This window comes from Corynebacterium faecale (assembly GCF_030408735.1).
GTDB lineage: Bacteria > Actinomycetota > Actinomycetes > Mycobacteriales > Mycobacteriaceae > Corynebacterium > Corynebacterium faecale.
In genome coordinates this window covers 2,881,323-2,987,260 of record NZ_CP047204.1, presented here as the reverse complement: position 1 = coordinate 2,987,260, position 105,938 = coordinate 2,881,323, and the positions used below count along the sequence as shown (strand labels likewise).

Here is a 105,938-nt window from a genome sequence, read left to right as displayed (position 1 = left end):
TATTTAGGGTGTCTCCTTGTAACGAAACGTCTAGCTTTCCGCCTTTATGCTGGTTGCAAAAAGGTTAAATTCTGTTGTGGACTCAGGCGTCCGGGAGATGACAAGAATTCAAACTTTGTCCACGGGGTGACCCAGGGTGTTTCTACAGTGTCTTCCACACCCTGAAAGCGCTCTCACCATTGTCTCCACAAGGTTATCCACAGCTGTGGACAACTTTTCTCAAAATTACTTATCCACAGGATAGCGCATGGCCTGTGGAAATAATGCATTGTCTCGTAAACCGTTTCTACCTGGGTTTTTGTAATTTTAAACCGCAGGTATCAGCTGGGGTTTAAAAGTTATCCACAGGTGGAACTTTTCACAAGGTGTTGAAACAATGTGCTGTTTTCATTGTTACCCGCAGGTCAATCCCCCTGTCCAACCCCTGTGGAAACTCGCTTTCCGGGCTCAGGTGCCCACCTTGGCTGAGACGGCTCTGAAAAGCGTTTGGGCGGGCAATACACCCACTCACCAGCAGTTAATGCCACCTTTGTAATTTCAGGGGCACCCACTAAATGTGGCTAAGTCAATTTGTTTTTGCATGTCAAGTTGCCGTAAGCTGGCCTAGTCTGTCGCATCGTATGGGCTCGGTTATTAAACCTAATGACCGCGTCATCACGAATGTGCTTTGAGCGCAGCACTTTTACATGAAGTGCAGCAGTGGCTTCCTTTATCGGGGCTACACCTCAATTCGAATCATCCAAACTCTGTTGGGTGATCGTTCCCCGGAATCGGGCTGTTGCGAGGCCGTCACTGGCCATCATCGCAAGGGAGGTCCGTCGTACCGGTGTGTCCGGTGACCCGACAACAAAATATTAGGAGTGTTTAACGTGGCAAAGGGCAAGCGGACGTTCCAGCCGAACAACCGTCGTCGTGCACGTGTTCACGGCTTCCGTCTTCGTATGCGTACCCGCGCCGGTCGCGCAATCGTTGCGGCTCGTCGTCGCAAGGGTCGCCAGAAGCTGACTGCGTAGCAGCGTCAACAATTCAGGTGTTGCAACCTTGCTTCCTGCGCAGAATAAACTGAACTCATCCGTGCAATTCCGCACCACGATGAGGAAGGGTCGACGCTCCGGAAGTAAAACAGTGGTTGTGCATCTGTGGGATAGTGCCGAATCGTTGGATGGCACTGAAAGTTCAGGCGATGTCGCCTCTTTCGGTGGTCCACGGTTCGGCCTTATCGTTTCCAAGGCCGTCGGGAATGCGGTTGTTCGTCACCGCACCTCCCGGCGGCTTCGTCATGTGTGCGCCACCGTCGCGGCCGACTCACCTGAGCTCCTCTCCCCCACCCATCATGTGGTGATCCGGGCATTGGCCGGTGCGGGTGAGGCCACCTCGGCGGATTTGGAACGGGATATCCGACATGGATTGACAAAGGCCGGTCGTGCACGAACCGGTAAGTGATGATCCACTGGTCATGCCAGAACCCAGAGGGCCTGCTGCGAAGTTGCTTGCAGGTGCCGTTCGCGTCTACCAAAAATATTTGTCGGGCCTTAAGATGGGTTCCACCTGTCGCTTTGATCCCGTCTGTAGTACGTATGCATTGAAGGCAGTATCTGTGCATGGTGCCGGTAAGGGTGGCGTCTTGACTGCTGCCAGGTTGTCCAAGTGCGGGCCCTGGCATCCGGGAGGATATGACCCGGTGCCCAATCCCGGTTACTGGATCACCGAGACCGTCAAGTGAAAAGCATGGCGTCAAAAGTACATAATCTTTATTAACAACCGAGGAGTTTCGACTCAGAGTGCTCAACTTCATCTATTGGCCGATTTCGGCCATCCTGTGGTTCTGGCACCAGGCGTTCAGCCTTGTGCTGAGCCCTGATCTGGGAATCACATGGGCCCTGTCGATCATGTTCCTGACCTTCACCGTTCGTGTGGTTCTGGTCAAGCCTATGGTCAACACCATGCGTTCACAGCGCAAGATGCAGGACATGGCTCCGCGCATGCAGGAGATCCGCGAAAAGTATAAGAACGATCAGCAGAAGATGATGGAGGAAACCCGCAAACTCCAGAAGGAGGTGGGAGTCAATCCCATCGCGGGCTGTCTTCCGATGCTGGTCCAGATCCCGGTGTTCCTGGGTCTGTTCCACGTGCTGCGGTCCTTCAACCGTACCGGTGAGGGTTTCGGCCAGCTGGGTATGTCCATCGAGGAGAACCGCAACACCCCGAACTACATCTTCCCTGTGGATGAGGTTCAGTCCTTCCTGGATGCCCGTCTGTTTGGTGTGCCGCTGTCCTCCTTCATCACCATGCCCACGGAGGCCTTCCAGGCTTTCCAGCCGGTTGATTTCTCCCGCGTGGGCATCGCAGTGGTTGCCGCACCGATGATCCTCATCATCGTGGTGGCCACCCACATGAATGCCCGTCTGTCGGTCAACCGTCAGGAGGAGCGCAAGCGCAGCGGTAAGCAGGCTGCTCCGGCCAACGATCAGATGGCCATGCAGATGCAGATGATGAACAAGATGATGCTCTGGTTCATGCCAGCCACCATCCTGTTCACCGGTTTCATCTGGACCATCGGTCTGCTCATCTACATGATGTCCAACAACGTCTGGACCTTCTTCCAGCAGCGCTACATCTTCTCCAAGATGGATGCCGAGGAAGCTGCCGAAGAAGAGGTCAAGAAGGCCGCTAAGCGGTCGACCGCTCCAAAGCCGGGAGCCAAGCCGGTCAACCAGAAGAAGCGCAGGAAATAAGTTCCTTGCGTATCGCACCACAGCCACCGCCCAACGTCTGGTCGGTGGCTGTTGTCGTTATAGTTGTCTATAACAAACCAGGATCCCACCCAGTCCAAGGAGAATCTTTCCATTGACCATGCCACCAGCAGCCGCTGAACTTTTCGGGGACAACCTCGACAAGGCCATTGCCTATCACGAGTCCCTGGCCACCGACGGATCCATCCGTGGTTTCATCGGGCCCCGGGAGATTCCCCGCCTATGGGACCGCCACATCCTCAACTGTGGTGTCATCGGCGAGGCCATGGCGGAGGGAATCACCGTGGCCGATATCGGTTCCGGCGCCGGTCTGCCGGGCATCCCGCTGGCGATCGCCCGCCCTGATCTGCAGATCGTTCTCATCGAGCCGCTGCTGAAGCGTTCCGTCTACCTGGATGAAGTGGTGGAGCAGCTCGGTCTGGATAATGTCACCGTCATCCGTGGCCGCGCTGAGGAGAAGGTGGTGCGCAAGCAGGTGGGGCACGTGGATGTGGTCACCTCCCGTGCCGTGGCGCCGTTGGGGCGTCTTGCGGGTTGGTCCCTGCCCCTGGTGAAGGTCGGTGGCAGGATGATCGCCATGAAGGGCGCCAGCGTGGACGAGGAGATCGAACGCGACGCCAAGGCGATCCGCAACGCCGGTGGTGGTGACATCAAGGTGTACACGGTCGGCGAGACGCTGCTCAGCGAACCGACCACCCTGATTTCCATCAAACGGGAAAAATAACACACCTGTTTTCCCCATCATCCACAGTTGGGTCAGCTGTGGTGGAATGAACATGGCCCAACGCACTAATGTGGATGTGATGCCACTGAGAAGATAAGGGATGGTAGACGTCGATGGATGACAATACTTCGTGGGAAGACACACCTATTGCCCAGGCGGCACGCCGGGCGGCGCAGGTGATGACCCCCAACTCCCTTAAGCTGCCGAAACCGCCGCAGCCACGGTTGATTACCATCGCCAACCAGAAGGGCGGGGTGGGTAAAACCACCAGTACCGTGAACCTGGCGTCCTCCCTGGCCATCTATGGGCAGAAGGTGCTGGTGGTGGATCTGGATCCGCAGGGTAACGCCTCCACCGCACTGGGTGTGGAGCACCGCTCCGGAACCCTGTCGTCCTATGAACTTCTCATCGGTGAGTGCAGTGCTGATGAAGCCATGCAGAAGACCACCGCCCATGAGAATCTCTTCTGCATTCCGGCCACCCTCGATCTGGCCGGCGCGGAGATTGAACTGGTCAGTCTGGTGCGCCGCGAATACCGCCTGGCGGATGCGCTGGGCCTGGAGTTCATCAACAAGCACGAGTTTGATTATGTGCTCATTGACTGCCCGCCATCACTGGGCCTGCTCACCATCAACGCCATGACCGCCGTGACCGAGGTGCTCATCCCGATCCAGTGTGAGTACTACGCCCTGGAGGGTGTGGGGCAGCTGCTGAACAACATCACCATGCTGCGTCAGCACCTCAACCGTGATCTGCACATCTCCGCGATCCTGTTGACCATGTATGACGCCCGCACCAACCTGGCTGAACAGGTGGCCACCGAGGTCAATGAGCACTTCGGTGCGGTGGTGCTGGGCAACAAGATCCCCCGCTCGGTGAAGGTCTCCGAGGCTCCGGGGTATGGGCAGACCGTGATCAATTATGATCCGGGTTCCCGAGGCGCGATGGCCTACCTGGATGCCGCCAAGGAGCTGGCCACCCGTGGAGATTTCCTGCCTTCAGAGGATTCCGGTCCGGTGGGCGTAAAACCGGCCGATAAGCAGTAAACTTCTATAAATATCTACATTGTGTTGTGCGGTATGAAAGGTGCGTCCTAGAAGATGGCCCAGAACAAGAGTTCCGACAAGTCCCATGCGGAGAAGCGTAAGGGCGGTCTGGGGCGCGGTCTGGCCGCACTGATCCCATCCGGCCCGACAGATTCCCCAGGTCTCGGTGGTGGCGCGGCGGACATCATCCTCGGTGGTGCCGTGGGTGAACGCGCGCGTCGTCGCCCGGAGGCCGCACCACGCATCGGCATGCCGTCGATCCCCAAGCCGGATACACCAGCCCGCCCTGAGGGCCCGGTGGCCACACCTCAGCCCACCAGCCCGCCACCGTCGGCTGAGATTCCACAGCCAACCGTGCCGGTTGAGCAGGAGCCGGTGGATGGAACGTCGACAAGCGATTTTGGAGCCTCCTATCAGGAGATCCCGATCGATTCGATCGTGCCTAATCCGCAGCAGCCGAGGGCGGTTTTTGATACTGAGGCACTCGATGAACTGGTGCATTCGATCCGCGAATTCGGGCTCATGCAGCCGATCGTGGTGCGGCGGGCCGGTGAGGGTTTTGAACTCATCATGGGTGAGCGCCGCTGGCGTGCCTCCAGGCGTGCGGGGCTGGAGTTCATTCCCGCCATCGTGCGTGAAACCGATGATTCCGCGATGCTGCGCGATGCCCTGCTGGAAAATATCCACAGGGTGCAGCTCAACCCACTGGAAGAGGCCGCGGCCTATCAGCAGCTGCTGGAGGAGTTCGGGGTCACCCAGACTGAGCTGGCTGACAAGCTGGGCCGTTCCCGCCCGGTGATCACCAACATGATCCGTCTGCTGAATCTTCCTGTCAATGTGCAGACCAAGGTGGCGGCCGGTGTGCTGTCCGCCGGTCATGCCCGCGCGATCCTGGGTCTGAAGGCCGGCGAGGAGGCCCAGGACGCCCTGGCCACCCGCATCATCGCGGAAGGCCTGTCCGTGCGTGCCACCGAGGAGGTGGTGTTGCTGCAGAACCGTGGCGACGAGGACGCGAAGAAGCCACCGCGTGAAAAGGCACCCACCCCGGAGGTGTTCACCCGTGCCGCGGAATCGCTGGCTGACAACCTGGACACCAAGGTCTCGGTGATGATGGGCAAGCGTAAGGGCAGGCTTGTTGTCGAATTCGGCGACAAGGATGATTTCGAACGCATCATGGGCCTGATCCAGGGCCCTTCCTGATCCCCTCGAGAGGGTGACTGACATGCAGGCGTCATTGTTTCCCATCGCCCAGGACAATCTCTCACTGGTGCACCCACAGGCCAGACGGTCGGTGTTCTGGGAGCTTGAAGCTACAGCAGTGGCCGCGGTGGAGAAATCCGGCCATCCGGAATTTGAGAAGGAGGCGTGGCTGTCCACCACGCTTTTTGAGCAAAAGACCTGCGGTTATTCCATCGGTTATCTCAACCCGGACCCCATTCCCTCGGCGCCGGCGATCTCCACGGTGCTCTACTGCCTGCGCGACTACGCGCCCGGTGCCGCCACCCTGCCCACCGCACCGGTGTCTAAAGACGCCGCGTTGATCACCAGCCTCTTCATCGACGAGGTGTTTCGCGGAGTGGGCATGGAGGCGGTGCTTCTCGACGCCGCCCTCGTCGACCTCATCAAGATGGAGGTGCCGGCGGTTGAGGCCTTCGGTATCCGCGACTTGAAGATCAACGGTTCCATAGGCCTGGATCCAACAGTGCGGGAGATCGCCGCCCAACGCAACCGCATCGGATTGATCGAGGTGGAGATGCTGGAATCAGCCGGTTTTGAAGTGGTGGCTGACCACCCGGTGCTCCCGCGCCTGCGCATGGAGATGCCCCCACAGGACCCGCTGATGTCCGCCATGGAGGCACAGCTGCTGCTGGCCAGCGTGGAGGTGCACTAGCGGAGTGGGGGATCCTACTCTGTCTCGGACTTCAACAGCTCACTGAACTTGAAGGTGCCGGTCTTGGGCTGTTCATCCTCATCCAGCAGGTAGAGGCGTTTGACGGCCACCACGATGGCTTCGGCGATCTGATCGCGCATGGCCGGATCGGTGAGCGTGGCCAGATCCTGGGGGTTGGTGAGGTACCCGGTGACAATCTCCACGGTGGGCATCCGCGTGAGGCGGAGCATCTCCCAGGTGCGTGCATGGGAACCACAACCGGACAGCGGTGTGCGGGCGACGATCTCCTTCTGGATATAGGAGGACAGCGTCTCACCGGTCAGTGAGCTGGTGCCGGCCTCTGAACCGAAGTAGAAGGTGGCCACGCCATTGGCCTTGTCATTGGGGTAGGAATCGCACTGCAGGCTCAGGGTGAGGTCCGCACCGAAGGCGTTGGCGATGGAGGCCCTGTCCGCCGGGGTGGGGTCATCCATGTGGGGGCGGGACAGGATTGTCTCCACACCCGTGGCGATCATGCGGCCTTCCAGGCGGGTGGCCAGGTCCCAGAGGATCTCGGCTTCGCTGATCTCTCCGAAAGGTCCCTGGACGATCTGGCCCTTGTTGGCCCCACCGAGGGCGGGGTCAATGACCACACGCTTACCGGTGAGCCTCGGGCCGGCGTTGCGCACGCGTTCACGTTCGTGGATGGCATTGGCGGAGCCGCCCTTGATGCGCAGACCCAGGCGACCCAGGGCACGGATTGTGTCCGGTCCGCAGATGCCGTCGACCTGCATGCCGTAGTTGAGCTGATAATCCATCACCGCGCGGTGGGTGTGTTCACCGAAGCGGCCGTCAATGCGCTCGGTGTAGAACCCGAGTTCATGCAGGTGCGTCTGCACCTCCACCACATCATCGCCGACCAGGTGGTTGCCGGGCTGATAGGACAGGACGCGGGCGCCCAGGGTGTAGGAGGCTTCACGGAGTACCCGCAGGGTGAGTTGATCGATCTCACCGGAGGGGATGATGCCACGGGCCTGCTGGAACGCCTTGAGGTGGTTGCTCAGGACGTCGTCGAAGAAGGTGTCCTCCTCGTGGTATTTGCGGGACTCGGTCTTAGCCGACATATCCCGGGTATACCCTTCGATCACACCGAGTCGTGCGAGTGTATGGCGCACCTCGGCGACGCGTGGGCTACGTGCACCCACCCTCAAGACGTCTGACACCCTGGTCCTTTCACTGTTCACACTAGATCCCATGAGAACTGGGAGTTTTTCGCTGGTCGCATAAATCTATCTTAAATATATGAGGATAGATCGTTGGTTATAGGTGCTGTTCCAACTTTGCCACGATCTCAGCCTTCGGGCGCAGCCCCACGAACTCATCCACCTTCTGGCCGTTCTTGAAGATCAGGACAGAGGGGATGGACATGATCTGGAACATGGCGCCCAGGGTGCGCTCGGAGTCCACGTCAACGCTGGCCACGACGGCCTTGTCGCCGTACTCGCCAGCGATCTCCTCGATGATGGGGCTCAGCTTCTTGCAGGGGCCACACCATTCCGCCCAGAAGTCCACGATGACCGGCTTATCGGACTCGATGACAGTGGATTTGAAGTTCTGCTCGTTAACTGCGATTACATTACTCATGGTTGTTCCTTATGGCTTATATCGGGCGACATGGGATGTCATGGGGTGAGACGCGATTGCTCCCCGCAGGTTGTCAGTGCGGTGTCGCCTCAGGTTGAACGGAGATGGATTCTAGCGCCATGCAACCTTTCAACGCATTAGTAACTAGCGGTTGCTCCCAGGCTAACGGCCGATTCACATTATGGGTGTAGCGCCGGGCAACGAAACAGCAACAAGATGGCTGCATTTTGCCCAACGTCTAAACGAACTACTTAGATATTACTTTAGCCGAGGGCGGCGAGGTAATGTTCTGCATCGATCGCGGCCCGACATCCGGAACCCGCAGCGGTGATGGCCTGCTGGTAGTGGCTGTCCACCAGGTCACCCGCGGCGAACACGCCGGGGACATCGGTGCGGGTGGAGGGGTGCTCCACCACCACGTAGTTGGAATCATCCAATCCGACCTGGCCCAGGAGCATCTCAGAGCGTGGGTCATGACCGATGGCCACGAACATGGCGGTCACGTCGAGATCGGAGATATCACCGGTGACGGTGTCCTTCAACTTGAGGCCTGCCACCTTGCCGTCGGCCTCCACGACCTGCTCGACGGTCTTGTTGGTGACAAAACGGATCTTCTCATTCTGCTGTGCACGCTCAAGCATGATGGCGCTGGCACGGAAGTCATCGCGGCGGTGCACGATGGTGACGGTGCGGGCGAACTTGGTCAGGAAGGTGGCTTCCTCCATGGCGGAGTCACCACCACCGATGACGGCGATGTCCTGGTCGCGGAAGAAGAAACCATCGCAGGTGGCACAGGAGGAGACACCACGGCCGAGCAGTTCCTGCTCACCCTGGACACCGAGGTACCGCGGTGCGGAACCCATGGCCAGGATGACGGCACGTGCCTGGTATTCATCGTCGCCGACCCACACCTTCTTGATATCGCCGGTGAGATCAACGCGGTCAACCAGTTCCATGTGCATCTCGGTACCGAAACGTTCGGCCTGCGCGCGCATGTTCTCCATGAGCTCAGGACCCAGGATGCCCTTCTCAAAACCGGGGAAGTTCTCCACATCGGTGGTGGTCATGAGGGAACCGCCGAACTCATAACCCTCGAACATGATGGGGCTGAGATCAGCGCGTGCGGCATAAACGGCAGCCGTGTAACCGGCAGGACCGGAACCGATGATGGCAACATCGTGGATCTTGGACTGTTCTTCAGACATTGACTTCCTGTTTCCTTAAACGCGATTTTCATTCCCCGACGGTTGGAGAGCCAGCGGGGTGTGTGCTGAACACGTGACCACACATCATCCTAAAGTGTAGGTGGCCGGGAGCCAGCCACCATATTCAGTGACATCTGAGTAGTTCCTTCTTAGTCAACGCCCCAGCCACCGACAAAGGTTCCATAAGCGACTGCTTTAGCCTCAACATCACAGGCGGGTGCGTGTGTTCACTACTTCACAACATCGCATCAGGCAGTGGTGATTCCCTTCGCGTGCACGGGATCCCCGCCGGCATCACGCTCGGTATCGCCGGGGAAGAAATCCTCCTGCAACAGTCCCCGAAGTTGGTTCTTGGCCCGTGCCCGGCGCGATTTGATGGTGCCGGGTTTCACTCCCTCGAATCTGGCCACATCCTCGATGCCGTATCCGCCGAGATCCACCAGGAGGAGGGCGTTTCTCTGATCCACGTGGAGGGTGTCCATGGCTTGGCGGATGGTCAGGGCCACGTCGAGGTATCCGAGGGGATCAACTGTCAGGCGGGGATCCTCGGCTGGTGTGGTGTCGGTGTCGTCGAGGATGGCCAGTTCCCTGCGGGTGCGGTGTTTGGCCCAGTCGAAACCGCTGTTGAGAACAAGTCGGTGAAGCCAGGTGGACAGTGCTGCTTCCGCGCGGTAGAGGTGCATGTTGCGGCTGGCTTTGAGCAGTGCCTCCTGGAGGATGTCATGGGCGTCGTCTTCGTTCTTTCCGTATTTTCGGGCGGCCCATTTGAGGTGCTTTTCGTGGCGGGAGACGATCGTGGTGAAAGCGCGGTGGTCTCCCCCGACGAAGGTGGCCACCAGTTCGGCGTCGGTGGGTTCCTCCCCACACTCAACTGGCTGCTTGACTCCCGGCATCACTGTCATCCTGGTTCCCCCCTCGTCCCAGCGCTTCCCCGTCCAAAGCTGTTGCGCGCCCCGCCAGTATGGGTGGCCCATGGTGGCCTGAAGTGCAGAATGCACACTTCAGTTGGTGGGCGCTTCAGGTGTGCTGCCGGGTGTGAAAGTCCAGCGTGTGGGCCCATGTCGTGGGTCTGAGAGTGGGCTGAGGAGGTATCTGCCACCCACCCTTGGCTGACGCACTGCATCACACCTTTGTAATTCAGCAAGCTCACAGCTGCTGTTCAAGGTTGGTGGGTGTGCGCCCTGTTCATATGATTTTCCACCCGATTCAGGGACGGGATAAAAAATCGCGGGGTGCCCTGGGTGCTGTTAAAGCTCCCGGAGACACCCCGCGATCATGATGGTCGGTTTACCAGCCGGCCATCTCCACTTCGGCGATCTGCATGGTCGCCTCGTCATCGTCTGAGTCAGAGTCAGAATCAGATGCCGTGGAGTTCACCTCATCCACCCAGATCACCACGGAACGGATATCAGCCGGCAGGTTATCTGGCTGGGCCACGCGGTGGGCGAGGCTGCGGGAGGAAAAGACAAGCTCACCGACCTCGATGCCCTGGGACAGTGCTGTGGGTTCTGCGGCTGTGAAGGCGAAGAGCTTCACGGTGGAGGTGACGCTGGCATCAGCGCCGGCACCCGGGGTCAGGACCACGTGTGCGAGCTGGGTCGGGTCTTCCAGTGTCACCAGGATGCCGGTGGAGCCGGTGGAGGTCCAGGCGGTGTCCGTGTCATCGTCTGTGACCACATCCACCTCATCACCCATGCCCTCATCCCACACATGTGCGGAAGTGAGGTTGAGGTACAGCGGTGGTCCCACCGGTTCCTGCTCAGCTGGTGCGGACACGGTGGTGGAATCGGCGGATCCGAGTGGGGATTCCTCATTGTCGCCACTGACAAAACTGGTGAGGAAGGCGGTCACCACAGCCACCATGGAGACCAGCAGGAACACCACGATGGCGATGGTGGCCATCATCTTCAGGGAATACTCCGGTGCACCGAAACCGGACTGCCTCTCGGGGCGTGGGGTGCGTTCCTTGTCCACCTGGAGCTGGACCGGTTCCTCGTCCTCCTTGTACAGGCCACAATCGCGCAGTGCGTCCGCCAGTGCATGGAGGGATTCCGTGTCTTCGGCGTTGATGGCGCGGGCCTCGGAACACAGGACCGCAACATCGGCGGGTGCGGAAGAGGCGTCGATAAGCATGGTCAACGCTGCGGCCACGGAGGCGGTGTCGCGCTCGCGGGTGGATTCCGGCAGCACCACCGGGAAGGCCAGCACGGCGTGGCCGTCGGTGTTGATGCGGATGCGGGACTTGTTGTCCAGGCCGAGGGAGACGCCGGCCTGGTGGGCATCGGCCATGGCGTCGGTGAGGTTGGCCAGGGCGTAGGAGGCTGCGCGTGGATCCGCGCCCTCCTCGGAAACCTTGGCCAGGGAGCTGCCCGGCACCCAGTCCGCAACGATCAGGCAACCATTGCGGTAGGCCTGGGTGCGGATATTGGGCGCGATCGCGGGGCTGTCCAGCGCGGCCAGTTTCTTGGTGCGGCGCTGCACCTCATAGGCCACACCGGCGGCGGCCGCGGGGGTCAGCGGTGCATAGGGGGCATTGCCGGAGGTGTCCACGAAGACCAGGGCCACTTCCCTGCCGGTGGCCATGTCGCGGGCCTGCCAGAAGCGTGCACCCGGCACACCACCGTGATCTGCCAGCAGGCGGAACTCGCCATCGGAGACCGGTGCACCCGGCACCAGGCGGGGGCCGCGGACAATGCCGGCGGACATCGGTGGTGGCACCGGTGTGGAGGAGAACTCATTGGCCACGATGATCTGGCTGGACAGTTCACGCTCGGAGGCCTCACCCACGTCCAGGGACAGATCCTCATCCGGGCGGATGAAGCGACCCACGCCGGGGATACGTGCCAGTGCCTTGCCCAGGTTCTGCACCTCGGGCAGGCGGGAGCGGGACAGGACCAGACCGGTGACAATGAGGAACACCACGCCGATCACACCCAGGTAGATCAGGAACCCGACGGATCCCAGGGTGCCGAACAGCCAGTCCCCGATCACCGCCTGGATACCCAGGCCCAGCAACCAGGCCACACCGGCGCCGACCACCGCGGAGCCCAGGGCCCACAGGGAGGTGATGGCCAGGGAACGCATACCCAGCAGACCGAGTTTGCGGCGCAGCAGATACGCACCGATCACCGCGCCGGCCACGAAACCGAAACCGTTGGCGGCACCGAGCAGGACCACCACACGCTCAGGGGAGGTGGACACTAGCGGGGCCACCAGGGACAGCACGATCTTGGTGGCGGTGATGCCGGCGATGATGAAGGTGGGTGTCCAGGCCTCTTCACGTGCGTAGAACACACGCAGGTGCAGCAGCACCAGTGCATAGGGGATCAGGGTGAAGGCGGAGAAACTCAACGTCCAACCGAGGATGTTGGCTGAGCCCGCATCAAACTCGCCCCACTGGAACAGGGCGTTGGCGATCGGCACACCGAAGGCCGTGAAGAACACCACGATGGGGATCAGCGCGATGAAGGTCAGCTTGGAACCCAGACCCAGATCGGCCACCACCGCGCGGTCATCACCTTCCGCCGCATTACGCGACAACCGCGGCATGATCGCGGTCAGGAGGGTGACACCGATGATGCCATAGGGCACCTGAAGCAGCAGCCAGTGCTGCTGGTAGATAAACGGTGCCGCAGCATCCGCCAGGGAGGCGATGCGGGTGGTGATGACATAACCCAGCTGGGAGATGGCCACGTACACGACGATGGCCATGGCCATGCCACCGAACTGCTTGAGGCGGTCATCCAGTCCCCACAGTGGGCGCATATCCACACCCGCGCGGCGCAGGAACGGCACCATGATCAGTGTCTGCACCACCACACCCAGGGTGGTGCCGATCCCGAGGAACAGGATCTGCGGATCAAAAAGACCCACCTGCGCATCCACATCCAGGCGCCACGGCATCACCATGTAGGTGCCCAGGACCAGCAGGGTGATCACATTGTTCACCACCGGCGCCCAGGCACCGGGTTTGAAGATCTCCCTGGTGTTCAATACCGCCAGGAACAAGGCGAACAGTCCATAGAAGAAGATCTGTGGCAGCAACCAGTAGGCGAACGCCGTGGACATGCTCACGTTCACCTGGCCGTCGGTGTCCAGCATCATCCGCGTCAGCAGCGGTGCACCCACCACGGACAGCACGGTGACCACAGCCAGCAGCGACAGCGCCAGTGTCAGCAGCCGTCGGAAGAACCCGGAGCCGCGGTCCGCGTCCTCTTTCTCCGCGCGGGTGAGCACCGGCACCACCAGGGAAGTGAGGACCGCACCGAGGACGATCTCGGTGATGAGGTTGGGCAGGGTGTTGGCGGTGTTGAACGCCGACGCGATCGCCGGGGACAACGCCGCACCGATCATCACCGTGCGCAGGAATCCGGTGATGCGGCTCAACAGGGTGGCAATAGCCATGGACCCGGTGGACCGCACCACGTCGGCATCGGAGGTTTCCTTCCGCTCGACCACGGCGGTGGCGGTGCTGCCGGTGCCGGAGCCCGTGCCGCCTGAACCGCCAGGGCCTGAACCGGTGCCGCCCGCCGCGGTCGACGTCGCAGTGGTTGACTTCACAGCGACAGCTGACGCGACAGCCCCGGCCGACTCCACCGCGGGGGCCGCTTCATGCGCGGTGGCCACGGTCTCCGGTGCGGCCTCAGCCGGCGGGGAGACAACACCACTGGAGGCAGCAGCGACGCTGACGGCATGACCCACGGGGGTCGCACCGGAGGGGGCGCTCTTCAGACCGGACCGGTCCTCCCCGGAGGTGCTGGGATTGCGGGGTGGTTGTTTCTTACGATGCTCCGGCACGGGTGCCGGAGGAGTCGGAGTGACGATGCGGGACCGTTGTCCCGTCCGTTGCCCCGGGTTTTTCGGAGTGGAACTCACTGGTGACCATTCTGTTCGTGCACCCGCCTATGGAAGGGCGGGCACGTCGATGTGGACTGATTGAACGGATACGTTAGTTGTTTCCGGGTGGTTTGGGCGATCCGGAGCCATCGTCAGCGCGCCCGTGGCCGCGCGGAACATAACGCGATGCTTTACGACGCCCCTCCCCCACGTTCCCCGGCGCCATCGGCCGCGCCACGGTTCTTGTGGCTGACGGTGGTGCAGAACGGGGTGCGGAATGTGGTGCTGTCCGGGCATTGTCGCCCGCGGACCCCTTCTTCCGTCTGATCCGGAACACCCGGAACACCAGCAGCGCACCGAGCACCAGGATGCCGAGAGCGACGATGCCCACCGTGCCCACCAGATTGGGTCGTGGCTGCACGGAGATCTCCACGGGATCACTGATGGTGGCACCATCCGCAGAGGCCAGCCAGACGGTGAGGTCGGTGCGCTGGTTGTCATCCGGGAGGTCGGCCGTCATCTGGAGGGTGATGGAACCGCGCGCCGGGATGCGCACGATGCCCGGGGTGTTCACCTGGGCATCACCCGGCGCGGAGTACAGGATCTGGGTTGCTGATGGCAGTGGCAGTCCGTTCTGGGCCACGATGATCAGCGGGGAGGAACTGGAGGTGCGGGTGTACACATTGCCCGGTGGCAGCAATGCCACGGAGCTGCGCAGTTTCTGCAGGGCGTCGCGGTTTTGATTGAGCAGCTGTTCGGCATCGCGGGTGGCAGTGGTGTGTCCGGTGTAGGAGCGGCGACCGCTGGTGGTCAGGGCGCGCAGCAGATCCTGGCGCAGGGGTGCGCTGAAACCATAACGGGTGAGCACGATGCCCTCGTCGTTGTACATGATGCCGGTGAGATCATCGATATATGTGGCCTGCTGGGTGGCGCGGAGGATCTCGGTGTCGGTGATGGCGGACGCGTCATCGAAGGGCGCGCCGAAGGAGGTCTCCCCCGGCATCCCGTTGACCTGGGTGGCGGTGGCCAGATCCTCGCGCTGTTGAGCATTGGCCGTGAGATATCCGCTGAGGGTGAAGGGTTCAGCCGCACCGGTGTCGAAGAGGTCGGCGGTGGTGTCCAGGAGCATCTCGGCATCCTCTGCCGCCATGGTGGTGGGGGGCATGATGAGCACCGGGGTGTCCGCGTCACCGTTGTCCACGGTCAGGCGGATCGCGCCTTGTCCGGTCATGGTGCGGGCGGCCTGGGAATCCAGGGTGAAATCGAAGCGGGAATCCGGGTTGGAATATCCGGCGGTCTCCGGGGAGGGGCCGAGGGTGGCCAGGGTGGCGGCCAGGGAGCCTTGATAACTCACCGCGGTGATGCCGGGGGCCAGCTGGTGGAACCGGTCCGCGGAGGGTGTCGCCCATACGGTGTTGTCAGCCACCAGGACCTGAACCGGTTCCCGGGGCGGGGCTGCCGTTGCGCCTGCCCGGGTGGAGGCCGGGGCATCCAGGGCGGTCTGATCAGCCCGTCCACTGGAGGGCACAGGTGTCACGGAATCCACCTCCCAGGCCTGCTCGAGGGTGAGTTCCTGGCTCGTGGTGTCCGCCCATCCGAGGTTGGCGGCGGTCGCCGGTGAGACATAACCACTGCCCGGGATCACCACATTGTCCACCGGGGGCACACCGAGGATGTCCTCCAGGACGGTGCTTCCCCGCTGCAGGGCCTCGCGCAGCAACCATTGGTTGCCGGTGGCGGTCACGGCATCCAGATCAGTGTTGGACCAGGGCAGGGCCACGGTGCAGGTGGTGGCGGCAGCTTCACGGAGTTTCTCCAGGAATGCGGACGCATCGGTGGTCCCGGTGCCCGGGGTGGTGTTGGTGGGTTCATTGGAGGTGGTCCACAACTCCCGCAGGCGCTGATTCTGCCGGGCGGTACTCCCCCGCTCCTCGGCGATGGTGTAACCACCCGCCATGCGGTCAATCACGTTGAGCAGTTCCGGATCAATGGCCAGACATGAGGCCCGCTGGACATCCGGGGAGGAGGAGAGGAAGGCGTCGATAAGCATGCTCAGCCGGCCACCGGCCGCAAGCTCACCGGCAAGCGCATCTGAACCCATCAGCAGCGGGGGCGCCTCAGGTGCCTCGCCGGTCTCCCCACCGAGCACGTCGGTGGTTGCGGTGAAGGGGTACAACACGGTGGTCGGGGTGCCCCCCGGTTCCTCCGCGCCGGGGACGGGCTCGCCGCTCACCGGCAGCAGGAAACGCTGCGAATCCAGGTGGGTAGCCGTGCCGTCGAGTTGACCGGACAGCGCGATGCGCACCGGGTAGGTGCCGGGCTGGGTGATGGCCAGGGTGATGGACTCATCGGCATCGGTGGGGATACGCAGCGTGGTCTCGGTGGACTCCCCCGGGGAAACGGTCCCATCGAGCACCATCTGCGTGGCGTAATAGGGATAATTGTTCAAGCCATCGGCGGCCAGCGCCATGCGGGCAGTGACATTGCTGGTGGCGGCACCCTGGCGCTGCACCAACAGGGTCACCTGATCCAGAACATCATCGGTGTTATTGGACACCTTGACCTGCACCACCAGTTTCTCACCCAGGGTGAGCGCGCCGGTGAAATTGAAACCGGTGACCTCAATGTCCACATCGTGGTTCTGGTCATCGGTGCGGGCGAAGGGGTCAACCCAGGTATCAGCCACCACCGGATCATCGGGAGCAAGGGGAAGCGGCAGGGCGTGGGCGGTGCCTGGGCCGGGAATTATGCCGGGCGCGCCACCGAAGGCGCCACTGACGCCCACCAACGTGGCCGTGGTCACAGCAGCCACGAGCCGACGTATGACGGGGAGCCTGCCCGCGGGGTGCGTTCCAGGTGGGTGCATTCCCGGTGGGTTGACCGGGATCATCGCTGGATGCATGTCCGCCGTCACTTTCCCTGTCACCGGGGCGTTGCCCTTCCCTCCGCCTTCTCCCGGCGGGCGAATTCAGGCAACATGTCATGCGCCTGACGGGCGAGCTTGCGCTCATCGGCAAACGCCAGATGTTCAATCAGCTGGTTCGCGGGGATCCAGGACACCTCGGTGACCTCCGGATCCTCATCATTGAGATCGCCATCAACATAACGCAGAAGATGATGATGCACCGTCTTATGGATGCGTCTGCCCTCGGACACGAACCAATAATCGATCACACCCAGCTCGGTGAAGACCTCACCGTGGATGCCGGTCTCCTCCCACACCTCACGCTCAGCGGTCGCGGCCTTATCCTCACCGGGTTCCACATGGCCCTTCGGCATCGACCACAACAACCGCCCGCGACGATCCAGCCGCCCGATCAGCGCCACATAGATCTTCGACAGATCCACCTGGTTATCCGCGCCCACCGATTCCGCGAGCCCGGACACCACCAACCCACCGGCGGAAGTCTCATTGGAGGTCTCCATCCGGGACAGCTGCCCCGCCTGGTGCACCCGCTGGTTGCCGCGGTGCGGGCGTCGTCGCTGGTTCGATGCTTTACGACGCCCCCCTGACCTGCCCTCCCCCCTGGTCCCGGGGGTTGCGGTGGTCTGCTGGCTGGTGCCGGTGCCGGCGGTGCCTGAGTTGCTGCTTGAGTTGCTGCTTGAGTTGCTGCCGCTGGTGTTTCCACCGCCGCCAGTGCGGCCACGGCGACGTGACCGCTTGCGACGGTTCGGGTTGGCTGTGGCACCCTTGGCGCCCTCGGTGCCAGTGGCATTATCGGAGGGGGCACGGGACTTGCCGGTGTTCTCCCCGCCCGCCTGCTGCTGATCCTGCGTGCTGCGTGGATTCTGGTTCTGACCTGAAGGGCGACGAGAACGGCGGCGGCGCCTACGTTTAGGCGCCCCGCTGGTAGTCCCCTCTGGCTTCACGTCACTCATTTGTGTAATCGTATCGTGATCACCCGGCAATCGGTATTAATGAACCACCCGATCCCCGGCGAGGGACAGTATTGTGTTCCGCATTATGTTCCGCGGCAGGGTCACTGGGTAGACTCAGATCCGTGAATTCCCAGGATGCTCAGAACCGAGAGACGGACCCCCAGGTGGACCGTCTCGCACTCATGGCGCGCGCCCACCAGGCAATCGGGGACCTCTCCACCATCCTCACACCACTGGCCGCAGCCTTCAGCGCACAGGGTCATTCCCTGTATCTGGTGGGTGGTTCGGTCCGGGATGCCTTCTTAGGCGACCTGGGTCATGACCTCGATTTCACCACCTCCGCCCGTCCCGAACAGACCCGCGCCATTCTGGATGATTACGCCGATGTGGTGTGGGATACCGGCATCGCGTTCGGCACCCTGTCCGCCGAGAAACACGGCAAACAGATTGAAATCACCACATTCCGCTCCGATATCTATGACGGAAATTCGCGCAACCCCGAGGTCACCTTCGGTGACACCCTCGACGGCGACCTCATCCGCCGGGACTTCAAAGTCAACGCCATGGCCGTGGAGATCAACGGTGAAGGGGAACTGACCTTCCACGACCCCGTCGGTGGCCTGCAGGATCTGCTCCATAAGCAGCTGGACACCCCGGCCACCCCGGAACAGTCCTTCAACGATGATCCGCTGCGCATGCTCCGCGCCGCCCGCTTCGTCTCCCAACTGGGTTTCACCGTGGCCGATCGCGTGGTGGTGGCCATGACGGAGATGGCCAGCCAGATCAGCCGCATCACCGCCGAACGCGTACAGGTGGAATTAGACAAGATGATCCTGGGCAAACGCCCCGAGGATGGCATTGACCTCATGGTGGACACCGGCATCGCCGAGGTGATCTACCCCGAGCTCCCCGCGATGCAAATGACCCAGGATGAGCACATGCAGCACAAGGATGTGTACCAACACTCCCTCCAGGTGATGCGTCAGGCCATCGATCAGGAGGAATCCCCCGACCTGGTTCTGCGCTGGGCGGCGCTGCTGCATGACTGCGGCAAGCCGGATACCCGCGCCTTCAGCGAGGATGGCCGCGTCAGCTTCCACCAGCATGAGGTGGTCGGTGCCAAACTGGTGCGCAGGCGCATGCGCAAACTCCGGTACTCCAAACAAATGGTGTCCGAGGTGGGCCAGCTGGTCTTCCTCCACATGCGTTTCCACGGCTTCGGTGAAGGCCAGTGGACAGACTCCGCCGTGCGACGCTACGTCGCCGATGCCGGTGACCTGCTCCCCCGCCTGCACAAACTTGTCCGCGCTGACTGCACCACCAGGAATAGAAGGAAGGCACAGCGCCTCCAGGCCACCTACGATCATCTGGAGGAGCGGATCGCCGATATCGCCGCCCGCGAAGATCTCGCACGGGTGCGCCCTGATTTGGACGGCAATGAGATCATGGAGATTCTGAACATTCCAGCGGGACCCGAGGTGGGTAAAGCCTGGGGCTTCCTCAAGGAACTGCGACTCGAGCGTGGACCGCTCGAGCGTGATGATGCCATCGCTGAGCTCAAGGCATGGTGGGAAGGAGAACAAGATGAGTGATTTTTATGCAGACCGACTCTTCAACGCCCTGGAGCGCAATGAGGTTGCCCCCGGGATGCTCCTGGTCGCCGCACCGGACCTGACCTCCGAGGAGTTCAACCGCAGTGTGGTGCTCGTCATCGAACATTCCCACACCACCACCTTCGGTGTGAACCTGGCCGCCCGCAGCGACCTCGCCGTGGCCAATGTCCTGCCCGAATGGACAGACCTCACCGCCAAGCCACAGGCACTCTACATCGGAGGTCCCCTGAGCCAGCAGGCAGTGGTGGGACTCGGCGTGACCAAACCCGGCGTGGACATCGGTGCCTCCAGTCCCTTCAACAAACTGGCCAACCGCCTGGTGCACGTGGATCTGCGAGTCCCACCCTCAGATGTCAAGGGCGATCTCGAAGGCATGCGGTTCTTCGCGGGGTACGCCGAATGGGCACCCGGACAGCTGAACCGCGAGATCGAACAGGGTGACTGGTTTGTCGCACCTGCGCTTCCATCCGATATCCTCGCGCCGGGACGCGTGGATGTCTGGGGTGATGTGATGCGTCGACAGCCGATGCCACTACCCCTCTACTCCACCTACCCTTCGGACCCGACGGACAATTAGAGGGCCCCATCACTTGGGGGCCGGAAAGCTCGATGCCTGTGAGTTCGGAAACGCTTCGGGAGATCCGCGGTGGGATCAGGGAGACCAGTGCGGTCGGTCTGGGACTGATCCCCCTGGGTCTGGCCTTCGGGCTGCTCATGGTCCAGTCCGGTTATGCCTGGTGGTGGACACCGATCTTCTCGGTGGTGATCTACGCAGGTTCCATGGAATATCTAGCCATCGGATTGATCTCCGCCGGTGTGGGGCCTTTTTCTGCCCTGCTCACCGGTTTCATGGTGAACTTCCGCCATATCTTCTACGGCCTGACCTTTCCCCGCAACAGCATCACCTCGAAGCCCGGCCGCGCATATTCCACCTATGCGCTCACCGATGAGGCCTATGCCATCGCCTCCGCCAGGCCACCCGGAGCGATCAGTGGCACCCGCACACTGACCATCCAGATCGTGTGCCAGTCGCTGTGGGTGATCCCCGGCATCATCGGGGCGGTGGCAGGCCAGGCCCTTCCAGAGGGTGTGCGTGGCATGGAGTTCGCCCTCACCGCATTATTTGTGGTGTTGTCCTGGGAGGCGTTCCGCAACAACAAGGATTGGTCCCTCCCGCTGACAGCCGTGGTGCTGGCACTGATATCCGGTCTGGTGGCGCCCGGGCAGATGCTCGTGATCGCCCTGACCGTCTACTTTGTCATCCTGTTGTTCCGGTTCCGTTTCGAAGGGTTGGACCGCAGGATGGAACTGAGGACACCCGAGAATGGGTGATTACGGACTCCCCATCGGGGTCAGCCCGGGGCAGGTGGCGGCGGTGTTGATTCCCGTCGCCATCATCACCGTGCTGCTCCGCCTCTTCCCGTTTGCGGCCATGCGCGGGGTGAAGAACAACCAGCTCATGGCGGTGCTGGGCCGAACCATGCCGGTGGGCGTGATGGTGGTGCTGGTCATCTACACCCTGTTCTCCCAGACGGGTGAACCCGGCGGTATCGCAGCCTCGCTGATCGCGGTGTCCGTCACCGCCCTGTTGCACTGGTGGCGTCGGTCCGCAGGTCTGTCCATCGTGGGGGGAACCGTGGCCTACATGATGTTGGTGAACCTGGTGTTCTAGCCTTCTGGTGGGGGTGGCTGATGTATCAACTTTCGCCATCTGACCCGGGAGGGACTGACAGATGTAGCGATACTACGATACGATGAGGAAAATTTTTAGCCGAGGGGTGCCGTGACTGGTGCCCCCTGTCTTTTTTTCAACCGTCTTTAAGGACCGTTTCCTTGATGAGTATCCGCCGTTCCCTCCTTGCCGCCCTCGCTACCGTCGCCACCTCAGGACTTCTCCTGGGTGCGATCACCGCCCCCGCGGCCCAGGCCTATGACCTGGAGATCATGGAGGGAATCTGTGCCATCAGCTTCGATAAGGAAGACAAGGAAAAGCTCAAGGTGCAGGAGGGACTGGAAATTGCCCTCCTTGATTCCTATTGGGCTCTGCATAGGGACATCCCGTTGAGTGATGTCCACGATATCGCGGCCATCACCAACCATGTCTTCAATAACTGGGGGAAACGCGATTTCACCTCCGTCAGGGATTTCCGGGGCACCCAGGTCAACGGTGCCGCCCAGCGAGTGAATAACGCCGCGAAACGAGCGGGGTTTAGAAACAATGAGATCTTCGACATCGTGAGGTTCCAGTACTCCATGTCCCTGACTGTGGCGACCGAGGCGGCCACGATGAGGGGCAGCCATTTCCGTCCTGATGGGGAGCCACTGCTGATCACCACCAGTCGCGCCACCCACATGGTGGAGGAACTCCAACTGATCAACCTGGTCCCCCGCGGTCAGTTCAGCACCAAGGCCCAGAGGAACATCGATCTGTTGGCCAGCGATGGCTATGAGGTGCTGGAGAAGGCCTATGAACCGATCATCCGCTGCGCCGGTGGGACCGGTGGGCCCGGTGTTGGTGGCGGCGCGACAGGGTCCTCCCTCAGCAGCTAGATGATCAGGCCACCTGAGGGAACTTGGTGATGGCCTCCACCCACAGTCCCTCGAACTCCTCGGCAGTGATGATTTTCGCCTTGATATCGGGGAAATCAGCGTAGGAATCCGGGTGTGGAACGGTCTCATTGGGTTCGGCGGCCAGACCCACCTGGTTGCCGCCGATCACACCGGCGCCGGTGACGGTCTCGCCGGCACCGGTGCCGGCGAGTTCAATGATGCGCACCATGGTGCAGAGGGCCGGGGACTCAGATGTTGCGCGGTCAAGCTCCCTCATCTCTGCGACGTGGATGGCTGAGGGGTTGCCGGGAATTTCGATTTCAGTACGCACATGGATAACTTTGCTCATGGGGCCTGAGTTTACGGGTGAGGAAATTAACGGGGGCAATTGTTCCCATATCGGGGAAAACCTCGTAAGTTTGTGTGGGTGGTCAATTACGCATTTGTTATTGCAGGTTCAGAGGCAACCGGCGGCGCCGGTATCCAGGTCGATCTGAAGACATTCCAGCAGCTGGATGTCTATGGGCTAGGTGCCATCACGTGCATCGTCGCCTTCGACCCGAAGAATGATTGGAACCACCGCTTCGTGCCGGTGGATCCTCAGGTCATTGCCAACCAGATCGAGGCAGCCACCGGCGCCCATGATCTGGATGTGGTGAAGATCGGCATGCTGGGCACCCCGGCAACCATCGACACCGTCGCGGGTGCCCTGGAGGAGAATAAGTTCCGGCACGTGGTGCTGGATCCCGTCCTGATCTGCAAGGGCCAGGAACCCGGTGCCGCGCTGGACACCGACACCGCCCTGCGCGCCAAGGTGCTGCCACAGGCCACCGTGATCACCCCTAATAACTTCGAGGCCGTCACCCTCTCCGGTGTGGAGAAGCTGGAAACCCTCGATGACCTGAAGGAAGCAGCCCGTCTCATCCATGAGCAGGGCCCGCAGTATGTCGTGGTCAAGGGTGGCATGGACTTCCCCGGCGAGGACGCCATCGATGTCCTTTTCGACGGCTCCAACTACCACGTGTTCTCCGAACCGAAGATCGGCGAGGACCGCGTCTCCGGTGCCGGTTGCACCTTCGCCGCCGTCATCACCGCCGAGCTGGCCAAGAACGCCACCGTGGTTGATGCCGTGGCCACCGCCAAGCGCGTGGTTACCCAGGCCGTACGTGACGCTGTTGCCTCCAACGCGCCGTTCACCTCCGTCTGGCTGAGCGCCGACAACAAGTAGGTTGTTTTATCCCCCTACCCCGCTGTCGCTGGTTTGCACCTGTGGCGGTGGGGTTTAGGTGTACGCGGGGTGGGTCATGCTTTGCGACGCGTGTGGGTGCCCCACACAGGTTGCAGTCAAGGGGTGTGCTGGGGTTTTGCTCACAGACGAACAAAGGGGGTGTTTTGAGCTGGTTTTGAAGGGTTTCGGGGCGTGTTCGTTCGTTTGTGAGCAACGAGGTTCGAGGAAACGTGGGACTAACCAGCGAGGTACGCGCCCGCGGAGGGCGAGAGGATCTGACCTGTGTAGTGGGAACCCGCGTCAGAGGTGAGGAAGACCAGGGTTTCGGCGATCTCTTCAGGTTCCGCGAGGTGCGTGAGTGGCTGGAGGGACAGTAGGGCCTGGAGGTGTCTACTCCGGCAGCGTGGAAGAGTGCGTGCAGCGTGCCGGAATATCTAGATATCTATCCAGTGATTGTGGGGAAGGTGTCGCCTGCGCAGGCTTCCCCAATGAAAAAACATCCCCAAGCGGGGTGGGGGAATGCGCATCTGCGGCTTGCCTGCGTCCTTCTGTGCCGCTATTAAGTGTGACTTATTTGAAACTCACTCTCCTTTTTGCCATGGATCACGTTCGGGGACCATGTGGCTGGGTGGTTTCGGGGTTGGGTGAAAATGGGTAGTTTTGACACTCCCGTCACCAATATCGGGCATTTATCCGCACCGACGTGGCAGCTTTGTGGGATTGTGGGGTGCAAAAAAGACATGTAGCCCTTCTTGTGTCATGAATATCGGGGGTGGTGGGCCGTCCCATGGTGTGGGATGGCTATGTTTCACGTGAAACATAGTTAATTTCAGGCCGCTGAGGCAGGTGGTGTTTCCGCAACATAACCAGTGGTCAGGATTGGATTCGGGCTGTGATCTGCGGAACGATGATCAGAATGAACACCGATCTCACAAATGACGGTGTGCCACCAGAACCTTCCCACTCCTCAACTGGAGTGGCAGTTGCTGAAGCTCACCGTGAAAAGAAATTCTTCGGCCAGCCATGGGGCCTGGCCAATCTCTTCGGCGTGGAAATGTGGGAGCGTTTCAGCTTCTACGGCATGCAGTCCATCCTCGCCTTCTATCTGTACTACTCCGTCACCAATGGCGGACTGGGTATGGAGCAAACCGCGGCCCTGTCCATCGTGGGCGCCTATGGCGGTTTCGTCTACATGACCTCATTGGTCGCATCATTCCTTGCGGACCGCGTCTTCGGGTCTGAACGGACCCTCTTCTACTCCGCCATCGTGGTCATGGTCGGCCACGTGGCACTGGCACTCATCCCTGGTTATGTGGGCCTCGCCATCGGCCTCGTCCTCATTGGTCTGGGCTCCGGTGGTGTGAAAACCGCTGCGCAGGTGGTACTGGGACAGCTCTACTCCCACACCGACACCCGCCGCGATGCCGGTTTCTCCATCTTCTACATGGGTGTGAACATCGGTGGCCTCTTCGGCCCACTGATCACCAACGCCATCTGGGGTTGGGGTGGCTTCCACTGGGGCTTCGGTATTGCCGCCGTGGGTATGGCTGCTGGCCTGATCCAGTACATCATCATGCGCAAGACCACCATCGGCGCCGCAGGACATGAGATCCCCAACCCACTGCCCAAGTCTGAGTACCCGAAGTGGATCGGTGGCGCCGTTGCTGTTGTGGCCGGCGTGGTCATCCTCATCGCCACGGGTCTGATCAAGCTGGAATGGCTGTCCAATATCACCGCCGCCATCGCCCTGATCGCCGCCGTGGGACTGCTGTTCCAGATGTACTCCTCCCCGCTGACCTCGGCTGCTGAGAAGTCCCGCCTGCTCGGTTTCATCCCCATGTTCATTGGTGGTGTGCTGTTCTTCGCCATCTTCCAGACCCAATTCACCGTGCTGGCCGTCTATTCCGATGCCCGTCTGGACCGCAACCTCCTCGGCCTGGAGTTGCCACCAGGGTTGATCAACTCCTTCAACCCGATCTTCATCATCATCTTCTCCGGCATCTTCGCCACCCTGTGGACCAAGTTGGGATCTAAGCAGTGGTCCACGGCCGTGAAATTCGGTGTGGCCAACATCGTCATCGGTTGCGCGCTGTTCTTCTTCCTCCCGTTTGCAGGAGGTGCCGCGAACTCCACCCCGATGGTGCTGATTATCTGGGTGTACTTCCTGTTCACCATCGCTGAGCTGCTGCTCTCCCCTGTTGGTAACTCCCTGGCCACCAAGGTTGCCCCGCAGGCCTTCCAGTCCCGCATGTTCGCGGTCTGGTTGATGGCGGTGTCCATGGGTACGTCACTTTCCGGCACGCTGGGTGGTTACTACGATCCCACCGATGCAGGTGCTGAGAAGACCTTCTTCATCACCGTCGGTGTGGTCACGATCATCATCGGTATCGTGATCATCGCCTCCAAGAATTGGGTGGCAAAGAAGTTTATCGACGTGCGCTAATTAAGGCGTGAGAATCAACGTCGTAAAGCATTAAAGGGCCGGGTTCCCAGGAACCCGGCCCTTTGGCCTTTGGTCCAGTTTTAAGGCATGGCCGGCTGGCTCAACTCCCGCTTATGGAAACGCCCAAGCGTTTCTCGGAGAAGAGCATGATCAAAGCGATGCCGAGGATGCCAGCTGAGGCCGTGAGCCACCAGGAGGTGTGCCAGCCTTGTGCCTGGGCGGCCAACCATGCCAACAGAATGGGGCCGAGGAAATTACCGGAGTTCTGCATCTGGTGCATGAGGCCGACCACGGCGGGCGTTGAACCCCCGGTCGGGGCCAGATCCACGGCGACTCGGAACATGGAGGTGGGGATCAGGGCGCCGATCATGGAGAACATACAGACCAGGATGAACTGCGCAATGAATGTCCCAGGGATTGTCGACCAGTCCACGGCATAGACACCGAAGGACGTGATGCCCATGACCAGGAAAGCAGTGATCACCAGCGGTCGAACTGAAAATCCGCGCTGAAGCAGGAATCCGGCCAGCACCGCGCCGACCGCGTTGACCCCACCGGCGACCGCGGACAACGCCCCGCCCAGCACGGTTCCGATCCCGTATTCCTGATAGACGGTGGGCAGGAATCCGATCACGGCTGTCCACTGGAGGGTGTAGCAGGCGAAGACCGCACCGGCGACCCACGGCTTCCAGCTGCGCATGGTTACCCACACGCGGTGGAAAGCTGCTCCCACCCCACCTTCTCGCTGGGGATCCCGGACCGTGTATTTCAACAACAGTGGAATCCCCACGGCAGTGATCGCAGCCATCATCCAGTACCAGATGCGCCAATCAGTGACCTGAAGAAGCAGTGAGCTGCCCAGCACAGCAATGAAGGTGGCCATCCCCTGGAACCCGGCCCACGCGCCCAGCGCGATGGTCAACCGGCTGGTCGGGGTCTCTCGACGGATCAATGCCGGAGCCACCACGGTTACCGCGAGATACCCGATGCCTTCCAGAGCGCGGGCGGCCATCATCACCTCCGAGGTGCTGGCCAGGGCACTGATCACTGTGCCCACCACCAGCAGGCCCAAGCCGAGCGCCATGGTTCGGCGCAGCCCCACGCGCTCACTGATGATGGATGCCGGGATTCCGCCGAGCATTCCCGCCAGCTGCACCAACCCCAGCAACAGTCCGGCCTGCACCAAACTGATGGTGAGATCGGCCTGGACCTCCGAGAGTGCGCTGGGCAGTTTCCAGATGTGCATCGCTGCAATCACACCGCAGACCACCACGACGATCCACGTTGCGTTCCCGGTGTTCTGACGGGTGGGGAGAGCCGACTGCGAGACAGCGGTCATGGACGTGAAGCTCCTCATCTAGGACGTTGCTATAGACACGTGACCCTAGCCCAGCTCCACGGTGTGAACAGGCGTATTCCAAGTTTGATGCCTGACGGGTGCACCATCGGTGCTTCCGCCACGGCTGAACCGGAACGCATGGGTGCGTCGAGCGTGCCGCCGCTGCGGTGCGCGGCGATGTGCGGCGGTGTGCTTATCGACGCAACCCCTTTATCCCCACCGTCCCTCTGATGAGGGGCTTTCGCTATTGAGTGATCATGGAACGGTAACCCGCCTCGAAGGTGGGATAGCGCAGGGAGCCGAGTGTCTCAAGGAGTAATCCACCACCAAGGACGGTGCCGCCGGCCTCCTCAGGTTGGAGCGCCGGAGGTGGGCGTAACCCGAGTTGATCAGCGATGAACGTGACCACCTCTCCCATGGTTGCAGGCTGTTGATCCACGGCGTGGACAAGTCGGGGTGGAGCATCCAGCGTGAGCATGACTTCCAGGGCGCGGGCCAGATCCACCTCGTGGATGCGGTTGGTTCGCTGCGCGTAGTGGACCGGGGTCTGGTTCACCACCTTCCGGATCATCATCTCGCGGCCCGGCCCATAGATCCCCGCGGGGCGCACGATGTGTGCGTTGAACAGGTATGTGGCTGCCTGTTCCGCTTCCAGCAGGGTCTCGCCCCTGGGTGTTATTGGTGCTGGGGCGTCTTTCTCGGTGAGCACCTGCTCCCCTGGTTTGCCTTCAAACACTCTGGTGGAGGACACGAACACCACCCGTTCAGGGATGTTGGGCAGGGCGTGGGCAAGGTGATTAAGCGCATCCAGGTACCCGTTTGGATGGTCCGGGGGCTGATTCATCCCAGGGGTGAGGGTGATGACCATCGCATCCACCTCGGGTAGTTGCTGCTCCACCGGTTCAAGAAGATCCACCGACAATGTTGTGAAAGAGGCGGGAAGTTCATCGGTGGTGCGACGAAGTGCCACCACCTCCCCACCACTGGCCACGAGGTTCTCCCCCAGGCGCGTGGCGGTGCGCCCGCAACCGACAAGGAGAGTGCGTGCGGGTTGGGCGTGGGCAGCGTCGGACCTGCCCTCTTGGGAAGTCATATGGGTGATCTACTCCTTCGTCTGGGGAGGCGTTTCATCCGGTTCTAGGCTGGGCTGGGGAGTTACCGCAGCGTAGAAGAACAGGAACGGTAAGTGGAACCTGATGGGTAGGGTTCCTGTGCTGCTCCAAGGTTAGTTCAGGTGAAGCTGAACCAGCGACCACACTGGTGGGATAAATCAAAAATTTGAGCATAGTTAAGCCGGTGCGACTTAAGATGGCGCGGACACCGTTCATCATCGACTCGATTCACTCAGGAGTAACCGTGTCAGTTCATCCCGATGCCCAGAAATTCCTCGATATCACCGCCGATTCTCCACCCCTGGATACCCAGACAGCGGAGCAGAACCGCATTGATCTTGCCCAGGCGATCCCCCTCACCGGTGAACCGGTAGCCATGCATGAAGTGCGTGACACCGAGATCGCCGGTGTCCCAGTACGGGTTTATGTCCCCTTCGAATCCGAGGAATCCTTACCCTGCGTGGTCTACTTCCACGGTGGAGGCTGGGTCATGGGCACCCTTGATCTTGCGGACACCACGGTGAGGATGCTCGCTGCTGAGGCCGGTGCGGTTGCTGTCAGCGTCGACTACCGGCTCGCTCCCGAGCACCCGTTCCCCGCCGCCATTGATGATGCGACAGCCGTAGTCACCGCCATTCTGGACGATGAATCTGGACTGAGGATCAACGCAGAAAAGGTGGCCATAGGAGGTGACAGTGCCGGAGGAAACATTACGGCTGTCATTGCTCAGCAGCTACGGAATCACGACCCGGCCCCACTGCACCAGGTGCTTATATACCCGGTTACCGACCCTGCGGGAATGAACACCGATTCCTACGCGACCTACGGCGAAGGGCACTACCTGACGGCCCGGGACATGACCTACTTCGTCGATCAGTACACCGGGGACACTGACCGAACTGATCCAAGAATCTCACCACTGCGTAATGATGATCTGACAGGATTGGCCCCCGCCACGATCGTGGTCGCTGAGTGTGACCCTCTGGTAGCGGAAAGTCATGCATATGGACGAGCCATGTGGGAAGCTGGCAACTCGGTAAGCCTTGTCCAGTTTGCCGGTCAGGTGCACCCCTTCGTCTACCTTGGTGGTGTCATTGGGGATGCTGAGGTCGCTCGTCGGCACATCGGCCGGCAGTTGAAAGTCGCGTTCGAGACTGCCTGAGTGCAGAGGGGGAAGCTATGGTGCTCCCCCCGTCGTGCCATTCCTGGTCACATAGCGATGGTGGATCTGCGCACCGTCAGCGTGGGGGGCAGTTCGACCCTGCCCAGATCCACCTGCTCACCCTGACTGACCGACCATAAGTGTTCCACCGCCAACCTGCCCATCTCCTGCTGTGGTTGCTGAATGCTGGTAAGGGTGGGGCGTGCGGAATTACACAGGGTCGTGTCGTCATAACCCACGATCGACATCTCGCGGGGAAGTTCGATCCCCTCTTCATGTGCTGCGTTCATGAGGGCAACAGCGGTGACATCATTGTGCGCCACCACGGCCGTGATACCCGCCTGGCGCAGTGCGACCACCGTCTCCCGAGGGTGCTCAACCTGCGCGACGAAAGACGTCAGACCACGGCTGCTCAGCTCATCCTCATACCCGGTCTGCCTGCAGAGGGCGGCCAACCGTGTGGAGGACGTAGCATAGGCGATCCGTTCATGACCAAGATCGGCCAGATGGGCAGTGGCGACACGACCACCGGCATGATCATCACCGACGATGTTGAATAACCCACCGATATCATCACTGAACCGACCGATCACCGCCACCGGGACGGATTGAGCAGCCGCGCGTACAGTCTCCATGTTGACCCGGGAAGAGATGACGATGATGCCCTGGACCTGCAGCTCCAATAGCTGATCAATGGCAGATGATGCCACCTCTGCCCTATCGCGGCTGTGGCTGATGATCGGCATGAGATCGTGGACATCACAAGCCTGTTCGATGCCACCGACAACGTCCACGTAATAGGGATTGCGTAGGTTCCGGACGACGATGCCGATCACACCACTGTTCTTCTGCACCAGCGAACGGGCTAATCTGTTGGGGCGGTATCCCAGTTCAGTGGCCGTGGCCAGGACCTTTTCCCTGGTTTGGGTATTGACCGTGGGATTGTTGGTGAGCGCCGCAGAGACAGTGGATTTGGATACTCCGGCAGCCTTCGCAACATCAATGATGGTTACCCTCGGGTTCATAGCCTGACTGCACCAACGCGTGTCTGCAGCAGGGACAGTAATTCATGGGGATCCGCGACCACGGCATCAGCTTTCAACCAGGTCAGGGAGGGATACAGTGGACTGCCCGCAGTGCAGACCTCCATGGTGATGTTGGCACCCACCCCGGCGCGCTGACCTGCAACAACATCCCTGTCAACGGTATCGCCTACATACCAGCACTCCCCGATGGGGACACCACATCGGGCCGCAGCCGTCTCCAGGAGGGCAGGGTTGGGTTTACGGACACGGAGTTCGTCGCTGTAGCACTCTGCAACAAAGCGGTTGCTCAGCCCGAGGCTGGCCAGGAACTCGCGGTGGACTTCCCCACTGAGTGCATTGGAGGCGATGGCGACGGAGATTCTGTGCTCATCGCAGTAATCGAGCAGCTCGATCATGCCTGGGCGCAGTTCACGACGCTGGCGGACACGGCCCATTTCCAGGCAGAGTTCAGCGGCGTGTTCGCGCAGGACTTCCCGGGCCTGGTCATCCCAGTCGCAGGCGACAAATTCGCACCAGAACTGCTCATAGGTCAGTTCCTGGGGTGCACGGAGCCTGGACATGGCGTTCTTCCAGTGGCTGTCAGCGGCACGGCCGGCCTGGATATCAGCGATGATAATCTCGCGGGAAGGTGGGTTCAGCTGTGCTTGGACCAGCAGGTCAATGACCTTGGTGGCCAGGGAATCCTCCCAGCCTGAGACGTTGATTGTGGTGGCGATGACGCCGCCGAAATCAAGAAGCAGGGCGCGGGGGGTGATGAGAGAGGTGGGCATAGGTTCCTAAGGGGTGATGCGGTGGCCGGTGGAGTCGAATAGAAGAATTTTACGGTCATCAACAATGAGGGTGATGGGATCGTTAGCCCGGGCGTCTGGGGCGTGGAGCAGTGAACTGTGCAGGCGGTTAGTGGTGCCGGCAGCATCGCCACCCACCTGTGTCTCCACGATCCAGGAACCGCCGGTGGGCGCCGCGGAGACAACGGTGGCATCCACAGTAAGGGCTCCCGGGGTGGGAGTGGTGTTGCGCCGGATGTCTTCCGGGCGGATACCCACCGCGGCCACCTGTTGAGCCAAGTCTTGGCCCCAGTGGGCCTCAAGATAGTGTCGCAGCTGGATGGCTAGGGGGCCGGGATCGTTCAGTTCCACCATGTTGATCGGTGGGTTACCGATGAATTGGGCAATGAAGCGGCTCTGTGGATCGGTGTAGATCTCGTGTGGTGTTCCCACCTGGGCGATCCGGCCCTCATTCATCACCGCGATTCGGGTGGACAGCGTCATGGCCTCCCACTGATCATGGGTCACCATCACCATCGTGGTGCCGGTTTCACGGTGCAGATCAAGTAACTCCGCACGCATGCGTAGCCTCAGTTGGGAATCCAGGTTGGAGAGGGGTTCGTCGAGAAGCATCACCTCAGGGCGCAGCGCCAGCGCGCGCGCCAGGGCAACACGCTGCTGCTGGCCACCGGAGAGGTCAGCCGGGAAGCGGTCGGCGTAGGAGTCGATGGACAGCGTGCTCAGTACCTCCCGGACGCGCCCGGTGCGCTCCGCCGCCGCAATGCCAGCGGTTTTGAGGCCAAAGGCCACGTTCTCGGCGACGGTGAGGTGCGGCCAAAGCGCGTAGGACTGAAAGACCATGGGCGCTTGTCGACGGTTCGCCGGCACCGCTATCCCCTTGGCCGAATCATCCCACACCTGATCACCCACAGTGATTGAACCTGAGGTGACACTCTCCAGACCTGCCAGCATCCGCAGGGTGGTGGTCTTGCCACAGCCCGACGGGCCGAGCAGGCACAACAACTCGGTGTCCTCGATGCGCAGATCAATGCCATCAACAGCCGGGGGTTGATTGCGTTGAAATGTCTTGGTCAGCCTGGATAATTCAATGGTGGGCATGGTTTCTCAGTTCTCGTGATTATTAGTGTGTGGGCATTAGGAGTTCATGCGCCACACGTCGGACCAGTTCTCACGGTTGGCCCAGTCATTGTCCACACCAGAACCATCGAAGGTGAAGATGCGGTCGGTGAGCTCACCAACATTGGCTGGATCCTCCGGTTGCACGATCTCAGAGTTGGTCGAGATCTTGCCGTCAGCGATCTGTGGCTCAATGCCATCCTGGGTGTACATCCAGTGGATGAAAAGCTTCGCCGCGTTCGGGGAATCTGTACCCGCAGCCATCACGATGGCCTTCGGATTGGCATAACCCACGAATGGTTCCAAGGTGTCGCAGGCAGCGAGGTCATAACCCAGCTCCTCATTGTTGCGGAACTTGGCAGAAGAAATCAGACCCATCGGTGGGTCGGTCTGACCCTGTGCACCGACAGCCTCAGACGCCTCCTCGGAGGACTTGGTCAGCAGTGGATCATTGGATGCGAGCTTGGCCACGAACTCCTCAGCCACATCGTCTCCGGAGAATTCCTCACCGAAATAATCAGCGTAGGAGGTCTCCAACTCATCAGCGGCGAACTGGGACATCTGGGAGAACCAGTCCAGGGAACCGGAATCATTCAGTGGGTCCTGCATAGCTAGGCGCAGACCGGACTCCGCATCGGTGAACTCCCAGATGTTCTCTGCCGGGCAGACATCATGAACAGCACCGTTGTAGGCGAACAGCGACGGATCATTGATGACCACTGGTGGGTTGATGGCAGACTCATCCATGTTCTCTGCGATATCCGCAGGCAGCCACGCGATGGCGCTACCGTTGGCCAGCAGCTCATTGTTCACTGCCGCCAGGTCGGACAGGGCAAAGACGTCACTCTGGATGTTGCCGGCCTCATGCTCACGGATCATCATCTCGGTGATCTCGGAGGCATCCGCCTTGGCACCGGTGATCTCCAGTCCGTAGTGATCTGCGAAGTTCTCGGCGATCTCCTCGATCTTGGAGGTGCCGTCATACACATTCAGTGCTGGTTCGTTCTTTGCTGCTTCCAGCAGGGTTTCAATGTCGATGTCTTCAATGGTGGTTTCCACGGACGCGGCGTTGGTGGTGGCGCCATTCTCTGTGTCTGCCTCGGTGGTGCTCGGGGCGCAGGCCGTGAGGGTGATGGCGGTGACAGCGAGGGCGGTCGTGGTAATGAGGTGCTTAGCCTTCATTGCTGGGGTGCTCCTTGGAAGAGGTGGGGTGGAGTTGTTGTGGGGGCCTGGATGTTTGTGCTCTGGGTGTCTGGGGTGTCTTGGGCCGGCACGCGCCGGTGGTGCGTGGGTCATGAGATCCCCTTGCCCATATCCACCTTGAGCACCTTGCGGGTGATCACCATGCCCAGCAGCGCCACCACGCAGATGATCAGGGTGACACCGTTGGCGGCATGGGTGTAGCCGTAATCAACCAGGTTCATGGACAAGGTGGTGAGCAAATTAGTTTCCGGGGTGGCCAGGATGATCACCGGTGACAGGGACTGAGTGGCGGAGATGAATGGTAGGACGAATGCTGCTGCCAGGGCGGATTTCTGAATGGGAAAGACAATCTTGCGCATGGTCCGGGTCCATGACGCACCGGAGTTGAGGGAGGCCTCCTCTGATTCCTTGCCCAGCTGCATCATGGAGCTGATCCCTGAACGGGAGGCGAAGGGTACCTCATCGGCCGCCAGGATCAGGATGAGGATGAACGTGGTTCCATAGAGCGCCGGGATAGGTCCGCGCTGCACCGCGAACAGGGACAAGTAGGCCACTGCGAAAGAGATGCCAGGCACCAGATAAGGGATGAATGCCAGCTGCTTGAGGAAGTTGGCCAGAGGTGAAGATGTTGTTCTGGTGACTGCATAACCGGTGAGCATGCCCATCACGGCGGCCATGGCGGCGGCGATCGCTGCGATCCATACCGTGTTCCATAGGGCTGACCAGAGTTTGTCATTGATCAGTAGGCCCTCACGGAATGCCTGGGTGGGAAGGTTGGTGCCGATCCAATAGTCCAGGGTGAAATTAGAGAACTCGAACAGCCCGGGGGTACGCATGATAGTGGATAGCAGGAGTGTGCCGAGGGGAAGAATCACGGAGACTGAGAAGGCCAGCGCCGCAGCGGTGGTGGCAAGGGGGCGCCAGGTACCGAGGCTAGTGACGCGGGAGCTGTTTCCCTTGCCCGTAATGGTGACATATTTCCGTGCATTGCGGAGGAAGAGGTAATCCACGAAGAGTCCGATTGCACCGATGAGGATGAGGGCTGCCGCCAGAACTGCCGCGACACCGGTCTGCCGTGTGTTAATGGATTGATAAAGGCTTGTGGACAACACAGAGAAGTTCACCGGCAGACCGATCACATAGGCTGCGCCGAACTCACCAATGCACTTCGCCAGCACCAGGGTGGATGCGGAGAGAATCGCCGGACGCAGCAACGGAAGCGTGATTTTCCACAGAACGGTACCGCGGGTTGCCCCGGCATTGAGTGCTGCTTCTTCATTACGACTGTCGATCCGTGCCAGTGCATTGCTCACCAGCAGGAACACCAGTGGCCCATAATGGAGCGTGAAAATGATGATCATCGGTATGCGCCCATAAGCGAGCCAATCCGGTGGATTAAGACCAAGGTTTTCCAACCATCCTGACTGGCCACCGGTGGTGCGGTTGGTGAAGATTGACTGCCACGCGAGAGCAAACGTCCAGCTGGGAAGCACATACGGGATGATCAGGGCACTCGCGAACCACTTACGTCCATGAATGTTGGTCTTCTGCACCAGCAGAGCTAGGAACGTTCCAAAAATTAGGGTTAAAAAAATTACCACGAGGGCGATCGAGATTGTATTCCCGAGCGGAGTCCAGAAAAGATCTGCAGACACTGGGGATCGCAGTGCACGCCACAGATAGTAGCTGGTGGGCTCTCCCGGGGTCTGCCCGGTTCTCCCACCATCTGCAGGCTGAACGGTGACGGCATCCTTGATCATCATGATCACCGGGATGGCCATGATGTAGACGAAGAGTGCTGCCATCAGGACTGCGAGAATATTCGCGGGTTGCAAGAGGCGTTGCGTCCACTTCTTGCGGGCGATCGCAGTGTTCCTTTGGCTCATAGTCACTGAGGCTAAGGCGCGATGGTTATGGGGCGAACAATTCCAGATGAATGGGAGGAGAACGTTTGGAACGTTCCAGATTTAGTTAGGGAGGGGCTTACTGGACCGCCGGGTTATCACATGGGGGCTCCCGCGTTTGGGACAGTCAGGCGGGTGTTCACTTGAGAGTGGAAAATTGATGACGTGCCCCGTGTTGGGAATCTTGTACGGCGTGGAAATGCTCTTCTCTGAACTTGGCAAGAACCATAGAGAAAATAAGAAAAGCTGACCCGGAGCCAGTACCTCCCCTAGATGGTTCAATCTCAGTGAACACCCATCAAAAATCACCTAGCTATGATTTGAATAAAGAATGGTAGACATGATCTGTTCGCAACGAGCGTGTGGACCTCAAGGGAATATGTAGTTCTCGCATTTCTTGGGTGATGGGAACTTCGGTGCTCCTCGGTTCCTATTTCAGGTGAATAGGCCTTTGAAATCGGGTTTCTTCCAGAACCCAAATTGTTCTCGAGATAGTAAATAGAGAGAATCAAGTACTTGATCCAATAATTCATCAAAGGCTTGGTCGTGAGCTTTAAGAACCCGATAGTGTATCGTTCTGAATATACTTTCGTGGTTTGCCTTACTGAACTCACGGAAATCCGTTTCTGAGTTTACAAACGTATCCCCCACGATTTCTATTATTCTTTCAACTTCTCTGCTGATTTGTTGGTCGTAAATATAGAGGTCTAGAGACCTCGTGGCATTCCGAAGATCTGTTAGGTATTGGTGTCTGAGCTCTAGTGCCGCCTTAGTTGCTGCGGATTCACCCTGGTGGGATTTATGTGCAGATATCTCAGCCTCTGACTGCCTTCGCCATTCTTTTCGGAGTTGGGCAACCTCCTGGAAATAGTCTGCAACAGCACGGAGTTGTGCTTTATTCTCGGTGGTTTCCTGGTCGATTTCTCTATTCTGTTTCTCGATCGATGCTGCCCGTTTCTGCGCACCGATGGCAGCCTTCCATGTAAAGAAGCCTGTGATGAGAGATGCAGAAGACGAAGCAAGAATGGTTAGTAAAAATGATTCCATAGGGGCAGATTAGCCTTGATGGCTACGCTAGAGCGCCTTATATGTAGAACGATCACGGTACCGGTGAAGTTTCCTAGCTGATAGGTTCGCTACTTACAGGATCTCAGGTAGAGTCCTTCGTTTTATCTGACTTAGAAGAGATTTCTATGGTGCTGGTGCGCCCATATCCAGCACAAACACCCCCGTCCTATATCGTTAATACATGTCCGATTTAAGCACTCATCAGCTGGCTCCCGGTGTCACCATTGAAGTTCGGGATGAGGTTTGGCTGGTCACCAACGTCGCCCGCTCTACTGATGGCTTCCGCCTGAAGGTCCGGGGCCTGAGTGATTATGTGCGCGATCAACCGGCTACGTTCTACACTGCCTTGGATAAAGACATCCAAATCCTCGACCCCACCGCAGTGGAGGTCATCGCTGATGAATCCCCTGCCTATCGGCGCACCCGCCTGTGGTTGGAAACAACACTCCGTCAGACCCCGGTTCCCCTCTATCAGGAGGATCTCGCCGTAGCCGATGAGATGCTCGCTGATCCTTTGAGTTATCAGCTGGCAGCAGTGAAGAAGGCCCTCTCCCCGGACAACCTGCGTCCCCGCGTGCTCATCGCTGATGCCGTGGGCCTTGGCAAGACCTTGGAGATGGGCATGATCCTGGCGGAACTCATCCGACGTGGCCGCGGTGAACGCATCTTGGTGGTCACCCCTCGCCACATCATGGAACAGTTCCAGCAGGAGATGTGGACCCGCTTCGCCATTCCCCTGGTGCGTTTGGATTCCGTGGGTATCCAACAGGTTCGCCAGAAACTCCCGGCCTCCCGCAACCCGTTCACGTATTTCCCACGGGTGATCGTCTCCATGGACACCCTCAAATCACCCAAATATCGGGCCCAGCTGGAGAAAGTCCACTGGGATGCCGTGGTGATGGATGAGATCCACAACGCCACCAACGTGGGCACCCAGAACAACCAGCTGGCCCGCACCCTCGCCCCCACCACCGATGCCCTGATCCTGGCGTCTGCCACCCCGCACAATGGTGATCCAGAATCCTTCAAGGAGATCCTCCGCCTGCTGGATCCCACGTCAGTGGCACCGGACGGCACGATCGATCATGAGGCCGCCAAGCGCCTGATCATCCGTCGCCACCGCAACAGCGAAGAGGTAGCCAGCGTGGTCGGTGCCAAGTGGGCCGAACGCAATGAACCCCGCAACATCCCGGTTGATGCTTCCCCGGAAGAAGATGCCGTTGCGCGTGAACTCGACTCCACCTGGATTACTCCGGGCGCGGACAACCCGGTGAAGGACCGTCTCTTCCCGTGGACTCTGGTCAAGGCCTTCCTCTCCTCCCCCGCCGCGCTCGATGAAACACTCAATAACCGCCTCAAACGCGGCCCGTCACAGCCAGAACGCACCGCCCTGGAACGCCTCCGGGAACTCAACACCGCGATCACGCCGGAGAACTCCGCCAAGTTCCGCAACTTGGTGCTCTATCTGCAGGAGATCGGCATTGCCAAGAACTCAGACACCCGCGTGGTGATCTTCTCTGAGCGCGTCGCCACCCTGCATTGGTTGCAGGAGAACCTGACCAAGTACCTCAAACTGCCCAAGGCAGCCGTGGAGATCATGCACGGTGGCCTGACGGACCAGGAACAGATGAGGCTTGTTGATGCCTTCAAGCGCACCGACTCCCCCATCCGCGTCCTGATCACCGGCGATGTCGCCTCTGAAGGTGTGAACCTGCATTCCCTGTGCCACAACCTGGTGCACTACGATATCCCCTGGTCATTGATCAGAATCCAGCAGCGTAACGGCCGTATTGATCGTTATGGGCAGACCCATAATCCGCAGATCGCCACTCTCCTGCTCGACCCAACCGATGGCGGCAAAGTTGGTGAACTCCATGTGCTGGAACGCCTCATTGAGCGTGAACATGAAGCCCACAAACTCCTCGGTGATGCCTCCTCCCTCATGGGCAAGCACTCAGAGAAGATGGAGGAAGACACCATCCGCGATGTACTCCGCGGCATCCGTGAATTCGATGATGTGGTGGCCAACCCGGAGGATCTGATTGGTGGCGATCTGCCTGAGGGCATGGACGAGATTGATTGGTTGCTCGCGGAACTCGGCCTCGATGAAGATGAAGAAGATGCTGCCACGCTTGAACCCCAAGCAACCTTGAGCAGCCTGTACCCACGCGAGATCGACTACCTCAACGATGCTCTGTCGGAGGCCTTCAACGGTGTCCCCCAGGACACCATCGGCCGTGGCGGGGTTGGCTACATTGAGCACAAGAATGACATCGCTGAGCTGACGCCCCCGGAGGATCTACGCCGGCGCCTCGATTTTCTTCCCCAGGATTATGTTGCTGATCGGAAGGTGAAAGAGAAGCTCATCCTGGCCACCTCTGCGATGCGCGGTGATGAACGCCTCCAGGCTGCCCGCACTGGTGATGCCGGTTCCACCTGGCCCACCGCCCACTTCCTCGGACCGCTGCATCCGGTGAGTGAATGGGCCTCCGACCGTGCCTTGGCTAGCCTGAGCCGCCGGACCATCCCAGCCATTTCCGGCAACGTCGCTGAACCAACTGTCCTGCTCATGGCCACCTTGACCAACCGCCGTGGCCAGGTGGTCTCCCGCGCCTTTGTCGCCGCTACCAGCCGTTATGAGGCCCAGGTACTGCCCGATGTGGTCAGGTGGATCCATGACATCGGCCTGGGAGACACGGCCGTGAATATGGGTGACGCCGTGATTCCGGATGCCACCAACAAGCTCATCGCTGACACCGTGGAAGCTGCCCGTGGCCAGCTCAATCCGATGATGATGGCTGCCCGCAGCGGAGCCAAAAACCGTATCGGGCACTGGCTGAAACGTTCCGAGGCCTGGGAATCCGGGAGGAGCGCTGGCCAGCGCTCCTCGGGCCTTGCGCTGGCCACAAAGCTTATCGACGAACAACGTTCACTCGCCAACTCCCTCGAACCCGACCGTGAACTCATCCGCCCACTTGCACTGATCGTGCCCGCTCATCAGCAGAAGGAGGCCTAAACCTCATGGCCGCATATGATTCCATCGTCAACGTTGAAGAGTGGATTAGCGATCACTTTCTCACCACCGATGAGACAAAAGGTGCGTCCTTCTCCAAACGGGTAGTTGAGTGTATCCGGGATTGGAAGAAGGAAGAAGACGAGTCTGGTCACCCCTCCCCGTGGACCCGCTTCACCGGTATGCGGGGCCAGCTGGAGACCGAACTCTCCCTGCTGGATGAGGATTCCTCACCGGAGGATGCCCATGTTCTAATCCGTCAGGCCTTTGGTTATGGCGTACCTGAGCTCCGGACGCTGCACCGTGCGGGTGACACTATTTCCTACCAGGGCTGGGCCGGAAACGCCGGCAGCATGATTGTCATTGCTGCGGAGTCCATCGCTACCCCAGAGGATCTCACCAATACCCCGCTGATCGGTGGTGTGCTGGTCAAAGACAAGCAGGATGACACCGCCACCGCAGCCAAATTAGTGGGAGATCTTTTCCTATCAGACACCCCACCGGAATTCGTGGTGGTCCTGGCCGGAGATTGGGTGGTGCTTGCTGAGCGCGAGTCCTGGCCCCTGGGCCGCCATCTGGCCATCAACTTGGCGTTGGTGGTGGAAAGAAATGAAACCAAAGCCAAGGGTGAGATGCAGCGCGCTGCAGTGGCCCTGGCCAGGGAAAACATTGAACGCGCAGCTGATGGCACTACCTGGTGGTCTTCCACCATCGAAGAATCCCGTGAGCATGCCGTCAAGGTTTCCGGTGAGCTCCGCAACGCGGTACGGGAATCCATTGAACTTCTTGGCAATGATGTTCTTACCCGCCACCGGGAACAAGGCATCAGCATTGAGGACATTGACGGCAATGAGCTGGCGAAACAATCCCTGCGTTACCTCTATCGCATTCTCTTCTTGCTCTTCGCGGAGGCTTCTCCGGAACTAGAAATTCTCCCTACCGGCACACCTGAGTATGACGACGGTTATGGGCTCTCCCGTCTCCGGGAACTGATCCTTACTCCCCCAGTCACCCAACAAGCCCGCAGTGGCACCCACCTTTATGGATCACTGCAGGTGCTGTTCAAACTAGTTGATAAGGGTAATGATCCGGAGGATCCCGAGAATCCGGATTTTGATCCTGATGCAGGTGAAAAGGGCCTGCAGTTCCGCAACCTCTCGGCGGATCTCTTCCAATCCACAGCCACGGCTCTTATAGACCGGGTAAAACTCTCCAATGCCACCCTCAACCAGGTCTTGGAGAACCTGTTGCTTTCCAAGCAGCAGGCCGGCCGGGACCGTGGTTTCATTTCCTACGCCACCCTGGGTGTCACTGAGCTCGGACAGGTCTATGAGGGGCTGATGTCCTACACTGGCTTTATCGCCGAAGAAGACCTCTTTGAGGTTGCCCCCAAGGGCAACCCGGAGAAAGGCTCATGGGTCCTGCCGGTAGCCAAGGCGGATACCGTCCCCCAGGACAGCTTCGTTGAAGAGGAAGTTGAAGCTGCTGAAGGCGGCACCATGCGCCAGCGTCGCCGACATGCACGCGGCTCCTTCGTCTTCCGCCAGTCCTCCCGCGACCGTGAGCGCTCTGCTTCTTTCTATACTCCACAGGTGCTTACTGAGTTCACGGTTGGACAGGCCATTGAGGTCCTTAAAGAAGAAGGACGAATCACCACAGCTGAAGATGTCCTCAGCCTGACCATCTGTGAACCCGCCATGGGCTCTGGTGCCTTCGCCGTGGAGGCAGTTCGTCAGTTGGCGGAGCTGTACATCAAACTTCGTCAGCAAGAGCTTGACCAGCAGATTCCTTCAGAAGATCGCACGAAGGAACTGCAAAAGGTCAAAGCACACATCGCGCTGCACCAGGTCTACGGCGTGGACCTCAACGCCACTGCCGTCGAGCTGGCCGAAATCTCGCTCTGGTTGGACACCATGACGGCAGATCTCAAAGCCCCCTGGTTCGGATTGCATCTGCGCCGAGGAAACTCCCTTGTTGGTGCTTCACGTTCTACTTACGCGCTGAACCAATTGAAGAAGAAGGAATGGTTGACGGCTGTTCCTAAGAGGCGGTCTTTGACTGATATCGCGGAAGCCGTTGATGCTGGCGAGACCGGGGTGATGCTTGCTGAGGGCATTCATCACTTCCTTCTTCCATCCAATGGCTGGGGTGCTGTAGCTGATGCCAAGGATCTCAAGGACATCGCTGCGGAAGAGCAGAAGGCACTCAAGGAGTGGCGCAAGCAGATCCGGTTGATGCCGAATAAGACGCAGACTACTGCTCTGCAGAACCTGGCCCGACGTGTGGAAACCCTATGGCGCTTCGCCCTCATTCGTCTACGTATTGCGGAAGACCAGGCTCGCCGTGACATCGATATCTGGGGTCGGGAAAATGATCGAACCGCCAAGAACGTCACGCGGGAACAGATCGAAAAGGATCTCTTTGAGAATCTCAATGGTGCCTACAACCGGCTTCGCCTAGTGATGGACGCCTGGTGTGCACTGTGGTTCTGGCCATTGGATGTCGTTCCCACTGAAGGTCACTCCGATCGCACTTCCCTGCCTAACCTTGACGAGTGGCTGGCAGCTTTGCGTGACATCCTTGGAACTGATGTTGCAGTGAAGAAGAAAGATGCCGGGCAGTATCTGATCAATGAGAACAGTTCATGGGCGGACCTGAATGCTGCAGAGAATTCTGACTGGCAGTTCGCCAACGCATTGAGCATTGAGAAGTGTTTCAATGCTCATCCGTGGCTTGAGACAGTACGAGGTATTGCTGAGCAGCAGGGGTTCTTCCACTGGGACCTTGATTTTGGTGCCGTGTTTGCCCAGGGTGGTTTTGATCTGCAGGTTGGTAATCCGCCATGGGTCCGTCCGCGTACAGATCTGGACGCTCTTTCTTCGGAAGTGGATCCGTGGTTCTCATTGGCCCATAAACCCACCCAGCAGGAAAAGCGTGAACGCCGCGAGGGACTTCGACACCATGTTGAAGCCACTCAAGTGATTTTGCGAGGAGTCGGGGAAACCATAGCCGCCGCAGCATTCCTCGGTGATATAGCTACGTATCCTCATCTCCGGGGGCAGCAGCCGGATCTCTACCGGGGATTTATGGAACGCACTTGGACCATTGCGTCTGATACCGGCGTAATTTCATTGATTCACCCCGAATCCCACTTCACCGAAAAGAAAGCAGCTTCACTTCGTAGAGGGGCATACTTACGGCTGCGCAGACATTGGCAATTTATTAATGAATTAAGGCTATTCGATGTTCATAACTTGGTCTCTTACGGGATAAACGTTTACAGCAAACCTGGTGAATCAGTGTCGTTCTTGAATGCTGCTTCTCTTTACCATCCACACACTGTGGCGGATTCTCTCAACCACGATGGTTCAGGGCCTCTGCCTGGTTTGAAAGATGATGAAGGAAACTGGGATCGTCGCCCACACCGTGATCGCATTTTACAGGTAGATGAACATGTGTTGAAGGTATGGAAGTCCATCCTCGAAGATGAATCTACGTCCCTCTTGGAAGCCCGAATGGTTTATACCGTGAACACCGAAGCCGCTGCAGTGCTTGAGAAACTGGCTGCCGCCCCGAGAGTAAAAGAACTGGGACTGTCGTTCTCTAGTGGGTGGCATGAAAGCGCCGATAAAAAGAAAGGCTATTTTGATGTCGGGTGGGGGCACCCAGCTTCATGGGATGATGTAATTCTTCAAGGGCCTCATCTCGGAGTATCAACGCCAATGATCAAACAACCCAATCCCACCATGAGTAGCAACAAGGATTGGGCTGAGATTGACCTTGAGGCGCTACCGGAAGACTTCATACCTGCAACGGCCTACCAGCCCAATCGTGACTTGTCCGAAAACATTGATTATGAAAAGGACTATGGCACCTGGACCACCCCATCCGGCCCCACACCCGTCGCCTCCACCTACCGCATCGCCTGGCGGGAAATGGCGGCTACTACTGGTTTCAGAACCGTGTATCCCTCAATTATTCCGCCAGGCTCTACACACGTTCACACCGTGAACGCCTGTTCAGCCGAAACGGCCCAAAAAACGGTGCAGCTTGGAGCCGTGATGAGTTCAATGTTAAGCGACTACTTTGTTCGTTCAAGTGGCTCCAGCCATATATTTAATGACATTGTTCGCCGCATACCTTTTCAGATTGATCCCAAATTAAAGAAGCTGCTTGAGAGACTATATTTGCAGCTCAATTCCCTGACCACTGCTTATTCCCAGCTATGGGAAATGATCACTGGTGAACCTTGGACGAAAGATGTCCCATTGCGAAAAGGCATCGATCGTCGCGCAGCTCAGATCGAGATTGATGGGATTGTCGCTCTATCACTCGGGGTTACCGCCGATGAACTGTGCATGATCTACCGGACACAGTTCCCAGTAATGCGTCGCTATGACCTGGAAGATAGGTTCGATCGTCACGGGCGCAAAGTACCCAAAGAAGTGATGGTGTTGCAGAAAAAACTGCAGGAAGGTCAAGAACTCACCCAGGAGCAACGCACCTGGATTCATCCCCAATCTGGAGTCACCTACCTATTTGAGTATCCGTTCCAAGTGCGGGATCGCGAGAAGGACTTACGGACGGCCTATCTCAAGTATGAAGAAGTATTACTAGATAACTGACCCCTGGAAACGACCATAGGCTTCTCGGAGCCCATTCTCCCTATCAAGTGAGGAGAAGGGATACTCGTAGACATACTCCTTTTTAGATTGAGGATGCACCCAGGTTCGTTGACTTGTTGAAAGGATTTCCTCACAACCATTCTGTTGATGTGCCTTTCTAATACCGTTCGGCACTTTACGTCCGTTAGCGTCGTAGAGATCCTCCCGGTCATAGCGACGCATAACGGGGAACTGCGTCCGGTAGATCATGCACAACTCATCCGCGGTGATATCCAGGGAAAGGGCGACGAGGGCGTCGATCTCATTCTGTGCTTCCTGTCGCTCTCGGCCTTTACGCAGTGGCACATCAGCTGTCCAAGGCTCACCGGTTATCTCTTTCCATAGCGGAGCATAAGCTGCAGTAAGACAGTTCAGTCGCAGGTAGGCTCGTACAGCTAGGGGGATTAGAGAGTTGTCTTTTGGCAAAGGGAGAGAATCAACATTGCTGCCACGTATATGCCCAGATCCCGTTGATCTGAACTGGAAATCAATCAGCAGCGAAGAGAGAACTAAACCTGCCAAGACGGTTTTTGCGTTAGTTTCAACATGCCCCGCACTCATTACAAGATCGACATGGTAAGCACCTTCAGGAATGATTGCCGGATAAATAGTTCGGTAACCGGTCGTCGCCGCCATGGTTCGCCATGCGATGCGGTAGGTGGAGGCGACGGGTATGGGGCCGGATGGGGTGGTCCAGGTGCCATAGTCCTTTTCATAATCAATGTTAAATTATAATCCTATAAATGTAATTAGGAAATGCCTGCTTGAATTTCGGTTTCTGAAGGCTTAACCAGTGAAAATCCTTGGACTTCGGAAGCGTGTCAAGGCTGCCGGGTAATCTTTCTAGGCAGAACAGTTGTTTTCTTCCCTCGGTGATTTTTCGGTTGGAGATCCATGTCCACGCTCATCCCAGCCCATGTGGCCGGCAATATCCTTGAAGGTCTCACGGAATACTTGACCACCAGCTTCTCGCTTGCGGATCAGGAGACCGGGGAGGCGCTCAAGCGGTTCCTCGGTGATGCTGATGCCGGGATGTTCCACGGACCGTATGTGAGGAGTCGTCTCCCCTATGCCCAGGCGCGGGACTGGGAGGGTGTGCTGTCATGGTTACCGGAACACTTCGTGCCCTACCACCACCAGGCGGAAGCGTTTCGCAGGTTGCGGTCGGTTGATGAGCACGGCGAGCGGCGTCCTGATCCCACCTTGGTGGTCACCGGCACCGGCTCGGGTAAGACAGAGTCCTTCCTCTACCCCATCCTGGATCATGCCCGACGCATGCGGGCCCAGGGGCAGCGTGGAGTAAAAGCGCTGTTGCTGTATCCGATGAACGCCCTGGCCAATGATCAGGCTGATCGCCTGGCCCAGCTGCTCACCGAGCACCCAGAGTTGGAAGGTGTCACCGCAGGTATCTACACCGGTGAATCCTCCGGTAGTGGTGCTACCAAGGTGAGTAAGAAGTCTTTGATCACCAACCGTGAGAAGATGCGTCAGGATCCACCGGATCTTTTGCTCACAAATTACAAGATGTTGGATCAGCTACTGCTGCGCAGTAATGACCGTGAGATTTGGGAACATTCCGCGGAGTCTTTGCAGTATCTGGTTCTGGATGAGTTCCATACCTATGACGGCGCTCAGGGCACGGATGTGGCGTTGTTGCTGCGTCGTCTGGGTTTACAGCTGAAGTCGCATCAGCCAACGGGTTTCCTTGATGGGGAGGCCGCTGCCCGCCCTCTTGGACAGGTAGTGCCGGTGGCCACCTCAGCCACCCTGGGATCCGATAAGGCCCCCGGTGACGGCACCAACCCCATGCTGGAATTCGCGCACACCATCTTTGGTGAACGCTTCGCCGATCATGCCATCGTCTCAGAGAAGACTCTCACCATTGATGAGTGGCGGGAGGAGATCGTTGCCACCTTCGGTAGTTCCACACTGGACGCAGAGGGCCGAGACCTCCCCGCTGTTGAGTTGATCAATGAAATCTTGGATCTCATCGCAGAAGAGGACGCAGCTAACGGTTATGCCGAGCGCACCTTTGAGGTGTTCTGTGAAAAGATCTGGCACTGCGCGCCAGATCTGAAACCAGCCATCGCCAACTTCGCTGATCATGAACTCACCGCTGCCCTGCTTGAGCATGCTTCTACGGCAGTGCCGATGACCCACCGTGAACAGGATCAGACCAGCACGCTGCCCGAACTGGTACTGGGTTCCACGTTCCGGTTGCTGGGAGAAGAAAAGTCCAGGGAGTTCATCACCCATGCACTGACCGCTATTGCGTATCTGCGGTCCGCGTGGGGTGTTGAGGATAAGTGGGGTGGCAAGAGGCTCCCCGGTGTGGAGACCCATCTCTGGGTTCGTGAGGTCTCGCGGATTGACCGGGCCATTGCTATCCCTGAGGATGGTCAGCTGTTCCGGTGGTTTGATGACGGCCCGGCGGAAGAGAGCGGCGAGGACAACGTTCCCTGGCTGCCCGCCTGTTATTGCCGCAGCTGTGGTCGTGCCGGGTGGATGACGGAGCTGGAACCTGGCACCGATGCTCCCCTGATGGAAGGACCGGCCATCCGGACCGGATCGCTGAAGAACCGGGAACGTCAACGCCCACTCTTGGATGCCACCTCTGAATACCGTAATGCCATTGACGCCGGGCGGGCTGTTGCAGGGCCGCGTGGTACCGATGGTGAATCTGCCGTGTTGTGGCTGCACACCGATACCCGGGAACTTTCCACCCGCACCCCGCGCGATGAGGAACTAGAGCGTGAACAGTCCATCCCGGTGCTCACGCACTTCGGCCCGGATGCGGATGATTTTGCCGGTGAACAGCGCTGTCCTTCCTGCGGTGAGAATGATTCCATCCGCTTTATCGGCTCCTCGGTGGCCACTCTGCTCTCCGTGGCGCTGTCCAATCTTTTCGGGATGCCCGAGTTGGATCCCGCGGAGAAGAAAACACTCATCTTCACCGACTCTGTTCAGGATGCCGCCCACCGCGCCGGTTTCGTCCAGGCTCGTTCGCGAGCTTTCGCGCTGCGTACCTTCACTCGGCGCGCGGTCGGTGATGGTGAAGTCACCCTGGATCAGCTCCCGGATCGGTTGATGGAGCTAGCCGATGATCCCCGTTCCCGCTATGAACTCTTGCCACCGGACCTGGTGGATTTTGATCAGTTCAAAAGTTATTGGCACCCTGATGCCACGGATTCGGAGCGTCGAGAAGCAAACCGCGAGGCGCGCAGACGCCTCGGCTTTGACCTGGTGCTGGAGTTCGGCCAACGTGCGCATCTCACGCGCTCCCTGGCGCTGACGGGTTCGCTCACCATCAGCGTGGACACCCCGGAGGCAGCCGCGCTCACAGCCGCAGCTGAGGCGCTCACAGCCGTCGCCTCCCCCACCCTGGAGATGAACAACCGCGCCCTGCAATTGGCGTGGGTCCAGGGCGTGCTGGAGATGACCCGCCTGCGTGGCGGTGTCCATCATGAATGGTTGCAGCCCTATCTCAGAGATGATGGCAATGCGTATCTGTTGAACCGTCGGGAGGCACGTGCACGCGGCATCCCCGCTTTCCCCAGAGGCGGTTCACCAGAATTTCCCCGGGTGGGCCCACAGCTGACCACCGCTGCCCGACGTGACACCGGCACCACCCCGTTGGGAAGTCCACGGGGGCGCTTTGCCATCTGGACGGCCAAATTGCTTGGTCTGGGCACACACGATGCGGCCACCGCGGTGGCCAAGCTTTTCGACGAGCTCTCCCGACGCCACATCCTTGACTCAACGCCCACTGACTCCGGCGGCACCATCTACGGTCTGAGCGCGGACCGCATCCGCATCGGGGCAGAAGCTGAACCATGCATTCTGGAATGCACCATCTGCCATTCCCGCATCGGTGTCTCCGCCACTGTCCGCGATCGTCTGGATGGACATCCATGTTTCACTCCCGGCTGTGCGGGGCATCAGGCAGCCCTGCAAGTGGAGGACAATTATTATCGTCGCCTCTACTCGGCCAGGGAACCACGCACCGTGGTGGCCAAGGAACACACCGGTTTGCTGGACAAGAAGGTCCGCCTGCAGTTGGAACAGTCCTTCCGTTCCTCCACCACCACCGCACCCAATGCCCCGAACGTTCTCGTGGCCACCCCGACGCTGGAGATGGGTATTGATATCGGTGATCTATCCACCGTCATGCTTGCCTCTTTGCCCACTTCGGTGGCCAGCTATGTGCAGCGTGTGGGTCGCGCCGGGCGCCTCACCGGTAACTCCCTGGTGATCGCCCTGGTGCGGGGCCGTGGCATCACACTTCCCAAGCTGAACCAGCCGTTGTCGGTGATCTCTGGTTCGGTGACTCCCCCGGTGGCGTTCCTGTCGGCGGTGGAAATCCTCAACCGTCAGTTCACCGCCTATCTGGTGGATTCAATCGATACCCAGGCGGAAATCCCTGAACTCGCCACCGCGGTGGATGTGTTTAATCAAATACCCGGCGAACCGGCCCTGGCTGACATCATCGTCGCCCGGGTGCGCACCGGGATTGATGATCTTCTTGATTCCTTCATCAGCTCTCTGAACGGTCATGTCGATGGCGACACGGTGGCAAGTCTCCGTTCCTGGGCCTTCAGTGATGAGGCGGACTCCCTCATCGGAAAGATCAATGTTTCACGTGAAACATGGAAAAACGAACAATATGATCTCCACTCCCGTCGCGGTCTCCTGAATGAGCGACTCGACGAACTCAGCCTCCGGTCTGATGAGCATGATCGTGAACTCAAAGAAGAAAAGCGGATCATCAGAGCCTCCCTCCGGCATGTGAATTATCAACTGCAATCCATCGTGGAGGGCCAGCATTGGATTGGGTCCATGGAGCGTTTCGGTTTGCTGCCCAACTTCACCCTCCTGGATGATTCCGTGGAACTATCCGTAGCGGTGTCCAAGTTCAATCCGCAGGAAATGGTCTTTGACACTGAAGCCTATTCCTACTCCCGCGGTGTCTCCTCCGCGCTTTTCGAGCTCGCGCCAGGCGCCACGTTCTATGCCCAGGGCATTGCCGCCACCATCGACGTCGTGGAGATCGGCCATCAGGGATCAGCCATCGAACAGTGGCGGATGTGTCCTTCTTGTTCTTACTCAGCAATCCTCCTTGGGGAGAATCACACCCCAGGTTCCTGCCCGGAATGTGGATCGCCAGGATTTGCAGACAAGGGGCAGATCATCGATGTGGTGCAGATGCGCAAGGTCTCATCCGAGGTGGAGCAGACCCGCGCCATCATTTCCGACAACCGCGATGACCGCTACTCCGCCCGCTTCCACCAACATGTCAGTTTCACTGTTCCCGATGGTGGCCGCGGTGCATCCTGGTACCTCACGGAGGGCTTCGGCGTGGAGCACCTGCGGCAGGTGGAGATCCGCTGGCTCAACCTCGGTCAGGGCAATGGGCAGAAACTGCCCTTGAGCGGCGGTGAGATTGATGCCCCGCTCTTCCGGGTCTGCAAGCACTGCGGGCACCTGGACTCTGAGGCCGGTTCCAACACCTGGCATGATCACCGCCCCTGGTGCCCACAGCGTAATGAGTCCGAAGAAGACACCGTCGCCTTCGCACTCGGACGCACACTGCGCACTCAGGGTGTTCTCCTGCTGATCCCGGACCGCTTCACCAGTGCCGCTGACACCCTCACCGTGCCGAGCCTGATTGCTGCGATCAAACTCGGCTTCAAGGAGGTATTGGGTGGCGATCCAACCCACCTGGATGTGGCCACGGTTCAGGTTGCACGCCAGGACGGTGGTTCCGTAGATGCGCTCCTCCTCCATGACAAGGTTCCCGGTGGCACCGGTTACCTTTCCCAGTTCACTGATCCTGAGTCGGTGCACAACCTGCTCAGCCGAGCCTGGGAGCGGGTGAACTCCTGCGAATGCCAGAATGATCACCGACTGGCCTGCCCGGACTGCCTCCTCCCCTATGTCCGCAGTCGCTCCATGGAAGTGACGTCTCGCGCCGCTGCGGAGGGCGCATTGAGTGCTATCCTGCTGGATACCTCCGCCCCGGATGAGAACGTGGATCCGACCACAACGCAGTGGAACATTCAGGAATCCCGTCCTGCCCCTTCAGAAGAGTCCAAGCTGGAGCTCCGCTTCCGGGTATTGATCCGCAAGGCACTGGAGGCCCGTCACGCCACCATCGTGGACCGTGTCTTTGATGGCCGACCTCAACTGGACATCACCTTCACCGGTGGAATGCGGTGGCGGATGAGTGCCGAGCGGGAGTATGTCTACACCCGCCCTGACTTCTTCTTTGAACCCCTCAACGGCAATCACCGTTCAGTGGGCGTTTTCCTCGACGGTAAATCAGCCCACATTTCTGCTACTGCCTTCCGGGTTCATTCCGATATTGAAAAGCGCACGCGCCTGACCAATGAACTGGATCCGGTGCTGCCCTGGAACCTGACGTGGAAAGACCTCGACAGCTTCGGCGACCCAGTAACTGAAGAACCTGCGTGGGTACATCCAAAGGCTGAGGCGCTGGTGAGCAGGAACCCCATATTGGATCAGGCCTCATTGAAGCTGATGAAGGGGTCCCCCGTGGATCTCCTCCTGGCCTATCTTGCAGAACCCACGAAACCAGCCTGGTCTGAGTATGCGCATGCGATGGCATTGCATGTGTTCTCGCACGCCCCCTCGAAACAGGATGGGCACCCCGTGGGCACCCTGATGAATCAGATCCAGCTCCGCTGCATCATGGGCAACAAGAAACTCCGCGCTAAGGAACTCAAACTCCTCACCGACGGCCCAGACGATCTTCCCGAGGATGTCTGGAATACCTTCCTCACGCTTGCCAACCTCATGTGGTTGGCCCCTGATGATGCACTGGTGGTGTCCACCAACAAGACTGCCACTTCCCCAGTGGAGGTCGCGGCAGCTGATGAGGTTGGCGTGGATAAGCACGCAGCCGTGGCTGCCGGTTGGGAGGACGCCTTTGAAGAATTCGCTGACGATATGGAAGTGGAAAAGGCGCTGCGCACGCTCGCAAGCGCCGGCGTCACTCCCACCGAGGTGCTCGGCGAGGAATTGGAATCCGTGGCCACCGTTCTGGTGTGGCCGCAGGAGAAGGTTGTTCTCCTCTTCGAAGCGGATGATGAAGCCGATGCCGTACTTCTAAACAAGGGCTGGACCGCGCTGCATGCGGATTCGCTCAGCGCCGATGACATCCCCACCGCACTGTTGAACTCGTAGGAAGGACACTTAAATGACTGTGTCAATCAGTATCCATGGCTCACTCAATCTGGATGGCAGCATCAAAAAAGTCACCATGGACTTCCTGGACAAGCTAGGCCAGGACCCCACTTCCCCGGCGCTGAACGTGGAACCGATCATCGGCAGTGTTGATCCCCGCGCCCGCACCGGCCGCGTCAACTTGCAGTACCGGGCTGTGATGTTTGAACTCACCGACGAGTTTCAACAACACTTCATTGTAGCTGGTGTGTACCCGCATGATGAGGGCATCGAGAAGGCTAAGAAGATTCGTCTCGATGTGAACCCGGTCAACGGCATCACGCGGTTGATTGAGGAGACGGCGCCAGTACGTCAAACCACCGCGGACCTGGAATCGCGTCGCAAAGCAGAGAAGGCAGCGGCAACCGCGCACCATCAGGCCGAGCAGGAGGTCACCGTTGACCTGCCTAAGCCCCGTGACGCATTTGAGAACCGTGGATACACGCCGGAGCTGCTGGAGCAGGAGCTCGGCATCGAACCCGCAGCCACCCAGGTGGTGATGGGGCTGGACTCCGAGGACAATATCGAGGATGTGCTCGAGGGCAGCCCGGCATGGGAACGCGATGCGCTGCTCGGTATCGTCGCGGGCTTCACCATCGAGGAAATACGTGAAAGCCTGGGCATCAAGACCACCGACGCGTTGACCGAGGAGGAACGCAACTCGGACAAGGCGATCATCGAGGGCCTGAAGAAGCCCGGCGCCCGCATGGAGTTCGCTTATATCGAAAACGTGAATACCGATGAACTGCGTAAGGTCATCGATTCCGGTGATTTCCACTCCTGGCGCGTGTTCATCCACCCGGATCAGCAGGCAATCGTGGAGCAGAACTTCTCCGGCGCCGGCCGCGTCTCCGGTGGTGCTGGCACCGGCAAGACCGTGGTGGTGGTTCACCGCGCCAACCGCCTGGTCACCTCGAACGGTGCCACACCGATGCTTGATAGCGCCCCACCCCGCGTCCTTCTCACCACCTTTACCCGGGGGCTTGCGGAGAGCCTCAAATCCCAGATGAATGCGCTCAACCCCGCCTTCCCCGAAGCGGGTGAACCCGGTGAACGCGGTCTGTGGATCAGTGGCATTGATGCCCTCGTGCGGAAGATCCTTGATGATGCCGCCCTGTCTGAGTTGGTCGCCGCAACCGAGCAGGTGATGGGCAGGGCCTCCCGCCAGGCCCGTGTGCTCTCTGACAATGACACCAAACAGCACTGGATGGATGCACTCCTCTTGGCTGGGCCGGATCTGTCGCCGGAGATCGCCAACCGAACCTTTCTCTCCCAGGAATTCGAAGCCGTGGTGCTGGCCAACCAGATCACCACGCAGGCTGCCTACCTCCGGGTTCCGCGCCCGGGGCGCGGCACCTCCCTGAACCGCGCACAACGCAAACAGGTCTGGCCACTGATAGAAGCCTTCATGAAGTCCACGGCACGTGATGGCCAGTTCTCCTATGTCGGGCTGGCCACCATCGCTGCTGTGGTTCTGGACAACCGTTTCCAGTCCACCGGCCAGCGCACCTTCGATCACGTGCTTATCGACGAAGCCCAGGACTTCCACGCCGGCCACTGGAAATTCCTCCGTGCCTCGGTTGGACCGGGTGCAAATGACATCTTCCTCGCCGAAGACTCCCACCAGAGGATCTACGGCCAGCGCTATGTGCTCAGCCGCTTTGGCATTGAGACCCGCGGGCGTGCCTCACGGCGCCTGACACTCAACTACCGCACCACCCGGGAGAACCTGGGTTATGCACTCGGTGTGCTCACCGGTGAATGGATCGACTCTGAAGGCGAGGAGGACTCCACCCACGGTTACCGTTCCGCCCGCTCCGGTCCCCTGCCACGACTGCTCCGCTTCGCCACCGAAGGCGAAGAGATTTCTGCAGTGGCCGAATTGATAGCCGGATGGCAGGACGGGGACGACGATGCCCACATCGGTGTGCTCACCCGCACCCGCCCCCTGATTAACCGCGCGGTCAATGGTCTGGCAGATCATGGCATCCAGGCGGTGAAAACCAAGAACGCAGAATTGGCATCACGCGAAGCAGTCAGCGTGATGACGATGCACGGAGCCAAGGGCATGGAATTCACCCACGTGGTGCTGCTGGGCATCACCCAGGATGTCCTGCCGTTCAAGCTGGTGATGGCGGGTTTGGCCGAAGCCGAGCGCGAAGAAGCCCTCCAGATGGAACGCGCACTGCTGTATGTGGCGGCCTCCCGTGCGCGTGACGAGCTTGTGATCACCACACATGGTGAACCCTCGGATCTGCTTCCGGCGTAGGGCATAGGGCGTAGGGCGCTGGGCGCTGGGTTTGGGGATTTTTCGGGGCTTCTTTGGGCAATCTGATCGTGGCGGATAGTGTCCAGATTAGTTTTGATAGAAAAGCTAATTTTGACACCGGACCCCGTCAGGAACTGGCGCTACGCGGCGTGGTTGGGTGCGGGGATCAGCCGCCAATAAGGGCTGGTGCTTGATTGAATGACTCTTTTTCGCCAGCATTCAGACGGCTTGGGTTTGTTCTCAGCGGTGTTTGCTGAATCGGTGAAAAGAAATTCAGCTCGGCTGCTTGAGTCCCGTGGAAGTGGGTGATCGCAGTGGTTGAAGAAGTGGATACCCACTTAACCTGCTGGTTGAGCCACCGGAATGCGCAGCTGGGTTTCTTGACTGGGCAACGATTCACCTCCCCCGGTTGACCCTTTTCCACCCCATTTTTCTTAGAAATCAGCCGAGACACTATTATTAATCGCCAATCTGTGGCACACTAGTTGTTGGTCGCGGTTTCTGTATGCAGTGTCTAGGTGCTCGCAAAAGAATTACACGCGAGCACCCGGTTTTTCCTCAACCAAGCAGTAACTGCGGAGGTTGATGGTCGCCGAGGAGTTTTAACGACCCGGGCGTCAGTGAATCATGCTGGCGAACGTAGCATCACCTCATAAGAAATAAGGTATTAAAATGGCACAGGGAACTGTGAAGTGGTTCAACGCTGAGAAGGGCTTTGGTTTCATCGCTCCTTCCGACGGATCCGCTGACGTATTCGTCCACTACTCCGAGATTCAGGGTGGCGGCTTCCGCAACCTCGAGGAGAACCAGCAGGTTGAGTTCGAGCTCGGCGAGGGCGCTAAGGGTCCTCAGGCTCAGCAGGTTCGCCCGCTGTAAGCTCCACTCTCTCTAAAGATTGACCGTCACACCTCCGGGTGTGGCGGTTTTTCCATTCCCCAGCAGGCGTAAGTGGGTTAATTGCTTGAGGGCGGGCTAAAGGGCTTAACCCCTTAACCCCCCACGCCGTCACTTCCGAAGGTGCGCTTCCGGTTGCTGTGTCTTCCTGTCCCTGCATGCTTTTGCCGGGGACGGGAAGGAGCGAAACGTACATAACGTCACAAGATTTCTGGGAAAAGGGGCGGTTTCCCCCAAGATCTTGTGACGTTATGTAGGTCGAAGGTGTCCGCGGACATGTGATCTGGATCATATGTAGCATCGAAGTTATGACCGCTCAGGTAAATCAGGCCAAGCACTCATTCTTGTGGCTGGAAGATGCTCAGTCACAGGACTTTCCCCAACTTGATGGTGACACCGGACCGCTGATGTGGCAGTGATCGGAGGTGGCATAACCGGGCTCACCACTGCCCTGCTGCTCGCCCGGGAGGGTAGATCGGTGTGTCTGATTGACCAGGGCAGAATCGGCACCGGAACCACCGGATACACCACCGGCAAGGTAACCAGCCAGCATCATCGCACCTATGCCCGCCTCGCCAAGACCCACGGCAGTGACAGTGCCGGCCACTATGCCATGGCCATGGAATCAGCCAAGGAACGCATCGCGGGTTTCGTCGATGAAGGTATTGACTGTGATTTCCGTCGTCGCTCATCTTTCATCTACGCCACCAACGCCTCGGAGTGGAAGCTCCTGGAGGCTGAGACCAGGGCTGCCAAGCATGCTGGCCTGCCCGCCTTCCTGGATAAGGATGTGCCGCTGCCCTTCCCCACCCACGGTGGGATGCGTTTTGATAATCAGGCGGAATTCCATGCGGGACGCTATACCGCCGGCCTCGCCCGCCTGGCCACGGAGGCCGGGGTGGAGATCTATGAAAATACCCGGGGCACCGATGTGGATGAAAATGATGGTGGTTGCATCGTCCACACCCCACGGGGGCAGATTCGGGCTGGGCATGTCGTGGTGGCCACCCTCATGCCGTTCCTCGACCGCGCTGGGTTGTTTATCCGCGCTCACGCTTCCCGTTCCTATGTGCTCACCACACGGGTGGAGGGCGATCTTCCCGGTGCCAGTCTGATGGCGGTTGGTTCCCCGATGCGCTCCATCCGGTCTGTGCCCCATGACGGTGGTGAGTTGTTGATGGTGTTGGGAGAAAGCCATCACACCGGTTCCCCCAAGGCCCAACCGGAGCGTTATGAGCAGCTGGGTGAGTTTGTCCAGAAGCACTGGAAGGTGGAATCCTTCGAGCACAAGTGGTCAGCCCAGGACTATATGCCCGATGACGGTGTCCCCTATATCGGACGGGTCAATGCGCGATCGAAGCGGGTCTATGTGGCCACTGGTCTGAAGAAGTGGGGCCTGACAGCCGGCACACTCGCTGGGATGCTCATCACCGATGCCATCGGGCAACGTCGTAATCCCTGGGCGGGACTGTTCTCCACCACCCGCGTCAAGCCTTTTGCCGCTGCACCGAAGTTCCTCACCGAGAACACCCGGGTGGCCGCGAGGATGGTTGGTGATCGTGTGCTCAGCCTGAAGCAGCCGGACATCACTGATCTGGCGCCCGGTGAGGGCGGGATCGTCAACTCCTGTGGGAAGAAGGTCGCCGGTTACCGGGATGAGGATGGCCAGCTTCATGCGGTGTCCAGTGCGTGCACCCACCTTGGTTGTCAGGTGGCATGGAATGGGGCGGAACGAACGTGGGATTGCCCCTGCCATGCCTCACGGTTCACCGTTGACGGGGAGATTCTCAATGGCCCGGCGACCCGTCCCCTGCCGCCACGGCCTACCCCCTGACCAATGCCCTGAGTTTCAGGCGCTGCGGTGGGTGATGTCCAGGGCGGTGGCGGTGACGTCGATAAGCTCATTGCGCATCGCATAAGCCGCGCGCTGGCGCCGCGCCCCGGTGCCGTCGCGCAGGATGTCGGACACCATCGCCTCGACTGTCTCCTGCTCCCCGTATTCCGCCAGCACCGGACGGATGTGGTTCAGCAGCCGGTCAAGCACGGACCTGGCGGGTGCCGGGGCGCCGGTTTCCGGATCGATGAGCTGCGCGTCAATCCCATAACGGCTGGCCTGCCAGGACCAGATCTCCAGGATCGATGCGGGGACATCAGGTGCCGGGTTGCCCGTCGCCCAGTCCCGCGCAGCCGTTTCCACCAGGGCCCGGATCAGCGTGGCGATCACCGCGGCGTGTTCCGCCTCCAGGCAGACATCAGCCACCCGCACCTCAATGGTGGGGTGATGTTCGCAGACCCGGGCATCGAAGTAGAGCATGCCGGTATCCAACGGAACCCCGGTGTCCAGCAACGCCTTCTGGTGGAGGTCATATGCGTCGGCGGAACCGAACACATCGGTTGGGCCGGCGGTGGGCCACCGGTTCCACGCCTGATAGCGGTAGGAGGCGAAATTAGTATCAACCCCCTGCCAGAACGGGGAGTTGGCACTCAGCGCCACCATGACCGGTAACCACACGCGGATCCGATCCAGCACCGCCACGGCCTCTTCGCGGGAGTACACCAGAACATGAACATGGTACCCGCAGGTAAGTTGCTCCTTCACCGTGAAACCGAACTGCTTACTGATTTTGATGAAACGCAGATCCGGAACCAGGTGCGGGGTCACACGACCCGGGGCGGTGGGCAGAGCCACCACGCGGGCACCCACCTGGTTGGCTGCGGCCTCGGCCAACACCCGGCCCGCCCTGATTGTCTCCAGCTGATCCTCAAGGGTGAGCTGCGGCGGGCAGGCGATCTCTATCCGTTCCCGTTGGAACTCGGTGGTGATATGGTGCCCGCTTGCCGCATTTCCTCCGCTCAAGGTCACGGCCTGATCCCCGGCTGGCAATGGAGTCAGAGTGACTGCATCCACCACCAGCAGTTCTTCCTCTACTCCATAGGTGCGCATGGACTTATATTGCCCGTTGGTGCAGGGGCCCGCAATGACTTTAAGTATTCTTTCCGGGTGGGGGGTACCCGGTGTTTCCGTACAGTGGGACTCCAACGGTGTTCTGGATCGGTGTTCTTGACCGCAACCCCCTTTGGAGGTCCCCCCTGTGATGAGTGCTCAGCTTCCCTCCGCCGTGGACGTGCTTGTGGTGGGTGGTGGGCCCGCCGGGCTATCGGCGGCGACCTGGCTGGGCCGCTACCAACGTTTAACCCTGGTGGTTGATGCTGGCCAACAGCGCAACCTGCCCGCTGACCATGCCCACGGATTGTTGGGGCGGGATCCGATTACCGCACAACAACTCCTTGCTGATGCCCATGCCGACCTCCGGCAGTACCCCACGGTGAGCATCCACCGTGGCTCGGTTTCCGTCCTGCGCCGTGAGGAGGATGGTCTGTTCCACGCCGTGGTGGACGGTACCGGAATCACCGCCCAGCGGGTGGTGCTGGCCACCGGTGTGCGTGACAGCTTTCCGGAGATCACCGGATTCCGTGACCACTACGGCACCGATGTATTCCACTGCCTCGCCTGTGATGGCCTCACCGCCCAGAATCAACGGGTGATCGTGTTGGGAGCCGGTGCGCATGTGCCCGCCTATGCTGCGGAGCTGCTCGACTGGGCAGACAGCGTCAGCATCATCAACACCCCGGATGCGCCGTTCACCGAGGAGCAGCGGGCCGTACTTTCTGGTCATGGTATCGAGGTGATGGAGGGCATGCCTGAGAGCTTGATCGGTGAACCCGGAGCCCTCACCGGGGTGCGGTTGGCCAACGGAGAGGTGATTAACGGGAGCAAGGTGTTTTTCTCCTATGCCCACCACCCCACCAACGAGCTGGCCACTCAACTGGGATGTGAGGTCGACGCCGAAGGTCAGATTGTGGTGAATTCTCTCTTCCTCACCAGTGTGGACGGGGTGTACGCCGCAGGCGATATCACGGTGGGTTTGCAGCTGATCCCGATCGCGATCGGCACGGGCACCACCGCGGGCATCGCGTGCGCCACTTCCCTGCGCGGCCATCACACCCACCCCGCCGCCTCTAATCCGGCACCGCCGACGGAGCGGTTCAGCGCCCCTTGAGGTGCTTATCGACGAAAGCCACTCGACCTCCCCGCCAATGTTTCACGTGAAACATTCACAATTCAGGGTGCTGTGGGTCGAGCCAGTTCCCTCACGCTCTGCAGAATCGCATCGGGTTCGCGGGAGAGATCGATGCCCATGATGCGAATGCTGATCCCTGATCGGTTGACGTTGATCCTCTGGATGGGCCTCGCCTGTGGGTAGATCAAGGTGGCTTCGGTAAGGCCCAGCGTCACGGCATAGGACAGTGCCTGATAAAGATCCTGGGACTTCGGAGCGCCGACTTTGTACTTGGTGTCCATCACCGCCACTACCGCTCCCCCGTCGGTGAGGACCAGATCCGGGTAGATCGGATAGTCAGACTCTGTATCCAGATGGATCTTGTATTGCGTGTGGGTGGTGAACCCTGGAGCCTCCCGTCGCAGGGCACTGGCTACGAAATCCTCGAACACCTCCCACATTTTCAGAATGATTCCTTGGGCTCCCAGCTCCCCCGCATGCACCTGGATGCCGGTGTGTTCCAGGATGAATTCAGCCAGCGTGATAACCGGAATGAAGCGTTCGTTGAGTCGGCCTGGTTGCCACAACGGCCTCAGGGTACCCGGGGTGAGTGGCTCAACGTTGACGAAGAGTGCCCGGAGATTCTGTAGCTTCCGGATTGCCGTCGACTGGTGTTGATCCCACGTCAGCACCTCCAGCATCACATCAATGGCAGATCGCAGGATACGGTTCTCAGGGATGTTGTGGTTGTAATCATCATGCTCAATCTCCAGGGGAATGAGTTGGCCATGATGGCGGCTGAGTTGATCGGCCATCCGTATCCGACCCCGGAGAGTGAAGTCGGTGTTCTCCACAGTCTGATAACCGCGAAGCAGGCCGGTCCTGGTGGCATCACCCAGCATCAAGGCGTATACCTCGGCCAGGCCCTCGATCAGATCCGAGGAACCAAGAGCGGAGGTTTCAGGGCGCCACACCATCCCCGTGCGTGCGTAGAGCATCATCCAGATAATCGAGTTCACCGGAAGCTTGGGGGCGATACTGATTCGGAGATCACCAACTGACACCACCCCACACACATTGCCCACCACCACATCAACGATGCCCGCCACCGTGGTTGGCCTCACCTCTGCAATCCTCTCGGTGATCAGCCAGGAGGCTTCCATGGGATTGAGCTCCACGCGGGAGTAGGTAGATGCCTCCCTCCAGTGGAGGTGGCGGGTCACTGCTCCCCCGCTGCCAGGTTGGCAACGGCACGGATATCGGCGAGCGCGAAGTCCTTTCGCACGCGATCGTGCTGACCGTAGAACATCTCATCCAGAAGTGGGAAGATCTCGGTGTTCCACAGCCTGTTCAGTCCTTCGTCGGTGGTGGCCTTTTCCCTCATGAAATAGCTCGGGCCGATCATCTGATCACGTCGGTCTGCATGGGCGCCGATCCGGCGGTTGAGTTCCTTCCACACGCCGACCACACCACCTGGCACATTATTTCCTTCGCACCACCTTTGGAGCATGTCATGGGTGGGGTTCAGGTCGGGGTGCAGTTCTATGAATGCGAAGCGACGCCTCATGGCGGAATCGACCAGTGCGATGGAGCGATCACTGGAGTTCATGGTTCCGATGATGAAGAGGTTTGTGGGCAGAGTGAAGTGGTCCCCGCTGTACATCAACTCCACCACCTCATCCCGGTACTCGAGTAGGAAGTACAACTCACCGAAGATCTTGGACAGGTTGCCGCGGTTGATCTCATCGATGATGAGGAAGAACTCCTTCTCCGGATTGGCGGTGGCCTTCTCTGCGAGCCGGCGCAGAGGTCCGTGCCGGAGCTTGAGCTGAACCGCGCCCGTCTCGTCGGCGACCGGACGGAATCCCTCAAAGAAATCCTCATACGAATAGGAGGGATGGAACTGCACGAAAGAGAGATCTGCGGTGCGGCTGGCAGCCAGTTTCCGGGCCAGGAAAGTCTTTCCGGTCCCGGGCGGTCCATAGAGAATCAACTGCCGCTTGGCCTCGAGGATCTCAAACAATCCGTCGAGCCACTCAACATCCACGAGGAGTTCATCGGCGAGTTCTTGAAAGGTATCTTGTTCTACCACTGCCTGTTTTTGCTCTGTAGTGTCATCTTCATCCTTGATGGTGGCATGCGTGGGATCCCAATCTTCGCGCTCGTCGTAGAAGTACCAGTCCCTCCCCTTCTCCTTTTGTATATGCTTCAGCGCGGCGGCGACACGTCTCTCCAAAGGGAAGGTTGCCTCTTCCGGAGTGAGGATGTGGCCATAATGCTTATCGATCTTCTTCAGGTGGCTGGCAGAAGTGATCGGGGCGAAATGCTCGGGCATGAAAAGGAAACTGATTGCCCGCCGGATCTGTGGAGCCCGATTCTTCGGCTCCCCACTATCACGGAAAATTACTGCCGCGAGTTGTTCTGGATCCGAGGCGGTTGCTGTCCTCTCATCCTCCGTCAGAGCGGAGAAAATCACCCCGAAATCAATGAGGTCCCAGAACTGACGGAACCGGGATGTGTTGTAGCCGGTACCACCGTTCAACACACCTCCGGCGTTAATCGCATTGCGAACCTCATCGGTCACTCGCACTGGAGGGTCGCACAGACTAGTGACTGCCTCTACCCGCGAGATCTTCGTTGCCGGGTTCACGTTGATGAGCACCAGTAGATGTAGAAGGTAAAGCTCCCCGAAGAGCAACCGGGCTCCATTAGAGGCTCCTTGGAGCTGGGTGACAATCTTGATGTCAAAGGACTCAGACGTTTCTATGGGATTGTCGGTATAGCGATCCTTTAGTTCCAGGAAGTTTTCCTGGGTCCAGATCAGCTCATCGGTAAGTATCGATTTCTGATCTACCAGACAGTGGTGGAGAAATTTCTGCCCCAGTCCCCTGAGAAGCGGATGGCCATTTTTATCAATCATGCTTCCACTGTAGGTGTGAACCTCGCGCCCCACGCTCCTGCCTGCGGCGGCGGGGGGCGGGGCGTCGACAAGCATGGCTAGTCGGTGTTGCCCTGCGGGGTCAGGTCATCCAGCACGCCGAGGACATCAACCTCAGTGAGGATATCGGTGGCCGGGTCCAGGGCCGCATGATCGCCCAGGAGCTGGCGGACATAGGCGACATCCTTGTCGCCACGGCCGGAGAGGTTGACCAGGATGTTGATGGGTTCGGTCGCCTCGGCGGCCATCTTGAGTGCGTGGGCCAGCGCATGGCTGGATTCAAGGGCTGGGATGATGCCCTCGTAACGGGAGAGCATGCGGAAAGCCTGCAGCGCCTCGGCATCTGTGGCTCCCACGTATTCTGCGCGGCCGGTGTCCTTGAGGTGTGCGTGTTCCGGGCCCACACCGGGATAATCCAGGCCGGCTGAGACGGAGTGGGAATTGCGGAGGTTGCCTTCATCATCCACCAGCGCGTAGGAATGCGAACCGTGGAGGTTGAGCTTATTGCCCTCGTGGATCGGGGCACCGTGCAGTGGGGTGTCGAAACCATAACCGGCCGGTTCCACCCCGATGAGGCGGACATCGGAGTTGCCCGGCTGATCCTCCAGGTACTGTGCGAAGGCACCGATGGCGTTGGATCCGCCACCGACACAGGCGACCACGGCACCGGGAAGCGCACCGGTGCGCTCCAGCATCTGCTCCCTGGATTCACGCGAGATCACCGAGTGATAATCCTTGACCAGTGTGGGGAACGGGTGTGGGCCGGCAGCGGTACCCAGCAGATAGTGGGTGTCCTCCAGATTGGTCACCCAGTCATTGATGGCCACGTCGATGGCGGAGCTGAGTCCGTTGCCGGACTGTTCATCCACAGCCACCACCTCAGCACCCATGAGGCGCATGCGGTAAACATTCGGCTGCTGTCGGGCGACGTCCTTGGCCCCCATGTACACGGTGCACTTCATGCCGAAGAGTGCTGCCACCATCGCGGTGGCGGTGCCATGCTGGCCGGCGCCGGTCTCTGCGATGAGTCGGGTCTTGCCCAGACGCTTCGCCAGCAGCGCCTGACCGATGGTCTGGTTACCCTTGTGTGCACCGCCGTGGACCAGATCCTCCCGCTTGAGGAAGATCCGCGCCACTCCCCTCCCCTGCCCCTCGAGAGGCAGGTTCGCACATTCGGTGATCGGGGTCGGACGTCCCAGGTAGTTGGTGTAGAGATCGTTGAGCTCCTTCTGGAACTCAGGATCTTCGATGGCCGCCACATAGGCCTTCTCCAGTTCATCGAGTGCTGGGAGGAGGACGTCTGGGACTACCTGTCCTCCGTATTCGCCGAAGTAGGCATTGATGAGGGTCTGACGTGAGGTGGTGGTCATGTGGTGTGCGCTTTCTGGGGAACAGTGATGTGGGGAGTGCGGGCATCAATCTGACGCGGGTAACCAGGCAGAACTGCTTTCCGGAGAGAGGTCTGGCCTTGTCCAAAACCCTAACATCTGGCGGTGGTGTGGAAGAGAAGAATTGTGGGCGCAGTGCGCGGGCATCGGTGATGTTTCACGTGAAACATTGGGTGTTGGTAGTGGCGCGCGGAACCCCGGAAGCGAGCAGCGGCCGCTGAGGTGATGGCGGGCGTAGATGAACAAAAGGGCTGTGGAAAACAGAAACGGTGACCTCCACTGAAGGTGGGAAGGTCACCGTTGATCTCTTGACGTCCTGGATGGATGGAGGCTAGCTGGTCGTGTTGGCTTTCTGCTCCTCAGCTTCCCTGCCATAACGGGCAGCAAGCCAGGCGCAGATCATGAGCTGAATCTGATGGAAGATCATCAGCGGGAGGATGAGTAGACCCACATTCGCACCACCGAAGATGACAGCTGCCATGGGTAGGCCCGTGGCCAGGGATTTCTTCGTGCCACAAAACTGGACTGCGATGGAATCACCCCGGTTGAAGCCGATGCGTTCTGCGATGAACATGGACAACCACAGCATGGCCATGACCAGCGCGATCGAAAACACGATGATGAACGCCAGATCCCACACACTAACCGTGGACCAGATTCCGGCGACCATGCCCGCGGAGAAGGCAGAGTAGACAACCATGGCGATCGAACCGCGATCCACGATCTTGGTGGCCTTGTTGGCTGCGAAGCCCTTCACCCAGCGCCTGGCGAGCTGCCCGATAATGAACGGCAGGAGCAACTGAATGGAGATATCCACGAACACCCGGAGATCAATCTCCGCTCTCCCACCGGTGGTCATCAACAGCATCACCAACAGAGGCGTGAAGAAGACGCCCGCCAGGTTCGACAGCGACGCCGCAACAATGGAGCCCGCGACATTGCCCTTGGCTATCGACGTAAACGCCACCGACGACTGCACGGTGGACGGCACCAACGTGAGGAAGAGGATTCCCATGTAGATGTCATCGGAGATGAAGAACGTCAACGGCTCCAGGCCGATGCCGATGAGGGGGAAGATCACGAAGGTGATGGCGAGGATAGTCAGGTGGAGTCGCCAGTGCTTCAGACCATTCAGCGCCTCCTGTGTGGACAATCGCGCGCCATAAAGGAAGAAGAGCAGGGCGATGGCGATCTTCACTGCCACATCGAACCACTCCGCGAATGTTCCACTCGCCGGAATGATGATGGCAACGATCACCGCCAGGATGATCAGGACGATTAACGGATCCAACCGTTTCAGGCGTTCAAGCATGTGTTTAGTGTACGGTTCCCAGATGATCCCCGGGCGCCCTACTGCCCCGGCTTCGGGTGGTGGCATCGTTGCGCGCTGTGGGCCCATGTCTGAGCTGGGGTGGGCAGGTGCCTGATCGTGGTGTAATGTTCAGGCGGTTAGAGTTATTACGGGTTCGCTCTCGTGACTGTGGCTGTGTTTTCGGCGCAGTGGCGGGCTGGTTCGGCCTGGTTCGTTGGGTCGGCCGAGAGTGGGCGTGGCCTAAAAATCTGCGAGCAGCACCAATGGGGTTTGGGGCTTCTTGATCATTAAGTTTGTTTATCTACTTGACCCTTGATGGGCTATATCAACTATTTATTGTTTAATTCTGGGCACTTTCCGTTATTTGAAGATCGATCTGGGGCCACTTTCCTTTTGGTCACAGTGATTTAACTCAGATGGGTTCAGGGCCGGTTGGGCCGGGTCTTCGCGAAGTCATTTTCGAGTGATAGATGTTATCAATCGTGGGGTCCGTGGGATGTCGCTGATGATCATCTCTGTGGGGTGTCCGCTATCGTCTAGTGCATGACTTCACTCTTCTCCCCCATCACGCTCCGCGGGCTGGACATTCGGAACCGCGTCTGGATGGCACCCATGTGTCAGTATCAGGTCACCACTCACGACGGGGTTCCACAGGAATGGCATGCGGTCCATTATGGTGCCCGCGCTGCCGGAGGATTTGGCCTCATCGTGGTGGAGGCGACCGGAGTGAGCCCGGAAGGTCGCATCTCCCCCGCGTGTACCGGGCTCTGGAATGACGAACAGGTTCAGGCATGGAAGCGCATCACCGACTTTGCCCACTCTCAGGGCACGCCCATCGGAGTTCAACTCAACCATGCGGGGCGTAAGGCGAGCACGCATCCCTGGCTCCCCGGTCAGCCCAGTGGCACGGTGCCGGTTGCGGATGGTGGCTGGGAGACGGTTGGTCCCAGTGCCGTTGCGCAGAACGGCTTGGATATTCCCCGCGAGATGACGCTGGAGGATATTCACAAAGTCATCGATGATTTTGTGGCGGCATCACGTCGGGCGGTTGAGGCGGGCTTTGACACCATTGAGATCCACGGCGCCCACGGCTACCTGCTTCACCAGTTCCTCACCCCGCTGGCCAACACGCGCACCGATGATTACGGCGGAACCTTCGATAACCGGACACGCCTTATCCGCGAGGTGGTCGTGGCCGTCCGTGCTGCGATCCCCGAAGGCATGCCCCTGCTGGTCCGTCTCTCTGCAACCGATTGGATCAAGGACGAACCTTCTTGGGATGCCGATCAGACCGTCAGGCTTGTTCATGTGCTCAAGGATCTCGGCGTGGACGCGGTTGATATTTCCACCGGCGGTGCCGCCTCGGCATCCATCCCCGTCGGGCCCGGTTATCAGGTGGAGTTCGCCGCGCGGGTGAAAAAGGAGGTGGGGATCCCGACCTCTGCGGTCGGTCTCATCACTGAGCCCCGCCAGGCTCAGACGCTTATCGACGAAGGGCTGGCCGACATCGTTACCCTCGGGCGTGCTGTTCTGAGGGACGCGTCGTGGCCACTTCGGGCTGCTCACGAATTGGGACTCTCCACGGAAGAGATCCCCTACCCCGCCTCCTACTGGCGTGGAGTGTGGTCACACTAGAAGGTGCCGCAATGTTTCACGCGAAACATCGTGCCTGTTTTAGATGACCGACGCGCTAAGAGTGTCGCCCTCCTGGGTCAGGTTAGCGTCCCGTAATCCACTCTGGGAGGGACCTGAGATGAGGGAACCATCCACGATGGAGAACTTGGAGTTGTGTTTGGTGCAGGTGACCACGTCACCCTCCACCTTGGTGATGAACTGACCCTGGTGGGGGCAGGCCGAAGAATAAGCGACGAACTCCCCTTCCGTGGGCTGCGCGATGATCACCGAACCGAGAATCACCGCACTTCCCACAGGGACCTCAGTGGCTTCCACCTCTTTGGGTGGATTGCTTCCACAGGCAGCGAGGAATGCCCCGGCGAAGGTGGTGGCTGTTCCCAGGAGGAAGGTGCGACGGCTACAGGCTGGCGTTGACTGGCTCATAACTCCAGTATCGTCCGTTTGTAGAGGAACAGCCAATTGCCGAACCCCCGATGTTTCACGTGAAACATCGGGGGTTCGGACACGTGTGGAAGCTAGCGGATCTCGCGTTTCCAGGTTCCGATCAGGCCTGCGAAGACCCCGATTAGGCCCAGCCCCGCGAACACCCTCAGGGTCTCCATGTTCTCCCCCGTTGCGCTGAGAGTGTGCGACAGTGGCGAGAGATCGATCTGCGCTTCTGACAAACCCAGGATCAGACCCAAGGTGGTGACGGCAGCCGCTGCAACCACGGGCACCCATGCCAGCTGGATCAGACGTGGCGCCCACCCCGCCAACAAGGTGGCGATGCCGACGAAGATGAAGGTCTGCAGAACCATGGAGAAGCCCGCCATGAGGACGACCGCGTCTCCATCCTCCACCTCCCCATTCTGGATGCGCAGTGCGATGAGACCACCCACCGTTGCTAGTGCCGCACAGCTGATTGCGTTCACCAACGCCGTTACCACCGCGCCCAGAAGGGGCGCGTACCGGGGAACGCCGACCGCACGGACGGTGTCGATAAGCCTTGATTTTTCGTCCGTAATATATCCCACGAGTGGTTGTGTCACCGCCACGGCGACCAGCACGGCCACCATCTGGAAGACGTAGACGATGAATTCTGTCTGTAGTTCGCCCTCCGGCAGGAGTTGTTGGATGACCACCAGGGTGGAATCTTCCTGTTCGATCAGCGGGATCAGCGAGTCCACCAGCGGGAGGATGGAGACGATGATGATTCCGCATGTGAGCGACCACGCGATGGTGGCGCCCCGGCTGGTCAGGAGATTGAGGCCGACGAGGCCTCCGATCCTGCGCGGTCGGGAACGTCTGGTGGCGCTGGCCGGGATAAGCGCGGAGTTGAACTCACGGATCCGATCGAGCAGCAGCGCCACTGCGAGCAGCGCTGCACAGGCCACCGTGAGGATGGCGATGGCCACCCAGTCATCGTCGGTGAACGGCATGATAACCGTGCGCCACCCCAGCGGTGAAATCCAATTGAGGGAGTTGGCGAATACTGAATCATAGGTGTCCGCGAACATTCTGAGCAGGAACGCGACCGCAACGGACAGCAGGCCCAGGCGTGCCAGGTTGGTGTTCCTCCCCCACAGGGATTGGAGAATGCTGGTTAGTGCGATGAAACCAGCCATGGTCAGGGTGGTCATTATTCCGTAAGTGACCGACCCCTCGACGGTGATTTCATCGGTGCTCAGGTAGCGCAGGGCAAGCAGGATGAGTGTGCTGCCCACGCCCACCAGCACCGCTATGAGGAGGGATGTCACCAGAGCTGCGCTGAGGATCCTGGATCGCGGGATGCCGGTTGACTGGAGGAGCTCCGCCTCGCCCCTCAACTCCGCGCCACGGTGCATCGCGGTGATGAGGAGGACACCCATCACCGCGGCGAGGACACAGGTCCAGGCACCGGTCTCCCAGGTGGTGAACTGACCGATGGTGCCAGGGGGTGGGAAGAAGCCATACATCGCCCGGGTGCCCATGTTGTCGCGCATGCCGTCCACAAGCGGGCCGCGATCGGCCAGAGTGGGATAATACTGGAGATAAGCGGGAGGCGTGACAGCAAGAAAGGTCCACAGGCCCAGCGACCACCAGATGATCATGGTGCGATTCAGTCTGAGGTTGAGGCGGATCATGGGGCATCCTCCCCGTAGTGACGGAGGAATATTTCTTCCAGTGATGCCGGGGTACTGATGATGTCCTCTCCCCCGGTGTCAATGATCGCCCGGAGGATGGCCGGCACGGAGGCCGCATCGGTGGTGAGGCTGAGGTGGCCGTTGTGGAACACCACATCCGGTAGACCCGAGAGTTCCGCAGGAAGGGATGTGAGGGTTGCACTGATCTTGTGAGCCGAGATGCGCCTTAAATAACTGGTCTCATTGGAGGCCACGGAACGACCCTCCTTGATCACCGTCACATGATCACACAGGGACTCCACTTCGCTGAGAATATGGCTACTCAGGAGGGCTGAACCACCCTGATCGCGAAACCTCCGGACCTCCCTGATGAAGACATTCTCCATCAGCGGGTCCAGACCGGCGGTGGGTTCATCCAGAATCAGCAACTCCGGTTCAGGGGCGAAGGCGGCGATCAGTCCCACCTTCCTCCGGTTGCCGGTTGAGTACTCGCGGACCTTCTTATCAGGATCCAGCTCGAACGCATCAATGAGTTCCTCTTCCCGGTGCCGGTTGGTGGGTGTGCCCCGCAGTGATTCAAGCGCCCGGAACACCTCCCTGCCGGTGAGGTTCGGCCATAGCGCGGCATCACCCGGAACATAGCCCCCTCGTTTGAGTACCGAAGGGTGTTTGACCGGGTTCCTCCCCAGGACCTCGACAGCCCCGGAGGTGGGTGTGAGCACGCCGATGAGCGTGCGGATGGTGGTGGACTTTCCAGAACCGTTGGGGCCGAGGAAACCGTGGATACTCCCCTGCTCCACCGTGAGGGAGAGGTCATTCACTGCTGTGACAGCCCCGAACTTCTTCACCAGGTGGTGGATTTGGATGGCGGGCGGGTTGGCGGGCGGGTTGGCGGGCGGGTTGGCGCCCGGTTCAGGGTGAGGGGCAGGGCGAGAGTCTGGGTGAGGGGCAGGGCGAGAGTCTGGGTGAGAGTCTGGGTGAGGGCCAGGACGAGGGGCAGGGGGCGGGCTGCTGGGAGGGCTCATGTCCCCCATTCAACCCGCTTCCCGCCGCCCGCGTGAGATGGCGAGCGTTGTAGTTTTCTCGGCAGGAAAAACAAAACCGGCGATGTTTCACGTGAAACATCACCGGTTCGTGGGAGTGCCAGTCAGGCAGCGGTTAGCTCTTTTTCGTTGCAGCCTTCATCGCTGAGACAAACTCAGAGAGCTCTTTCTTCAGGCCGTCCATGTCGGAGATGGTGGACGGATCCGGGTGCTCGCCCTCGCAGTAGGAGGCGATGATCTTGGTGATGGCGGAACCGGTGATGGCCCCTGATGCGCCCGCGGCGATTGCATCTGCCACATGCTGTGGGGAGGAGATGCCGAAGCCGAGGAGGATCGGTGCACCACCGAAACGCTTGATATTGTCCACCACTTCGGTCAGGCCGGCGGTGCTGGATTCACGTTCGGTGCCGGTGACACCGTCACGGGAGATGGCGTAGATATAACCCTTGGATGCGGCACTCACGCCCTCCAGTGTGGTTTCCGATGCCTTCGCCGGGGCGATGAAGATTGGGTCCACGCCCGCTGCCTCAGCCGCCTCGATGAAGGGGGCGCCTTCGCGGACGGGTACATCGGGAAGCAGGATGGAGTCAGCGCCAGCTTCGGCGAACTCCCGGTAGAACTTATCCAGGCCGCGGGTGAACGGCACGTTGCCGTAGATGAGCATGCCGATGGGGATCTCCGGATAGGCCTCACGCACGCGGGCGATCAGGGCCAGGCAGGAGTTCACGGTGGAGCCACCATCGAGTGCGCGGAGATGGGACTCCGCCACGGTGGGGCCATCGGCCACGGGGTCGGAGAAGGGCACACCCAGTTCCAGGGCATCAGCGCCGGCCTCGATGGTGGTGCGGATGATCTCGAAGGAGGCCTCCGGGTTGGGATCGTTGACCATGATGAAGGGAACGAAGGCCCCCTCCCCTGCCGCATCCAGACGGTTGAACAGATCGGTATAACGGCTCATTAGCGGTTCTCCTCCTTGAGGATCAATTCCGGATTCTCTTCCAGGGTGCGGCGGATATGATCCACGTCCTTGTCTCCACGACCGGAGAGGGAGACGAGGATGGAGATCTCCTCACCGTTTTCCTCGGCCAGCTTCGCGCGCTTGAGGGCGTAGGCGAAGGCGTGCGAGGATTCCAGAGCGGGGATGATGCCCTCATAGCGGGCCAGGTACTGGAAGGCCTCCAGTGCTTCTGCATCGGTGATGCCCACATAGGTGGCGCGGCCGGAGGCATGCAGATGTGCGTGCTGGGGGCCTACACCCGGGTAGTCCAGTCCCGCGGAGATGGAATAGGATTCCTCCACCTGGCCGTCGGAACTGCGCATCAGATAGGAGCGGGTGCCGTGCAGGATGCCGATCTGGCCGTTGGTGATGGTGGCTCCGTGCTTGCCGGAATCCAGACCCTCGCCTGCCGGCTCAGCGCCGACCAGTTCCACACCCTCCTCATCGATGAAGTCAGCAAACATGCCGATGGCATTGGAACCGCCGCCGACGCAGGCAACCACAACGTCGGGCATCTTGCCGGTGCGCTCGAGCATCTGAGCCTTGGACTCCTCGGAGATCACCTTGTGGAACTCGCGCACAATTGTGGGGAATGGGTGCGGTCCGGCGGCGGTGCCCAGGAGGTAGTGGGATTCGTGGAAGGTGGCGGTCCAGTCACGCAGGGCCTCGTTCACGGCGTCCTTGAGGGTGCCGGAGCCTGACTCGACCGGGATCACCTTCGCGCCGTGCAGCTGCATGCGGTAGACGTTCGGCTGCTGGCGGGCCACATCCTTGGCACCCATGTAGACCACGCACTCGAGGTCCAGGAGGGAGCAGGCCAGCGCGGTGGCGGTGCCATGCTGACCGGCGCCGGTCTCGGCGATGATGCGCTTCTTACCCATGCGCTTGGCCAGCAGCGCCTGGCCGATCACCTGGTTGGTCTTGTGGGCACCACCGTGGACCAGATCCTCACGCTTGAGGAAGATCCTGGCGTGGCCTCGTCCCTGGCCGGCCAGGGGCAGGTTGGAGCATTCGGTCAGTGGGGTCGGGCGGCCGAGGTAGTCGCGGAGGTAGTCAGCGAGCTCCGTGCGGAAGTCCGGGTCATTGGTGGCATCGACGAATGCCTTCTCCAGTTGATCCAGGGCGGGCAGGAGGGATTCGGCGACAAACTGTCCACCGAACTCGCCGAAGTAGGCGGGCAGCAACGTGGTGCCACCGAGTTTCTTCTTGTCAGTCATGGTTCCTATTTAACCCTTAGTAGTGGAAGGTGCGGATGGTGGAGAAGATCTTGAGGATCGCGCCGGCGTCCTTGGCGCCCGCCCACTCCCCTGCCCCGGACGGGTACTCAACACCGGAGTTGATGTCCAGACCGCCGCAGCCGACATCCAGGGCAGCGCGGGCATTGTCAGGTGAGATGCCACCGGCCAGGAGAGCAGCAGCGCGGATCCCCTCTGGGATGGTGGTCCAGTCGAAGGACTCACCGCTGCCACCCTGATGGGCATCCAGCACGAGACGGTCAACCTTGTCCGACAGAGCGATGGCGATCTCGGGGCCGCGTTCGGAGGTCATGGAGATGGCGCGCCAGACCTCGATGCCCTCGCCGACTTCTGCACGGACCGCGTCAACCAGAGCTAGTTCCGCCTCCACGGAGTCCTGCAGTGGAGCGTGGATCTGAACGGCGTAGATGCCATCTTGGATCAGTTCCCCGTATCCGGAGGTGCGACGGCTGACCGCTACATAACGCAGACCGGGTTCCGCAGCGATGATCTTGGCCGATGTTTCACGTGAAACATTGCGCGGTGACGCCTCTTCGAAGATGAGTCCGCCATAGAGGGCACCTGCCGCGCGGGCGGTCTGTGCTGCCGTCACGGAGGTCAGTCCGCAGACCTTGTTGGTGCCGTAGACAAGCTCACGGGCGGCGAACTCCACATCCGGCTGACCGGTCAACTGGGAACCCACGAGGAAGCCATGGGAGTGGCCGCCGAGCTGACGGACGGTCTCATTGTCACGCACACCGGACTCAGAGATCAGCACGGCATCCTCAGGGATGAGTTTGGCCAGACGACCTGAGCGGTCCAGATCGATGGACAGGTCATGGAGGTTGCGGTGGTTGACACCGAAGATCTTGGCACCCAGTTTGATGGCACGCTCCACCTCCTCTTCATCGATAACCTCTGTGAGTACATCCAGACCGAAGCGTTCGGCCTCGGCGGAGAGGTCGGCGTAGGTGGCGTCGTCAAGCACTGACAACATCAGCAAAATGGCATCCGCGCCGTAATAGCGGGCCGCATGCACCTGGACCGTGTCGATGACAAAGTCCTTGCACAGCACCGGAAGGTGCGTGGACGCGGCAACCGTGGCCAGGTGGTCATAGTCGCCGTTGAATTTGTCCGGCTCACACAGCACGGAGATGCCACTGGCGAAACGGGAGTAGATGCGCGCGATGTCACCCGGCTGATAGTGCTCGCGGATCATGCCCAATGATGGGGAGGCGGACTTGCACTCCATGATGAAGCGCGCCCCTCCCCTCCCCTGGTTCAGGGAGTCATAGAGTGAACGGGTGGACCTGGGTAGTGAGTCCACATCCACGTGGGCGATGCGGGCGCGGATCTCCTCGAGGTGGCCGCGGCGGCCCTCGACGATGCCCTCTAGAACGGTGGGAAGTTTAGCCACGGTAATCAATCTCCTCATGCTTCTTGAGCCAATCGGCTACGGTTCCATCATTGATCAGTGCCAGTGCATGTTCGGTGCCCTCGCGCAGTGATGACACCTGCGAGTTGAGGTAGAACATTGCGCCGGCGTTCACTGCCACGGCGTTGCGGTGGGCAACCGGACCGGTGCCGTCGAAAATGGCGCGCATGTGGCGGGCATTCTCCTCACCTTCGCCACCAACCAGGTCGGTCAGATCGCAGCGCTGCACACCCAACTCCTCCGGGGTCACCTCATAGGAGATGATCTCACCGCCCTCCTTCAGTTCCCACGCCTGGGTGGTGCCGTGGACCGCGATCTCATCGGTGCCAGCGCCATGCACCACCAGCGCGCGGGTGCGGCCGAGTTCACGGAAGACCTCGGCGAGCATCTGGCCGTGGGCCGGGTTGGCCACACCCATGATCTGGAACTCGGGGCGCACCGGGGACAGCAGCGGACCCAGGACATTGAAGAGGGTGGGCACCTTCAGAGCCTTGCGCACGCGCTGGGCGTGGGCGATCGCCGGGTTGTAGGCCGGGGCGAAGAGGAAGGTGAAGTTGGAGGCCTCGAACCACCGCTGGGCGCGCTCCGGATCCAGATCCAGGGGAATGTTGAGCGCCTCCAGCACATCGGCGGAACCGGACTTGGAGGACACGGAACGGTTGCCGTGCTTGACCACCCTGAGGCCACCGGCGGCGGCAACCAGGGAAGCGCCCGTGGTGATGTTGATGGTGTTGGCTCCGTCGCCACCGGTGCCCGCGGTATCGAGCACGCCCTCCCCCGGGACGGGGAACGGACGGCCGGCATTGAGGAAGGCCTTGGCTGCGCCGGCGATATCGGCGAAGGTCTCCCCGCGGGTGCGGATGGTGGCCAGGAGAGCAGCGATGTGGACATCATCGTATTCACCGATGGTCATCGGGGTGAACACCTCCACGGCCTGCTCCACGGTGGGGTCGGTGTTGTCCAGGTACTTGATCAGTACGGCCAGGGTTGCATCAGAAGTCATGGGGAAAATCCTTAAATTTTTAGTTCCGGGTTTTTAGTTCTGGGTTTTTACGGAAAGCAGCTTGTCCACACACCGGCCGAGGATGATCGGTCCCGTCGGGCTGAGGACCGACTCCGGATGGAACTGCAGCCCGATCGCCATCTCATCCGTGGTCTCCGCAGCCATGACCACATCACCGATCTCAGAGGTGCAGGTGCCCAGGGAGACGATCCCCTTCGGTGGCTCCACACAACCCAGTGAGTGGTAGCGCCCGATGGGCACCAGGCGACCCGGAAGGTCGGGGCGGTCCGGTTCCACGTCGATGGCCAGACCGTTAAAGACATTATGGGTGACTCCGGCGTTGGTCAGCGTCATGTTGTCGGTGGTGCCGTGCACCGGACCGCAGGGCTCCACACGCCCACCGTGGTGCTCGATCAGCGCCTGGAAACCCAGGCAGATCCCCAACAACGGGATGGTGCCGAGCGTGCGATCAATCAGCTCCAGCATGTTGCCGGCATCAGCTGGGTAGCCGGGCCCGGGTGACAGACAGATCAGGTCCGGCTCCGCGGCCAGGACCGTGTCAATGTCCACGGTGTTGCGGAACACGGTGCAGCGGTACCCGGCCACCGCGAAGGCATCGACCAGGTTGTACACGAAGGAATCGTGATTATCGATGAGAACAACGTGGGTCATTATCGGACTACCTCCAGGGTGGAACCAGCGGCAAGCGCGATGGCATTGAGTACGGCGTAGGCCTTGTGCAGGGTCTCATCGGCTTCCGACTGTGGGTTGGAATCACGCACGACGCCGGCGCCGGCCTGCACGGCTGCCACCCCGTCCTGCACAAACGCGGACCGGATGACAATGCAGTTGTCCATGTCCCCGTTGCCCCGCAGGTAACCTACGGCGCCGCCGTAGGAACCACGACGACGCTTTTCGACGCCCCGCAGCAACTCCATCGCCCTCAGCTTCGGCGCACCCGTCAACGTGCCCATGTTCATGCAGGCCCGATAGGCATCGAGCGCATCGAGCTCTGGATCAAGGGTGGCGGTGACCCGGGAAACCAGGTGCATGACGCGGGAATAGCGATCCACCTGGAGCAGATCCGCCACACGACGGGTAGCTGGAACCGAGACGCGCGCCAGATCATTACGGGCCAGATCCACCAGCATGGTGTGCTCCGCAATCTCCTTGGCATCCGTGCGCATATCCAGCTCATTGCGGATATCCAACTCATCATTGATGGAGCCATCGGCATTCATGCCACGGGGGCGGGTGCCGGCGATCGGATACAACTGCAGCTCACGGGTGGAGGCGGTGAACTTCAGATTGGATTCCGGAGAGGCACCGAAGAGTTCATAGGGACGATTATTGTCCAGTCCACGCACATAGAACATGTACGGGCTGGGGTTGGTGGCGCGCAACTGGAGATAGGCGGCGAAGGCATCCGGGCATGGAGCAGAGAAGGACCGCGCCGGCACCACCTGATAGATATCGCCGTTGTGGATGTTCTCCTTCAGGTTGTTCACCTGGGCGCGGAACTCCGCATCCGGGATGTCAGCAACCACACGCAGAGTATCGCCACCATGAGGAGTCACCTTATAAGCATGGTCGGTGGCGGGGAGGGCGGCGTCGATAAGCGCAGCGAGCTTCGCGAGCTCCTCCTCCAGCGCCTCAGCATCGGTGGACACACCGACCAGCTGGGCGGTCTGCTCCTGATGATTGATATCCAGGATGATCTCCGCGACCAGGAACTGATAATCAGGGTAGGTGTTGATCCCCTCCCCCACCTCCGGCAGCACCTCGAAGGTCTCCAGATAGTCGAAGGAAAACCCACCCATCAGAAGAGGCAACGCCGAGTGATCGTACCCGGACTCGAACTGCAGCTTCCGCAAGACCTCGATGGTGCTGATGGAGGTGAGACGCTCGCGCTCATCCACCGCCTCCGAGATCGGGAACTCGAAGGTCGCCGGATTGCCATGCTCCGGGGACAGCGCGGAGATCCGGTAATCACTGAGCTGCTCCGCGAGACGGGCGGATACGATGCGCCCGGACTCAGTCAATGGCTGCACCGCAACCCGCTGGCCACTACAGGTCACCCGTGCCGAACCCTTCAACACAGCCAAAGAGGAGATGCCATTCTTGGTGGTGATATCAGCACTCTCCAGGAGGGCGGCATCATCAGCGGTCGTGCCACCGAGGTGGGCGAACAGACTGGACGCATCCTCGTGATAGCGCACCGTGCGGGAAATAACGTGGGGGGCGGTGCTCATGAGGCACTCACCTGGGTGTGCTTCGAGGTGTGTGTCGGTATCGACATGGGGGCAACAGCCTTTCACTGGAAACGAACTTTAAGAACAACTCAACTAATACTTAGAGCCTGAGTCTTCGTTCGATTCCGGGGGCCTGCCGGTTGTGGGTTTTCAGGAATTTCCCGTGAACCACAAAAGGCCCGCCACTTCGTCGAACGAAGCACACGAGCCTTGAAATCTTCAGTGTGAAAACAACTTGGTGATCCTTGGCCCGCTTATCTAGCGCGCCACCACCACTGGGTGCCCTGGGATTGACAGAAGTTGTTCACAACAGAGAACTTTATCACGGGGTGGGATCTTTGTCTCATTATGGGGGGTAGTAAGTATCCTGCCTTGCTAAATACCGCACTACTGCTAAATATAAAAGCGCAGTATTTCAGCACTGCATCTACCCCTTATACCTTTCGCAGGAGTTTATTGTGCGTTTTTCCGCCCTCCCCCTCGCCATCGGCGCAGCCGCGATCGCCCTCACCGGCCTCGTCACCCCCCACTGCCAACGCAGCTGACGTCACGTTTGAAAATGACATGTGTCAGATTTCCTTCACAGACGGCGAGATCCAGTTCTTCCAGTCCAAGTTTGCGCAAGCCCGGACCACCATGATCAATGACCTCAAGGCTGAAATTCCTGCCGCCACCGCAGAACTCAATGAGCTGCAAAGAATCTATGATGAAGCAAGCATCGAGGATATGGATGTGGAGTTTTACGCCGATAACGAAGTTCTCATCAGGCAGGTCAGCGCAAAGGCCGCAGACGCCGGATTCCGCAGCTTTGATAATGGCTCCGAGATCTCCAATGAAGTAGATGTTGCCCTCCAGTTCCTTCCCCTGTTGGCTCAAATCGAAAATTTGGGTATTGCCTTCTGGGATATCCGGTACAACCATGACACCGACAGCCTCCAGCTGTTCCCCACCTCCGCTCCTACTATCTTCGAGGCCATGGATCTTCCTTTCGTCTTGCGGCAGGTAATGGAGGATGAATCCCCGGGGGCCTCCGCCATGGCTGAGCGTGGCCTCAAGATCCTGAAAGATAGTTTCGTTCCTCTGCAGGACCTTCGCGCACCCCTCACCCCGGTCTTCGAAGCATGTGAAAATGGCATCCCCGGTACTGATATCTGGGGCGACGCAACTGATCAAACCCCGGGGGACATTGCTGACGATAAGACACCAGCAGCGCCCAGCACCGGCAGCTCCTTCGGAAGCAGCTAGCGTCTAGCTTTTAAACGCAGTGATAAAAAATGGCCCCTCGCACTTCAGCGCTGAAGTGCGAGGGGCCAGGTGAATTTCTCAGAGATTATTTCTGTTGGGTCTGTGCCTGGGCTGCCTTGCGCACGGCATCCAGATCGATGGCCGGTGCGTTGAGCGGCGTGGCATTGTTCACAGGGGCATTTGCAGATGCCTGGGATGCTGATTCAGATGGTTCGGACTGTTCAGACGGTGAGCAGCAGCCGCCTTCGCCACCGGAGGAGCAGCAGCCACCCTCAGAGTCGGAGCTTTCCCCTTGAGCCTTGCGCTTCGCATCCACCATGGCCACGGTGTGGGCACCCATGCCGGCACCCATGCCCAGGAAGGTCAGTCCACCGACAACTCCGAGGCCCACGACCAGCCACATCCAGCCGGTTGCGGCAAAGGACATCAGGGCCGCGATTGCCCAGGCCACGCCGGACAGTACCCATAGGGGGCCGGCGACACGGTGAGCCATGTCCCACAGTTCCTGGGACTTTCGGACCTCTGGAACACGGATGCCGATCACCGGGTTTCCGGGGAGCTTCGCGGTCCAAGCGAGAGCACCAGCCACGATGAGAAGGACTGCGAGAATGCCAAAGAGGCTACCAAGAATAATGCCAATCACCGTCATATCAACCACTCTATCGCCTGGTGTATTCCTTTCCGTAATCCCAGATGGGGGCAGTTTCGCTTCCGGGTGGGTGCGTGGCGGTCACGCGCCCCACCAGTACAAACATCCTGTTGCTCAGATAGGTAAGACCAGATGAGTGCAGTAATCTGATTCCTATCGCAGTTGGGTGGTGGGGCTACCACAAAACATGATTGCCTCTCAGCATTCTCACGGAGCCAACCTGATCCAGCGCGTGCACAACAACCTTTTCAAGACTTCTAGAACTGATCACCGCACACCACCACCTCCCCACCCCGAGGTGCCTGGATGCAGCCTGGTGGATCCTTCACAGAGGCCCCTTATAACACGTAGGAACGACCATGGACATCAAGAGTTTGAGCTCATCGCTGCTGTTCCGGGTGGTCATCGCGATCATCCTCGGAATCATCTGCAGCCTCTTCTTCCCGGTGTGGCTCGCCCAGATCTTCACCACCTTCAACGGCTTGTTCGGAAACTTCCTGAACTTCTTCATCCCGGTGTTGATCTTCGCCCTCATCGCCCCAGCCATTGCAGGTCTCGGCCGCGGCGCAGGCAAATGGCTGGGCATCGTGGCCGGCATCGCCTATGCCTCCACCATCCTGTCCGGTCTGCTCGCCTATGGAGTAGCCAGGGCCCTGTACCCATGGATGCTCGCTGATCACGCGAACATCAGCGAGATCGACCTGAATGCGGACGCATTGGTCCCCTACTTCGATATCGAGATGCCACCCCCCTTTGAGGTCATGACCGCACTGCTGCTGGCGTTCTGCCTCGGCATGGCTATGACCGTGGTCAAGTCCAACAACCTGTACAACGTCACCCGTGAACTTGAGCGCGTTGTAATGAAGGTGATCACCTCATTTGTCATCCCACTGCTTCCGGTCTTCATCTTCGGCATCTTCCTCGGCCTGGGCATGAACGGCGGTCTCATGGAGATCATGTCCGCATTCGGCAAGGTGCTCATCCTCGCAGTCATCGGCACTTGGTTGTTCCTGGCCATCCAGTTCATCACCGCAGGTGTCATTGCCAAGCGCAACCCGTGGACCATGTTCAAGCACATGCTGCCTGCCTACTTCACCGCATTGGGCACATCCTCCTCAGCTGCGACCATCCCGGTCACCTACCAGCAGACCCTGAAAAATGGTGTGGATGTCAACGTCGCCGGCTTCGTGGTGCCACTGTGCGCCACCATCCACCTTGCTGGCTCCATGATGAAGATCAGCCTCTTTGCCTTCGCCGTTGTTTACATCTACAACATCGAGGTCAGCATCGGGCTGGCACTCGGCTTCCTGCTCATGCTCGGCATCACGATGATCGCCGCTCCGGGTGTCCCTGGTGGTGCCATCATGGCCGCCACCGGCATGCTTGCCTCCATGCTGGGCTTCGACACCGAACAGGTCGCCCTCATGATCGCCGCCTACATCGCCATCGACTCCTTCGGCACCGCAGCCAATGTCACCGGTGATGGCGCCATCGCAGTCATCGTGAACAAGCTCTCCAAGGGCAGGATCTCAGAGACCCACGAGGAAGATCTCCCCGAAGAGGATCGCGTCGAGTTCGGTATCACCCCATCCGATATCGAGCACAAGCGTTAGATTTCCTCATCTGATTGTTTCTCCATAGCGCACCTCTCGGGGTGCGCTTTTTCATGCCTATGGAAGCGTTGCCGGGGTGTTGGATCCCCAACCACGACATCGCAACACAGACATCGGTCGCTTTTGGCCTGGTTTCAGCGTGATGTCTGCGTTGCGATGTCGGTCTTGGGATGTCTGCGTTGCGATGTCGTAGTTAACAGGCCCGCGCGCCACCGCCGCCCCTCCCCTGCCCCAGCACTCCCCTGCCCCAGCGTGGTACCCAGCGCAGTACTCAACGCAGAACCCAGGAACAGAAATGGCCACCCCGCGCGTGATGCGTGGGGTGGCCGTAACCGTGAGTGAGCGTTAGTTTGCGATGTTCTGCTCTTCGAGGAGGGCGTAACGCCACTCCTGGATCTCAGCTGGGAGATCGCCCTTGGAAGGATCCTTCAGGTACTCGCGCTTGGAGGCGTCGTAACCCCAGAGCCAATCGGCGTACTGGAACCAACCGGTGCGGTCAGCCTGACGGAAGAGCTCGTTACGGATCAGACGGGCGGTGCCGTCGAGGTGCCACAGCTCGCCCCAGAAACGACCGGTGGTCTGGATGCGGGCACAGCGTGGTGCACGCTCAGCGGATACCTCTGCGAAGACCTCTTCCCAATCCAGGTTGCCGGCATCAGCAGCCTCAGAAGCGAAGATGGCGATGGCCTCAGCATCCTCCATGGCCATGACGGCACCGGAAGCGAGGTACTGCAGTGGTGGGTGTGCGGCGTCGCCAACGAGGAGCATGCGGCCGTGGTTCCACTTGAGAACTGGCTCGCGGTCGGACATCTGCCACCAGTTGTTGGTCCAGAGGGTGTCCAGACGGTCCTGGATGAAGTCGGAGCAGTGGGTGTACGCCTGCTTGAGCTCCTCTGGGTTACCCCAGTCCTCAGGGACGTTTCCGGCTTCGCGGCCTTCGAGGTAGCGCTTTGATTCGAAGACAGCCACCTGGTTGAGCAGCTCGCCACCGCGGAGTGGGTACTGGATGAAGTGGACGTTTGGTCCGATGTAACCGATGACGGACTTGAGGTCCTTCATGGCTTCATCTTCCTGCAGCTTGGAGGTGCCGCGGTAAGCAACGTAGGCGGAAGGAACCGGCTCATCCTCAACGAGCAGCTTGCGCTGGCGGGAGTGGATGCCGTCGAATGCCAGGAATGCGTCAGCTTCGAAAGTGGCTGGGCCTTCCTTGTCGGTCCACTCCAGGTCGACCTCGATGCCGTTTTCAGTGCGGCGTGATTCACCGACGGTGGCACCGTTATGCAGGTCTGCACCAGCTTCGATGGCAGCCTCAACCAGGATGGACAGGAGATCAGAGCGGTGGATGACCAGGTAACGCCCACCGTAGTGCTTCTGGAACTCCTCATCGAATTCCAGAGTCAGGATGGTTTCGCGGCTGATGGCGTCGCGGAACTGCATATCATCCGGGAGGTAACCGGCTGCGATGATGCGGTCGATGACACCCCAGCCCTCAAGCATGCGCCAGCCGTGAGGACCGATCTGCAGACCTGCACCCACCTCCTTGAACTCAGGAGCGCGCTCGAACAGGGTGACATCAGCGCCACGCAGGGAGAGAGCCAGTGCGCCAGCTGCACCACCGATGCCGCCACCGGCGATAACGATGGATTGACCCTTCAGCTCATCGGTCTTGGTGAGAGTGGAAACCATGATTGAAACTTCCTATCTGATTACTGGATGATTGTGTTGTGCCAAACCGGAGGAGGTGACTTCCGGCCTTCTGGGACTCTGCTCCCCGGGGCGCTTGGTGTATCTCAGCCCCAGGATATGGTTTGTGTTGTTTAAGGGGCCTGTGGGATGGCCCCTTGGGGTGTAGCTGCAGTTTTATGGAGCTTGCCCTTAGAACCGGACCCCAAAAGGCCACCCCAAAAGGCTGCCCCATAAGGCCACCTTGGGGATCAGCCCTGGACGACAACCCTGTGCCGGAGGCCGAAGGCTTTCTGCAGACGGAGCAGAATCACCAGCGACAGGGCTGAGAAGACTGCTGCTCCGGCGAACAGAACGAAGTTGGAGTTGACGCCGAGGTTCCATGCCAGCAGGAGGCCTGCCAGCTGTGGAGCAGCCACCGCACCGATGCGACCGACACCCAGCGCCCAACCCAGGGCGGTTCCGCGGAGGTTGCTTGGGTAGAAGTTGGCCACAGCGGCGATGATGAGGATCTGGGTGCCGTGGGTACCCACACCTGCGAGGATGAGGATGATGTACACGGCCCAGACCGGTGGGTAGAGCAGGAGCATGAACAAGGCGATGCCGGCGATGGCTGCTGCGATTGCGCCGGAACGGATTGGTCCGAAGCGGTCGCCGGCCCAGGCCGTGACTACGGAGCCGATGATCGCACCGAGGTTCAGTGCGAGGGTGAACATCAGGGCGTGGCCGAAGTTGTAGCCGGCCTGCTCCATGAGGCGTGGCAGCCAGGTTCCCAGGCCGTACCATGCCAGAAGTGTGAAGAAGGTGGCCAGGGCGAACCAGATGGACACCCAGCGGTAGCGGGAGGCCAGGAGATCCTTGAAGCCTGCTGCTTCGTCTTCGCCTTCACGTGCGACGTGGTCGTCGTGGATCTCCTTGTCGGAGGGGATGACCTTCAGCGCCAGTGGGAGGCCGAACACGAGTGGGATGAGGGCCAGCAGGAACATGATGCGCCAGCCCCATTCTTCGGAGGAGGTGACGATCGGGCCGGCGAGGAGAGCTGCGATGGAACCGCCGAGGGGCACGCCTGACATCATGACGGTTGCCCAGGCGGACATCGTGTGGCGTGGAACCAGGTCGGAGACCATGGCATTGACGGATGGGACCAGGCCACCGAGGCCAAGTCCTGCGATCAGGCGGAACGCGCCGAAGACCCAGGGGTTGGGTGCGAAGGCGCAGAGGAGGGTGAACACTGACAAAATGACCACAGAGCCGATGACTGCCGCCTTGCGGCCGACGCGGTCTGAGAGTCGCCCGATGAAGACGGCGCCGATGGCCATTCCGAAGAAGGCCATGGAGCCGATGGTGCCGAGTTGTGCGGGGCCCAGGCCCCACTCGTTGGCGAGTGCGGTTTGAACGGTGCCGTAGACGATCAGGTCGTAGCCATCGAAGACGACGAAGAACCAGCCCAGTAGAACCGCTGCGAGACGCCGTCCACCGATGCCGAGGATCGTGAAGGAGTGCTGCTTGGTGTCGAGGGCTGTCGTGCCGACCCGAGTCGACCCGGGAGCGCTGTTATTTGCGTCTCCGCCCTCTGATGCGTGTGATGTCATAGAAATATGTTCGAGGTGAGCTAAGTTACAATCAAAATGATTCCCCTATGTGGAAAGAAGGACAATGAGAAACATCGCCCCCACCCACGGCCTACCCCCGAAGTCTTTTCTGGGCTCCGTGGACACTGCTCTGCAGCTGATCCTCCTGCTCCGGGATTCAGGCGCCCTGACCATCTCTGGAGCGGCGGAAGAGCTGGGGGTGGGTTTATCCACCGTCCATAGATCCATGGCCATGCTCGTCTATCGTGGGTTCGCGGTCCGTAGTGAATCACGGCTCTATCTGCCTGGCCCTGCCCTGGCAACTTCGGCTCTCCAGCCTGGTCTGGGGTCTGATCTGACCCGCATGTGCCGTCACCATATGGAGGCGATGGCCGCGGAGACGGGTGAAACTTGTCACCTCATCATCCTCCAGGGGCCCAACTGCCACTTCATTCACACTGTGGAGGGCACAAATCCCGTGCGTGTGGGAAACCGTCGTGGTCAGGTGATGCCGGCTATGCAGAACTCCGGCGGTCTGGTCATGTTGGCGGAACTCTCCCCCGGCGAGCTCAGGGCTCTCTATTCGAATCTCAGTGATGAGGAGTTCGAGAACCTTCGGAAGCGCCTGCGTCGGACACGTGACCGGGGGCATGGGACCAACTTCGGGTTCTTCGAACAGGACGTGAGCGCCGTCGCAGAATGCCTGCTCAATGATGTGGGCGACGTTCTGGGTGCATTGTCGTTGGCGGTACCTTCCCAACGCTTCCGTGAGGCCTACCCCCGCTGTGTGGATTCCCTCACCCGCCATATGCGGGATTTGAACCGCACACTGGCCACGTATCGGGTTCCCTAAAGGTCATTCAAGGGGTGGAATATCCAATTTTTCCACCCCCGCCGACCAGCGTTTCCACATGGCGGAAACTCTTTGAGTCACGATTGATATGTCAATATGTTCGAGTTCACAAACAGTGAGAAGACTTAACTGTTCGCCACAACTGTTAAACGGTCACGTTTCCCTCATTAAAGCGGGTCAGCCCCATGTTTCCGGGGTTCCATATGGGCCGCACGAGTGGCAACGACACCGACACCATAAACGAGGAGGAATCCAAGATGGGTGCCCCAAAGAACACCGACTACTCAACCGAACATGTCCAGATGGAAGTTCCGCCAGCCACTCCTGAGGAGCAGGCAGAGCTCGATGCCATGTACCAGCGCATGGATGAGATCCACCTGAAGCCACTGTGGACCCAGATCGGTGGCCTCATGCCGAACCATCCGGAGCCACGTGCAGTTGCGCACAAGTGGGATTGGGCAGAGCTGCTGAAGCTCGCCCAGCGTTCCGGTGAGCTTGTTCCCGTCGGCCGTGGCGGCGAGCGCCGTGCCATCGGCCTGGCCAACCCGGGACTGGACGGCAACACCTACATCTCCCCCACCCTCTGGGCTGCCATCCAGTACCTGGCGCCGGGTGAGAATGCTCCTGAGCACCGCCACTCCCAGAATGCCTTCCGCTTCGTCATTGAGGGCGAAGGCGTCTGGACCGTGGTTAACGGTGACCCAGTGCCAATGCGTCGTGGAGACTTCCTCCTGACCCCAGGCTGGAACTACCACGGCCACCACAACATCGCGACCGAGCCAATGGCTTGGCTCGATGGCCTGGACATCCCGTTCGCGTACCAGATGGACACCGGCTTCTTCGAGTACGGCACCGAGAAGCTCACCGATGAGTCCACTCCTGACCTGTCCCGCTCTGAGCGTCTCTGGGCTCACCCGGGTCTGCGCCCAGTGGCGTTCCCAGGTAAGACCTCTTCCTCCACCATTGGTCGTTACGCATGGGAGCACACTGACGCAGCGCTCAAGGATCAGCTCGCACTTGAAGAAGCTGGCCACCCAGGTACCGTGGCACCGGGGCACGCAGCCATCCGCTACACCAACCCCACCACCGGCGGTGACGTGATGTCCACCATCCGTGCAGAGTTCCACCGTCTGCGTCCGGGTGCCAAGACCACCCCGATCCACGAGGTCGGCAACCGCTGCTTCCAGGTATTCGAGGGATCTGCCACAATCAATGTTGGCGACAAGACCTTCGAAGCCAAGCACGGCGACATCGTGAATGTTCCGTCCTGGCAGAAGTGGAGCATCGAGTCCTCTGAAGAGGGTACCGATCTGTTCTGCTTCTCCGATGCACCAATCTTCGAGGCTCTGAACCTCGCACGTACTTTTACTCCGGAAGGAATCTAGAACCAATATGCGTCTAGCAACTATTCGTACCAACGGCTCCACCATCACGGCTCGCGTCGAGTCCGAGACCACAGCTACCCCGATTGAGGGCTTCGCCAACGTCGGCGAGCTGCTTCAGGAGAGCAACTGGCGTGAACTCGCTGAGAACGCCTCCGGCGAGGTGGTCACCTTTGACAAGAAGGATCTGGACGCCGTTGTCCCGGCTCCGAAGAAGATCGTCTGCGTTGGCCTGAACTACGCCAACCACATCAAGGAGATGGGCCGCCCACTGCCTAATGACCCAACCCTCTTTGTGAAGTACCCGGATGCTCTCGTCGGCCCCTACGATGATGTTGTTGTCCCGGAGTGGGCCAATAAGGCCATCGACTGGGAAGGTGAGCTGGCGGTTGTCATCTCCAAGCGCGCACGTCGCGTCAAGGAGGCTGACGCCAAGGAGTACATCGCAGGCTACGCAATCATGAACGACTACACTATGCGTGACTTCCAGTACCGCGTCCCAGCTGCCGCTCCACAGTGGCACCAGGGTAAGTCCTTTGAAAAGTCCGCCGGTTTCGGCCCCTGGATGACCACCCCTGATTCCTTCGAGTTCGGTGGCGAGCTTGCCACCTACCTCGAGGGTGAGAAGATGCAGTCCACCCCGACCAATGACCTGGTCTTCAGCCCCGAGAAGCTCATTGAGTACATCACCCACATCTATCCACTGGATGCCGGCGATGTCATCATCACCGGTACCCCGGGCGGCGTGGGCCACGCACGTGACCCAAAGCGCTACGTCGCTGACGGCGAGACCCTCAAGGTTGAGATCGATGGCCTCGGCTACATCGAGAACAAGACGGTGTTCGAGTAATGAGCACTTTCCACGATCTCCCGCTTTCTGAGCGGCTGACCTTGGCAAGGCTGGGCACGTCCCACTACTCTCGTCAGCTGTCCCTGATTGACAACGCTGACTTTGATGAGGCGACCAACCTTGCTGGTTGGACCCGTTCCCACATCATCGCTCACGTGGCCTATAACGCGATCGCACTGTGCAACCTCATGCACTGGGCGAACACCGGCGAAAAAACCCCGATGTACTCCTCCCCCGAGGCGCGCAACGCGGAAATCGCCTACGGTGCCACGCTGAATCCGGATGCCCTGCGCAACCTCCACGAGCACTCCGTTGCCCGCCTGGATGTTGACTGGCGCGAGTCCTCGGATGAAGCATGGGGCAATGAGGTTCTCACCGCCCAGGGTCGTACGGTCCCGGGCAGCGAGATTCTCTGGATGCGTTCCCGTGAGGTCTGGATCCATGCGGTTGACCTTGGTGCGGTCGCCGGCTTCGGCGACATCCCGGCGGTCATCCTCAAGACCCTCGCTGCAGAAATCACCGCCAAGTGGGCCGGTCTCGGCCACGGCGAAGGCCTGGTGCTTATCGACGCAGCCACCGGTGACCGCTACTCAGCCGCTCCTGCTGCTGGCGGTGGTTCCGAGGTTGAGGTCTCCGGCAGCCTTGCCGGCATCGTCCGCTACGCGGCCGGCCGCGGCGCTGAAGGTGTCACCTCCTCCACCGGTGAGGTTCCTGAACCTCCCCGCTGGCTCTAAGCCACACCCACGATGCTGGCCCCCTCTGATTTCTCGGAGGGGGCCAGTTCGTCTCCCCTCCCACGAAGGAACTCACTCATGATCGAAATCTGCCACGTTGATGAATTTCCCGACGGGAGCAGACGTCTCGTCACAGTGATGGAATCAGGTCACGACCGGGACATCGCTATCTTCCGCGAGGGCGGGCACTTCTACGCCATCGATGATGCCTGCACCCACGTCGGTGCCAGTCATCTGAAGAGTATGGTGAAAGACGGCGTGCTGGAGTGCTGGCTCCATAAGGGGCAGTTCTGTCTGAGTTCTGGGGAACCCCTCCGGTATCCGGCCCGGAAAGCTGCGCAGGTGTACACGGTCCATGTGGAGGAAGAGATGATTCTCCTCGATATCAATGCGCACACCCGCCCCGCGTCATAGCTATACCTTCCAGGAATATCCATAACGCGCTGCGTCATCATGCTGCTAACGGGGATGAAATCCCAAACCTGGCCCGTGCCCACTCCGTGCCCGTAGAATGAAGAGTGGTTTGCGGAAGGATGTGACGCATCATGGTTGCCAAGAACAGTTCGGCGGGAAAATCCGACGAGAGTCCGGTCATGCCCGGCCAGATACTTCTTGAGGAGTTCATGGAGCCCCTGGGGTTATCTCAAAATGGTTTGGCGCGCGCGATCGATGTCCCTCCGCGCAGGATCAACGAGATCGTTCATGGCAAGCGCGCCATCACCGCCGATACCGCCTTGCGCCTGGCTGCCTACCTTGGCCCTGATCCTCAATTCTGGTTGAGTCTACAGCTGCATTATGACCTCTCGGTCACCTACCTCGAGAACAGCGGTACTTTCGAGGCGATCCAACCCCATGGAGACCGGTCAGTGCGAGTCCGTCTGAATCCTCTCGAAGAACATGCGTAGCGCCTCTGCCGCGGTCCCTTAAGCCCCCGCCCCAACGCCCCGTTGATCTAATGATTCAATCATGAGAACTGAAGGTGCACTTTGATTGAATCAATTCAATCATTGATTGAATGCAGAGCATCAGGGAAGCACATAATGGGTGTTCCTGGTTTGTCCTTTCTTGACGATCTCCCCGCGTTCGTAGAGTGATCGCAGGATCCGGTACGCCGCCTGTCCGGTCAGTCCGCATGTTTCCGCAGCTTGTGCACGGGTGATGCTTCCGTATTCGCCCAGGTAGGCCAGGATTAACTGTTCTGCCCGCACATCGTTCATTACTTGTGAGCGGATGAAGTCGGGGCGTCGCCCAACGATGTCGTAGAAACCGCTTCCCAATCTGAACTCCCTGGATCCGCCTCGACCAATAACATCGATCAAAGACGCATCTGCAAGGTGATTGAGGGTACGCCGTATGCGTATGGGAGTGCCATTGAGAAGGTTGGCGATCTCATCGAGTGTTAAGCGTCCCTCGGTATGGATAAGGTGAAGTAGTCGCAATTCAAGCACTTCCAGTTCACTCTTCTTGCTCTGCCAGGTAGTAACGAACCGGGCGAATTCCAAGTTGGACCCGCTGACAGGTACCTCTACCGAAACTGTTTCATCAGTGGTTGCTGAGTAATCGGGGGCAGCCCGACCAGCAGAGAGCAGGATACGATACATCACCTGGATGCCTCGACCAGCACGATCGACAAGCCCTGCGCGTTTGAATGCATCGGCCAGGGCTGGACTTCGGGGTGTGGACGCGCTGAGCAAAGTGTCTAAGGTAACTCCACGGGGCAGCCCCCCTGGGCTGGTGACATTCAGATTATGGAGGTCAAGGACGATTCTTACGGCACCGAGTGCTGTGTAATCCCGGTGCACCAGCGCATTGGCAACCGCTTCACGGGTCACCCGTTCGGGTAGGTTCGGCACTGCGATTCTTAGAAGTCCAGAGTTTATCTCTTCCTCTGTGCGATAGATGTCCAGCCGCTCTGCCACTTCTTTCATGGCACTCAGCAAGGGTGATCTGATCTGCTTATTCACCTTGATTTCAGAACCGTCCATCACCTGCAGGATGATCTCATGGTTGGGTACCCATCGTTCTATGCTTCTGCGTGTGCCAAAGAGAAGGATCGCTCCATTTTTAACTGGGTCGGGGTCATCGTTGAAAAAGCCCAGGGCTCTCGCAATCTCTTCATCACTGAGCTGGGCTAGAACATCATCCCCACCTTGTTGTCGCACCATGCGCCGAAAGAGTTCGAACTCATCAGGGGCGAGGTCGTCAAAGGATGCGCCGAGCGCCTCGAGTTTTGCCCAGTCACGCGCGTTCACGGAGTTGTATCTACTAAAAAGGTAGCTCGGATCCATTGCTACGCATTCGGGCTTGCCGTCGATTCTCAACGCTCGCCTCTGGTAGACCCCTTTTGAGGTAGCCACTGGTGAGTCAGCCTTGGGGACGGAGATACACAGTATTTCCTTGCTCTCCAGCGTGTGTACTTCTGCTGTTGTGGGCAGTGCTGGAATGGTCTGGTGCGCTATGAGTGCTTCTATTCTGCGAGGGTCTGTTGAACCTGATTTTGGGTGGAAAGAGGCGCATCCGGTGATAGCGCCGTCATCTTCAACTCCGACTATGAGCAACCCGCCTTCGCCGTTAGCTAGGCAGGCTGCATTCTTGACCAGATCCGTATCGTTGAGATCCTGTGAACTCCGTCGTCGTTTGAACTCGACATCTATTTTCTCCCCGCGTGAGATGATCTCACGGAGCTCTTTGGTATCCATAAGCTGCAGTTTAACCCCGTTGATCTAATGATTCAATCATGAGAAATGAAGGTGCAGTTTGATTGAATCAATTCAATCATTGAGTGAATGTCACCGTGATTCTCATGCCCTGTGGTCTGCCGGCGAAGGTGTCACCAGGCTCACCTCGCCCTCCACGCCCTCTATGCCCTCCACGAGCCCCTCATCTTCCATGACAGGGCTGGCCTCCGGCCTGGGTTGCAGGCGGATGATGTGGATGCTCACCAGGAGGGCGATGGTCGGCAGAATGATCCAGGGAATCAGCGCGCCGATCAGAATGCAGGACACCGTGATGCCGAACCAGAGTGTTGCCAGGGTGCGTGCTTTGTGGCGTGGGGTCATCGCGTGGTTGTAGTAGTTGGAGATGTACTCCCCGAACACCGGATGGTTCACCAGGTATCGGTGGAGTCGGTTGGAGCTGCGCGCGAAGCAGAAGGCTGCCAGCAGCATGAATGGTGTGGTCGGCAGAATCGGCAGGAAGATACCCACTGCGCCGAGGGCGAGACTGATCAGTCCGATTGCTGCGAACAGGGGTTTCCACATAATTTCATATTGTACGGCTTTATCCGTCTTAAATTCCAGCCCCCTTCCTTTCGGGCCGTGGGATAGCCTTCAAAAACTGCCCAGAATATCCCGTGTCCAGTCCCTCTACTACACTGTCTAACCATGACTAATCCGAGCGAAGGCACCTCTTCTTCCGCACAGTCTCTGGCGTATCGTTACACCCCAGAGCTGGCCAACAAGATTGAGGGCGAGTGGCAGAATTACTGGACTGACAAGGGCACTTTCAACGCCCCGAACCCGGTGGGGGAACTCGCACCGGCAGATGGTCGTGAGCTGCCCGAGGACAAGCTGTTCGTGCAGGATATGTTCCCGTACCCCTCCGGTGCCGGTCTGCACGTCGGACACCCGCTGGGTTATATCGCCACGGATGTTTTCGCCCGCTATAACCGCATGCTGGGTAAGAATGTCCTGCACACCCTCGGATATGACTCCTTCGGGCTGCCGGCTGAGCAGTACGCCATCCAGACCGGTACGCACCCACGTGCGACCACGATGGCCAATATTGAGAACATGAGGCGTCAGCTGGGTGCGCTCGGCCTGGGCCATGATCCGCGCCGTTCTGTTGCCTCCACTGATCCGGAGTTCTACAAGTGGACTCAGTGGATCTTCCTGCAGATCTTCAACTCCTGGTTTGATACCGAGCAGCAGAAGGCCCGCCCTATTGCTGAGCTGATCCCATTGTTGGAGTCCGGCGCGGTCGCCACGAAGGACGGGTCTGATTACAGTGCCCTGAGCGCCGTCGCAAAGCAGCAGGCCGTCGATGAGTTCCGCCTGGTGTACCGCTCCAACTCCACCGTCAACTGGTGCCCGGGCCTGGGCACCGTGCTGGCCAATGAGGAGGTCACCGCCGACGGTCGCTCGGAGCGCGGCAACTTCCCCGTGTTCCGCAAGAACCTGTCCCAGTGGATGATGCGCATCACCGCCTACTCGGATCGCCTCATTGATGATCTGGAGCTGCTCGACTGGCCGGAGAAGGTCAAGTCCATGCAGCGCAACTGGATCGGCCGTTCCCGCGGCGCGGAGGTTGATTTCACCGCCAACGGCGAAACCATCACGGTATTCACCACGCGCCCCGATACCCTTTTCGGTGCCACCTACATGGTGCTGGCACCTGAGCATGAGCTGGTGGACACCCTGGTGGCCTCCGGTTCCGGTTCCTATGACGGCATTGATGCCGGTTGGACCAACGGCCAGGCCACCCCGGCGGAGGCCGTGGCGGCCTACCGCGCCTCCATCGCGGCCAAGTCTGACCTGGAGCGCCAGGAAAACAAGGACAAGACCGGTGTATTCCTCGGTGTGTACGCCACCAACCCGGTCAACGGTGAGCAGATCCCGGTATTCATCGCCGACTACGTCCTCACCGGTTATGGCACCGGTGCCATCATGGCCGTCCCGGCCCACGATGACCGCGACTATGAGTTCGCCACCGTCTTCGGCCTGCCCATCATCGAGGTCGTCGCCGGCGGCAACATCGAAGAGGCTGCCTACACCGCCTCAGGTGAGTCTGTGAACTCCGCCAATGATCAGGGCCTGGATATCAACGGCCTGGCCATGGTGGAAGCGGTGGCCACCACCATCGAATGGCTGGAAGCCAAGGAACTCGGACGCGGCACCATTCAGTACAAGCTGCGTGACTGGCTGTTTGCCCGTCAGCGTTACTGGGGCGAGCCTTTTCCGGTGGTCTATGACGAGGACGGTCTGGCGCACGCCCTGCCCGAGTCCATGCTCCCTGTCGAGCTGCCTGAGGTTGAGGACTACAAGCCTGTCTCCTTCGACCCGGAGGATGCCGATTCTGAACCCTCCCCTCCCCTGGCCAAGGCCCGCGAGTGGGTTGAGGTTGAACTGGATCTGGGTGACGGTCCGAAGAAATACACCCGCGACACCAACGTCATGCCACAGTGGGCAGGTTCCTCCTGGTACCAGCTGCGTTATATCGACCCCACCAATGATGACCAGTTCTGCAACCTGGAGAATGAGGCCTATTGGACCGGGCCACGGCCGGATGTCCACGGTCCGAATGATCCCGGTGGTGTTGATCTCTACGTCGGTGGCGTTGAGCATGCCGTGCTGCACCTGTTGTACTCCCGTTTCTGGCACAAGGTCCTCTTCGACCTTGGTCATGTCACCTCGAAGGAGCCCTACCGCCGCCTGTACAACCAGGGCTACATTCAGGCTTTTGCCTACACCGATGCCCGCGGTGTCTATGTCCCGGCCGAAGAGGTTGAGGAGAAGGATGGAAAATTCTTCTACCAGGGCGAAGAGGTCAACCAGGAATACGGCAAGATGGGCAAGTCCCTGAAGAATGCCGTCGCACCGGATGATATCTGCAACAACTACGGCGCGGACACCCTGCGCGTCTATGAGATGTCCATGGGTCCCCTGGATACCTCCCGCCCCTGGGCGACCAAGGATGTGGTGGGTGCCCAGCGCTTCCTGCAGCGCCTGTGGCGTCTGATCGTGGATGAGAACACCGGTGAGGTACTCACCCGCGATGAGGCCTTGACCGATGAGGACAACAAGTACCTGCACCGCACCATCGCAGGTGTCCGCGATGACTATGCCAATTTGCGCGTGAACACCGTGGTGGCCAAGCTCATTGAATACGTCAACTACCTGACCAAGACCTACCCGGGTGCCGTGCCTGTTGGTGCTGTCCTGCCGCTGGTGGTCATGACCTCCCCGGTTGCCCCGCACATCGCGGAGGAGCTGTGGAAGAAGCTGGGTAACCAGGACACCGTCACCTATGAGCCCTTCCCCACTTTCGAGGAGAAGTGGCTGAAGGACGACCAGGTTGAGCTGCCGGTCCAGATCAACGGCAAGGTCCGCAGCCGCATCACCGTGCCCGCTGACGCCTCCCAGGAGGCGATCATTGAGATCGCGCTTGCCGACGAAAAGATCACCGCCCAGGTTGAGGGCAAGAACCTGATCAAGCAGATCGTCATCCCAGGCCGCATGGTCAACCTCGTGGTGAAATAATGTGATGAGGTCAGGCGCTCGGTATCTGTGACACCAGCGTCAGGCTCGAGGGGGTGGCCCTGGTCGAGGTGACGGTAACACTGGCCTTGTCAAACAAGTATCGGTCATCTGAAGCTTCCACCGGCGTGCCATCAGAGGTAAATGCCCGTCGGCGGACCCGCAGCAGTGGGGTCCCCTCCGGCACGCCCAGGAGCTCGGCATCGGTCGGGTCAGCAGGCATGGCATCGATGGTGCGGGTGGCGGAATCAATATCCACCCCCTTGTCCCGCAGGTGCTGGTAGATGGATCCGGAATCGGTATCGAAGGTCAGGATGTGGATACCCACCTCCAGTGGGTAGTTCAACCGTTCCACCATGGCCGGGACACCATCCATGAGACGTAGTCTCAACACAGAGACCATGTTGGCGCCCTCGGGTTGATCCAGGAGCATGGCCATGCGGGCATCTGCCCGTTGCCTGGTCACCCACTGGGTCTGCTGGCCTGGTTCCACCCCGGAGGCCATGCACCACTGGGTGAAGGAGAGGTTGTCCTCGAAGGACTGGGTTGGCACCGTGTCCAGGACCCGGGATCTGCGCCCCTGCCCCGATGACACCATGCCCTCCTGGCGTAACAGGGCCACAGCCTGGCGTACCGTGCCACGCGCTGTTGCGAACTGTCGGCATAACTGTGCCTCTGAGGGCAGTTCATCCCCGGGTTTCAACTCACCGGCTCCGTCGCTCCCACGCATCCTGTGGAGATGGATCCCGAATGGGTGGTGCGGGGCTGGCGGACCATCACCGGTGTCCATAATTATGAGCCGCACCATCTGAGGCAGGCCGTCGGCTTCCTGTCCGAGCACCAGGATCAGCTGCCCTGGGATGCGATATTTGGTCGTCGATATGCGCTTGCTGAGCTTCCCTCCGCTTTCGCCTGCGCCCCGGTGGGGTTGCGTGATGTCATTGAGATGCCTTGATCCTTCAGTATGATCAGCGCGGTCGCCGCATATGACGAGACCACAAGGGGGCCGTCACCTGATATAAGGTGACGGCCCCCTTGTGGTCTTTTGCTCTCCCGGGGTATTGACCGTGGGATTTAGAGGGTCTTGATGACCTGGTCGAATGCCAGACGTGGCAGGCGGTCGTACCAGGCGTTCTCAGCTGGCTTGCCCATGTTGATGGCGACCAGGACGCGGTGCTTGCCGTCTGGGAAGAACTCCTTGGAGATGGCGTCGGCGTCGAAACCGGTCATCGGGCCGGCGGCCAGGCCAGCTGCACGGATGCCGATGATGGCGTAACCGATCTGCAGACCGGTGTTGAGCTCAGCGGTGGATGCGCGCATGGCGTCATCGGCGGCAAACATATCGCGGGCGCCCTCAAAGACAGGGAAGATCTGTGGCATTTCCTCATGGAAATCAGTGTCAGCTGCGAGCAGTGCCACTGCAGGAGCCTTGGCGGTCTTCTCGCGGTTGCCCTCAGCCATGTGTGGCAGCAGGCGTGCCTTGGCCTCTTCGGAGCGGATCACGATGACGCGCAGTGGCTGGTTGTTCATGGAGGTTGGTGCCCACTTAACCAGATCGAAGATGGCGTTGATCTGCTCATCGGTGACAGGCTCGTCGGTGAAGGCATTGGCGGTGCGTGCCTCGCGGAAGAGGATGTTCTGTGCTTCCTCGTTGATGACAAGGTTGTTCTGGGTCTCAGACATTTTAGTACAACTTTCAAGTGTTTTGGATTATGCCGGTGTGGTTCTGCACGGCTTCTGGTGGATAACTTTATTGTCATATCAACAAAGTGTCAAGTGGGAAACGGCCGGCGGTCAATCCTCTTGCCATTGAGGGGCCGGATAATAGGGGTAGAACATCAGCTGTCCCCCGCAAACGGGTGCTGCAATCACAGGGAATCCCCTATCTTGACGTTAATTGTGAAAATTCTGGGCAATCGCCGAGAGTGCTTGCTATCCTTGTCGGGACTCAAGAGTTTTCCCGGTTACAAAATTATAAGGACCCACACATTATGCGTAAGATCCGCACTTCTGCTGTCGCCCTGCTCACCGCTGGCGCACTTGCCCTCACCGCCGCCCCTGCAATGGCTCAGTCCGCTGAAGGCTCCTCCGCTTCCTCCCAGGTTGGTACCGCACTGGGCGCCAACGACTACGAGCGCAACATCTTCGGTTCCTCCAAGGACTTCGATGAAGTTACCTCCTTCGGCCAGGTCTGGTACGGCTACACCCTGCTGGCAACCGCAGTGGCAGCTGCTGGCGTCTACTTCGTCAACATCACCAACATTGAGAACACCGCTGCTGCATGGGGCATCGAGCTCGACCTCCCAGGCAACTAAACGCCACTCCCCACTTCTTTAGTGGGTTGTTCTCCAACCCGGCTCAAGGGGGCACCGCAAGGTGCACCTTGAGCCGGGTTTGTGCATTTTCCGGGCCCTGTTCCCCTTTGGGAGGCCGGGGAACGGGCGGACGGTGGGGGCGTCGATAAGCATGTGGGCGGTATGGTGGGGATCACATCTTAAGGAGGATTGTATGGGCAGGGTGATCATCATCGGTGCCGGCATGGTGGGACTCTCCACCGCCTGGCACCTGCAGGAACGTGGTTTCGAGGTCACGGTCATGGATAGGGAGGGCGTGGCCGCGGGGTCCTCCTGGGGTAACGCCGGATGGCTCACCCCGGCCAAGACACTGCCCCTGGCTGACCCGCTGCTGTGGAAATACGGGGCCCGCACCCTTTTTGATGTGGATTCACCGCTGCACATGCCCATGCGTATTGATCGGAAATTGTGGCTCTTCCTCGCCCGCTTCATGGCCCATGCCACCACCACCCGGTGGGACACCACCCTGCGCGATCTCACACCCATCAGTCAGGTGGCGCTGGCGGCCTTCGATGAGCTCCAGGCCGGTGGCGTGGATGAGATAACCCACAAGAAACCCTTCATCATCGGTTTCGAGGATGAATCCCAATCCACCGGTTTCCTCCGTGAAGTGGAGGCGGTCCGCCAACACGGTCAACAGGTGGACATGACCCGCCTGGACAACTCCGGGGATTTCGTGCCCATGCTCAGCGACGAAGTACCCATCGCCTACCGGATGGAGGGCCAACGATTCATCGAACCGGGCCCCTACGTAGACGCCCTGGCACGATCTGTGAAAGAACGCGGCGGGCAGATCCGCACCGGAGCGGAGGTCACCCATGTGGCCGCCGGCGACAAACCCGCGGTGCTCTTTGCCGATGGTTCGCGGGAGGAAGCGGACAAAGTGGTCATCGCCACGGGCGCCTGGCTGCCCCGGCTGGCAGCTACCCACGGTGTGAGCACGATGGTGCAGGCCGGCCGTGGATACTCCTTCTCCGTGGCCACGGAGATCCCGGCCCAGCACTCGCTCTATCTGCCACACCACCGCATGGCGTGCACCCCGTACCAGGGCCGCTTCCGAATCGCCGGAACCATGGAGTTCAGGGGCCCCGATGAACCACTGGACCCCAAGCGCATCCGGGCGATCATCAATCAGGCCAGTCGGCTCATGCAGGGCATCGATTTCGAGGACCGCCAGGATGAATGGGTGGGCTCCCGTCCGGTCACCACCGATGGAAAACCACTGGTCGGACAGACCACGGCCCGGGACATATTCGTGGCCGGAGGGCACGGCATGTGGGGCATCGTGTTGGGACCTGCCACCGGAAAATACCTGGCGCAGCTCATGGACACCGGGGTCACCCACCCGGCGATCGCGCCTTTTAACCCGCTGCGCTAGAAGCGGATTGGCAGCCCATGCGCATGGGACCATACACATTGAGGGGGTGCCCGCAGGGATCACGGCTGACTGTGGGAGCGGGCTGGTTGCACGTGTGGGCTGGTTTAGGGTGTGGGCGATATCATGTCTGCGATCAAGCAATTGCCTGCACACTGACAGTGGATGTACAGGCCGGGGGCCTATCGTAGCCTCACATGTCATTAATCAAGATCCGTGCGGACCATGCTGTCGGTGATCCCACAAGGCAGGACGATAACACCATGAAGCGTTCCCTCAGGCAGTCGCTGCCCTCGGCGGTGCCCTTCGCTTTCGGTGTCTACGGTGTCCTGCTGGTGATCCTGACCCTGTTCAAGAACCAACTATCCCTCGGTGGACTGTGGAACACCGAGGCGCATCAACAACGATCCCTGGATCTGGTCCTGTTCAACGGTTTCATCGACCCACCCGTGTGGTGGGGACCGTGGACCAACACCTTCGGCAACATCGGCCTGTTCGTGCCCTTCGGATTCTTCCTCTACCTCATCCTCCGTGCCCGCAGCAGCAGGTTCCCCTTCCTGGAAACGGTGCTGTTCGCGGGTCTGACCAGCCTGGGCATCGAGGTTCTCCAGTGGACCTTCGCCGTCGGGTATACCGATGTTGATGATCTGCTGTTCAACACCCTCGGCGGTGTACTCGGCGCGCTGGTGGCTTTCAAGGCACCACGGGGTGCGGTGAGCTGGTTGACCATGAGCATCACCGCCGTCTGCCTGGCAGTGCTGGTGCTGATCATGGCGTCGAATCTGGGCTAGTTAATACTGTTACGTCAGTGGTGTTCGGGTTAGGGCTGCGGTATGCCTCGCCCCGGATGGAAGAAACCTGACACTGATCGCCGTTTATCGGATCTGATCGCGGTGGGAGGGTCGTCAGGTAACTCAATCCGCCGCGACGTGGACGGAGGAATCCGCGGGTGATCAAGCGGAAAATATTGAAGTGGCCAGTGAAACGACCCCATCATTGCGGTCAACCACTCGACCCCGTAATCACCATTTCCTCGCCACTAACTTAACAGTATTGGGGTTAGTTCTCAGCGGGGCCGGCCTGACCAGGACTGGTCTCAGAAGGGCCGGTCTCAGAAGGGCCGGCCCCACAAGGGTCAGCCTCATAAGAGGTCAGCCCAACAAGGGGGCAGCCGTAGGAAACATCGTGTTTCCCACGGCTTTTCTCTTTGCCATAGCTTTCCTGTTGGCCTGTGGTTTACACGAAGATGTGGTTTACACGAAGGCGCGGACAGCCGTGGAGCCATTCGTTGTGCACTAATATCCCGGAATATGAGTCAAGCACGGAAATCCAGGAGCACCGGGTCCGCGGGCACTGCAAGGTCGCAGGAATCAGCCAGGACGGACCGGGAGCGCCGGGCTGGAAGTGCCGTGGACAGGAAACAGCGGCGCAGCGGGAATCGGCGGCCACCGCGGTTGTTGGTGCTCATCGCGTTGATCATCTATTCCGCGGTGATGGTTTCACTGACCATGTTGAAGGCGTTTTTCGTGATCGGGTTGCTGTGGGAGAAGGACGCCCACCGCAACCGTTCGCTCGAGCTGGTCCCCTTCGATGCCTACGCCCAGACGGACACGTGGTTCGCCCCGCTCTTCGGTTATGGCGGTAACTTCGCCTTCTTCGTCCCTTTCGGTGTGCTGCTCTATGTGCTGCTGCGCAATGCCCGCAGAAGTGGAACGCGGAAGAACGCAGTGCTGAAGGTGACCCTGTGGGGTGCATTGTTCAGCCTGGTCATCGAGGTCAGCCAGTATGTGTTCGCATTGGGATACAGCGATGTGGATGATCTGATCTTCAACACATTGGGTGCCCTGGTGGGTGCGGTGGTGGCCAAGATCCTCAGCCCGCGCCTGCACTGGTTGTGGGTGTGGCTCGCACTGATTCTGGGTGCGGTGTTCGCGGTGCTGGTGGCACTCGGCCCACGGTTGGGTGATCCTGATCAGGTGGTGGAGATCTACGGGATATCCTGGGAGGAGTCAGATGGTCGGGCACTGGTCTGAGAAGAGCGGGTCAGCCTGACTGGATAACCGCCAGAACCCAGAATGAAGGTGCGCCATGGGAAGTATCCCGACAATGTCGATCCCGCTCGTGGAATCATCCGGTCCCTACCTGGTGGCCATGGACATCGGTTCCACCGCCTCACGCGGGGGTCTCTACGACCGCAGTGGCTGCCCGGTGAAAGGATCCAAACAGCGGGTCACGCATGAGTTCAACAGCGGTGAGGGTGGGATCTCCACGATCGATGCTGATCAGGTGGTTGATGAGATCCGCCAGGTGATTGATGGCCTCCTGGAGTTCTCCACCAGCAAGGACCTGAATAAGCAGCTCGGTGGGGTCATCCTGGATTCCTTCGCCTCCTCGTTCATCCTCGTGGATGCTGACGGTGATGCCCTGACCCCGTGCGTGACCTACGCCGATGCCCGTTCCGCCCGCTTTGTGGACCGGCTCCGGGAGGAGATCGATGAAGCCGATTATCATGAGCGCACCGGTGTCCGCCTGCACACCTCCTACCATCCCTCCCGTCTGTTGTGGGCGAAGGAGGAATACCCGGAACTGTTCGGGAAGACCCATTCCGTGATGACGATCGGTGAGTACGTCTACTTCAAACTCGCCGGCATCCGGGGGATTTCCACCTCGGTGGCGGCGTGGAGTGGCATCTTGGATGCCCATACCGGCGAGTTGGATCTACCCATCTTCGAGCACATCGGTGTCTCCCCTGATCTCATTGCCCCGATCTTCGACCCTGATGAGCCTGCCACCCCGGTCAAACTCATCGCGGAGGAATACGCACCCCTGGCGCATGTGCCGTGGTTCCACGCCATCCCCGACGGTTGGCCGTCCAACGTTGGTCCCGGGGCGCTGGATGAGCGCACCGTTGCTGTTGCCGCAGCCACCTCCGGGGCGATGCGGGTCATCCTGCCGTCGGTTCCCGAGCACATTCCGCCGGGTCTGTGGTGCTACCGGCTCTCCCGCAACGAGTGCATCGTCGGCGGCGCCCTCAATGATGTCGGCCGCGCGGTGAGCTGGCTGGAGCAGACCATCGCCCCCGTCGACGGGCTCCCCGGGATCCTCGCCGGCCCACCCATCGACGCCACCCCGTCGGTGCTGCCGTTCTTCTCCGGGGAACGGTCCACCGGCTGGGCCAGCGATGCCACCACGGTGATCACCAACGTGGTCAGCCAGACCGGGCCCGCCGAGATGTGGCGCGGAGTCTTTGAGGCCCTGGCACTTTCCTACCAGCGCGTATGGGGGGAGATGACCGGCGCCGGTGCGGCGCCGGAACGGGTCATTGCCTCAGGTCGGGTGGCCACCGACCACCCCACCTGGTTGCATATGCTTTGCGACGCCCTGAACACCCCCGTCATTCCCCTCGAGATGAAACGAGCCACCCTTCGTGGCACAGCGCTGATCGCCCTGAACATCATCGACCCCGGTGGAAAGCGCGCCACTCCCCCACTGGGTGAAGCACTCCAGCCTGAGCATGTCGAGTACTACCGCACCGCCCGGGGCACCTTTGATGAGCTCTATGACAGGGTGATCCGGACAGACGGCGTGGATTAGCGCTCTTATTCGCCTGCGGCGGCCTGTACCGCCGCGCTGACCGCTGGAGCCACCCGCGGATCCAGCGGTGAGGGGACGATATGGCCCACATCGAGGTTCTCGGCGGCGATCTCCGCGATCGCCCGGGATGCGGCCAGTTTCATCGCCGGGGTGATCGCGGTCGCCCCGGCGGCCAGCGCGCCATGGAAGATGCCCGGGAAGGCCAGGACATTGTTGATCTGGTTCGGCAGATCGCTTCGCCCCGTGGCCACAATTGCCCCATAACGGTGGGCCAGTGCGGGGTCGATCTCCGGAACAGGGTTCGCCAGGCTGAACAGGATGGGCTGCTTCGCCATGAGTTTCAGGGCATCCTCGCCCACGCTTCCACCGGACACACCGATGAACACATCCGCACCGGTCAGAGCCACCTTCATATCACCCGAAATACCCCGGGGATTCGTCTTTTCCGCCAGGGATTCCTTCACCGGTGTGAGATCGTTGCGGTCAGCCTGGATGATGCCACGGGAATCCAGCACCACGATGTCATGCGCACCGGCGTTGAGGAGCATCTCCACCGCCGCCACCCCGGCCGCACCCGCCCCGGAGATGACGATCCTCAGGTCCTCCAGGCGTCGATCCAGCAGCGTGATGGCATTGCGCAGGGCCGCCAGGATCACCACCGCCGTGCCGTGCTGATCATCGTGCATGACTGGGATATCCAGGCGTTCGATGAGTTGGCGCTCCACCTCGAAGCATCGGGGCGCCGAGATGTCCTCCAGGTTGATGGCACCGAAGGACGGGGCCATGGCCACGATGGTCTCCACGAGTTCCTCCACCTCATGCACATCCAGCACAATCGGGATGGCATTGAGGCCCGCGAAGGAACTGAACAGCTGGGCCTTGCCTTCCATCACTGGCAGCGCCGCGCGGGGGCCGATGTCCCCTAACCCGAGGACGGCGGTGCCATCAGAGATGATCGCCACGGTGTTGCCCACACCCGTGAGTGTGCGGGCCATCCCGGGATCATCGGCGATCGCCTCGCACACGGTGGCCACACCCGGCGTATAGGCCAGGGACAGATCGCGCATATCCTCCAACGGGCGTGTGGATGCGATGGTCAGCTTTCCACCTGCATGCGCATCGAAGATCTCTTCAACGGTCAGCTGCTGGGGACTGCGGGGAAGCCTGGCGTTCATGTGCATAAACCTGTTCTACGTACCGGACCAAATAATTAAACCGAGGGTCTCCCATGCCCATCCCAATGTGCTGGTGGATGAGCCGGGAACCCCTCATTCCCGCAGTCTAATGAGCCATCCGCAGACCTTTTATGCTTTTGCCTGGGAATGTGATGGTTGTCCCTGGCCACGCTCCCGGTTGGGGGTGTGGACATACCGTGACGGGCAAAGTTGTCATTCCAAAATGATTGTGCCTTGGCTAACATCTGTCCCATGACTGAAACCTCGCCCACGATGTCAGCCGTCGGTTTTCTGGAATCCCTGACCGCGGACCAACCAGATTTCCTTGTCGATGTCACCGTCCCCCGCCCGACCCCTGGTCCCCGTGACCTCCTCGTGGAGATCAGCGCGGTGTCCATCAATCCCGTGGACACCAAGATCCGGATGCGTGCGGGCACCCAGGACACCCCGAAGATCCTGGGATTCGACGCAGTGGGAACAGTGGTGGAGGTGGGCTCCGAGGTCACCCTCTTCCGCCCCGGGCACAAGGTCTACTACGCCGGATCCAATCAGCGCCAGGGCACCAATGCGGAGTTCCACCTGGTGGATGAACGCCTGGTGGGTCATGCCCCGGGCACACTCGACTCCGCCGATGCCGCGGCCCTTCCGCTGGTATCGCTGACCGCCTGGGAAGCACTGTTCGACCGCCTCCCGGTCACCCAGTCCACCACCGGCACTCTCCTGGTCCTGGGAGGATCAGGAGGGGTGCCTTCAGCTCTCATCCAGATCGCCCGGAGCCTGACCAACCTGCGCGTGGTGGCCACCGCCTCCCGTCCTGAATCTGCCCGGTGGGTCCGCGAACTGGGCGCCCACGATGTGATCGACCACTCCAAGGACCTGAGTGAGCAGATCAGCGATGTGGACTTCGTCTTCAGCTCATGGACCAACGGCCGCGAGGTGGAACTGGCCTCCGTGATGAAACCACAGTCACATCTCGTCCTCATCGACGACCCGGAGAACCCCAACCTCGGGGCGTTTAAACCAAAGGCCATCGCCCTGCACTGGGAATCAATGTTCGCCCGCTCCATCTATGAAACCCCCGACATGGGTGAACAGGGCAAAATCCTGAACAAGATCGCGGACATGGTCGATCGAGGACAGTTCAGGGCAGTCACCGACAGGGTCCTTACCGGCATCACTGCGGAGTCCATCATGGAAGGACACCGCCTGGTGGAGCAGGGCCGGACCTCAGGAAAAATAGTCGTGAAGGCTTAAACCACATCATGCACCTGCACCACACCAGAATCCACACCCCCATCGGTGAACTCCTCCTCGTGGCAGATGAGAAGGGCCTCACCTACGTAGCCTTCGCTGATGAGAATCATGTCCGGTGCACCGAGGGGTCGGTGGCAGGTGCCACCCCCATCCTCAATCAGGCGGAGGCGGAACTCAGCGAATATTTCACCGGACAGCGCCGGGAATTCACCACACCCCTGTCCTGGACTGTCGACACTGTGCTGGGATTTCGCGGCCAGGTACAACGCATGCTTCTTGAGATTCCCTATGGATCATCCATGACCTACAAGGAGCTGGCGGCGAAGATGGAAAACCCCGGCGCCGTCCGTGCCGTGGGTTCTGCCTGCGCCACCAACCCGCTGCCCATCTTCTCCCCCTGCCACCGTGTGCTCCGTAGCGATGGTGCCTTGGGAGGGTATCGAGGCGGACTCGAAACGAAACAATGGCTGCTCGAATTGGAAAAGCGCTAGTTTCGAATCGTGGGGAATATCGAAACATTGCCTTGGGGTGAATCGAAAGCGTAAGTGGTGGGGCAGGTTTCGAAACTGGGGGAGCTCTTCGAAAACTAATGGGGTGCACTATCGTTTCGATAACAGTCGAGTGTCACCAGATCAATGCATTGAGCTGGTGATATGTAGATCACCCCCTCCGGGCTCAAAACTAGAAGAGTTTCGAATTGCACGATTGTAATTACCGAAGAGTAAGAACTTTCGATCCCGTTTCCAGACCTTTCGTTTGCGATAATTGGCGGCTTCGAAAACCGAAAACGATTAACGCGGCGATGGGCTCGGTTTCGATTTGCACGGCTTTCGATTTAAGTTGTAATCGAAAGTTGTGGAGCCTTTCGTTCCGGAAGTTCGGATGGGGATCACGGTAGGGCTGGTGGCAGAGCCTGTCGGGGATCGGTTGGGTAATGTCTGAGGAATGAACACCCAGCCAGAGAACGGAGCCCGACCCGACTCCGCGGAGGAACGACGCTCACGCATCGCGCGGGTGGTCCAGGACCGCGGATCCGTCCGGGTTGTGGATCTGGTGGGCCCTCTCGGGGTGTCAGAACCCACGCTGCGCAAGGATCTCACCATCCTGGAGAAGCAAGGGCTTCTGAAGCGCACCCATGGTGGTGCTGTGGCACTGGGTGCTGCGTCCGAAGCCGTACCCGAGGTGCCGGTGCAGCAGCAGTCTCAGCCGGGAACGAAAGACGGAATCGCACGCTTCTGTCTGGGCATGATCGCAGATAACTCTTCGGCGTTCTTCGATTCCGGCGCCACGATCGTCACCATGGCGGAATTGATGGACCAACCCGCCAATGTCCTCACCAACTCCCTCCCGGTGGTCCCCCACCTGGCGGACAAGCCCCGCATCAGACACACCCTGCTCGGTGGGCAGTACCGGCCACTCAGTGAATCCGTCACCGGACCCGTCACGATGATGGGATTGAGGCAGTTCACCGTGGATACGGCCTTCATCAGCGTCGTGGGGGTGACTGCGGACGGTGGGTATGTCACTGATCTTGCGGAGGCGGATATCAAGCGGGCCGCCATCGACTGCGCCCGGCGCGTGGTGATTCCCCTCGAGTCCAGCAAGGTGGGTCAGTTGGGTTTTTGCCACCTGGTGGATCTGGGGCGGGTCGACGATATCGTCACCGATGCCGCCAACCCGGAACTCCAGCAATGGTGCACTGATAATGGTGTGCGCCTTCATGTCGTGCGATAAGGAAAAGCGCCCCTGATATTTCGAAAGTGATCGACACTCAAGAGTGCTTCTCCCGGGAGGGGGTTAGGTTCCCTTGACGTTGACGATCTGGCGCAGCTTGTGGCGGATGGACACCAGATCGGAGGCGTCCGCCATCACCTGGTCGATATCTTTGTAGGCATCCGGGATCTCATCGATCCACTCCTTGCCCGGTCGGTACACGATGCCGGACATCCGGTTGTCCAGATCCTGGGCGGTGAAGTTCTTCTTGGCCTGCGTGCGTGACATCCGTCGTCCCGCACCGTGTGGTGCTGAGCGCAGGGCCTCCGCGTTGCCTTTGCCCTCCACCACATAGGAGGCTGTGCCCATGGAACCGGGGATCAGGGCCATGGTGCCGGCATCAGCCAGCACCGCACCCTTGCGGGTCAGCCAGACCTGCTCACCGTAGTGTTCCTCCTCCACGGTGTAGTTGTGGTGGCAGTTGATGCGTTCCACCTCTTCCACGGGTGCCTCCATGAAGCGTCCGAGCTGCTCGGCGAAGCGGTCCATCATCTCCTCACGGTTGAGGAAGGCGAAACGCTGTGCCCACTGCAGTTCACGGAGGTAGTCGGTGAACTCGGGTGTTCCCTCGGTGAGGTAGGCCAGGTCACGGTCCGGGAGTTTCTCCCCGGCGCATGCTTCGCGGGCGATCCGGATGTGTTTCTGGGCGATCTTGTTACCCACTCCCCGGGAGCCGGAGTGTAGGAACATCCAGACGTGATCCTCTTCGTCCAGGCAGAGTTCGATGAAGTGGTTGCCCCCACCCAGGGACCCCAGCTGCTTCTTCCACTTCGGGGAGTGGGAGAGGTCCACGCTGTTCTTGGCGGCGAGCTCTTCCAGTTCGGCGATCTTCGGCAGGGCGGAGTCCTGCAGTGTGCCCTTGTTGTAATTTCCCGGTGACAGTGGAATGGCGCGTTCCAGGGAGTCACGCAGCCTGGTCAGATCGCGACCTTCCAGATCTGCGGCGGTGAACTGGGTGCGCACACCGATCATGCCGCAGCCGATATCCACACCCACGGCAGCGGGAATGATGGCTCCCTTGGTGCCGAAGACGGTGCCCACGGATGAGCCCAGTCCGAAGTGGGCATCAGGCATCAGTGCCACATGTGGGTAGATGAAGGGCATGGTGGCCGTGGCTTTGGCCTGGTCGAGGGCGGCGTCCTCCAGGATGGAGGCGAAGGAGATGACGTCGGTGGTCATGGAATCAGTGGTCCTTTCGAAAAAATTTTGGGATAAAAAATGGCCCTCACGTGTCCGTGCTGTGTGGCACGTACCGTGGGGGCCCGGGGTGGAGAGTTAAAGAATGCGCTGGGTGTTTAGAGCAACTCCCGGCGCGGGGGAAGGCATAACGGTACGCGGGCCTGCACTTGTTGTAAGAGCTGATAAGCGCGCATCATCGTCATGTCCTTTCTGTGAAAAGTGTGTGACCGTCATCATGGCATGAAAAGCGATGGAGGGCAATGGTTGTTCGTCGGTAAGCATTAGCGCTGGCAGGCCGGGCACCAGAAGAGGTTGCGGCCTTCCATGACCTGGTCGCGTATCGGGGTGTCGCAGAGGTAGCACGGCTGGCCGGTGCGGCGGTAGGTGT

The 105,938-nt window shown here is 59.8% G+C and carries 87 protein-coding genes (1 of these 87 only partly in view); 43 read left to right on the top strand and 44 right to left on the bottom strand.

The genetic code is table 11. The features are described 5' to 3' along the window. Positions 1 to 869: 869 nt before the first annotated feature. The 8 genes from rpmH to CFAEC_RS13445 all read left to right on the top strand — a co-directional run bounded on the left by rpmH (position 870) and on the right by CFAEC_RS13445 (position 6,414). Positions 870 to 1,013 carry a 50S ribosomal protein L34 gene (gene rpmH, locus CFAEC_RS13480; protein ID WP_290277635.1) on the top strand — a complete coding sequence of 48 codons (144 nt, stop codon included), beginning with the start codon at positions 870 to 872 and terminating at the stop codon, positions 1,011 to 1,013. Positions 1,014 to 1,041: 28 nt separating this feature from the next. Further along, on the top strand, positions 1,042 to 1,443 hold the full coding sequence (gene rnpA, locus CFAEC_RS13475) for a ribonuclease P protein component (RefSeq protein WP_290277633.1): 402 nt from the start codon (positions 1,042 to 1,044) through the stop codon (positions 1,441 to 1,443). A gap of 13 nt (positions 1,444 to 1,456) precedes the next feature. Beyond that, positions 1,457 to 1,723 (top strand): membrane protein insertion efficiency factor YidD, encoded by a 267-nt coding sequence (yidD, locus tag CFAEC_RS13470; RefSeq protein ID WP_290277631.1) that lies wholly within the window; start codon positions 1,457 to 1,459, stop codon positions 1,721 to 1,723. Between the two features lie 58 nt (positions 1,724 to 1,781). Further along, on the top strand, positions 1,782 to 2,735 hold the full coding sequence (gene yidC / locus CFAEC_RS13465) for a membrane protein insertase YidC (protein WP_290277629.1): 954 nt from the start codon (positions 1,782 to 1,784) through the stop codon (positions 2,733 to 2,735). Positions 2,736 to 2,853: 118 nt separating this feature from the next. Next, positions 2,854 to 3,477 carry a 16S rRNA (guanine(527)-N(7))-methyltransferase RsmG gene (gene rsmG / locus CFAEC_RS13460; protein WP_290279947.1) on the top strand — a complete coding sequence of 208 codons (624 nt, stop codon included), beginning with the start codon at positions 2,854 to 2,856 and terminating at the stop codon, positions 3,475 to 3,477. A gap of 113 nt (positions 3,478 to 3,590) precedes the next feature. After that, entirely contained in the window at positions 3,591 to 4,523 is a 933-nt protein-coding gene (locus tag CFAEC_RS13455; protein WP_290277628.1) for a ParA family protein, read from the top strand. A gap of 54 nt (positions 4,524 to 4,577) precedes the next feature. Continuing rightward, positions 4,578 to 5,723, top strand: a complete 1,146-nt coding sequence (locus tag CFAEC_RS13450) for a ParB/RepB/Spo0J family partition protein (RefSeq protein WP_290277626.1) — start codon at positions 4,578 to 4,580, stop codon at positions 5,721 to 5,723. Positions 5,724 to 5,745: 22 nt separating this feature from the next. Continuing rightward, positions 5,746 to 6,414: a hypothetical protein gene (locus CFAEC_RS13445; RefSeq protein ID WP_290279945.1), complete on the top strand. Its 669-nt coding sequence runs from the start codon at positions 5,746 to 5,748 to the stop codon at positions 6,412 to 6,414. A gap of 14 nt (positions 6,415 to 6,428) precedes the next feature. Here the strand turns inward: CFAEC_RS13445 and CFAEC_RS13440 are convergent, their stop codons facing one another. The 7 genes from CFAEC_RS13440 to CFAEC_RS13410 all read right to left on the bottom strand — a co-directional run bounded on the left by CFAEC_RS13440 (position 6,429) and on the right by CFAEC_RS13410 (position 17,957). Further along, a complete protein-coding gene (locus CFAEC_RS13440; RefSeq protein ID WP_290277624.1) occupies positions 6,429 to 7,616 on the bottom strand; it encodes an N-acetylmuramoyl-L-alanine amidase in 1,188 nt (395 codons plus the stop codon). Positions 7,617 to 7,713: 97 nt separating this feature from the next. Further along, the gene (gene trxA, locus CFAEC_RS13435; RefSeq protein ID WP_290277623.1) at positions 7,714 to 8,037 is read right to left on the bottom strand and encodes a thioredoxin; all 324 of its coding nucleotides are present in this window, start codon (positions 8,035 to 8,037) and stop codon (positions 7,714 to 7,716) included. 263 nt (positions 8,038 to 8,300) lie between these two features. Beyond that, the gene (gene trxB, locus CFAEC_RS13430; protein WP_290277621.1) at positions 8,301 to 9,242 is read right to left on the bottom strand and encodes a thioredoxin-disulfide reductase; all 942 of its coding nucleotides are present in this window, start codon (positions 9,240 to 9,242) and stop codon (positions 8,301 to 8,303) included. 248 nt (positions 9,243 to 9,490) lie between these two features. Continuing rightward, positions 9,491 to 10,144, bottom strand: coding sequence for a sigma-70 family RNA polymerase sigma factor (locus CFAEC_RS13425; RefSeq protein WP_290277619.1), 654 nt, complete (start codon positions 10,142 to 10,144; stop codon positions 9,491 to 9,493). Between the two features lie 385 nt (positions 10,145 to 10,529). Then, the gene (locus CFAEC_RS13420) at positions 10,530 to 13,646 is read right to left on the bottom strand and encodes a murein biosynthesis integral membrane protein MurJ (RefSeq protein WP_290279944.1); all 3,117 of its coding nucleotides are present in this window, start codon (positions 13,644 to 13,646) and stop codon (positions 10,530 to 10,532) included. Positions 13,647 to 14,190: 544 nt separating this feature from the next. After that, complete coding sequence (locus CFAEC_RS13415) at positions 14,191 to 16,890, bottom strand: hypothetical protein (RefSeq protein WP_290277616.1); 2,700 nt, start codon at positions 16,888 to 16,890, stop codon at positions 14,191 to 14,193. Positions 16,891 to 17,000: 110 nt separating this feature from the next. Then, a complete protein-coding gene (locus tag CFAEC_RS13410; RefSeq protein ID WP_290277614.1) occupies positions 17,001 to 17,957 on the bottom strand; it encodes an NUDIX hydrolase in 957 nt (318 codons plus the stop codon). A 122-nt stretch (positions 17,958 to 18,079) separates the two neighbouring features. On the opposite strand from CFAEC_RS13410, the gene CFAEC_RS13405 reads away from it, so the two are divergent. The 5 genes from CFAEC_RS13405 to CFAEC_RS13385 all read left to right on the top strand — a co-directional run bounded on the left by CFAEC_RS13405 (position 18,080) and on the right by CFAEC_RS13385 (position 22,120). Further along, positions 18,080 to 19,549, top strand: coding sequence for a CCA tRNA nucleotidyltransferase (locus tag CFAEC_RS13405; protein ID WP_435384240.1), 1,470 nt, complete (start codon positions 18,080 to 18,082; stop codon positions 19,547 to 19,549). Next, positions 19,542 to 20,147, top strand: a complete 606-nt coding sequence (locus tag CFAEC_RS13400) for a YqgE/AlgH family protein (RefSeq protein ID WP_290277612.1) — start codon at positions 19,542 to 19,544, stop codon at positions 20,145 to 20,147. Before CFAEC_RS13405 ends, CFAEC_RS13400 begins: the two co-directional genes overlap by 8 nt. A 32-nt stretch (positions 20,148 to 20,179) precedes the next feature. Beyond that, positions 20,180 to 20,902, top strand: a complete 723-nt coding sequence (locus CFAEC_RS13395; protein ID WP_435384239.1) for an AzlC family ABC transporter permease — start codon at positions 20,180 to 20,182, stop codon at positions 20,900 to 20,902. Continuing rightward, positions 20,895 to 21,242, top strand: a complete 348-nt coding sequence (locus CFAEC_RS13390) for a branched-chain amino acid transporter permease (protein ID WP_290277608.1) — start codon at positions 20,895 to 20,897, stop codon at positions 21,240 to 21,242. The genes CFAEC_RS13395 and CFAEC_RS13390 overlap by 8 nt, the downstream gene beginning before the upstream one ends. A 164-nt stretch (positions 21,243 to 21,406) precedes the next feature. Further along, the gene (locus CFAEC_RS13385; RefSeq protein ID WP_290277606.1) at positions 21,407 to 22,120 is read left to right on the top strand and encodes a hypothetical protein; all 714 of its coding nucleotides are present in this window, start codon (positions 21,407 to 21,409) and stop codon (positions 22,118 to 22,120) included. Between the two features lie 4 nt (positions 22,121 to 22,124). Here CFAEC_RS13385 and CFAEC_RS13380 read toward each other — a convergent pair whose 3' ends face one another. Beyond that, complete coding sequence (locus CFAEC_RS13380) at positions 22,125 to 22,469, bottom strand: hypothetical protein (protein ID WP_290277604.1); 345 nt, start codon at positions 22,467 to 22,469, stop codon at positions 22,125 to 22,127. 78 nt (positions 22,470 to 22,547) lie between these two features. On the opposite strand from CFAEC_RS13380, the gene thiD reads away from it, so the two are divergent. Beyond that, positions 22,548 to 23,348 carry a bifunctional hydroxymethylpyrimidine kinase/phosphomethylpyrimidine kinase gene (gene thiD / locus CFAEC_RS13375; protein ID WP_290277603.1) on the top strand — a complete coding sequence of 267 codons (801 nt, stop codon included), beginning with the start codon at positions 22,548 to 22,550 and terminating at the stop codon, positions 23,346 to 23,348. A gap of 236 nt (positions 23,349 to 23,584) precedes the next feature. On the opposite strand, the gene CFAEC_RS13370 is transcribed toward thiD, so the two are convergent. Further along, positions 23,585 to 23,680, bottom strand: a complete 96-nt coding sequence (locus CFAEC_RS13370) for a hypothetical protein (RefSeq protein WP_290279942.1) — start codon at positions 23,678 to 23,680, stop codon at positions 23,585 to 23,587. 584 nt (positions 23,681 to 24,264) lie between these two features. On the opposite strand from CFAEC_RS13370, the gene CFAEC_RS13365 reads away from it, so the two are divergent. After that, the gene (locus CFAEC_RS13365; protein WP_290277602.1) at positions 24,265 to 25,791 is read left to right on the top strand and encodes a peptide MFS transporter; all 1,527 of its coding nucleotides are present in this window, start codon (positions 24,265 to 24,267) and stop codon (positions 25,789 to 25,791) included. Between the two features lie 100 nt (positions 25,792 to 25,891). Here the strand turns inward: CFAEC_RS13365 and CFAEC_RS13360 are convergent, their stop codons facing one another. Then, positions 25,892 to 27,130, bottom strand: a complete 1,239-nt coding sequence (locus CFAEC_RS13360) for an MFS transporter (protein WP_290277599.1) — start codon at positions 27,128 to 27,130, stop codon at positions 25,892 to 25,894. 39 nt (positions 27,131 to 27,169) lie between these two features. Here CFAEC_RS13360 and CFAEC_RS13355 point away from each other — a divergent pair, with 39 nt between their 5' ends. Beyond that, a complete protein-coding gene (locus CFAEC_RS13355) occupies positions 27,170 to 27,361 on the top strand; it encodes a hypothetical protein (protein WP_290277597.1) in 192 nt (63 codons plus the stop codon). A gap of 13 nt (positions 27,362 to 27,374) precedes the next feature. On the opposite strand, the gene CFAEC_RS13350 is transcribed toward CFAEC_RS13355, so the two are convergent. Next, on the bottom strand, positions 27,375 to 28,223 hold the full coding sequence (locus CFAEC_RS13350) for an SDR family oxidoreductase (protein WP_290277595.1): 849 nt from the start codon (positions 28,221 to 28,223) through the stop codon (positions 27,375 to 27,377). A 263-nt stretch (positions 28,224 to 28,486) separates the two neighbouring features. Between CFAEC_RS13350 and CFAEC_RS13345 the strand changes: the two genes are divergently transcribed. Then, positions 28,487 to 29,404, top strand: coding sequence for an alpha/beta hydrolase (locus CFAEC_RS13345; RefSeq protein ID WP_290277593.1), 918 nt, complete (start codon positions 28,487 to 28,489; stop codon positions 29,402 to 29,404). Positions 29,405 to 29,451: 47 nt separating this feature from the next. Here the strand turns inward: CFAEC_RS13345 and CFAEC_RS13340 are convergent, their stop codons facing one another. The 6 genes from CFAEC_RS13340 to CFAEC_RS13315 form a co-directional block, all read right to left on the bottom strand. Beyond that, on the bottom strand, positions 29,452 to 30,429 hold the full coding sequence (locus CFAEC_RS13340; RefSeq protein ID WP_290277592.1) for a LacI family DNA-binding transcriptional regulator: 978 nt from the start codon (positions 30,427 to 30,429) through the stop codon (positions 29,452 to 29,454). Next, complete coding sequence (locus tag CFAEC_RS13335) at positions 30,426 to 31,220, bottom strand: HAD family hydrolase (protein ID WP_290277590.1); 795 nt, start codon at positions 31,218 to 31,220, stop codon at positions 30,426 to 30,428. The genes CFAEC_RS13340 and CFAEC_RS13335 overlap by 4 nt, the downstream gene beginning before the upstream one ends. A gap of 6 nt (positions 31,221 to 31,226) precedes the next feature. After that, on the bottom strand, positions 31,227 to 32,336 hold the full coding sequence (locus CFAEC_RS13330) for an ABC transporter ATP-binding protein (protein ID WP_290277588.1): 1,110 nt from the start codon (positions 32,334 to 32,336) through the stop codon (positions 31,227 to 31,229). Between the two features lie 36 nt (positions 32,337 to 32,372). Further along, positions 32,373 to 33,536, bottom strand: coding sequence for an ABC transporter substrate-binding protein (locus CFAEC_RS13325; RefSeq protein ID WP_290277586.1), 1,164 nt, complete (start codon positions 33,534 to 33,536; stop codon positions 32,373 to 32,375). A gap of 110 nt (positions 33,537 to 33,646) precedes the next feature. Then, positions 33,647 to 35,443 carry an ABC transporter permease gene (locus CFAEC_RS13320; RefSeq protein ID WP_290277584.1) on the bottom strand — a complete coding sequence of 599 codons (1,797 nt, stop codon included), beginning with the start codon at positions 35,441 to 35,443 and terminating at the stop codon, positions 33,647 to 33,649. A 453-nt stretch (positions 35,444 to 35,896) separates the two neighbouring features. Continuing rightward, positions 35,897 to 36,508 (bottom strand): hypothetical protein, encoded by a 612-nt coding sequence (locus CFAEC_RS13315; RefSeq protein ID WP_290277582.1) that lies wholly within the window; start codon positions 36,506 to 36,508, stop codon positions 35,897 to 35,899. A 202-nt stretch (positions 36,509 to 36,710) separates the two neighbouring features. Between CFAEC_RS13315 and CFAEC_RS13310 the strand changes: the two genes are divergently transcribed. Further along, positions 36,711 to 39,545: a DEAD/DEAH box helicase gene (locus CFAEC_RS13310; protein ID WP_290277580.1), complete on the top strand. Its 2,835-nt coding sequence runs from the start codon at positions 36,711 to 36,713 to the stop codon at positions 39,543 to 39,545. A 5-nt stretch (positions 39,546 to 39,550) separates the two neighbouring features. Then, a complete protein-coding gene (locus CFAEC_RS13305; RefSeq protein WP_290277578.1) occupies positions 39,551 to 44,167 on the top strand; it encodes a DNA methyltransferase in 4,617 nt (1,538 codons plus the stop codon). Here CFAEC_RS13305 and CFAEC_RS13300 read toward each other — a convergent pair. Continuing rightward, entirely contained in the window at positions 44,156 to 44,842 is a 687-nt protein-coding gene (locus tag CFAEC_RS13300) for a hypothetical protein (RefSeq protein WP_290277576.1), read from the bottom strand. The genes CFAEC_RS13305 and CFAEC_RS13300 overlap by 12 nt on opposite strands. A 258-nt stretch (positions 44,843 to 45,100) precedes the next feature. On the opposite strand from CFAEC_RS13300, the gene CFAEC_RS13295 reads away from it, so the two are divergent. The 4 genes from CFAEC_RS13295 to CFAEC_RS13280 all read left to right on the top strand — a co-directional run bounded on the left by CFAEC_RS13295 (position 45,101) and on the right by CFAEC_RS13280 (position 56,445). Next, on the top strand, positions 45,101 to 51,409 hold the full coding sequence (locus CFAEC_RS13295; RefSeq protein ID WP_290277574.1) for a DEAD/DEAH box helicase: 6,309 nt from the start codon (positions 45,101 to 45,103) through the stop codon (positions 51,407 to 51,409). Between the two features lie 13 nt (positions 51,410 to 51,422). Continuing rightward, positions 51,423 to 53,717, top strand: a complete 2,295-nt coding sequence (locus tag CFAEC_RS13290) for a UvrD-helicase domain-containing protein (RefSeq protein WP_290277572.1) — start codon at positions 51,423 to 51,425, stop codon at positions 53,715 to 53,717. A 672-nt stretch (positions 53,718 to 54,389) separates the two neighbouring features. Further along, positions 54,390 to 54,593: a cold-shock protein gene (locus CFAEC_RS13285; RefSeq protein ID WP_290277570.1), complete on the top strand. Its 204-nt coding sequence runs from the start codon at positions 54,390 to 54,392 to the stop codon at positions 54,591 to 54,593. 427 nt (positions 54,594 to 55,020) lie between these two features. Next, complete coding sequence (locus CFAEC_RS13280; protein WP_290277568.1) at positions 55,021 to 56,445, top strand: FAD-dependent oxidoreductase; 1,425 nt, start codon at positions 55,021 to 55,023, stop codon at positions 56,443 to 56,445. Positions 56,446 to 56,460: 15 nt separating this feature from the next. On the opposite strand, the gene CFAEC_RS13275 is transcribed toward CFAEC_RS13280, so the two are convergent. Beyond that, complete coding sequence (locus CFAEC_RS13275) at positions 56,461 to 57,555, bottom strand: glutamate--cysteine ligase 2 (protein ID WP_290277566.1); 1,095 nt, start codon at positions 57,553 to 57,555, stop codon at positions 56,461 to 56,463. A gap of 151 nt (positions 57,556 to 57,706) precedes the next feature. On the opposite strand from CFAEC_RS13275, the gene CFAEC_RS13270 reads away from it, so the two are divergent. Then, on the top strand, positions 57,707 to 58,672 hold the full coding sequence (locus CFAEC_RS13270; protein WP_290277564.1) for an NAD(P)/FAD-dependent oxidoreductase: 966 nt from the start codon (positions 57,707 to 57,709) through the stop codon (positions 58,670 to 58,672). Positions 58,673 to 58,734: 62 nt separating this feature from the next. On the opposite strand, the gene CFAEC_RS13265 is transcribed toward CFAEC_RS13270, so the two are convergent. The 4 genes from CFAEC_RS13265 to CFAEC_RS13250 form a co-directional block, all read right to left on the bottom strand. Continuing rightward, positions 58,735 to 59,895 carry an McrC family protein gene (locus CFAEC_RS13265; RefSeq protein ID WP_290277561.1) on the bottom strand — a complete coding sequence of 387 codons (1,161 nt, stop codon included), beginning with the start codon at positions 59,893 to 59,895 and terminating at the stop codon, positions 58,735 to 58,737. Next, positions 59,892 to 61,592 carry an McrB family protein gene (locus tag CFAEC_RS13260; protein ID WP_290277559.1) on the bottom strand — a complete coding sequence of 567 codons (1,701 nt, stop codon included), beginning with the start codon at positions 61,590 to 61,592 and terminating at the stop codon, positions 59,892 to 59,894. Before CFAEC_RS13260 ends, CFAEC_RS13265 begins: the two co-directional genes overlap by 4 nt. Before the next feature lie 77 nt (positions 61,593 to 61,669). After that, positions 61,670 to 62,980, bottom strand: coding sequence for a tryptophan synthase subunit beta (gene trpB, locus CFAEC_RS13255; RefSeq protein WP_290277557.1), 1,311 nt, complete (start codon positions 62,978 to 62,980; stop codon positions 61,670 to 61,672). Between the two features lie 349 nt (positions 62,981 to 63,329). Further along, positions 63,330 to 64,310, bottom strand: coding sequence for a bile acid:sodium symporter family protein (locus CFAEC_RS13250; RefSeq protein WP_290277555.1), 981 nt, complete (start codon positions 64,308 to 64,310; stop codon positions 63,330 to 63,332). Positions 64,311 to 64,853: 543 nt separating this feature from the next. On the opposite strand from CFAEC_RS13250, the gene CFAEC_RS13245 reads away from it, so the two are divergent. Further along, a complete protein-coding gene (locus tag CFAEC_RS13245; protein ID WP_290277553.1) occupies positions 64,854 to 65,945 on the top strand; it encodes an NADH:flavin oxidoreductase/NADH oxidase in 1,092 nt (363 codons plus the stop codon). A gap of 39 nt (positions 65,946 to 65,984) precedes the next feature. Here the strand turns inward: CFAEC_RS13245 and CFAEC_RS13240 are convergent, their stop codons facing one another. The 10 genes from CFAEC_RS13240 to trpL all read right to left on the bottom strand — a co-directional run bounded on the left by CFAEC_RS13240 (position 65,985) and on the right by trpL (position 76,320). After that, positions 65,985 to 66,368 (bottom strand): Rieske (2Fe-2S) protein, encoded by a 384-nt coding sequence (locus CFAEC_RS13240; RefSeq protein ID WP_290277551.1) that lies wholly within the window; start codon positions 66,366 to 66,368, stop codon positions 65,985 to 65,987. A gap of 92 nt (positions 66,369 to 66,460) precedes the next feature. Further along, positions 66,461 to 68,047 (bottom strand): efflux permease Rv1217c-related protein, encoded by a 1,587-nt coding sequence (locus CFAEC_RS13235; RefSeq protein WP_290277549.1) that lies wholly within the window; start codon positions 68,045 to 68,047, stop codon positions 66,461 to 66,463. Continuing rightward, on the bottom strand, positions 68,044 to 68,895 hold the full coding sequence (locus tag CFAEC_RS13230; protein ID WP_290277547.1) for an ABC transporter ATP-binding protein: 852 nt from the start codon (positions 68,893 to 68,895) through the stop codon (positions 68,044 to 68,046). Before CFAEC_RS13230 ends, CFAEC_RS13235 begins: the two co-directional genes overlap by 4 nt. A 310-nt stretch (positions 68,896 to 69,205) precedes the next feature. Next, complete coding sequence (gene trpA, locus CFAEC_RS13225) at positions 69,206 to 70,048, bottom strand: tryptophan synthase subunit alpha (RefSeq protein ID WP_290277545.1); 843 nt, start codon at positions 70,046 to 70,048, stop codon at positions 69,206 to 69,208. Next, the gene (gene trpB, locus CFAEC_RS13220) at positions 70,048 to 71,304 is read right to left on the bottom strand and encodes a tryptophan synthase subunit beta (RefSeq protein WP_290277543.1); all 1,257 of its coding nucleotides are present in this window, start codon (positions 71,302 to 71,304) and stop codon (positions 70,048 to 70,050) included. The genes trpA and trpB (CFAEC_RS13220) overlap by 1 nt, the downstream gene beginning before the upstream one ends. Before the next feature lie 16 nt (positions 71,305 to 71,320). After that, on the bottom strand, positions 71,321 to 72,745 hold the full coding sequence (trpCF, locus tag CFAEC_RS13215; RefSeq protein ID WP_290279940.1) for a bifunctional indole-3-glycerol-phosphate synthase TrpC/phosphoribosylanthranilate isomerase TrpF: 1,425 nt from the start codon (positions 72,743 to 72,745) through the stop codon (positions 71,321 to 71,323). After that, positions 72,732 to 73,760, bottom strand: coding sequence for an anthranilate phosphoribosyltransferase (gene trpD, locus CFAEC_RS13210; protein ID WP_290277541.1), 1,029 nt, complete (start codon positions 73,758 to 73,760; stop codon positions 72,732 to 72,734). Before trpD ends, trpCF begins: the two co-directional genes overlap by 14 nt. Before the next feature lie 33 nt (positions 73,761 to 73,793). Further along, complete coding sequence (locus CFAEC_RS13205) at positions 73,794 to 74,432, bottom strand: anthranilate synthase component II (protein WP_290277540.1); 639 nt, start codon at positions 74,430 to 74,432, stop codon at positions 73,794 to 73,796. After that, positions 74,432 to 76,012: an anthranilate synthase component 1 gene (locus CFAEC_RS13200; RefSeq protein ID WP_290277537.1), complete on the bottom strand. Its 1,581-nt coding sequence runs from the start codon at positions 76,010 to 76,012 to the stop codon at positions 74,432 to 74,434. Before CFAEC_RS13200 ends, CFAEC_RS13205 begins: the two co-directional genes overlap by 1 nt. A gap of 254 nt (positions 76,013 to 76,266) precedes the next feature. Further along, the gene (trpL, locus tag CFAEC_RS13195; RefSeq protein ID WP_193763637.1) at positions 76,267 to 76,320 is read right to left on the bottom strand and encodes a trp operon leader peptide; all 54 of its coding nucleotides are present in this window, start codon (positions 76,318 to 76,320) and stop codon (positions 76,267 to 76,269) included. Positions 76,321 to 76,576: 256 nt separating this feature from the next. On the opposite strand from trpL, the gene CFAEC_RS13190 reads away from it, so the two are divergent. Next, complete coding sequence (locus CFAEC_RS13190) at positions 76,577 to 77,257, top strand: hypothetical protein (RefSeq protein ID WP_290277535.1); 681 nt, start codon at positions 76,577 to 76,579, stop codon at positions 77,255 to 77,257. A gap of 85 nt (positions 77,258 to 77,342) precedes the next feature. Here the strand turns inward: CFAEC_RS13190 and CFAEC_RS13185 are convergent, their stop codons facing one another. Then, positions 77,343 to 77,906 carry an SdpI family protein gene (locus tag CFAEC_RS13185; protein ID WP_290277534.1) on the bottom strand — a complete coding sequence of 188 codons (564 nt, stop codon included), beginning with the start codon at positions 77,904 to 77,906 and terminating at the stop codon, positions 77,343 to 77,345. A gap of 359 nt (positions 77,907 to 78,265) precedes the next feature. Between CFAEC_RS13185 and CFAEC_RS13180 the strand changes: the two genes are divergently transcribed. Then, positions 78,266 to 79,519: a dicarboxylate/amino acid:cation symporter gene (locus tag CFAEC_RS13180; protein ID WP_290277531.1), complete on the top strand. Its 1,254-nt coding sequence runs from the start codon at positions 78,266 to 78,268 to the stop codon at positions 79,517 to 79,519. A 345-nt stretch (positions 79,520 to 79,864) separates the two neighbouring features. Here the strand turns inward: CFAEC_RS13180 and CFAEC_RS13175 are convergent, their stop codons facing one another. Both CFAEC_RS13175 and CFAEC_RS13170 read right to left on the bottom strand, forming a co-directional pair. Next, positions 79,865 to 81,205, bottom strand: coding sequence for an FAD-dependent monooxygenase (locus CFAEC_RS13175; RefSeq protein WP_290277529.1), 1,341 nt, complete (start codon positions 81,203 to 81,205; stop codon positions 79,865 to 79,867). Between the two features lie 248 nt (positions 81,206 to 81,453). Next, complete coding sequence (locus CFAEC_RS13170; RefSeq protein ID WP_290277528.1) at positions 81,454 to 82,794, bottom strand: MFS transporter; 1,341 nt, start codon at positions 82,792 to 82,794, stop codon at positions 81,454 to 81,456. Positions 82,795 to 82,858: 64 nt separating this feature from the next. On the opposite strand from CFAEC_RS13170, the gene CFAEC_RS13165 reads away from it, so the two are divergent. The 6 genes from CFAEC_RS13165 to CFAEC_RS13140 all read left to right on the top strand — a co-directional run bounded on the left by CFAEC_RS13165 (position 82,859) and on the right by CFAEC_RS13140 (position 87,497). Next, positions 82,859 to 83,626 (top strand): IclR family transcriptional regulator, encoded by a 768-nt coding sequence (locus CFAEC_RS13165; RefSeq protein WP_290277525.1) that lies wholly within the window; start codon positions 82,859 to 82,861, stop codon positions 83,624 to 83,626. A gap of 257 nt (positions 83,627 to 83,883) precedes the next feature. Next, positions 83,884 to 85,011 (top strand): cupin domain-containing protein, encoded by a 1,128-nt coding sequence (locus CFAEC_RS13160; protein WP_290277523.1) that lies wholly within the window; start codon positions 83,884 to 83,886, stop codon positions 85,009 to 85,011. Between the two features lie 7 nt (positions 85,012 to 85,018). Next, positions 85,019 to 85,858 (top strand): fumarylacetoacetate hydrolase family protein, encoded by an 840-nt coding sequence (locus CFAEC_RS13155; RefSeq protein WP_290277521.1) that lies wholly within the window; start codon positions 85,019 to 85,021, stop codon positions 85,856 to 85,858. After that, complete coding sequence (locus tag CFAEC_RS13150; RefSeq protein WP_290277518.1) at positions 85,858 to 86,592, top strand: maleylpyruvate isomerase family mycothiol-dependent enzyme; 735 nt, start codon at positions 85,858 to 85,860, stop codon at positions 86,590 to 86,592. The genes CFAEC_RS13155 and CFAEC_RS13150 overlap by 1 nt, the downstream gene beginning before the upstream one ends. 78 nt (positions 86,593 to 86,670) lie before the next feature. Then, on the top strand, positions 86,671 to 87,006 hold the full coding sequence (locus tag CFAEC_RS13145) for a non-heme iron oxygenase ferredoxin subunit (protein WP_290277516.1): 336 nt from the start codon (positions 86,671 to 86,673) through the stop codon (positions 87,004 to 87,006). Between the two features lie 131 nt (positions 87,007 to 87,137). Further along, positions 87,138 to 87,497, top strand: coding sequence for a HigA family addiction module antitoxin (locus tag CFAEC_RS13140; protein WP_290277515.1), 360 nt, complete (start codon positions 87,138 to 87,140; stop codon positions 87,495 to 87,497). A 120-nt stretch (positions 87,498 to 87,617) separates the two neighbouring features. Here the strand turns inward: CFAEC_RS13140 and CFAEC_RS13135 are convergent, their stop codons facing one another. Beyond that, the gene (locus tag CFAEC_RS13135) at positions 87,618 to 89,291 is read right to left on the bottom strand and encodes a DNA glycosylase AlkZ-like family protein (RefSeq protein ID WP_290277512.1); all 1,674 of its coding nucleotides are present in this window, start codon (positions 89,289 to 89,291) and stop codon (positions 87,618 to 87,620) included. A gap of 102 nt (positions 89,292 to 89,393) precedes the next feature. Further along, complete coding sequence (locus CFAEC_RS13130) at positions 89,394 to 89,852, bottom strand: YbaN family protein (protein WP_290277510.1); 459 nt, start codon at positions 89,850 to 89,852, stop codon at positions 89,394 to 89,396. Between the two features lie 123 nt (positions 89,853 to 89,975). Between CFAEC_RS13130 and leuS the strand changes: the two genes are divergently transcribed. Further along, on the top strand, positions 89,976 to 92,849 hold the full coding sequence (leuS, locus tag CFAEC_RS13125; protein WP_290277508.1) for a leucine--tRNA ligase: 2,874 nt from the start codon (positions 89,976 to 89,978) through the stop codon (positions 92,847 to 92,849). A gap of 10 nt (positions 92,850 to 92,859) precedes the next feature. On the opposite strand, the gene CFAEC_RS13120 is transcribed toward leuS, so the two are convergent. Then, on the bottom strand, positions 92,860 to 93,576 hold the full coding sequence (locus CFAEC_RS13120) for a GntR family transcriptional regulator (protein WP_290277505.1): 717 nt from the start codon (positions 93,574 to 93,576) through the stop codon (positions 92,860 to 92,862). 9 nt (positions 93,577 to 93,585) lie between these two features. On the opposite strand from CFAEC_RS13120, the gene CFAEC_RS13115 reads away from it, so the two are divergent. Then, positions 93,586 to 93,801 carry a hypothetical protein gene (locus CFAEC_RS13115; protein WP_353960113.1) on the top strand — a complete coding sequence of 72 codons (216 nt, stop codon included), beginning with the start codon at positions 93,586 to 93,588 and terminating at the stop codon, positions 93,799 to 93,801. A 119-nt stretch (positions 93,802 to 93,920) separates the two neighbouring features. Here the strand turns inward: CFAEC_RS13115 and CFAEC_RS13110 are convergent, their stop codons facing one another. After that, positions 93,921 to 94,529, bottom strand: a complete 609-nt coding sequence (locus CFAEC_RS13110) for a malonic semialdehyde reductase (protein WP_290277503.1) — start codon at positions 94,527 to 94,529, stop codon at positions 93,921 to 93,923. Between the two features lie 308 nt (positions 94,530 to 94,837). On the opposite strand from CFAEC_RS13110, the gene CFAEC_RS13105 reads away from it, so the two are divergent. The 3 genes from CFAEC_RS13105 to CFAEC_RS13095 all read left to right on the top strand — a co-directional run bounded on the left by CFAEC_RS13105 (position 94,838) and on the right by CFAEC_RS13095 (position 97,366). Continuing rightward, positions 94,838 to 95,161 carry a hypothetical protein gene (locus CFAEC_RS13105; protein ID WP_290277501.1) on the top strand — a complete coding sequence of 108 codons (324 nt, stop codon included), beginning with the start codon at positions 94,838 to 94,840 and terminating at the stop codon, positions 95,159 to 95,161. Positions 95,162 to 95,354: 193 nt separating this feature from the next. Further along, positions 95,355 to 96,578 (top strand): NAD(P)/FAD-dependent oxidoreductase, encoded by a 1,224-nt coding sequence (locus tag CFAEC_RS13100; RefSeq protein ID WP_290277499.1) that lies wholly within the window; start codon positions 95,355 to 95,357, stop codon positions 96,576 to 96,578. 260 nt (positions 96,579 to 96,838) lie between these two features. Next, positions 96,839 to 97,366 carry a VanZ family protein gene (locus CFAEC_RS13095; protein ID WP_435384290.1) on the top strand — a complete coding sequence of 176 codons (528 nt, stop codon included), beginning with the start codon at positions 96,839 to 96,841 and terminating at the stop codon, positions 97,364 to 97,366. 524 nt (positions 97,367 to 97,890) lie between these two features. On the opposite strand, the gene CFAEC_RS13090 is transcribed toward CFAEC_RS13095, so the two are convergent. Next, the gene (locus CFAEC_RS13090; protein WP_290277495.1) at positions 97,891 to 98,043 is read right to left on the bottom strand and encodes a hypothetical protein; all 153 of its coding nucleotides are present in this window, start codon (positions 98,041 to 98,043) and stop codon (positions 97,891 to 97,893) included. On the opposite strand from CFAEC_RS13090, the gene CFAEC_RS13085 reads away from it, so the two are divergent. Next, positions 98,033 to 98,608, top strand: a complete 576-nt coding sequence (locus CFAEC_RS13085; RefSeq protein WP_290279936.1) for a VanZ family protein — start codon at positions 98,033 to 98,035, stop codon at positions 98,606 to 98,608. The two genes, CFAEC_RS13090 and CFAEC_RS13085, sit on opposite strands and share 11 nt — an antisense overlap. 55 nt (positions 98,609 to 98,663) lie before the next feature. Further along, complete coding sequence (locus tag CFAEC_RS13080) at positions 98,664 to 100,169, top strand: gluconokinase (protein ID WP_290277493.1); 1,506 nt, start codon at positions 98,664 to 98,666, stop codon at positions 100,167 to 100,169. A gap of 5 nt (positions 100,170 to 100,174) precedes the next feature. Here CFAEC_RS13080 and CFAEC_RS13075 read toward each other — a convergent pair whose 3' ends face one another. Beyond that, positions 100,175 to 101,344 (bottom strand): NAD(P)-dependent malic enzyme, encoded by a 1,170-nt coding sequence (locus CFAEC_RS13075; protein WP_290277491.1) that lies wholly within the window; start codon positions 101,342 to 101,344, stop codon positions 100,175 to 100,177. Between the two features lie 252 nt (positions 101,345 to 101,596). Here CFAEC_RS13075 and CFAEC_RS13070 point away from each other — a divergent pair, with 252 nt between their 5' ends. The 3 genes from CFAEC_RS13070 to CFAEC_RS13060 all read left to right on the top strand — a co-directional run bounded on the left by CFAEC_RS13070 (position 101,597) and on the right by CFAEC_RS13060 (position 104,332). Beyond that, positions 101,597 to 102,598 carry a zinc-binding alcohol dehydrogenase family protein gene (locus CFAEC_RS13070; RefSeq protein WP_290277490.1) on the top strand — a complete coding sequence of 334 codons (1,002 nt, stop codon included), beginning with the start codon at positions 101,597 to 101,599 and terminating at the stop codon, positions 102,596 to 102,598. 14 nt (positions 102,599 to 102,612) lie between these two features. Then, positions 102,613 to 103,089, top strand: coding sequence for a methylated-DNA--[protein]-cysteine S-methyltransferase (locus CFAEC_RS13065; protein ID WP_290279934.1), 477 nt, complete (start codon positions 102,613 to 102,615; stop codon positions 103,087 to 103,089). 454 nt (positions 103,090 to 103,543) lie between these two features. Then, positions 103,544 to 104,332 carry a DeoR/GlpR family DNA-binding transcription regulator gene (locus CFAEC_RS13060; RefSeq protein ID WP_290277487.1) on the top strand — a complete coding sequence of 263 codons (789 nt, stop codon included), beginning with the start codon at positions 103,544 to 103,546 and terminating at the stop codon, positions 104,330 to 104,332. A 63-nt stretch (positions 104,333 to 104,395) separates the two neighbouring features. Here the strand turns inward: CFAEC_RS13060 and CFAEC_RS13055 are convergent, their stop codons facing one another. After that, a complete protein-coding gene (locus CFAEC_RS13055) occupies positions 104,396 to 105,550 on the bottom strand; it encodes an RtcB family protein (RefSeq protein ID WP_290277485.1) in 1,155 nt (384 codons plus the stop codon). A gap of 281 nt (positions 105,551 to 105,831) precedes the next feature. After that, positions 105,832 to 105,938: the final stretch of an Fpg/Nei family DNA glycosylase gene (locus CFAEC_RS13050; RefSeq protein WP_290277483.1), read on the bottom strand. Its footprint extends 703 nt past the window's final position; only the last 107 of its 810 coding nucleotides appear in the window; the start codon falls outside the window, past its right edge; the stop codon is at positions 105,832 to 105,834.

What these genes read in the sequence shown, in the direction of transcription:
- CFAEC_RS13155 (WP_290277521.1), top strand. Translation starts at nt 85,019, where the DNA reads ATGCGTCTAGCAACTATTCGTACCAACGGCTCCACCATCACGGCTCGC.
- CFAEC_RS13090 (WP_290277495.1), bottom strand. Translation starts at nt 98,043, where the DNA reads ATGAGCACCAACAACCGCGGTGGCCGCCGATTCCCGCTGCGCCGCTGT.
- CFAEC_RS13245 (WP_290277553.1), top strand. Translation starts at nt 64,854, where the DNA reads ATGACTTCACTCTTCTCCCCCATCACGCTCCGCGGGCTGGACATTCGG.
- CFAEC_RS13150 (WP_290277518.1), top strand. Translation starts at nt 85,858, where the DNA reads ATGAGCACTTTCCACGATCTCCCGCTTTCTGAGCGGCTGACCTTGGCA.
- CFAEC_RS13075 (WP_290277491.1), bottom strand. Translation starts at nt 101,344, where the DNA reads ATGAACGCCAGGCTTCCCCGCAGTCCCCAGCAGCTGACCGTTGAAGAG.
- CFAEC_RS13175 (WP_290277529.1), bottom strand. Translation starts at nt 81,205, where the DNA reads ATGGTTTCCACTCTCACCAAGACCGATGAGCTGAAGGGTCAATCCATC.
- CFAEC_RS13120 (WP_290277505.1), bottom strand. Translation starts at nt 93,576, where the DNA reads ATGCGTGGGAGCGACGGAGCCGGTGAGTTGAAACCCGGGGATGAACTG.
- leuS (WP_290277508.1), top strand. Translation starts at nt 89,976, where the DNA reads ATGACTAATCCGAGCGAAGGCACCTCTTCTTCCGCACAGTCTCTGGCG.
- CFAEC_RS13185 (WP_290277534.1), bottom strand. Translation starts at nt 77,906, where the DNA reads ATGACGGTGATTGGCATTATTCTTGGTAGCCTCTTTGGCATTCTCGCA.
- CFAEC_RS13160 (WP_290277523.1), top strand. Translation starts at nt 83,884, where the DNA reads ATGGGTGCCCCAAAGAACACCGACTACTCAACCGAACATGTCCAGATG.
- CFAEC_RS13240 (WP_290277551.1), bottom strand. Translation starts at nt 66,368, where the DNA reads ATGAGCCAGTCAACGCCAGCCTGTAGCCGTCGCACCTTCCTCCTGGGA.
- CFAEC_RS13365 (WP_290277602.1), top strand. Translation starts at nt 24,265, where the DNA reads ATGAACACCGATCTCACAAATGACGGTGTGCCACCAGAACCTTCCCAC.
- CFAEC_RS13080 (WP_290277493.1), top strand. Translation starts at nt 98,664, where the DNA reads ATGGGAAGTATCCCGACAATGTCGATCCCGCTCGTGGAATCATCCGGT.
- CFAEC_RS13095 (WP_435384290.1), top strand. Translation starts at nt 96,839, where the DNA reads ATGAAGCGTTCCCTCAGGCAGTCGCTGCCCTCGGCGGTGCCCTTCGCT.
- CFAEC_RS13145 (WP_290277516.1), top strand. Translation starts at nt 86,671, where the DNA reads ATGATCGAAATCTGCCACGTTGATGAATTTCCCGACGGGAGCAGACGT.
- CFAEC_RS13290 (WP_290277572.1), top strand. Translation starts at nt 51,423, where the DNA reads ATGACTGTGTCAATCAGTATCCATGGCTCACTCAATCTGGATGGCAGC.
- trpD (WP_290277541.1), bottom strand. Translation starts at nt 73,760, where the DNA reads ATGACTTCTGATGCAACCCTGGCCGTACTGATCAAGTACCTGGACAAC.
- CFAEC_RS13420 (WP_290279944.1), bottom strand. Translation starts at nt 13,646, where the DNA reads ATGGCTATTGCCACCCTGTTGAGCCGCATCACCGGATTCCTGCGCACG.
- CFAEC_RS13450 (WP_290277626.1), top strand. Translation starts at nt 4,578, where the DNA reads ATGGCCCAGAACAAGAGTTCCGACAAGTCCCATGCGGAGAAGCGTAAG.
- CFAEC_RS13055 (WP_290277485.1), bottom strand. Translation starts at nt 105,550, where the DNA reads ATGACCACCGACGTCATCTCCTTCGCCTCCATCCTGGAGGACGCCGCC.
- CFAEC_RS13270 (WP_290277564.1), top strand. Translation starts at nt 57,707, where the DNA reads ATGAGTGCTCAGCTTCCCTCCGCCGTGGACGTGCTTGTGGTGGGTGGT.
- CFAEC_RS13235 (WP_290277549.1), bottom strand. Translation starts at nt 68,047, where the DNA reads ATGATCCGCCTCAACCTCAGACTGAATCGCACCATGATCATCTGGTGG.
- CFAEC_RS13295 (WP_290277574.1), top strand. Translation starts at nt 45,101, where the DNA reads ATGTCCACGCTCATCCCAGCCCATGTGGCCGGCAATATCCTTGAAGGT.
- CFAEC_RS13395 (WP_435384239.1), top strand. Translation starts at nt 20,180, where the DNA reads ATGCCTGTGAGTTCGGAAACGCTTCGGGAGATCCGCGGTGGGATCAGG.
- CFAEC_RS13060 (WP_290277487.1), top strand. Translation starts at nt 103,544, where the DNA reads ATGAACACCCAGCCAGAGAACGGAGCCCGACCCGACTCCGCGGAGGAA.
- CFAEC_RS13170 (WP_290277528.1), bottom strand. Translation starts at nt 82,794, where the DNA reads ATGACATCACACGCATCAGAGGGCGGAGACGCAAATAACAGCGCTCCC.
- yidD (WP_290277631.1), top strand. Translation starts at nt 1,457, where the DNA reads ATGCCAGAACCCAGAGGGCCTGCTGCGAAGTTGCTTGCAGGTGCCGTT.
- CFAEC_RS13130 (WP_290277510.1), bottom strand. Translation starts at nt 89,852, where the DNA reads ATGTGGAAACCCCTGTTCGCAGCAATCGGACTGATCAGTCTCGCCCTC.
- CFAEC_RS13190 (WP_290277535.1), top strand. Translation starts at nt 76,577, where the DNA reads ATGTGTCAGATTTCCTTCACAGACGGCGAGATCCAGTTCTTCCAGTCC.
- CFAEC_RS13105 (WP_290277501.1), top strand. Translation starts at nt 94,838, where the DNA reads ATGCGTAAGATCCGCACTTCTGCTGTCGCCCTGCTCACCGCTGGCGCA.
- CFAEC_RS13135 (WP_290277512.1), bottom strand. Translation starts at nt 89,291, where the DNA reads ATGGATACCAAAGAGCTCCGTGAGATCATCTCACGCGGGGAGAAAATA.
- CFAEC_RS13330 (WP_290277588.1), bottom strand. Translation starts at nt 32,336, where the DNA reads ATGCCCACCATTGAATTATCCAGGCTGACCAAGACATTTCAACGCAAT.
- CFAEC_RS13360 (WP_290277599.1), bottom strand. Translation starts at nt 27,130, where the DNA reads ATGACCGCTGTCTCGCAGTCGGCTCTCCCCACCCGTCAGAACACCGGG.
- CFAEC_RS13140 (WP_290277515.1), top strand. Translation starts at nt 87,138, where the DNA reads ATGGTTGCCAAGAACAGTTCGGCGGGAAAATCCGACGAGAGTCCGGTC.
- trpB (WP_290277543.1), bottom strand. Translation starts at nt 71,304, where the DNA reads ATGACTGACAAGAAGAAACTCGGTGGCACCACGTTGCTGCCCGCCTAC.
- trxB (WP_290277621.1), bottom strand. Translation starts at nt 9,242, where the DNA reads ATGTCTGAAGAACAGTCCAAGATCCACGATGTTGCCATCATCGGTTCC.
- CFAEC_RS13350 (WP_290277595.1), bottom strand. Translation starts at nt 28,223, where the DNA reads ATGACTTCCCAAGAGGGCAGGTCCGACGCTGCCCACGCCCAACCCGCA.
- trpA (WP_290277545.1), bottom strand. Translation starts at nt 70,048, where the DNA reads ATGAGCCGTTATACCGATCTGTTCAACCGTCTGGATGCGGCAGGGGAG.
- CFAEC_RS13200 (WP_290277537.1), bottom strand. Translation starts at nt 76,012, where the DNA reads ATGAGCACCGCCCCCCACGTTATTTCCCGCACGGTGCGCTATCACGAG.
- trxA (WP_290277623.1), bottom strand. Translation starts at nt 8,037, where the DNA reads ATGAGTAATGTAATCGCAGTTAACGAGCAGAACTTCAAATCCACTGTC.
- CFAEC_RS13390 (WP_290277608.1), top strand. Translation starts at nt 20,895, where the DNA reads ATGGGTGATTACGGACTCCCCATCGGGGTCAGCCCGGGGCAGGTGGCG.
- CFAEC_RS13275 (WP_290277566.1), bottom strand. Translation starts at nt 57,555, where the DNA reads ATGCGCACCTATGGAGTAGAGGAAGAACTGCTGGTGGTGGATGCAGTC.
- CFAEC_RS13300 (WP_290277576.1), bottom strand. Translation starts at nt 44,842, where the DNA reads ATGGCGGCGACGACCGGTTACCGAACTATTTATCCGGCAATCATTCCT.
- CFAEC_RS13325 (WP_290277586.1), bottom strand. Translation starts at nt 33,536, where the DNA reads ATGAAGGCTAAGCACCTCATTACCACGACCGCCCTCGCTGTCACCGCC.
- CFAEC_RS13380 (WP_290277604.1), bottom strand. Translation starts at nt 22,469, where the DNA reads ATGAGCAAAGTTATCCATGTGCGTACTGAAATCGAAATTCCCGGCAAC.
- CFAEC_RS13250 (WP_290277555.1), bottom strand. Translation starts at nt 64,310, where the DNA reads ATGCTTGAACGCCTGAAACGGTTGGATCCGTTAATCGTCCTGATCATC.
- trpB (WP_290277557.1), bottom strand. Translation starts at nt 62,980, where the DNA reads ATGACCACCACCTCACGTCAGACCCTCATCAATGCCTACTTCGGCGAA.
- CFAEC_RS13180 (WP_290277531.1), top strand. Translation starts at nt 78,266, where the DNA reads ATGGACATCAAGAGTTTGAGCTCATCGCTGCTGTTCCGGGTGGTCATC.
- CFAEC_RS13340 (WP_290277592.1), bottom strand. Translation starts at nt 30,429, where the DNA reads ATGAACCCGAGGGTAACCATCATTGATGTTGCGAAGGCTGCCGGAGTA.
- CFAEC_RS13285 (WP_290277570.1), top strand. Translation starts at nt 54,390, where the DNA reads ATGGCACAGGGAACTGTGAAGTGGTTCAACGCTGAGAAGGGCTTTGGT.
- CFAEC_RS13410 (WP_290277614.1), bottom strand. Translation starts at nt 17,957, where the DNA reads ATGAGTGACGTGAAGCCAGAGGGGACTACCAGCGGGGCGCCTAAACGT.
- CFAEC_RS13310 (WP_290277580.1), top strand. Translation starts at nt 36,711, where the DNA reads ATGTCCGATTTAAGCACTCATCAGCTGGCTCCCGGTGTCACCATTGAA.
- CFAEC_RS13165 (WP_290277525.1), top strand. Translation starts at nt 82,859, where the DNA reads ATGAGAAACATCGCCCCCACCCACGGCCTACCCCCGAAGTCTTTTCTG.
- CFAEC_RS13110 (WP_290277503.1), bottom strand. Translation starts at nt 94,529, where the DNA reads ATGTCTGAGACCCAGAACAACCTTGTCATCAACGAGGAAGCACAGAAC.
- CFAEC_RS13100 (WP_290277499.1), top strand. Translation starts at nt 95,355, where the DNA reads ATGGGCAGGGTGATCATCATCGGTGCCGGCATGGTGGGACTCTCCACC.
- CFAEC_RS13425 (WP_290277619.1), bottom strand. Translation starts at nt 10,144, where the DNA reads ATGACAGTGATGCCGGGAGTCAAGCAGCCAGTTGAGTGTGGGGAGGAA.
- rsmG (WP_290279947.1), top strand. Translation starts at nt 2,854, where the DNA reads ATGCCACCAGCAGCCGCTGAACTTTTCGGGGACAACCTCGACAAGGCC.
- CFAEC_RS13385 (WP_290277606.1), top strand. Translation starts at nt 21,407, where the DNA reads ATGAGTATCCGCCGTTCCCTCCTTGCCGCCCTCGCTACCGTCGCCACC.
- CFAEC_RS13205 (WP_290277540.1), bottom strand. Translation starts at nt 74,432, where the DNA reads ATGACCCACGTTGTTCTCATCGATAATCACGATTCCTTCGTGTACAAC.
- CFAEC_RS13115 (WP_353960113.1), top strand. Translation starts at nt 93,586, where the DNA reads ATGGATCCCGAATGGGTGGTGCGGGGCTGGCGGACCATCACCGGTGTC.
- CFAEC_RS13455 (WP_290277628.1), top strand. Translation starts at nt 3,591, where the DNA reads ATGGATGACAATACTTCGTGGGAAGACACACCTATTGCCCAGGCGGCA.
- CFAEC_RS13315 (WP_290277582.1), bottom strand. Translation starts at nt 36,508, where the DNA reads ATGGAATCATTTTTACTAACCATTCTTGCTTCGTCTTCTGCATCTCTC.
- CFAEC_RS13335 (WP_290277590.1), bottom strand. Translation starts at nt 31,220, where the DNA reads ATGCCCACCTCTCTCATCACCCCCCGCGCCCTGCTTCTTGATTTCGGC.
- CFAEC_RS13260 (WP_290277559.1), bottom strand. Translation starts at nt 61,592, where the DNA reads ATGATTGATAAAAATGGCCATCCGCTTCTCAGGGGACTGGGGCAGAAA.
- CFAEC_RS13445 (WP_290279945.1), top strand. Translation starts at nt 5,746, where the DNA reads ATGCAGGCGTCATTGTTTCCCATCGCCCAGGACAATCTCTCACTGGTG.
- CFAEC_RS13070 (WP_290277490.1), top strand. Translation starts at nt 101,597, where the DNA reads ATGACTGAAACCTCGCCCACGATGTCAGCCGTCGGTTTTCTGGAATCC.
- CFAEC_RS13400 (WP_290277612.1), top strand. Translation starts at nt 19,542, where the DNA reads ATGAGTGATTTTTATGCAGACCGACTCTTCAACGCCCTGGAGCGCAAT.
- CFAEC_RS13320 (WP_290277584.1), bottom strand. Translation starts at nt 35,443, where the DNA reads ATGAGCCAAAGGAACACTGCGATCGCCCGCAAGAAGTGGACGCAACGC.
- CFAEC_RS13305 (WP_290277578.1), top strand. Translation starts at nt 39,551, where the DNA reads ATGGCCGCATATGATTCCATCGTCAACGTTGAAGAGTGGATTAGCGAT.